Source organism: Rhodobacter xanthinilyticus (assembly GCF_001856665.1).
In the GTDB taxonomy this organism is placed as follows: Bacteria; Pseudomonadota; Alphaproteobacteria; order Rhodobacterales; family Rhodobacteraceae; genus Rhodobacter; species Rhodobacter xanthinilyticus.
The window spans coordinates 2,452,997-2,563,854 of record NZ_CP017781.1 but is presented as its reverse complement, the minus strand read 5'-3'; the positions used below and the strand labels follow the sequence as shown (position 1 = coordinate 2,563,854).

The following is a 110,858-nucleotide window of genomic DNA, read 5'->3' as shown; positions in this document are numbered from 1 at the left end:
GCCCCTCGAGCGCGCCATTCGCGGCGGCATAGCCCGCCTGACCGGGGTTGCCGATCCAGGCGGCGATCGAGGAGAGAAAGAGCAGCTGATCGGGCGCCCGGCCGGGGGGGGCGAGCGCGGCCGCGAGCGCCTCGGCCACCTCGATCTTGGCGGCGAGCACCGCGCGGGTCTCGACCGGGTCGAGGTCGCGGATCAGCCGGTCATGGAGCACCATCGCGGCATGGATCACCCCGCCAAGCCGCCCGCCGCCCGCCTCGATCCGCGCGAACAGCGCGCCGAGCGCGGCCGGGTTGCGGGCATCGGCGGCATGGAGGCTGACCTGCGGGGCGGTTTGCGCCCAAAGCCCGTCGGCGCCCGCGGCAAGGCCGGGCTTGCCGCTGCGCGAGACGAGATGCACCCGCGTCACGCCCGCCCCGACCAGCGCGCGCGCGAGCGCCAGCCCGAGCCCGCCGGAGCCGCCAAGGATCACCCAGTCATCGCGGAGCGCGGGCGGGCGCGCGGCGGCGCGGGGCGGGCGGCGCGGGGCGGGGGGTGTGATCACGATCTTGCCGACGTGATGGGCGCCGAGCATGTGGCGGATCGCGCCTGCGAGATCGGCGCCGGGCCAGGGCGTGACGGGCAGCGGTCGGAGCCGCCCCTCCGCCAGCGCCGCGCGCACCGCGCGCAGGCTCTCGCCGACGCCCTCCGGGTCGACCGCGAGGCGGCGGTCGAGGTCGAAGGCGTGGTAGCTCAGCCCGGCGGCAAAGGGCGTCAGATCAAGCCGCGTGGCCTCCAGAAAATCGCGTTTGCCGAGCTCGATGAAGCGGCCGAAGGGGGCCAGGCAGGCGACCGAGGCCTGCATCATCGCGCCCGCGAGGCTGTTGAGCACGATATCGACGCCGCGCCCGTCGGTGGCGGCGCGCACCGCGGTGGCGAACTCCGGGTCGCGGCTGTCGATCGCTACCTCGGCGCCCGCGGCGCGGGCCAGCGCGCGCCGCTCCGGGCTCGAGGCGGAGGCGATGACGCGCGCCCCTTGCGCCCGCGCGAGCTGGATCGCGGCGAGGCCGAGCCCGCCCGCGCCGCCGTGGATCAGCACCCTGTCCCCCGGCGCAAGCCGCGCAACCCGCACCAGCGCCTCCCAGGCGGTCACGAAAGCCACCGGAAGGCCGGCGCCGGCGCTGGGCGCGAGCCCCTCGGGCAGCGTGATGAGCGCCGCCTCGGGCAGCGTCAGATGGCTGGCGAAGGCCTCGGCGGCGAAGCCCGCGACCCAGGTTCCGGGCCTGAGCGCGGTGCCCGGCCCCGCGCGCAGCACCCGGCCCGCGCATTCCATCCCGAGCCCGGCGCGCGAGGCCCCGCCCTCGAGCAGCCGCTCCGGCAAGAGCCCGCGCGCGAGCATCGCATCGCGGAAGTTCAGCCCCGTCGCCGCGACCGCGATCTCGACCTCGCCGACGCCCGGTTTGCGCCGCTTGTGCGCGCGCCAGCGCAGCGAGGCGAGCCCGCCCGGCCCGCCCTCCTCGAGCCGCAGGGCCGGCGCGGGCGGCGCGGCGGCGGCGAGGCAGGGCAGCACGCGGGCGCCGCGCAGCCCCGCCGCGGTGCAGCGCACGACCGGCTCCTCGGCGCTGAGCGCAAAGAGCGCGGGCCAGTCCGGCGCGCCCTGTGCGGCCACCGCGATCAGCCGGGTTTCGGCGCCCGGCGCCTCGTTGGTGCGCGTCGCGGCGGCGGCGGCAAGGCCGCGCGTCAGGGCCTCGAAGCGCGCGGTCGGGGCCTCCTCCAGCGCCACGATGGTGAGCGCGTCGAGCCCCTCGAGCGCGGCGCGGCGCAGCGTCATCAACATCTCGGCGAGGCGGTCGGTGAGGCTGTCGCCGGGGCCGAAGCGGCACAGGATCAGCGCGCGCGCGGCGGGGCTGTCGCTCAAGGTCAGCCCGGCGGGCAGCGGCCCGGGCGCGGCGCCGTAAAGGCGCAGCTCCGGCAAGGGCAGGGGCAAGGGCGGGGGGGCGGCCTCGGCGGCGGGGGCGATCTGGGCCTCAACGGCGAGGGGCAGCGGGCCCGAGAGGTCATGGAGCGCGGTCTCGGCCGGCCCGTCGCCGCCCGGAGCGGTGATCGCGAGGGTGAGCGTGGCGCGGGGCGGCGCGGCGAGGGGCGGCGCGCAGACCCGCAGGCACAGATCCACCGCCCCGCGCGGCGGCGCGTCGATCACCAGCGCCGCGAGTGGCGGCGGCAGGGCGCGGCGCAGCGCCGCCCGGGCCTCGGGCTCGGGGTGGGTCAGGTGCAGCGCATCGATCCGCGGGTCGCTCAGCAGCCGCGCAAGGAGCGCGTCGGGCGGCAGCCCGATGAGCAGCACCGCGCAGCGCTCGAGCGGGCGGCCGCGCGCGCAAAGGTCATCGAGCAGCCGCTCGGCGAGCGCCCAGCCCTGCCGCGTGGTCAGCGCCCGCCGCGCGACCTCGGGCAAGAGCGCGCCGCGATACGCCGCAAGCGCGAGGCGCGCGTCATCGGCGAGATCGGGAGCGGTGGCGAGCAGATCGGCGAGCGCGGGGCCCGGGTCCGCCCCGGCCTCGAGCGCGGCGCGAAGCCCCGCAAAGGCGGTCTCGGCGGGCCCCCGGGCGGCGGGGCGGGGCGCAAGGCCGAGCCGCGCGAGCGCCGTGGCCGGGCGCGCCCAGCCGCGCGGCAGGGCGCGCGGCGCGCCGGGGGCGCGCAGGCGGATCTCGCGCTCCTCCCAGCGGCTGGGCGCGATCGCGGGGGCGGTGATCTGCGCCAGCGCGAAGTCGACCGCCTCGAGCCGGGCGATCGGCGCGCCGGCGTCATCGTCGAGCCACAGATCGGCCTCGACCCCGCGCCGCCGCAGCCGGGTGATCTTGAGCCGCAGCCGCGCGGGCGCCGCGCCCGGGCGCCACAGCGTCAGCCGCCCGATCCGCACCGGGATCAGCGCGGCCCCCGCCGCGAGCGCCCGCGCGAGGCCCTCGGGCTTGCCAAACGCCCCGCCAAGCGCCCCGCCGCGCGCCTCGACGAGCGCGGCCAGCGCATGGAAGGCGGCGTCGAGCGCGGTCGGGTCGAGGGTGAACCGCGCCCCCTCGGGCGCGGCGGCGAGGGCGCCGGTGATCTCCGTCCGGCCGTGCAGCGAGACCCGCGCGAGGCGCTGGAAGGCGGGGCCATAGGCGAGCCCACGCGCCGCGAGCCCGGCGTAGAGCGCGCCGGTCTCGACGCCGGTTTCGGTCTGAGCGCGCGGGCGGCGAGGGGGCGCCGGCGGCGGGCTCGCGGCGCGCGACAGGGTGCCGCGGGCGAGCAAGATCCAGTCGGTCTGGCTCAGCCGCGGGCGCATCTCGAGGCTCAGCGCGCCGCTTTGCGGCTCGATCCGGGTGCGCAGCCGCAGCCCCTCGCCCGCGACCTCGGCCTTGTGGAGCAGGTCGAACCCCTCGAGCCGCAGCGCGCTCTCGGGCCAGAGCTCGGCCGCCGCGGCGAGCGCAATCTCGGCCAGCGCGGCGGCGGGCAGAACCTGCTGCGCGCCGAGCCGGTGATCGGCGAGCCAGGCGGGGGCGGTGGGGGTGATGTCGGTGGTCCAGACCGGCAGCTCGCGGTCGGGGCGGCGCCCGGCGAGGCCGCGCGGGCCGCTCTCGCCCCAGCTGTCGAGCGCATCGGCCGAGAGCGGCGGGTAATGATCGGCGAGCTCCCAGGGGTAATCGGGCAGCTCCGGCGGGGGCGCGCCCGGGGCCAGATCGAGGCGCCCGGCGAGGCGCGCGCGGTCGATGCCGAGGCCGGCGACCCAGGCGCGCGCCACCACCGCGCCGGGTGGGGAGGCGGGCGTCGCGGCGCCGAGGGAGGCCGCCGTCGCGGCGGGGGGCTCGGCTGGCGTGGACGGGGAGGGCGCGAAATGCGCCACCGGCAGGCCGCCGAGCTGGGCGATGTCGCGCAGCGCGCGCCCGAGGATCGGGCGGGGCGAGATTTCCACCGCCTGCACCGGCCCCTCGGCCGCGAGCGCCGCCACCGCATCGGCAAAGCGCACCGGGTCGCGGGTGTTTTTCCACAGATAATCGGCATCGGCCTCGCCCGGGCGCAGCATCCGCCCGACCGCGGCCCCGGCGACGGGCAGGCGCGCGGGGGCGAAGGCGAGCCCGGCGAGATCCTCGAGGAAGCGCGCGCGCAGCGGCTCGAGCGCGGGGCTGTGGTAGGGCACTTCGAGGCCGAGCCGCACCAGCGCGATCGGGCGCCCGCCGACGGTGACGCGGGCGAGCCGTTCGATCGCCTCGGCGGGGCCCGAGACGGTCACCGAGCGCGGCGAGTTCACGGTGGCGATCACCAGCCGGTCATCGCCGAGCCCGGCCAGCGCGCGCCGCGCCTCGGCCTCGCCGAGCGCGAGGGTGGCCATCGTGCCGGTGCCGCGCAGCGCCTCGAAGGCGCGCGAGCGGCTGGCGACGACGCGGGCAAGCCCGGCGCGGCTGAGCACGCCCGCGACATGGAGCGCGCTCAGTTCGCCCACCGAATGGCCGACCACCGCCTCGGGGGCGAGGCCCGCCGCGATCAGGCTCTCGGCCTGAGCGATCTGGCAGGCGACGAGCAGCGGCTGCGCGACGAGGGGGCTTGCGAGGCGGGTCTGCAGATCGGGGGCGTCGAGCAGGCGGGCGAGATCGGCCACGCCCTCGGCGGCGAAGGCGGCGGCGATCGCGTCGAAGGCGGCGCGGAAGGCCGGGTCGGCGGCATAGGCGGCGCGGCCCATCCCGGCGCTTTGCGCGCCATTGCCGGAGAAGGCGAAGACGGTGCGCGCGCAGGCAAAGGCGGCCTTGCCGAGGAGCGCGGGCGTGGGGCGGCCGGCGGCGTGATCTTCGAGCGCGGCGGGCGCGGTTGCGAGCGGCACGGCGAGGCGATGGGCAAATTCGGAGCGCCGTGCGGCGGCGGCGGCGAGCGGCGCGCGCTCGGCGGGGGAGAGCGGCGCGAGGCGCTCGGCCCAGGCCGCGGCGAGGCGGGCGAGGCTTGGCGCGGAGGCGGCCGAGAGGAGCAGCCAGGGGGCGGGTTCGGGCGCCGGTGGGGCGAGCGGCGCGGCCGCGGGGCGGGCGGTGGCCGGACGGGCGGCGGGGCGGGGCGCGGGCGCGAGGCTCTCGATCAGCGCGACCGCATTCGTGCCGCCAAAGCCGAAGGCATTGACCCCCGCCAGCCGCGCGCCCGGCGCAAGCGGGCGGAGCGCGGTATTGACCGAGAGATTGAGCGCCTCGAAATCGATCGCGGGGTTGGGGGTGGTGAAATGCAGCGAGGCGGGCAGCGCGCCGCGCTCAAGCGCGAGCACCGCCTTGACGAGCCCGACAAGCCCGGCGGCGGGCTCGGCATGGCCGAAATTGGTCTTGGCCGAGCCGATCCTGAGCGGCGCGCGGCGCAGCGTGGCCAGCGCCGCGCCGAGCGAGCGCGCCTCGGCCGGGTCGCCCACCGCGGTGCCGGTGCCATGGGCCTCGTAGAAGGCGAAATCCTCCGGGTCGCGCCCGGAGGCCTCGAGGACCGCCTCGATCAGCGCCTGTTGGCGGGGGGCGGAGGGCACGGCGAGCGGGGCGCTGGCGCCATCGGTGTTGACGCCGGTGGCCAGGAGCCGCGCGCGCAGCCGCGGCGCGAGGCGCGCGGCGATCTCGGGGCGCATCAGCACCACCGCGATCGCCGCCTCGGAGCGCACATAGCCGTCGGCCGCGGCATCGAAGGCGTGGCAGGTGCCGGTCGGGCTCAGCATCCGCGCCTGCGAGAAGCCGACGAAGCCGCCCGGGGTGCGGATCGCATGGACGCCGCCGACCACCGCGATATCGAGCTCGCCCCGCCGCAGCGCGCCCGCCGCCGTGTCGAGCGCGGTCAGCGCCGAGGAGCAGGCGGTGTCGATCACCTGGCTCGGGCCGCGGAAATCAAAACAGGCCGAGACCCGGTTGGCGAGGATCGAGAGCGTGTTGCCCAGCGTGAAGGTGGAGCCGCCGCGCGCCGGGTCATTGTAGAAGAGCGAGAGATTCTCGACGAGCGAGGCGCCGATGAACACCCCCGTGCGCGGCCCCGCCAGCGCGGCCATGTCGAGCCCCGCATCATCGACCGCCTCGCGCACCACCATCAGCATCTGGCGCTGTTGGGGGTCCATTTCGGCGGCCTCGCGCGGGCTGATGCCGAAGGCGCCGGGGTCGAAGCGCCACAGATCCTCGATCTGGCCCGCGGCGAAGGTCACGGTCTTGCCGCGCCGGCCGGGCACTGGGTCGAGGTAGAGCGCGGGGTCGAAGCTGCGCGCGATGACCTCGCCCACCGTGCAGCGCCCCTCGGCCAGCACCCGCCAGGCGCCGGCCAGCCCGCGCGCGCCGGGCAGGCGCAGGCCGATGCCGGTGATCAGCGGGGCGGTCTCGTCGCGCGCGGTCATGGTGTCGTCTCGCGCCCCCGTCAGATCCGCAGGAAATAATTGCCGCCCAGATGGGTGGCGCCGCCCGCGCGCAGCACGGTATCGGTCTCTTCCACCGCGATCCCCGAGGTGACGTTGAACATGATCCCGCGCGCGCCGCGCGGCGCCGACCAGCTGCGCACCGCCAGCAAGATCCGCTCCCAGATGTAGCCGCCGACCGGGGTCGAGCGGATATCGGCGCGCAGGTAGAGCGTGTGCATCACCGTGATCCAGCTCTTGCGGCTGCCCATGAAGGGGCGGAAGACGTAATAGGCAAAGGCCACCGGCTCGCCGTCATATTCGACATAGAGCGCGCCGTTGAAGCCCGGGTTGTCGCGGATGAAGCCGATGATCTGCTCGAACTGCGGCTCGTCGAAAGGCAGGTCGGCAAACAGGCTTTCGCGGTGCATCTGGTGGACGAGCGGCAGGATCTGGGGCACATCGGCGACCTCCTCGCCGAGCTTGATCATCACTTTGCGCCGTTCCTCGGCGGGGAGGCTGCTTTGCACGGAAGGCTCCTGTTCTTGGGTCGTGGCCGCGCCATCTCACAACTTTGACGCGAGCCTAGCGGATGGAGGTGCTCACGACCAGAGGGGTTGGCCCGAGCGGGCGTGGCGCGCGGCGAGGGCGCGGGCGTCGCGCCCCTTCAGGCAGGGCAGCGCGAGGCTCGCGGCGCCCGCCTCGAGCTCGGGGAACAGCGTGGAAATCTCGGCGCGCGCGTCCTCGGAGAGGAAGCTCAGCGCCTGCGGGCCGGGGTAGAGGGTTTCGGCCTCGATCCCGTCGGCGATGACGAGGGCGTGGTCGTCGAGCATGAAATGGTAATAGGTGACGGTGCTGAGCTCGCCATCGACCTCGATGCCGGCGGTGCCGACGAGCTGTTTGACCGCGACCAGCACCTCGCGCGCGCCGAACATCCGCTCGGCGATCTTCGAGCGCACCACGACCCGGTGCTGGGGCGAGACATGCAGATCGCGCCGCGGCAGCCCGTCGCCAAAGGCGCCGCGCGGCACGAGGATCGGCATCAGCTTGGGGTTGGCCATCAGATCGATCAGGTCGAGCCGGCGCCGGCCGATCCAGCGGATCGGGCGGGCGCCTGCGCGGGTCGAGACGAGATCGCCGCGGCGCAGGGCCTCGACCGGGCGCGGGCCGGCGGGGGTCTCGATCAGGGTGCCGGGGGTGAAACAGACCGCGTTCAGGGCCTCGAAATTCGAGAAGGTGGCCTGCGCGACCACCGTATCGCCGCCCGAGAGGGTGAGGATGTCGCCCCATTGCACCGTGCCCGAGAGCAGCGTCGGCATGCCCAGCACATCGCCGTATTGATCGGCGCGCAGCACGTTGGTCACCTGATCGCCGATGCCGTCGTGGTTGGTGTCGAGGGTGAAGCTGCCCGAGGTCAGGGTCAGCGTCCAGTCGCCGGCGAGGTCGAGCGTGTCGAGCCCGGTGCCGCCGTCGAGGCTGATCGGCGCCTGACCGACCTTCTGGGCGAGCTCCTCCTCGGAGGCGGCGCTCGCCTGGGTCATGTTGACTTGCGTGACATCGTTGCCCGCGCCCATGACGACATTGCGCCCGCCCGAATTGTCGAGCACGAGCGTGTCGTCGCCGTCGCCCATGTCGAGCGTGTCGTAGAAGGCCGAGCGGTGCAGCTCGACGACATCGTTGCCGGTGCCCATCGAGATATTGTCGAAGCCCAGCTTGTCACCGCTTTCGGGGTTCACCCAGGGCATGTTCCACGACACGAGCGTATCGGCGCCGCCGAGGAAGTTGACATCGTAGAAATGGCCTGAGCCGCTCAGCGTCGCGTTCGAGGTGGTGACGGTGACGCTGCTGCCGTTTTGCGAGGGGACGCCGGAGCCGTTCGTCGCGTTCGTGACCGTCGCGGCGTTATTGGCTGCATTGCCTGTCAAGGTGGCGTTGGCCACGGTTTGCCCCAGATACTCTTACCCCTTCCGCCGTGATTATGGGGGGGGAACCTTGACAAGGCTTTGATTGCTCTGGGGCGTTTTCGGTCCGATTTTAAGAAAATCAGGGGGAAACGTGTCGGCGGGCGGGCCAACCGCCCCCGCGGCCGGGGCTGCGAGGGCGGCGGGGGAGGCGGGGCGCCGTCAGATGTCCTTCATCAGCCGCAGCGCATCGTAGATCGCGGCATGGGTGTTGCGTGCGCTCACCGCATCGCCGATCCGGAACAGCTGGAAGGCGCCCTCGGGTTCGCGGATCAGCCGTTGCGGCGCGCCCGCGATCAGCGCGTCGTAATCCACCGCGCCGCCGTTCGAGGAGAGCGGCTTGAGCGCGAAATAGAGCTCGTCGAGCGGCATCGTGCCATAGTTGACAACGATCTGGTCATAGCTTTGCTCGCGGGTATGGGCGCTGTAATCGGTGCCGATCACCGCCGTCAGCCGGTTGCCCTCCTTGCGCACATCCTTGAGGCGGCGGGTGACGGTGAAGGTCACGTCCTTGTCTTGCAGCGCGCGCATGTAGGGCACGAGGTTCATCGCCATGATATCGGGGGCGAAGGTGCGGTCGGGGGTCATCACCTCGACGCGCGCGCCCGCCCGCGCGGCAAGCTCGGCCGCCATCAGCCCCGGGTGATCGCCGCTCTCGTCATAGATCAGCACCTCCTGCCCGGGTTTGACATCGCCCGAAAGCAGATCCCAGGCGCTGATCACATGGCCGGGCTCCTTGCCCTCGAAGAGGGTGAGATTGGGCAGCCCGCCGGTCGCCACGATCACCACATCGGGGGCGAGCGCGGTCACATCGGCCACCTCCGCCCAGGTGTTGAAGCGGAATTCGACATCGCGCGCGGCGCATTGCGCCATCCGCCAGTCGATGATCGAGATCATCTCGCGGCGCCGTTCGGAGAGCGCGGTGAGGCGGACCTGACCGCCCGGGTCGGGCTGGGCCTCGAACACGGTCACGTCATGGCCGCGCTCGGCGGCGACGCGGGCGGCCTCGAGCCCGGCGGGGCCGGCGCCGACGATCACCACCTTCTTGCGGGTCTCGGCCGGGGCGATCTCATGGGGCATGGTCAGCTCGCGCCCGGTGGCGGGGTTGTGGATGCACAGCGCCTCGCCCGCGGCATAGATCCGGTCGAGACAGTAGGTCGCGCCGACACAGGGGCGGATGTCATGCTCGCGCCCCTCGATGATCTTGCGCACGATATGCGGGTCGGCCATATGCGCGCGGGTCATGCCGACCATGTCGAGCAGCCCCGCCGCGACCGCATGGCGCGCGGTGGCCACATCGGGGATCTTCGCGGCATGGAAGGTCGGCATCCCGGTCGCGGCCTTCACGGCGCCGGCAAAATCGAGATGGGGGGCGTTTTTCATCCCCTGCACCGGGATCACATCGGTCATCGCCGGGTCGGTGTGGATGCGCCCGCGGATCACGTTGAGGAAATCGACCATGCCGGTCGCGGCGAGGCGGCGGGAGATCTCGATCCCCTCGGCGGGGGTGATGCCGCCGGCCTCGGCCTCGTCGGCGGTGTAGCGCAGCCCGACGATGAACTCCGGGCCGACCCGTTTGCGGATGCCGCCGAGCACATCCATCAGCAGTTGCATCCGGCTCTCGAGCGTCTGGCCGCCATAGGGGCCCTCGAGGTCATTGGTCAGGGGCGACCAGAACTGGTCGAGCAGGTGGCCATAGACCTGCAACTCGATCCCGTCCATGCCGCCGGCCTGCATCCGCTCGGTCGCATCGGCGAAATCGGTGATGATGCGCGCGATATCCCAATCCTCGGCGAGCTTGGGGAAGGCCTTGTGCGCGGGCTCGCGGTGGCGCGAGGAGGAGACCGAGGGCAGCCAGGCGCCCTTGTTCCAGGTGGTGCGCCGGCCGAGATGGGTGAGCTGGATCATCACCGCGCAGCCGTGCTCGTGGCAGGCATCGGTGAGGCGGCGGATATGGGGCACGACCTCGTCCTTGTAGGCGAGGATATTGTTGAAGACCGGCGGGCTGTCTTTCGAGACCGCCGCCGAGCCCGCGGTCATCGCCAGCGCCACCCCGGCCTTGGCGCGCTCGGCATGATAGGCGGCGTAGCGCGCCTTGGGCATGCCGTCCTCGGGGTAGGCGGGTTCGTGGCTGGTGGTCATGATGCGGTTGCGCAGCCGCAGGTGTTTGAGCTGGTAGGGCTGGAGAAGGGGATCGGTGGACATCGGGCACTCCCTGGCTGATGGGGGTATCAACCGGAAAATGTGCACCGATGTCAACAAAAAGATCGTTGGTGAACATTTTGCCGGCGGAGGGGGCGACGGGCGCAGATTCTTCAGAAAAAGCGGGAAATCTGCGACAAAATGTCCCGACCGTTAAAATGCGGTCGGATTTCTTGGGCGCCTTGTTAACGTTTCGGTTGCTAACATTCTGGCGACCCAGACCCGAGGTTGCGCCAGATGCCACGCCTTTCACAGATGCGGACGGTCCCGTCGCTTGCGCGCCTTCTGGCTCGCTTCTCGGCGCAATCGCTGCGCCTCAAGATCACGCTGCTGACCTGTGTCGTGACCTTTCTCGTCGCGCTGACGATGTTCTGGGTGAGCTACCGCCAGACCGTCGCGGTCTCGCTTGCGGCGGCCAATGAACGGCTCCTGTGGGAGACGCAGGCGATCGCCAACCCGATCCGGGCGGGGTTCGAGCAGCTCGTCTCGGATGCGCGGCTGGTGCGCTCCTCGTCGATCCCGGAGGGCTATTTCCGGGCCGAGCGGGGCGGCGGGGTGGACCCGGTCTCGGGCAATGACCTTGCGCATTGGCGCGCGCGCTTCGAGCTCGCGTTTCGGGCCCTGATGCAGCAGCGCCCGGATTATCTGCGGATGCGCTACATCGCGGCGGCGGGGGGGCGGGAGCTGGCGCGGGTCGACCGCCCGCCGGGGGCGGTGCTGGGCGCGGCCGAGCCTGACCGCGGGCGCGAGCGGCTGGTCACCACCGCGCCGGAGCGGCTGCTGCGCGGGCTCGAGACGCCCGATCTGGCGCGGGCGCTGGCGCTCGATCCGTCCGGGATCCTGGTCGTGCCCGAGCGCGGGCGGGCGGGGCCGGGGCGGGTGGTGCGGGTGCTCGTCTCGGCGCAGTTCGAGGGCGCGACGGTGGGGGTGGTGGAGATCACGCTCGATTATGCGGCCTTGTTGCAGGCGGTGGTGCGGTCGGTGCGGCCGGCGGCGGCGGTGCTGGTGATCGACCCGGCGGGCGAGGCGATCTCCCATGATCCGGGCAGCGGGCTGTTCATGCCGCTCGGCCGGGCGCAGATGGCGCCGATGCTGGCGCAGATCGCGCAGGCCGATCCGGGCGGCGCGGCGCCGAACGTGGCGCTGGCCGATGCGGTCACGGTCGCGCGCTATCAGCGGGTCGTGCTCGATACCCAGGAGCCGCCCTTCGCGCTGGGCGTGGTGGCGCGCCATCCGCGCGTTGAGGTGTTTGCCGCGCTCGGCGCGCTGCGCACCAAGCTGATCGGGATCGGGGCGGTGCTGATCCTCGGCTCGGTGGGGGTGGCGTTTCTCGCCGCGACCTGGATCACCGAGGCGCTGCCGCGGATGACGGCCCAGCTGCGAGAAGCGGCGCGCAGCGGCGGCCCGCCGGTCCATCTGCCGATCGAGCGACGCGACGAGATCGGCGATCTGGCGCGCTCCTTCGAGGCGCTGCGGCGGCGCATCGTCTCGTCGGAGGCGCGCGCGCAAGAGGTGATCGAGACGGTGGTCGACGGGATCATCACGATCGACGAGCGCGGCATCATCTGCGACTACAACCCCGCTTGCGAGCGGCTGTTCGGCTATGGCCGCGAGGAGGTCGTGGGGCGCGATGTCGGGATGTTGATGCCCGAGGGCGACGGGAGCGCGCATCAGGCCTATCTGACGCGCCTCAGCCGCGGCCCCGGCGAGGGCCCCGACGACACCCGCGTCGTCGGGCGCACGGTCGGGCGCGGGCGGGATCTCGTCGCGCGGCGCAAGGATGGCTCGACCTTCATCCTCGAGCTCTCCGTCAGCCACACCCATTACGGCAACCAGCGCTTCTTCACCGGCATCTTGCGCGACATCACCGCACGCAAGGAGATGGAGGTGATGAAAAACGAATTCGTCTCGACGGTGAACCACGAGCTGCGCACGCCCCTGACCACGATCCGCGGCGCGCTGGGCCTGCTCAAGACCACCTCGGCGCATCTGCTCGATGCGAAATCGGCGCGGCTGCTCGACCTGTCCTATGACAGTTGCGGCCGGCTCGCCCATCTCGTCGACGACATCCTCGACATGGAGAAGATCGAGGCGGGCAAGATGGAGTATCGGCTCGAGCGGCAGGAGATCAACACGCTGGTGCGCGAGATCGTCGAGCGCCACACGAGCTATGCCGATCAATATGACGTGCGCTTCACCGTGCTATGCGCGCCCGAGCCGCTCCATTGTCGGGTCGACCCGAGCCGGTTCAATCAGGCGCTGGTCAACCTGCTCTCCAATGCGGCGAAATTCTCGCCCCGCGGCGGCGAGGTGATCTTCGCGATCGGCCGCGAGGGGGAGAGTGTCACGATCCGGGTGACCGATCAGGGCCCCGGGATCCCGCGCGAGTTCCGCGACAAGATCTTCGGCAAATTCGCGCAGGCCGATGCCTCCTCGACGCGGGCGCGCGGCGGCTCGGGGCTCGGGCTCAACATCGCGCGCGCGATCATCCTCGCCTTCGAGGGCGAGATCACCTTCACCACCCGTATCGGGCAGGGCACGACCTTCTGCATCCGCCTGCCGCGCGATGTCGAGCTGCCCTTGCAAAGGAGCGCCTGATGGCCGGGCCGCTGCACTCGATTCTCAATGTCGAGGATGATGAGGATATCGCCGAGGTGGCGGTGATGACGCTCGAGATGCTCGGCGGGTTCCGGGTCGTGCACTGCGCCAGCGGATGCGCCGCGCTCGAGCGCTTTGCCGCGGAGGCGCCGCAGCTTGTGTTGATGGATGTGATGATGCCCGGCATGGACGGGCCCGAGACGCTGCGCCGGCTGCGCGAGATGCCGGGGGCGGCGCGCTCGGTCCCGGTGATCTTCATGACCGCGCGCGCGCAGGTGCATGAGCAGGCCGCCTACCGCAGCCTTGGCGCGCTGGGCGTGATCGTCAAACCCTTCGACCCCGACCGGCTGACCGCCGAAATCACCACCCTTCGGGAGAGCCACGATGCACCATGACCCCGATTTCGCCCTCTCGCTCGCGGCCATCCGGGCACGATTTGTCGAGAAGCTCGGCCGATGGATGCCGAAATATCTCGAGCTCTCCGAGATGCTGGAGGCGCTCGATCGGCGCGGGCCGATGATCGCGCTCGCGCAGGGCGTGTCGGAGGGGCCGCGGCCGGTTGAGCTGATCGGTGAGCTCAGGATGCAGACCCACAAGATCGCGGGCTCGGCGCAGACCTTTGGCTTCGAGGTGCTCTCGCAGCGCGCGCGCGAGCTTGAGGAGCGGTTCGATCAGGGCGGGCCCCCGGCGGCGGATCTGACGCTGCGGGCGTTGCTCGAGCGGTTCATCTCGGCCGCGCGCGAGGTGCTCGAGGCGGCGAAGGGCGCGCCCGATGCGGCGCCCGCTGCGGCGCGGCAGGAGGCGCCGGCGCAAGCGGCGTTGCCCGAGGCCGCGGGCCCGGCGGCGGCGGCCGGGACGGGGGTGCATGTGCTGGTGGTCGATGATGACGAGCTCGTGCGCGATCTTCTGGGCGCGGGCTTTGCCGAGATGGGCTGGCGGATGAGCACCGCGAAAACCGGGCTCGAGGCGCTCTTGATGCTCTTTGCCTGTGCCGGCGGGCCGGCGGCGGGGCGCCCGGACGTGATCTTGATGGATGTGAACATGCCCGAGATGGACGGGTTTTGCGCCCTCGAGCGGATCAAGGCGGCGCCTTTGTGGCGCGAGATCCCGATCCTGCTGCTCACCCGGCGCGACGAGGAGACGAGCCAGATTCGCGGGTTTTTGCACGGCGCGGAGGCCTATCTGATCAAGCCCTTCGATCTTGGCGAGGTGGTGCGCCGGGTGGCCGATACGCTCGATGCGCGGGCGCGCACGGTGGTTGTGGGCTGCGCCGACCTCGAGCGCGGGGTGCGGCTGAGCCAGCGGCTGCGCGGCGCGGGGGGGCGGGTGCGGCTCGTGCATTCGAGCGCCGATGCCTGGGAGGCGCTGACCGAGGAGCGCCCGGTGGCAGCGCTTCTCGAGGCCGATCTGCGCGGCGAGGGGGGCGCGGCGGTTCTGGCGCGCGCCCGCGCGAGCGCCGATCTCGAGCGGCTGCCGATCCTCTTGGTGCTGCCCGAACTGGCGCCCGAGGCGCTCCTCGAGGCGAGTCTTGCGGGGCTCGCGGCCGGCGCGAGCGATGTGCTGCCCGCCGACACCCCGCCCGCCTGGCTCGCCGCCCGGCTCGAGGCCTATGCGCGCGCGGCGAAACCGGGCTGAGCGCTCAGCCCGGCCCCTCGATCTCGCGCCGCACCCCGTCAAAGCCCGGGTAGATCGCGCTCGCGGTGACCCCGAAAGCCCGCAACCGCGCCCGCAACGCGCCGACCTGTTCGCGGGGCAGGGTGAATTTCTGGAGGACGGGCGGTGCGTCTGCGACGAACAGGTCCAAGATCTCGGCCCTGACGCGGCGTCACGTCCTGCGCAAAGGCCTCTAGCGCGCTCTTGAGGTCGAAGGCGCGGGGGACTTGCCCCGCCTCGTTTGTGAAGCCGGTCGCGGCGAGATAGCTCATCGCTCCTGCCTGGGCGAAGAGATTTGCATTGCCACGATAGCTCGGGAAATATAGCCGAGGCACGGCCAGATGGGCCTGCGTTTGTGCAAATTGCAATTCTTGGGCCCGGTTGAAGAACAATGGGTCCAGGGCATGGATAGCGATCTCGGCCCCGAGCTTTTCGGCGCTCTGGTCGGTCGCGAAGAAACAGGCGGTGAGAAGATCCTCACTCCAGTCGAGCAAGGGCGTCGGCAAGCCCTGATGCTGCATGAGCGCGAGGAGGGGCAGAGTGTCTTCGCGTGGAAAACTCTCGCGATTAAGGGCGCCAAATTGTGGATCAGTGGGCCAGCGGACCGGCCTTCCGGCGCGGGGATCGAGGGTTTCAAAATCGACCCGGCTGAGGTCGAGGTCGATCAGGTTGCGACGATTTGCGACCGAGAAGAACCTGCGGGTGAGCGCCACATGTTGGGCGAGCAATCTATTCCAGTCGCGGGAAACCATCGGCGTTTTCGGCTCGATCGGCGTGGTGCGCCGCGGCCCTAGCGCCAGTTCATTCAACCGCGCCATCCCCTCCTTCCGATACATCGACGGCGTCAGCGTGTAATTCGCATCCGACACCCCGCGAAACAGCGCCGCGCCGCCCTCGCTCGCCTTGACCAGCGCCTCGATCAGCGCCTCGGCCGTCTGGCAGGCCTCTTCCCGGTAAATCTCCATCGCGCCCTCCGCTCGCCCGCGCCAGTTTGCGCCGCCCCGCCCCCGCGCGCAACGCCCGCGCCTTGCGGGGCGGCGCGCAATCCCGTATCAGGCCCTCTTGACCTGCCCATCCCGAAAGCCTGGAGGCCGCGATGTCGGAGAGCCCGAAGAAGCTGCATATCAAGACCTATGGCTGTCAGATGAACGTCTATGACAGCGAGCGCATGGCCGAGGCGATGGGCGCGAAGGGCTATGAGCTGACCGATGATCCGGCCGAGGCGGATATGGTGCTGCTCAACACCTGCCATATCCGGGAGAAGGCCGCCGAGAAGGTCTATTCCGATCTCGGCCGGCTGCGGCCGTTCAAGGAGGCCAGGCCCGATCTCAAGATCGGCGTGGCGGGCTGCGTGGCGCAGGCCGAGGGGGCGGAGATCATGCGCCGGATGCCGCTCGTCGATCTGGTGGTGGGCTCGCAGAATTATCACCGCCTGCCCGAGATGGTGGCGGCGGCCGAGCAGGGCGCGCGGCCCGTCGATACCGAATTCCCGCTCGAGGACAAGTTCGACCACCTGCCCGAGCGCCCGCTCGCGGCGCGCCCGACGGCGTTTCTGACGGTGCAGGAGGGCTGCGACAAGTTCTGCGCCTTTTGCGTCGTGCCCTATACCCGCGGGGCCGAGGTCTCGCGGCCGGCGGCGCGGATCCTAGCGGAGGCGCAAAAGCTCGTCGACAAGGGGGTGCGCGAGATCACGCTTCTGGGGCAGAACGTCAACGGCTATCACGGCGCGGGCGAGGGCGGCGATTGGGGCCTTGCGCGGCTCGTGCGGGCGCTGGCGCGCATCGACGGGCTCGAGCGGATCCGCTACACGACCTCGCACCCCAACGACATGGATGACGCGCTGATCGCGGCGCATGGCGAGGAGCCCAAGCTCATGCCCTATCTGCATCTGCCGGTGCAATCGGGCTCGGACCGGGTGCTCAAGGCGATGAACCGCAAGCATACCGCCGAGGACTATCTGCGCCTTGTCGAGCGGATCCGGGCGGCGCGGCCCGACATCATGCTCAGCTCGGATTTCATCGCGGGTTTCCCCGGCGAGAGCGATGAGGACCACCGCGCGACGCTCGATCTGATCGCGGCGGTGGGCTATGGCGCGGCGTTCTCGTTCAAATATTCGCCGCGGCCGGGCACGCCGGCGGCCGGGCGGGCGGGCGTGGCGCCCGAGGTGGCCGATGCGCGGCTGCAGGAGTTGCAGGCGCTGATCACCGCCCAGCAGCGCGCCGCGCAGGAGGGGATGGTGGGCCGCGAGGTCGGCGTTCTGTTCGAAAAACCCGGCCGGCTCGAGGGGCAATGGGTCGGGAAATCCGATTATCTTCAAGCGGTTCATGTCCGCGGCGCGGGGCTTGCGCCGGGGGTGCTCGCGCAGGTGAGAATCACCGAAAGCGGGCCGAATTCGCTGGGCGGCGAGCTGGTCGCGGGCTGATCCGCGGCCGGGCGCCCGGCGGGGCCGTTTGAAAAGTGTCTCAAATTTGGCGAAACCGTTTCCGTCGCGGCATGAAGCCCCGGCAACAGGCGGGGTTTGTTTTTGCATTGGATACAATATTTGGGGGAAATCTCTTCCAAAACCTCACAATTTTGCTACTCTCAGGGCGATTTAGGTTAATTTGACCGCGCGGCGGGGCCGCGTGGGTTTGGTATGGAGGCGGATGCGGCGATGGGCAAACTCTTGCAGGCATGGAAACCGATGGCCGGCGGGCTCGCCGTGGTCGCGCTGGCGCTGGGGGCGGGGCTCGCGCCGGCCGCCGCCCAGCAGGCCGTGCAATCGGAGAAATACATTCCCACCATCTGGATCGACCCGGATGGCTGCGAACATTGGGTGATGGATGACGGGGCCGAGGGCTTCATGGATATCCGCAAGACCCGCGACGGGCGCCCGGTGTGCCACCGCAATGTCTGCGGCGTGGTGCCGACCGACACGCTGTTCGCGACCGACAGCTCGAAGCTGACCGCGAAGGGGCGCGAATATCTCGAGGGCTTCTTCAAATCGGCTCAGGCGCGGACCTTCATCGTCACCGGCCACACCGACAGCCGCGCCTCGGATGAATATAACATGCGCCTCTCGAAAGGCCGCGCCGAAGCGGTCGCGGGCGTCGCGAAAGCGGTTGGCGCGCCGGTTCTGGCGGTCAACTGGTATGGCGAGCGTCAGCCGCGGGCGACCAACGCCACCGCCGCCGGCATGGCGCAAAACCGCCGTGTCGAAATCATCTGCGTGAAGTGAGGGGCGAGCGATGGCTGTGAAACAGGTTCTGATGATGATCGCGGCGGCCGGTGCGCTGGCGGCGTGCGAGGGCGGCCAGATCGGCCCCGACAAGACGTATGACCGTGGCATCAACGCCCACCATCTCTCGACGCTGAAAGCCGGCGTCTGGATCGACCCGGAGGGCTGCGACCACTGGATCGTCGATGACGGCGTGGAAGGTTATCTCTCGGCGCGTCTGGATGATTACGGCAAGCCGATCTGCTCGGGCGCGGGCCCGGCCAGCACCGCGGTCGGCCCGTTCAAGACGGGCACGCCGATCGCCGACCCGCTCTGATTTCGGGCATATATCTGCCTATAAAATAGGCAACAGGGCCGCGTGAGTGATCACGCGGCCTGATTTATGACGCCTTGATGATTTTCGCCGCGGCGAGCGCCTGAATCATAACCAAGGCTTGCGTGACTCGGGGGTTGGGGGCACCATATCTTTACCAACCCTTAGCCAGGAGATGTTCTTGGGCTTCAGCGCGATCACACCCCCGCCCCGCTCTCAAGAGGTGCATGAAACGCTTCTTGAGTTCCCTGACAACCGGCTGTTGATCGACCTGTGCGGAGAATTTGACCGCAATCTGGCCCAGATCGAGCACAAGCTCTCGGTCCATATCCTGCGCCGCGGCAACCAGCTTGCGGTGGTCGGCAGCCCCGAGGCGCAGCTTCAGGCCTCGGGCGTGCTCACCGCGCTTTATGAAAAGCTCGAGGCCGGCCGCGCGATCGACGCGGGCGAGATCGACAGCGCGATCCGGATGGGCGATTTCGGTCAGGCGGGCGTGAGCGTGGATGAACAGCTCGAGATGTTCGCCGCCGGCAAATACGAGATCCGCACCCGCAAGAAACAGGTCGAGCCGCGCACCGAGGCGCAGAAGGCCTATGTGCGCGCGCTGTTCGAAAACGAGCTGGCCTTCGGGATCGGGCCGGCGGGCACCGGCAAGACCTATCTGGCGGTCGCGGTGGGGGTCACCATGCTGATCGGCGGGCTCGTCGACAAGATCATCCTGAGCCGCCCCGCGGTCGAGGCGGGCGAGCGTCTGGGCTTCCTGCCGGGCGACATGAAGGAGAAGGTCGACCCCTACATGCAGCCGCTCTATGACGCGCTCAACGACTTCCTGCCGGCCAAGCAGATGCAGAAGCTGATGGAGGAAAAGCGCATCGAGATCGCGCCTCTGGCCTTCATGCGCGGGCGCACGCTGGCGAATGCGTTTGTGGTGCTCGACGAGGCGCAAAACGCCACGACGATGCAGATGAAGATGTTCCTCACCCGTCTGGGCCAGGGCTCGCGGATGGTGATCACGGGCGACCGCAGCCAGGTCGACCTGCCGCGCGGCGTGCCTTCGGGCTTGCAAGACGCCGAGCGCATTCTCGACGGGGTGAAGGGGATCTCGTTCAACTATTTCACCGCCTCCGATGTCGTGCGCCACCCCCTTGTGGCGCGCATCATTGACGCCTATGACCGCGCCGATGACGGAGCCGCTGGTTGATATCATGATCGAGGACCAGCGCTGGGATGAGGTTGCTCTCCCGGCGCTGGCCGAACGCGCCGCGCGCGCGGTTCTGGCCGCGCGTGGCCTTGCGGCGGAGGCGTTCGAGATCTCGCTTCTGGGCTGCGATGATGCCCGCATCGCCGCGCTCAACGCCGATTTCCGCGACAAGCCGCGGCCCACCAATGTGCTCAGCTGGCCCTCCGAGGAGCGCGCGGCCGAGGACGAGGGGGGCGAGCCCGAGCCGCCCGAGCCCTTCGCGCCGGGCATTCCCGAGGGCCTTGGCGATATCGCGATCGCCTACGAGACCTGCGCGCGCGAGGCCGCCGAGGCGGGCAAGCCGATGGCCGATCACGTCACGCATCTGATCGTGCATGGGGTGCTGCATCTGCTCGGTTTCGATCACATTCGCGAGGGCGATGCCGAGCTGATGGAAAAAATCGAGGTCGAGGTGCTTGCGGGAATGGGAATTGTTAACCCATATGAAGAATAATGCGGCCATGAAGGCCGGTTGTTTGGAAAGGACCGATGGGACAAGTCGCTGACGGGGCAGCCCCCGCCAACGCGCCTGCGTCAGAACTCGACGCGGGCGACAGTAGCTCCGAGCCGCAATCTCGCGGGTTTTTGGGGCGTATTTTCGAAGTTTTTTCCGGGACCGAGGCCGAGCCCTCGCAAGAGGCCGCGCCCGCCGCGGCCATGCCGGCGCCTGCGCCGCTGCCGGGGATGGGCAATTTGCGCAAGATGCGGGTGGGCGATGTCGCTCTGCCCAAGGTCGAGATCGTCGCCGTGCCGGTGTCGATCTCGCGCGAGGAGCTTGTCGAGGTGTTCCGCGCGCAGGGTTATTCGCGCATGCCCGTCTTCAAGGACACGCTCGACACGCCCCTGGGCCTTGTGCACCTGAAGGATCTTGCGCTCGAATATGGTTTTGGCGCGGCGCCGGGGCGGTTTTCGGTGCGCAAGATCTTGCGCCCGCTGCTGTATGTGCCGCCCTCGATGCCGATCGGGGTGCTGTTGCAGAAGATGCAGGTGCAGCGGATCCACATGGCGCTGGTGATCGACGAATATGGCGGGGTCGACGGGCTCGTCACGCTCGAGGATCTGATCGAGCAGGTGATCGGCGAGATCGAGGATGAGCATGACGAGGCGGAGGGCGGCTTCTGGAAGGAAGAGAAGCCCGGCCAGTGGATCGTGCAGGCGCGTGCGCCGCTCAAGGAGTTCGAGGCCGAGATCGGCGTGGTTCTGGCCGATGCCGAGGAGGAGGGCGAGATCGACTCGATGGGCGGGCTCGTCTTCATGCAGATCGGCCGGGTGCCGGCGCGCGGCGAGGTGATCATCGGCGAGAATGGCGTCGAATATGAGATTGTCGACGCCGATCCGCGGCGGATCAAGCGGCTGCGGGTGCGGCTGCCGGGCGTGGCGCCGGCGGAGTGAGATCTTGAGCTTGCGTCGCCCGAGGTGGCTCAAACTGCCCGCCTTTGCCCGCGCGCCGCGCCGCCCCGGCTGGGGGCGGCTCGCGGCGCTGGCGGCTTTGGGCGCCGTTTTCGCGGCGGGGCAGGCGCCCTTGGGGGCGTGGTATCTCGCGCTTCCGGCGCTGGGCGCGATTTTCGCGCTCGGCGCGCGGCGGGCGCCGGGCTGGAGCGGTTTTGCCGCGGGTTTCGGTTTCGGGCTCGCCGCGCTCTTCTGGATCGTCGAGCCGTTTCAGGTCGAGGCCGAGGTCTATGGCTGGATGGCGCCCTTCGCGCTCGTCGCGATGGCGGCGGGGATGGGGGCGTTCTGGGCGGCGGGCTTTGGCGCGGGCGCGCGGCTCGCGGGGGTCAAGGCGCCGCTCTGGCTCACCGCGCTCGGGCTCGGGCTCGGGCTCGCGGCGTCCGATGCGCTGCGCTCCTATCTCTTCACCGGGTTCCCCTGGGCGCTTGCGGGCCATATCTGGATCGCGACGCCGGTGGCGCAGGCGGCGGCCACGATCGGGCCGCTGGGGCTCGGGCTCGTGACCGTGCTCTCGGCGGCGTGGCCCGCCGGGGCGCGGCGCGCGCGGGCGGCGGCGGGGGCTGCGCTCGTCGCGGCGCTGGGGCTCGGCGCGCTCTGGGGGGCGGGGGCCTTGCGCCTTGCCGCGCCCGAGCCGGAGCGCGCGGCGCCGGTGCAGATCCGCCTCGTGCAGCCCAACGCGCCGCAGGACGAGAAATGGCTCCCCGAGTTCCGGCTCGACTTCTTCTACCGCGCGCTCGATCTGACGGCGCAAGACGCCGCGCCCGGCGCCCCCGCGCCCGATCTGATCGTCTGGCCCGAGACCTCGGCGCCCTTCCTGCTCGACCGCCCCGGCGACGGGCTCTCGATGGTGGCCGAGGCCGCCGCGGGCACGCCGGTCGCGCTCGGCATCCAGCGCGAGGAGGGGCTGCGCTATTTCAACAGCCTCGCGATGATCGGCCCCGGCGGCACGGTCGATGCGCTTTATGACAAGGCGCATCTGGTGCCCTTTGGCGAATATGTGCCCTTTGGCGATCTCGCCGCGCGGTTCGGCATTTCGGCTTTCGCGGCGCAGGAGGGCAACGGCTATTCCGCCGGGCCGGGCCCGCGTCTTCTCGATCTCGGGCCGCTCGGCCATCCGCTGCCGCTGATCTGCTACGAGGCGGTGTTCCCGCAAGATATCCTCGCCGCGCCCGCGCGCCCCGACTGGCTCTTGCAGATCACCAATGACGCCTGGTTCGGCACGCTCGCCGGCCCCTGGCAGCATTTCGCGCTCTCGCGGCTGCGCGCGATCGAGTTCGGCCTGCCGCTCGCGCGGGCGGCCAATACCGGCATCTCGGCGATGATCGATGCGAAAGGCCGCGTCACCGCCTCGCTCGGGCTGGGGCGCGCGGGCGTGGTCGATGCGGCGCTGCCGGCGGCCCTGCCCGCCACGCTCTACGCCCGCAGCGGCGATTTTCCTGTCCTTGCGCTTCTCGCCGCAATTTCGGCTTTAATTTACCTCTTTGGTCGAAAATACCGCGTTGACCTGACACCCCCGCAGGTCTAGGCAAACCCATCGAACCGTCACAACGGCTTCCTGGCGTGACGGGGTTATCCAATGGAGCAATTCTCAATGGCACGCGAAAACTACGTCTTTACTTCCGAATCCGTTTCGGAAGGCCACCCCGACAAGGTCTGCGACCGGATCTCCGACGCCGTCCTTGACGCTTTCCTCGCCGAGGAACCCAATGCCCGCGTGGCCTGCGAGACCTTCGCGACCACCAACCAGGTCGTCGTCGGCGGCGAGGTCGGGCTCTCCGATCAGGCCAAGCTCGCCGATTTCATGGGCCGCATCGACCATATCGTGCGCGATTGCGTGAAGGATATCGGCTATGAGCAGGACGCCTTCCACTGGGCGACGCTGAAATTCGCCAATTACCTGCACCCGCAATCGGCCCATATCAGCCAGGGCGTCGACAAGGATGGCGCCGGCGATCAGGGGATCATGTTCGGCTATGCGACCGACGAGACGCCCGAGCTGATGCCCGCGCCGATCCAGTATAGCCACGCGATCCTGCGCCGCCTCGCCGAGGCGCGCAAATCCGGCGCCGAGCCGACGCTCGGCCCCGATGCGAAATCGCAGCTTTCGGTGCGCTACGAGGGCGGCAAGCCCGTCGGCGTGACCTCGATCGTGCTCTCGACGCAGCATAAATTCGAGAGCCAGACCTCGGACGACATCCGCGCGATCGTCGAGCCCTATATCCGCGAGGTTCTGCCCGCGGGCTGGATCGACGAGAAGACCGAATGGTGGGTCAACCCCACCGGCACCTTCGTGATCGGCGGGCCCGATGGCGACGCGGGGCTGACCGGGCGCAAGATCATCGTCGATACCTATGGCGGCGCGGCGCCCCATGGCGGCGGGGCGTTCTCGGGCAAGGATCCGACCAAGGTCGACCGATCGGCGGCCTATGCGGCGCGCTATCTGGCCAAGAACGTCGTCGCGGCGGGGCTCGCCAGGAAGTGCCTGATCCAGGTCTCCTATGCGATCGGCGTGGCCAAACCGCTCTCGATCTATGCCGATACCTATGGCACCGGTGAGGTCGCGGATGAGGAAATCGAGCGCATCGTGGCGCAATGCATGGATCTCACCCCGCGCGGGATCCGCACGCATCTCGACCTGAACCGCCCGATCTATGCCCGCACCGCGGCCTACGGCCATTTCGGCCGCGCGCCGGAGGCGGATGGCGGCTTCTCCTGGGAGAAGACCGACCTGATCGAGGCGCTCAAGAAGGCGGTCTGATCCGCCTCTCTTTCATCTTGCCCGAAATATCCTCGGGGGGCGCGGGGGGCAGACAGCCCCCCGTTTCCACATCCAAAGCCCGCGGTGGCGCCGATGGTTTGCGCCGATCCTGCCTGCCTTCCGCGTGTCGTGCTGTGCGGCGCCGTCGCGGCGGGGGCTGTCTGCCCCCGCACCCCCGAGGATATTTCGGGCAAGATGAAAGGGCGGGGCTTGACCTTGGCGGGGCCGGGGGGCTAGAGGCCCGGCCCATGATGCAAGACAGTGACAGCCAGGCGGGCGCAGGCCCTGAGCCCGAGGTGACCTCCCCGGAGGCGGCCTCCGAGCGCTCGGAGTGGCGCAATTTCTACGGCCGGATCCGCGGCAAGACCATGCGTCAGAGCCAGAAGGCCTATCTTTCCGAGGATCTCGCGAGCCTCGCGCCGCGCGGCGTGACGCGGGAGGAGAACCCCGGCCGAGAGCTCATCGACCCGCAGGCGATCTTCGGCAATGACGCGCCGATCTGGCTCGAGGTGGGGTTCGGCGGCGGCGAGCATCTGGTGCATATGTGCGCGCGCTACCCGGAGGTGAACATCATCGGCTGCGAGCCCTTCATCAACGGCGTGGCGATGCTGCTTGGCAAGATCCGCGCGGCGGGGGTGACGAATATTGCGGTGCATCCGGGGGATGCGCGCGATCTGATGGATGTTCTGCCCGATGGCGCGCTGGCGAAGGCGTTTCTGAATTACCCCGACCCCTGGCCGAAGCGGCGCCATCATCGGCGGCGGTTCGTCACGCAGGACCATCTCGTGCCGCTTGCGCGCTGTCTGGCGCCGGGGGCCGAGTTCCGCGTTGCGACCGATATCCCGAGCTACATGGCGCAGGCCTTGCGCGAGGTGCCGCGCGCGGGGTTCGCGCTCACCGGCCATGGCGGCGAGGCCTGGGGCGACTGGATCTCGACGCGCTATGAGCAAAAGGCGCTGCGCGAGGGGCGTGTCCCCGATTACGCGACCTTCAGGCGGCTTTGAGGGCCCGCGGGGGGGGGCTTCCGGGCGCGCCGCCTTTGGGCTAACAGGGGGCGAGCAAGAGGGAGGCTTTCGATGTCTGGCCATGGTGATCCGATTCCGATGAAATCGCGCAAGGGGGGGCCGCTTGCGGGCGTGGCCGAGGTGCCGGGCGACAAGTCGATCTCGCATCGGGCGCTGATCCTCGGCGCGCTGTCGGTCGGGCGGACCGAGATCACCGGGCTCCTCGAGGGCCAGGACGTGCTCGACACCGCCAAGGCGATGCGGGCCTTCGGCGCGACCGTCACCCGCCACGGGCCGGGCGAGTGGAGCGTCGAGGGCGTCGGCGTGGGCGGCTTTGCCGAGCCCGCCGATGTCATCGATTGCGGCAATTCGGGCACCGGGGTGCGGCTGATCATGGGCTGCATGGCGAGCTCGCCGATCTCGGCGACGTTTACGGGCGACGCGAGCCTGCGCAAGCGGCCGATGGGGCGGGTGACCGACCCGCTCGCGCTTTTCGGCGCGCGGGCCTATGGGCGCGCGGGCGGGCGGCTGCCGATGACGATCGTCGGCGCGGCCGAGCCCGTGCCGGTCAGCTACACCACGCCGATGGCCTCCGCGCAGGTGAAATCGGCGGTGCTGCTCGCGGGGCTGAACGCGCCCGGCCAGACCGTCGTCATCGAGAAGGTGCCGACGCGCGATCATACCGAGCGGATGCTGAAGGGCTTTGGCGCCGAGATCACCGTCGAGGCCACCCCCGAGGGCAACCGCATCACCCTGCAGGGCCAGCCCGAGCTCACCGCGCAGCGCGTCGCGGTGCCGCGCGACCCGTCCTCGGCGGCCTTCCCGGTCTGCGCCGCGCTCCTCGTGCCGGGCTCGGATATTCTCGTGCCGGGCGTCAGCCAGAACCCGACCCGCAACGGGCTGTTCCTGACGCTGCGGGACATGGGCGCCGATATCGAATTCCTCAACCCGCGCGAAGAGGGCGGCGAGCCGGTCGCCGACCTGCGCGTGCGCTACTCCGAGCTCACCGGCATCGACGTGGCCCCCGAGCGCGCCTCCTCGCAGATCGACGAATACCCGGTGCTCTCGGTGGTCGCGGCCTGCGCGCGCGGCACCACGGTGATGCGCGGCGTGCATGAGCTGCGCGTCAAGGAAAGCGACCGGATCGACGCGATGGCGCGCGGTCTCGAGGCCTGCGGCGTGCGCGTCGAGGAAGATGACGATACGCTGATCGTCCATGGCATGGGCCCGGGCGGCGTGCCGGGCGGGGCGACCTGCGCCACCCATATCGACCACCGGATCGCGATGAGCTTCCTGATCCTCGGCCTCGCCGCCCAGGCGCCGATCGCGGTCGATGACGGCTCGCCGATCGCGACCTCCTTCCCGGTCTTCGAGGAGCTGATGGCGGGCCTTGGCGCGGTGATCGAACGGGGCTGACCGCCTCGTTTCTTCTTGGCATAAATACGCAAACTCCGCCGGCGGCGGGGCGGGACGAGGGGCAGAGGCGATGATCTTCACGGTGGCGATCGACGGCCCGGCGGCGGCGGGCAAGGGCACGATCTCGCGCGCGGTGGCGGCGCGGTTCGGCTTTGCGCATCTCGATACGGGGCTGCTCTACCGCGCAGTGGGCGCCAAGGGGGGCGATCCGGTCGCGGCCGCCGAAAGCCTCTCGGCCGAGGATCTCGCGCGCGGCGATCTGCGCTCGCTCGCCGCGGGCCAGGCCGCCTCGCGCGTCGCGGTGATCCCCGAGGTGCGTGCCGCGCTGACCGAGTTTCAGCGCCGCTTTGCCCGCCAGCCGGGCGGCGCGGTGCTCGACGGGCGCGATATCGGCACGGTGATCTGCCCCGAGGCCGAGGTGAAGCTCTATGTCACCGCGAGCCCCGAGGTGCGCGCGCATCGCCGCTGGCTCGAGGTCGGCGGCGACGAGGCCGAGGTCCTGGCCGAGGTGCGCGAGCGCGATGCGCGCGACATGGGCCGCGCCGATGCGCCTTTGCGCCCGGCCGAGGAGGCCGAGATCCTCGACACCTCCGAGATGACGATCGAGGCGGCGGTGGCGGCGGCGGTCGCTTTGATCGAGGCCGCGCTGGGGCGCGCGCGGTGAGCCCCGCGCGGGTCATTTTGCACCTGCCTGAGCGCTACGAGGCGCTGATCGAAAAGCGCCGCCGGCCGCTCCTTTACACCCGGATCCTCGACATGATCGCCGCGCGCGGGGGCACCGCGCTGATCGGGTCGCGCCACCCGCCGCGCGCCCCGGACGGCGATCTGCATATCACCGACAACGCCCGCGCCCCGGGCCCCGGGGGGCTCAGCGCCGCGACCGCCTATCTCGAGGATTTCTGGCATCTCGACCCCGAGGGCGTGCTCGCGGGCTCCTCGATCCGGCATGAGACCTTCCGCCCGCGTGCGGTCGAGGGGGCGGCGGCGCGGGCCTTCGTGCGCGGCCTGCGGGCGAGGTTCGTGGCGCCGCGGCGCGGGCGCTATGGCCAAAAACGCGCGCTCGAGAGATTTCCGAAGGGGGCGCTTGCGGTCTTCTTGCAGGGCCCCGCGCCCTATCGCGCGGGGCAGGCCTTTTGCGAGGCCGAGGTGATGGTGCGCACGGTTCTGGCGGGCGCAGAGGGGCGACCGGTGATCGTGAAGGCGCATCCGCTCGCGCTCGAGGAGGGGCGGGCGCTGATCGCGCGGCTGCGCGCCGAGGGCGCGCTGGGCGCGCAGATGATCGAGACGGATGCCAATATCCACGACATTCTTGCAGCCTGCGCGGCGACGATCTCGGTCAATTCCGCCGCCGCGATCGAGGGGTTTTTGCATGGCAAGCCCGCGCTTTTGTTCGGGCAGAGCGATTTTGCGCAAGCCGCGGTGAGCGTGCGCGAGCCGGGCGCGTTTGGCGCCGCGCTGGCGCAGGCGCTTGGCACCGATTGGCCCCATGTGCGCTTTCTCTACTGGTATTTCGGGCTCCACTGCCTCTGGCTCGACGACCCCGATCTCGAGGCGAAGATCCTCGCGATCTTTGCCCGGGCGGGGTTCGATGCCCACCGGCTGGGGCTTGCGCCATGAGGGGGGCGGCGTTTGCGCTCCTGATCGCGCTGGCCGCGCCGGCCGGGGCCGCGCCGCCGCGGGCGGGGCTTTTGTGGGCCGAGACCGCCTTGCCGCGCACGCTTCCCCTGCAGGTCAAGACCGCGCCGGGGGCGGATTATTACCTCGTCTTGCGCGATGCCTCGAGCGGGGCGGATGTGCTCGGCGCCTATCTGCAGGGCGGGGCGTTCTTCCGGGTGCTGGTGCCGCCGGGGCGGTATGCGCTCAAATTCGCGCGCGGTCCGGGGGCGGATTGGGCGGGCGAGGGGGCGCTTTTCGGCCCCGCGACCGAGAGTTTCGCGCTTGAGGCGCCGCTCGACTTCGCGGTGACCGGCGCCGCGCGCAAGGGCGGGCAGATCGTCGATCTGCGCGATCCCGGCGCGATCTCGGTGCGCCCGGTGGGGATCTGTCAGGCGCGCTCGCCCGTGCGCGACGACCGCCTCAAGCCCTCGCCCGGGGTGGAGACCGGCCCGCCCTTCACCGCGCCCGCGATGATCCTGCGCGCGCGGATCTGCGATTGAGCCAGTAAATACGGGGGCTTTCGCGCCCGCGGCGGTGGATTAGCGCTTGTCGCATGGGGGAATCGCGCCTATACGGGCCGCGCTTGGGTCGCGCGAGGTCTCCTCGGGCGCGTCCGGCATATCCACAAAAGACCGGCGGAGCCAACCGCATGGCCAGAAAACCCATGTAAAGGAAACTCAGACGCATGTGCGCTAAAGCAACCATGGAAGACTTCGAAGCCCTCCTCAACGAGAGCCTCGAGATCGACACCCCGAACGAAGGTTCGGTTGTCAAGGGCAAGGTCATCGCCATCGAGGCGGGCCAGGCCATCATCGACGTCGGCTACAAGATGGAAGGCCGCGTCGACCTGAAAGAATTCGCCAACCCGGGCGAGGCCCCGACCATCGCCGTGGGCGATGAAGTCGAAGTCTACCTCGACCGCGTTGAAAACGCCCGTGGCGAAGCCGTCATCTCGCGCGAGAAAGCGCGCCGCGAAGAGGCCTGGGATCGTCTCGAGAAAGCCTATGCTTCGGAAGAGCGCGTCGATGGCGCCATCTTCGGTCGCGTCAAGGGCGGCTTCACCGTCGACCTCGGCGGCGCCGTGGCCTTCCTGCCGGGCAGCCAAGTCGACGTCCGCCCGGTGCGCGACGCCGGCCCGCTCATGGGTCTCAAGCAGCCGTTCCAGATCCTCAAGATGGACCGTCGTCGTGGCAACATCGTTGTCTCGCGCCGCGCGATCCTCGAGGAAAGCCGCGCCGAACAGCGCGCCGAAGTCATCGGCAACCTCACCGAAGGTCAGGTTGTGGAAGGCGTCGTCAAGAACATCACCGAATACGGTGCGTTCGTTGACCTCGGCGGCGTTGACGGCCTGCTCCATGTCACCGACATGGCGTGGCGCCGCGTGAACCACCCGTCGGAGATCCTCACGATCGGCGAGACCGTCAAGGTCCAGGTCGTCAAGATCAACAAGGACACCCACCGCATCTCGCTGGGCATGAAGCAGCTCCAGAACGATCCGTGGGATTCGGTCGAGCAGAAATTCCCGATCGGGTCGGTCCACAAGGGCCGCGTGACCAACATCACCGATTACGGCGCTTTCGTGGAGCTGGAAGCCGGTGTCGAAGGTCTCGTTCACGTCTCGGAAATGTCCTGGACCAAGAAGAACGTGCACCCCGGCAAGATCGTCTCGACCTCGCAAGAGGTTGACGTCATGGTGCTCGAGATCGACACCGCGAAGCGTCGCGTGTCGCTCGGCCTCAAGCAGTGCATGCGCAACCCGTGGGAAGTCTTCGCGGAAGCCCACCCGGTTGGCTCGGTCATCGAAGGCGAAGTCAAGAACATCACCGAATTCGGTCTGTTCATCGGCCTCGAGAACGATATCGACGGCATGGTGCACCTGTCGGATCTGAGCTGGGAACAGCGCGGCGAAGACGCGATCCAGAACTACCGCAAGGGCGATATCGTCAAGGCGGCGGTCACCGAGGTGGATATCGAGAAAGAGCGCATCTCGCTCTCGATCAAGGCGCTCGACGCCGACACCTTCTCGGACGCGGTTGACGGCGTGAAGCGCGGCTCGGTGATCACCGTGACCGTGACCGCGATCGAAGATGGCGGCATCGAGGTCGAATACAACGGCATGAAATCCTTCATCCGTCGTTCGGATCTCGCCCGTGATCGTGCCGATCAACGCCCCGAGCGCTTCCAGGTTGGCGATCATGTCGACGTTCGCGTCGTCAACGTCGACAGCAAGACCCGCAAGCTCGGCGTGTCGATCAAGGCGCGCGAAATCGCCGAAGAGAAAGAAGCCGTCGAACAATACGGCTCGTCGGACTCGGGCGCGTCGCTCGGGGACATCCTCGGCGCGGCTCTCAAAGCCAAGGAATAATCGCGCGGCTCACGCGTGATGCGCGGCCTCGCCCGAAAGGGCGGGGCCGTTTTCTTTGCGTGATTCGCCGCGCGGGGCGGCTTTGGGCGCAATCGGCGGGGGCGCGCGGGGCGCCCGGAGTGCCTGCCGTTGCGGCAAATTGGCTCCTGCGCCGCGCTTTCGAGGATTTTACCGCCTTCCAAGCCTTTGATGTTTGTGCGGAAAAAAAATCGCCTTATAGTCGGGGCAGAACAAAACCGGGTCTGCCGCCCGGATACCCTGGGGGGAATGACCGGAATGATCCGCTCGGAATTGATCGCGAAGATTGCCGAAGAAAATCCGCACCTGTTTCAGCGAGACGTCGAAAAGATCGTCAACACGATCTTTGAGGAGATCATCGAAGCCATGGCGCGGGGCGACCGGGTCGAGCTGCGCGGCTTTGGCGCCTTCTCGGTGAAGAAGCGCGATGCGCGCACCGGGCGCAACCCGCGCACCGGCACCGCCGTCGACGTGGCCGAGAAAGCGGTGCCGTTCTTCAAGACCGGCAAGCTCCTGCGCGATCGGCTCAACGGCGAGGCCTGAGCCATGATGCGGGCGCTGCGCTGGCTGTTTCTGGCCGTTCTTGCGCTCGGCCTGATCGGGCTGGCGCTGGCCAATCGTGAGATCGTGACGCTGCGCGTTCTGCCGCCCGAGGCGGGGGAGTTCCTCGGCTATGGCTGGGCGGTGCAGGTGCCGATGTTTCTCGTGATCTTCGCGGGGGTGTTGATCGGGCTCTTCATCGGCTTCGTCTGGGAATGGCTGCGCGAGCACAAGATCCGCTCGACCGCGACGCGCGCCACGCGCAAGGCCACCCGCCTCGAGGGCGAGGTGGAGCGGCTGCGCGAGCGTGCGCAGGGGCCCAAGGACGAGGTTCTGGCGCTTCTCGAGAAGCCCGGGCGCTGAGATGGTCACCATTGCTGTCAATCGCGGCCGCCCCGGCGGGGTTCGGGTCAAGATCTGCGGGCTGACCGAGCCCGCCCATGTCGCCGCCGCGGCCGAGGCGGGCGCGGGGTATCTGGGCTTTGTGTTCTTCCCGAAAAGCCCGCGCAATGTCTCGATCGCGCAGGCGCGCGGGCTCGCGCTCGAGGCGCCCTTTGGCGTGGCGAAGGTGGGGCTCGTGGTCAACCCGAGCGACGCCGAGCTCGATGCGATCCTGGCCGAGGTGCCGCTCGACATGGTGCAGCTGCATGGCGCCGAGACCCCGGAGCGGGTGGCCGAGATCCGCGCGCGGGTGGGCTTGCCGGTGATGAAGGCGGTGGGCGTGGCCGAGGCGGGCGATCTCGCGCGGTTGCCGGCCTATGAGGCGGTGGCGGATCAGATCCTCGTCGATGCGAAGGCGCCGAAGGGGGCCGATCTGCCGGGCGGCAATGGGCTTGCGTTCGACTGGCGGCTGATCGCGGGGCGGGAATGGGCGCGGCCCTGGATGCTCGCGGGGGGGCTGACGCCCGCCAATGTGGCGCAGGCGGTGCGGCTGACCGGCGCGGCGCAGGTCGATGTCTCCTCGGGCGTGGAAAACGCGCCGGGGGTGAAGGATGCGGGGCTGATCCGCGCCTTCATCGCGGCGGCGCAGGGCGGCTGAGCCGGCCGGGGAGGGGGCTCTGCCCCCGCGCCCTCCGGGGCGCCCCCCGAGGTATTTTCGGCAAGATGAAGGCCCGGCGCTTTACCCGCAGGGGCAATCGCGCTAGATCGGCGGATGTGGATTTGCGCGAGGTGAGACGATGCCCGAAGACCTTCCCAACAGCTTCATGACCGGGCCCGACGAGAACGGGCGGTTCGGGATTTTTGGCGGGCGGTTCGTGTCGGAGACGCTGATGCCGCTGATCCTCGCGCTCGAGGCCGAGTATGAGCACGCCAAGACCGACCCGACGTTCTGGGCCGAGATGGAAGATCTGTGGAAGCATTATGTGGGCCGGCCCTCGTCGCTCTACTATGCCTCGCGGCTGACCGAGGAACTGGGCGGCGCCAAGATCTATCTCAAGCGCGAAGATCTCAACCACACCGGCGCGCACAAGATCAACAACGTGCTGGGCCAGATCCTGCTCGCGCGGCGGATGGGCAAGACCCGGATCATCGCCGAGACGGGCGCGGGCCAGCATGGCGTGGCGACCGCCACCGTTTGCGCGAAATTCGGTTTGAAATGCGTGGTTTACATGGGCGCGACCGATGTCGAGCGGCAGGCGCCCAACGTCTTCCGCATGAAACTTCTCGGCGCCGAAGTGGTGCCGGTGACCTCGGGGCGCGGCACGCTGAAGGATGCGATGAACGACGCGCTGCGCGATTGGGTGACCAATGTGCGCGACACGTTCTACTGCATCGGCACGGTCGCGGGCCCGCATCCCTACCCGGCGATGGTGCGCGATTTCCAGGCGATCATCGGCAAGGAAGCCCGCTGGCAGCTCGAGGAGCAGGAGGGCGCGGGGCGCCTTCCCGACACGGTGATCGCCGCGATCGGGGGTGGCTCGAACGCGATGGGCCTGTTCTACCCGTTCCTCGACGACCCTTCGGTGCGGATCATCGGGGTCGAGGCAGGGGGCCACGGCGTTGATGAGCGGATGGAGCATTGCGCCTCGCTCACCGGCGGGCGCCCGGGCGTGCTGCACGGCAACCGCACCTATCTTCTGCAAGACGAGGACGGCCAGATCCTCGAGGGCCATTCGATCTCGGCGGGGCTCGATTACCCCGGCATCGGCCCGGAACACGCCTGGCTCCACGACATCGGCCGCGCGCAATATGTCTCGGTCACCGATGACGAGGCGCTCGAGGCCTTCCAGATGCTGTGCCGGCTCGAGGGGATCATCCCCGCGCTCGAGCCGAGCCACGCGCTCGCCCATGTCACGAAGATCGCGCCGAGCCTGCCCAAGGACCATATCATCGTGGTCAACCTTTCGGGCCGCGGCGACAAGGATATCTTCTCGGTCGCGCGCTATCTGGGCGTCGAGATGAAGGCCTGATCTCTCCCCGGGGGAGTGTCGGAAAGCCCCGCTTTTGGCGGGGCTTTCGCGTTCTCAGCCCTTGAGACAGGCCGAGATCGAGGCCCCGAGCCCGCGCAGGAGCGCCTCGTAAAGCCCCGGCCCATAAGGCAAAGTGCTGCCCGAAGGGTCGAGCGCATCGCCGATCCGCACGCCCGTGCCCTCGACGAGCTGGGCGAGCTGGCGCGGGTCGTGCTGGCCCTCGGGGAAGGCGCAGACGATGCCGTCCTTGGCCATCTCGGCTTGCAGCTCGGCCAGATGCGCGGCGCCCGGCTCGGTGGCATCGCCGAGCGCGATCGACCCGGCGGCGGCGAGCCCGTAATGATCGGCGAAATAGCCGTAGGCCTCATGGAAGGTGACGAAGGGTTTGCCTGCGACGGGGGCGAGCTCGGCCGTCAGCGCGGCGTCGAGATCGGCGAGGCGGGCCTGCGCGGCGGCGGCATTGGCGGCGTAGGTTGCGGCGTTTTCCGGGTCGAGGCGGCCCAGCTCCGCGGCGATCAGGCCGAGCCAGACCTGCCCGTTTTGCGGGTCGAGCCAGGCATGCGGGTCGACGCCCTCATGATCGTGGTCGTCCTCGCCCGCAGCCTCGGCCTCGGCCTCATGGTCGTGGTCATGCGCGCCCGCCGCGAAGCTGCGCCGGAACGTGCCTTCGGCATCGAGCAGCGCGAGCGAGGGCGCCTCGGGGGCCATCGCGGCGCGGGCGCGCTCGAGCCAGGGCGTCATCTCCGGCCCGACCCAGAGGATCAACCCCGCATCTTGAAGTGCTGCCGCCTGCGAGGGCTTCATCTGGTAGTGATGCGCGTCGGCGCCCTGTGCGAGCAGGATCTCGGGCGTGCCCAGATCGCCCATCACCTGCGCCGCGAGAGACTGCACCGCGGGCAGATCGGTGACCACCCGCGGCACCTCGGCTGCGGCGGGCAGGGCGGCGAGCAGGGCAGGCAGGGCGAAAGAAATCGGGCGCATGGCGGTCTCCGGCTTGTGGTTGGGGCTCGATGTATTTATGTTATGACATAACATGTCAAGTGAAATGTGATACCATAACATGACTTCCGTCGAGCCCTCCGCCTTTTCCCCCCATGACCACGCCCACTGCGCGGGCGACACGCTGGCGCGCGCCGAGGCCGAGGCCGCGCGGCGGGGGCTGCGGCTCACTCCGGTGCGCCGGCGCACGCTCGAGATCCTGCTCGAGGCGCATCGTGCGATGGGGGCCTATGAGGTGCTCGACCGGCTCGCCGCCGAGGGCTTTGGCAACCAGCCGCCGGTGGCCTATCGCGCGCTCGAATTCCTCACCGAGCATGGGCTCGCGCATCGGGTGCGCCGCCTCAACGCCTTTGCTGCCTGCATGCACCCGGGCGAGGATCATGCGCCGGTGTTCCTGATCTGCCGCGAATGCGATGGCGTGGCCGAGGCCGCCGCGGCGCCGGTGCGCGCGGCGCTCGAGGCTGCGGCGGGGGCGCTCGGCTTCACGGTGGAGCGCGCCAATATCGAGGCGCTGGGGCTGTGCCCGGGCTGCAAGGATCGTCTCAATGTCGCGTGACAAGCCTCTGATTTCGGCGGAAAATCTCTCCGTTCGCCACGGGGAGACGGTGGTGCTCTCGGGGGTGCGCTTCGCGATCCGCACGGGCGAGATCGTGACCGTCGTCGGGCCCAACGGCTCGGGGAAATCGACGCTGATCCGGGCGCTGATCGGGCTCGAGCCCGCAGCGACCGGCGTCGTGACCCGCGCGCCGGGGCTGGTGATCGGCTATGTGCCGCAAAAGCTCCATATCGACGCGAGCCTGCCGATGAGCGTGCGCCGGTTTCTGTCGCTGCCGCGCCGGGTGAGCGAGGCCGAGGCGGAGGCGGCGCTTGCGCGCACCGGCGTGCCGGGGCTTGGCGCGCGCCCCCTCGCGGGGCTCTCCGGCGGCCAGTTCCAGCGCGTTCTCCTCGCCCGCGCGCTGCTTGCCCGCCCCGAGATCCTGATCCTCGACGAGCCGACCCAGGGCCTCGACCAGCCCGGCACGGCGGCCTTCTACCGGCTGATCGAGGAGGTCCGGCGCGAGAGCGGCTGCGCGGTGCTGATGGTCAGCCACGACCTCCATGTCGTGATGTCCGCCTCTGACCGGGTGATCTGTCTCAACGGCCATGTCTGCTGCGAGGGCACGCCGCGGGTCGTCTCCGAGGCGCCGGAATATCGCGCGCTCTTCGGGCTCGGCACGGGCGGCGCCTTCGCGCTCTACCGCCATGTCCACGACCACGACCATGAGGCAGATGCCGCACGGGCGCCACACGCCCCCCACCCCCATGACTGCGAGTGCGACCACGACCATGCTTGACGATTTTCTTCTGCGCGCGGCGCTCGCGGGGCTCGGGCTGACCCTGGCGACCGGGCCGCTTGGCTCTTTCGTGGTCTGGCGGCGCATGGCCTATTTTGGGGATGCGACCTCGCATGCCGCTATCCTTGGTGTGGCGCTGGCCTTCGGGCTCGGGCTGCCGGTCTATGCGGGGACGCTGATCGTGGCGCTCGCGGTGGCGGTGACGGTCGCCTCGCTCTCCGGGCGCGGCCACGCGAGCGATACGGTCCTTGGCGTGATCGCCCATTCCGCGCTCGCCTTCGGGCTCGTCGCGGCCTCGTTCCTGAGCGGGCTGCGGGTCGATCTCTCGGCCTTCCTCTTCGGCGATATCCTGGCGGTCAGCCGTGCCGATCTCGCGGTGATCTGGGGCGGCGCGGCGGCGGTGGCGGGGCTTCTCGCCTGGCGCTGGCAGGGCCTGCTGACCGCTACCGTCAGCGAGGCGCTGGCCCGCGCCTCCGGCCTCGATCCGCGCCGCGAGCGCCTCGTCCTCACGCTCGCGCTCGCGCTCACCGTCGCAGTCGCGATCAAGATCGTCGGCGCCCTTCTGATCGCGGCGCTGCTGATCGTGCCGGCCGCCACCGCGCGCCAGATCGCCCGCTCGCCCGAGGCCATGGCGCTCGGCGCAACCCTCACCGGCGCGGCCTCGGTGCTCGCCGGGCTCTGGGCCTCGCTGCGCTTCGACACCCCCGCCGGCCCCTCGATCGTGGCGGCCGCGGCGATCCTGTTCCTGGCCTCGCTGGTGCTGCGCCGACCCTGAAAAAGGGGCCCCGCCAGCCCCTTCAACGATGCGAAAATATCCCGGGGGGTCCGGCACGGGCGGGGGCAGCGCCCCCTCCGCCGCCGCCTCAGCGCCCGACGCTGGTATAGGCCTCGAAGCCCGCCTTCTTCGCATCCTTGGCCGAATAGATATTGCGCAGATCGGCCATCCGCGGGCTCGCCATCTTCTTGGCGAGCCGCTTCAGATCGAGCGCGCGGAACTCGTTCCACTCGGTCAGGATCACCACACAATCGGCCTTGGTCGCCGCCTTGTAGGCATCCTCGGTCCAGATCACATGCGGCAACAGATGCGCCCCCTCGCGCTCGCCCTGCGGGTCGACTGCCCGCACCTTCGCCCCCGCGCCGACGAGCGCCGGCACGATCGTCAAGGACGGCGCATCGCGCATGTCATCGGTGTTGGGCTTGAAGGTAACCCCAAGGATCGCAATGGTTTTCCCATTCACCGAGCCGTCGCAGAGATCGACGATCTTGTCGATCATCCGCCGCTTCACCTCCTCGTTGACCTTGATCACCGTCTCGGTGATCTGCATCGGCACCGCATGATCCTGCCCCATCCGCGCGAGCGCCTGGGTGTCCTTGGGGAAGCACGAGCCGCCATAACCCGGCCCCGCATGCAGGAACTTGTTGCCGATCCGGCCATCGAGCCCCATGCCGCGCGACACCTCCTTCACATCGGCGCCAACCTTCTCGCACAGCCGCGCGATCTCGTTGATGAAGGTGATCTTGGTCGCCAGGAAGGCGTTGGCGGCATATTTGATCATCTCGGCGGTCTCGAGCCCGGTGTAAAGCACCGGGAATTCGCGCAGGAACAGCGGCCGATAGATCTCGCCCATGACCTCCTTGGCGCGCTCGCTGCCGACGCCCACGACGACCCGGTCGGGGCGCATGAAATCGTCGATCGCCGCCCCCTCGCGCAGGAATTCCGGGTTCGAGGCGACATCGAACTCGGCATCGGGGCGGGCCTTCTTGATCACCTGACGGACCTGGCGGTTGGTGCCGACCGGCACGGTCGATTTCGTCACCACGACCGTATAGCCGGTCATCGCCCCGGCAATCTCCTCGGCGGCGGCCATCACATAGCTCAGGTCGGCATGGCCATCGCCGCGCCGGGTGGGCGTGCCGACCGCAATGAACACCGCCTCCGCGCCCGCCACCGCGGCCGCCAGATCGCCGGTGAAGCTCAGCCGCCCCGCCGCCACGTTCTTCGCCATCAGCATGTCGAGGCCCGGCTCGTAGATCGGCACCTCGCCGCGGGTCAGCATCTCGATCTTCTTGGGATCCTTGTCGACACAGACGACCTCATGGCCGAAATCGGAGAAACACACCCCCGAAACGAGCCCGACATAGCCGGTGCCGATCATGGCGATTTTCATGCTGATACCCTCGTGATTGCCGCTCGGCCGCAGAGTCGAATCTCGCCCCGGCCTTGTCAACGCGTCATCGCGTTAAACGCTGGAAAGATGTTTGTTTTCGACATATTGGCGGTCGTATTCGAGAGGATGTCGGCTGAAACCCGCAGATGCGTGCCAAAGTGCAACACATCGCGCGGGCGCAGAAACCAGCTCACGATTTCCCCTTTGCAATTAACCGCGCTTGTGCGACTCTCGCCGCGATGCTGCCAGGGGTTTGGCGGCTTCTACGGTAATGACGGAGATTACTATGAAAAAACTCGCTATCATCACTCTCGCTGCTGGCCTCTCGGCTTCGACCGCTTTCGCCGGCGGCTACACCGCTCCGGTCGTCGAGGCCGAACCGGTCGTCGTCAAAGGCTCGTCGTCGTCGAACGCTGCTTGGGTCATCCCGGCTCTGCTGCTCGTCGGCGTCGCGGTTGCGGCTTCGAACTAATTTTCAGCTCTGCTGAGAATGAAGGCCGGAAAGCTCACGCTTTCCGGCTTTTTTCTATTCTGGCCAAGGGCGCGTTGCCCCGGCCCTTCTGGGGGCGCTGCCCCCTCGGCGCGTGCCGCGCCTCACCCCCGGGATATTTGCGCATCGTTGAAGGGCGAGGGGATGGCTGTTTCAATGATGTCGAAATATCCCGGGGGGCTGCCGGAGGCAGCGGGGGCGGCGCCTCCTCGACCGGGACAGGGGCGACTCAGCCGCGCAGCACCTGGATCGTGACATAGCCGAGTTCGGGGCCGAGCCATTGGCGCGACATCACGATCCGGCCCTCGGGGCTGACGATATAGACGTTGTCGATCACCGCGCCCGAGCCTTCGCAATGTTCCGCGACTTGCTGGCCCGAATAGGTGATCGCGCCGATCGGCTGGCTGACTTCGGCGCCGAGCGCGACGGTGCAGCGCATCGGCACCGGGCGTTCGATGCCCGAGCCGTCGAGGTAGCGTTGCACGCGCTCGGCTGTGCCGGGGCGGCGAGCGTGGATCAGGGCGCTGACGGCGGCGGTATCGCTCGACATCAGATCATTGCCGAGGCCGCGGGTGGCGGCCAGGAGCCCCGCGCGCAGCACGAGGCCGCGCTGATCGGGGCTTTGGTAGCTGCGCATCGCGCCGTTCTCGCCAACAAGGCCGAAGACCATCTGCGCGCCATTGGCCTCGAAGCTCGCCAGCACCACGGGGCCGGGGATCGAGGCGAGCGCGGCCTGGGCGAGATCGGGGGCGGGGGCCACGGCGGCCGGGGCTGCAGCGGCTTTGCGCCCGGGCAAGAGCCCGCCCAGTTTCGCGCCCACCGAGGCTTTCGGGGCGCCGAGCCCCGCCGAATCGCGCGCGCAGCCCGCCGTCACCAGCGCGATCAGCGCCAGCCCGCAGATCCCCCGCGCGAGCACCCGCCGGGGGCGCCGCCTGGTGTGGCTCATCGCCAGAATCTCCCCCAATCCTCGTAGAGGCCGCCCATATGGGTCTCGGTGACGGTCTCGTAGAGCCGCCCCTCGACATCGACGCGCGCCCCGCCGTCGCCGGTATAGGGCCGGATCGTCGGCGCGAAGGTCATCTGCGTCGGCTGGCCGAGCGCCCAGGACAGCGGGATCCGCAGCCGCACGCCCTTGTCGAAGCTGCCGGTGCCGAAATCGGCCGAGGACATGTCGGTGAGGGTCGCGAAGGCGCCCACGCTCCAGCCATTGGCGAGCTTGCGGTCGATCGAGACGGTCGCGCCCCAATCGCGCGCCAGATAGCGCCCGACATCGAGCTGGCCGGTCACGCCCGAGCCGAAATCGTAATAGGCCGAGAGATGGCCGGAGACGGTTTCATAATTCTGGAGGCCGAGGCGCTGGTCGAAATCGCGCTGCTTGACGAGATCGAGCTCGGCGCCGAGCGCGAGCCGGCTGTCGACCGGTTTCCACAGGATCTCGCCCGAAACGCCGCCATACATCCGCTCGAGATAGCCTAGGCTGACGCGGCTGTAGAGGTTTTCGCCGGGGCGGGCATACCAGGCGAGCTGGAGCCGTTGCAGCGTGGCATCGCCGTGTTTTTGGTATTCCGCGAGATCCGAGCGCACATGCTGGACCGGCGAGGTCGAGACGCGGGTCTGCTCATCGAGATTGCCCGCGACCTTCTGGTGCAGCGCGCCCGAAAGGACGAGCCCGGGCAGGAATTCGAGCCGGCCGGAAAGCTCGAGCCCGGCATCGGCATGCAGATCCTGGCCCGGATCGAAGCTCGAGAATTCGAGATAGGGTTTCACGCCGACCTGATAGCGCGGGTAGAGGCCCTCGGTCGGGGTAAAGGCGCCGGGCGCGGCCTCGCCGATCTGCGCGGCGGCGAGGATCTCGCCGGCCTGGGTGTTCTCGAGGCGCTCGAGATCGGCGCGGCGGAAGGTCACCGCCGAGGTCGGCATGCCGCCGGCGACCGGGGTGATGGTGATCGTCTCGACCGAGGGCGGCAGCGCGCGCGTCAGGATCCGCGCGGTATGGCCGATCGCCTGCGATTGCGCGCCATAGGTCTCGTTGCGCACCCGCACATCGACCGCGGTCGCGCTCAGGCGCATGCCGTCGAGCACCTGGCCGTCCTTGGCGAGCGCCTGCGCCACCGAGGCGCGAATCGCGGGTTCGGCGGTCGGGTCGGCGCTCCAGGCGCCCGACCAGCCCTCCGGGTCGGCGCCGGGCGCGGGGCGCGGGCGCACCGGCAGGGGCGCGGTCTCGAGCCCCGAGGGCGCGGGCGGCTGATGGGGGTCGAGGGCGATGGTGAACTGCACGCCGACCTCGGAGCCCGCGAGGTAATAGGCCGCGACCGAGGCCATCGGGTTGATCTTGTATTCGGCGCCGAAATTGAGCGAGCTCTTGCGGTAGAAACCGGCGAGCGCGGTCTCGGTGGCATAGGCGTCCGAGCTGATCTCGGCCTTCAGGGTGAGCTTGTCATTGGCCTGCCAGGCGAGGCCCGCGAAGGCCGCCATCGGGCCGCGGAACCAGGCATCGCCGTTCAGACGGCCGTCGAGGCTGCCGGCCGGGCGGGTGCCGCCGCCGAAAGACCCCTGGCTGCCGAGCCGGCCCCAGCCGATCCCGGCGGTGGCGCGAAGATCGGGGCGGAGCGTCTTCGTGGCCACAAGATATTCGGCGCTTTGCTGGCCGTTGCCCATGATATCGCGCAGGCCCACCGCAACCGCCGGGCGCATGCCGGCCTCGGAGAGGATCTGATAATGCAGATCGAGGCTGCGGTCCTTGAGCGCCGCACCGCCCGGGCCGAGGTCTTTCTCGCGCGAAAAGCGCAGCACGGCGGTCATCCGCGGCGCGATCTGGAAGGCGAAATTGCCGCGCACCTGATCGGCCCGCGCCGCCACCGAGGCCGCGACTGTGCCATCCGAGAGTGCCTCGGCGGTGGGCATGTCAAGCAGCCCCGGCGCGCCATAGGCCCCAAGGCTCCAGCCCATCGTCGCCTCGGCCTGCGCCGCGCTCTGGCCAAGCGGGAGCCCCGCGGCGAGCAGCGCAAGGGTGCTGATCTGAGCGAATTTCGGAAAACGGTGCGCCACGGGACCCTCCACTGTTTCGCCCTCTATAGCGGGCAGGGGGGGGCAAGGCGAGGGATTCGCGCCGATTTCGGGCGATTTCGGCGCGAAACGTGGCCCGGATGCGGCAATCCGCCCCGCGCGAGACGGGCGGGAACGTGGTAGAAGGGGGCTAAGATGCATTGAGGATGCAGGATTGGCTGCAGGAGCCCCGGATGCGCCCGCAAGACCTTGCCTCTCAGACCGTTGCCGCCGCGCCGAGCCTGTTTGCGCGGCTGATGCGCGCTCAGGCCGCGATCCGGCGTGAACTGCGCGAGATCGAGGGCGGGGTGGAGGCGGTCACGACCTCGCCAAACGCCGAGATTGTCGCGCTTATTCAAGAGCATGGCCGTGAGATGCAGCTCCGGTGGCTGGCCGGGGCGGGCGCGCCTGCGGGGCTGGCCGCGCGGGCGGGGCAGGTGGTGCTGGAGGTCGAGATGCTGCCGCAGGGGGTGCGGGTGACGGAGCGCTCCGAGCTGCCCGAGGTGGTCGAGCTGATCCGGGCGCATGCGCAGATCCTGTCGGGGTTTCTGGCGGCGGGCGGCGCGGGCAGCGCGGCCGGGGCCGAGGGCTTCGCGGGGCGCGGCTGACCCCGTGCCGGGGGGTGCGCCACGCGCGGGAGGGGAGGCCGGAGCGGGCACCGCTCCGGCCCTTTCGCTCACATGCAGGCCGCAAACAGCGCGCGGGTGTTCTCGCGCGTCATCTCGATCGGGTTGCCGCCGCAGGACGGGTCTTCGAGCGCCATTTCGGTCAGCATGTCGAGATCCTCGGCCCTGACCCCCATCGCGGTCAGATTTTCCGGGATATTCAGGGTCTTGCGCAGCTCCATGACCTTCGCCTTGAAGCCCTCGAAGCCGCCCGCGATGCCGAGATAGGCGGCAGCTTTCTCGATCCGCTCCTCGATCGCGGCGCGGTTGTAATCGAGCACCATCGGCATCACGCAGGCGTTCGTGGTGCCATGGTGGGTGCCGTAGACCGCGCCGACCGGGTGGCTGAGCGAGTGGATCGCGCCGAGGCCCTTCTGGAAGGCGACCGCGCCCATCGCGGCGGCCGACATCATCTGCGCGCGCGCCTCGATATCGCCCGGGGTGGCATAGACCTTGGGCAGGTTCTCGAAGACGAGCCGCATCCCCTCGAGCGCCACACCCTGGCTCATCGGGTGGTAGAAGGGCGAGCAGAAGGCCTCGAGGCAATGGGCGAGCGCGTCCATGCCGGTGCCGGCGGTGATGAAGGGCGGCATGCCGACGGTGAGCTCGGGGTCGCAGATCGTGACCGCGGGCATCAGTTTCGGATGGAAGATGATCTTCTTCTTGTGGGTCACGGAATTGGTCAGAACGCCCGCGCGCCCGACCTCGGAGCCGGTGCCCGCGGTCGTCGGCACGGCGAGGATCGGGGCGATTTTCGCGCCATCCGCGCGGGTCCACCAATCGCCGATATCCTCGAGATCCCAGACCGAGAGATCGGCGCGCTGACCGGCCATCAGGGCGATCATCTTGCCCAGATCGAGCGCCGAGCCGCCGCCGAAGCAGATCACGCCATCATGGCCGCCGGCCTGATAGACGGCGATGCCCGCGGCCATGTTGGCCTCGTTCGGGTTCGGGTCGACCTCGGAGAACACCGCGCGCCCGAGGCCCGCTTTCTCAAGGATATCAAGCGCCTGCGCGGTTATCGGCAGGGCGGCCAGCGCCTTGTCGGTGACCAGAAGGGGCTTCGTCAGCCCGACCGATCTGCAATGATCGGCGAGCTCGGCGATCCGGCCGGGGCCGAATTTGATCGCGGTCGGATAGGACCAGTTCACGCTGGGGGCAGTCATTTCGTCACCTTCTTGAGATGGTAGGATTTCGGGCGGGTCACGGCGTAATATCCCAGAACCGAGAGCGAGCCGCCGCGACCGGTGTCCTTGCAGCCGGTCCAGCACAGCGCCGGGTCGAGGTAATCGCAGCGGTTCATGAAGACCGTGCCGGTTTGCAATTGCGCGCCCACCGCCTCGGCGCGGGCGGGGTCGGCGGTCCAGAGCGAACAGGTCAGCCCGTAGGGGCTGTCGTTCATCGCCGCGATCGCCTCGGCGTCATCCTTGACCGACATGATGCCGACGACCGGGCCGAAGCTCTCCTCGCGCATCACCCGCATCTCGTGGTTGACGTTCACGAGGATCTGCGGCGCGAGATAGGCCTCGCCATCATCGGCGGGGAAGAGCGCGGGGGCGATGAGCGGCACCGCGCCTTCGGCCACGGCCTCGGCGATCTGGTCGCGCACGACGCGGGCGAAGCGTTTGTTGGCCATCGGGCCGAGGGTGCTCTCGGGCTCGAACGGGTTGCCGAGCTTGAGCGTTTTCACCCAGGCCACCGCCTTTTCGACGAAAGCGTCATAGAGGCTTTCATGGACATAGATCCGCTCGATCCCGCAGCAGCACTGGCCGGCGTTGAACATCGCGCCGTCCATCAGGCTGTCGACGGCGGCGTCGAGATCGGCGTCATCCATCACATAGCCCGGATCCTTGCCGCCGAGCTCGAGCCCGAGCCCGGTGAAGGTGCCCGCCGCGGCGCGTTCGATCGCCTGGCCGCCGCCGACCGAGCCGGTGAAGTTGATGAAGTTGAAGGCGCGCGCCTGGATCAGCGCCTCGGTGACCTCATGGGTGAGGTTGACGTTGAGGAAGAGATCCTCGGGCAGGCCGGCGGCGGCGAAGGCCTCGACGAGGCGCTCGCCCACCAGCATGGTCTGCGTCGCATGTTTGAGCACCACCGCATTGCCCGCGATCAGGGCGGGGACGAGGGTGTTGACGGTGGTCAGATAGGGGTAGTTCCAGGGCGCGATGATGAACACGACGCCGACCGGCTCGCGCGCGATCAGGCGGCGGAAGCGCTCGCTGTCCTCGACGACCATCGGCGCGAGCGCGGAGGGCGCGATCTCGGCCATATAGGCGGTGCGGTCGTTCACGCCGCCGAATTCGCCGCCAAAGCGCGTCGGGCGGCCCATCTGCCAGGCGAGTTCCTCGACCACCTGGTCCTTCATCTCGTTCAGTTGCGCGATGCCGGCCTTGACGAGCGCGATGCGCTCTTCAAGCGGGCGCGCGGCCCAATCGGCTTGCGCCACGCGCGCGCGCGCGATCAGCGCCTCGGCCTCGGCGAGCGAGAGGCCCGCCCGCTCGGCATAGACCCGGCCGTCCACCGGCGAGATACATTGGATCATTTTCGTCATGTCGACCTTCCTTCGGGCGCCCCTGCGGCGCCGCCATTCGGGCGCGCTCCGGGGGCCGGGGCGCGCGAAATCCTGTCGCGCTCAGGCGCGTTCAAAGCCGCGCGCGCGCTCCCAATCGGTCACCACGCGCAGCGATTCCTCGATCTCCCAGCGCGCGGCGTGATAATAATGCGCCACGACCTCTTCGCCCAGCACCCGGTTGAGCAGCCGGCTGTCCGAGAGCGCCTCGGCCGCCTCGATCAGCGAGCGCGGGATCTCGGGCGCGGTTTCGGATTGATAGAGGTCGCCCGAGACCGGCGCGCCCGGGTCGAGCATCTGCTCGATCCCCTCGAGCCCGGCCGCCAGAAGCGCCGCGCAGGCCAGATAGGGGTTGAGATCGGCGCCGCCGATCCGGCATTCGACGCGCACGGATTTGGTGTTCTCGCCGCAGATGCGGAAGCCCGCGGTGCGGTTGTCGAGCGACCAGACGGCCTTGGTGGGGGCGAACATGCCGACACAGAAGCGCTTGTAGCTGTTGACGTAAGGCGCGAGGAAATAGGAGATTTCCCGCGCGAAGGCGAGTTGGCCGGCGAGGAAGTGGCGCATCACCGAGGACATGCCGTGTTCGGCCGCGGGGTCGTAAAAGGCGTTCTGGCCATCGCGCCAGAGCGATTGGTGGATATGGCTCGACGAGCCCGCGCGCTTGTCGTCGTATTTCGCCATGAAGGTGACCGAGGCGCCGTGCTCTTGGGCGATCTGTTTCACGCCGAGCTTGATCAGGCTGTGCATGTCGGCGGTGTCGAGCGCGTCGGAATATTTCGCGTTGATCTCTTCCTGACCGGCATCGGCCTCGCCTTTCGAACATTCGATCGGGATCCCGGCGCCATAGAGCCCGTTGCGGATCGCGCGCATGATCGGCTCGTCGCGGGTGGCGCCCATGATCGAATAATCGACATTGTAGCGCGCCATCGGCGTGGGTTTGGGGTAGCCCGCGTCGAAAAGCGCGGCGAAGCTCTCCTCGAAGAGGAAGAACTCGAGCTCGGTCGCCATCACCGGCTCGAAGCCCATCGCGCGGGCGCGTTCGATCTGGCGGCGCAGGATCGAGCGCGGCGCATGGGGCACGGGGGCGTGGCTGTGGTGGTCGAGCACGTCGCACATCACAAGCGCGGTGCCCGGCGCCCAGGGGATCCGGCGCAGCGTGGCCAGATCGGGTTTCATGACATAATCGCCATAGCCCTTCGACCAGCTTGAGGCGGCATAGCCCGGCACGGTGATCATCTCCATGTCGGTGGCGAGCAGATAGTTGCAGCAATGCGTCTCCTCGAGCGCGCTTTCGAGGAAATGGCTGACGTGGAAGCGCTTGCCCTGCAAGCGGCCCTGCATGTCGCAAAGGCAGGTGATCACGGTGTCGATCTCGCCGGTTTTCGCGGCTTTCCTCAGATCGTCGAGGCTCAGGTTGGCGGGCATGGCTTCCTCCGGTGTCGGGTGTCCCGGCTTCTGGCGGCCGGGGCTTTGGGTCGGGCGGGGAGGGGCCGCGGGCGCGCCGCGGCCCCCTCAGGTTCAGCCGTAGCGATAGGGCTGACCCGCTTTCACCATCGTATCGTTATACTTCTTGATGATTTCGACAACCTTGGCCTTGAGCGGGCTTTCGGCGGCGATTTCCTCCCAGAATTTCTGGGCGGCGGCCTCGATTTGCGCGTAATCCGCGTCGGGCAGCGAGGTCAGCGTCATATCCGTGCCCTCGACGCGCAGCTTCGCCTCGCCCGCCCAATACCACCATTGCCGGCGGTAATGCGATTGGTCGAAACAGGTCTGCAGGAGCTGTTGCAGATGCGCCGGCAGGGCGTCCCAGCGCTCCATATTGGCGAAGAAATGCCCGATCCAGGCGCCCGAGATGTTGTTGGTGAGGAAATAGGGCGCGACCTTCGACCAGCCCGCGGTGTAATCCTCGGTGATCCCCGACCAGGCCAGACCGTCGAGCTCGCCGGTTTGCAGCGCGACCTCGACATCCTCCCAGGGCAGCGTGACCGGGATCACCCCGAATTGCGCCAGGAACCGCCCCGCGGTCGGGAAGGTGAAGACCCGCTTGCCCTTCAGATCGGCGAGCGAATTGATCGGCTCCTTCATGTTGAAGTTGCACGGATCCCACGAGCCCGCCGAGATATGCTTGATGCCGACCTTGGCGTATTCTTCCTCCCAGATCTCCTTCAGACCCCAGCTATTGAAGAGCGCGGGCACATCGAGCGAGTAGCGCAGCGCGAGCGGGAAATAGCCGCCGAAGACCGTGACCTCGGTCGGGCTGGCCATGCTGTCGTCATCCGACTGCACCGCGTCGATCGTGCCCGCCTGCATCGCGCGGAAGAGCTCGGAGGTCGGCACGAGCTGATCGGCGGTGTAGAGCTCGATCTCCATCTGGCCGTTGGCGATCGTGTTGAAGGCCTCGATGGCGGGTTTAACCACCTCTTCGGCGAGCGCGGGGCCCGCATAGGTCTGCAACCGCCATTTGATCGTGTCTTGTGCGCGCGCGGGCGCGGCGAGCCCGGCGGCGGCGGCGCCCACCGCGCCGGTGGTGAGGAACTTGCGTCTTGTGGTCGTCATTTCTCTCTCCTTGTTGGGGGATGGCCTCTGACGGGCCTTCGGGTGCCCCGTTTCGGGGTCTTGAACTCAGCGGCCGAGCACCGTTTGCGGCAGCCACAGCGCGATTTGCGGGAAGACCATGACCAGGATCAGCGTCGCGATCATCACCAGAACGAAGGGAAAGACCGAGCGGTAAATCACCGGCAGGGTAAATTCCGGCGGCGCCATCGCCTTCATCAGGAACAGGTTGTAGCCAAAGGGCGGGGTCAGATAGGCGATCTGGCAGGTGATCGTGTAAAGCACGCCATACCAGACGAGATCGAAGCCCAAGGTCTTGGCAAGGCTCACATAAACCGGCGCGACGATGACCAGCATCGCGGTGTCGTCAAGGAACATCCCCATCACGAGGAAGCTCGCCTGCATCAGCACGAGCACCTGCCATGGCGCGAGGCCGAGCGAGTTGAGGAAGAAATCATTGATCGCGCGGCCCGCGCCGAGGCCGTCGAAGACCGCCCCGAAGCTCAGCGCGGCGGTGATGATCAGCATGAACATCACCGTGATCGCGAGCGTCTGGCGGGTCGCCACCTCGAAGACCTGACGGGTGAAGCGGCGCTTGACCACCGCCGCGGCGACGGCGGCGAGCGCGCCGATCACCGAGGCCTCGGTCAGGCTCGCCCAGCCGTTGAGGAAGGGCACCATCATCGCAACGAAGATGAACACCGGCAGCAGCCCCGCCCGCAACAGCCGGAATTTCTCGGCGCGGGTGACGGCGGCGAGCTCCTCGGGCGGCATCGGCGGCGCGAGCGCGGGGTTCAGCTTGGTGCGCACGAGAATGTAGAGGATGAAGAGCGTCGCCATCAAAAGCCCCGGCACCGCGCCCGCGAGCCAGAGCTCCGAGACCGGCTGGCGCGCGATCAGCGAAAAGAGCACCAGGACGACCGAGGGCGGGATCAGGATGCCAAGCGAGGAGCCCGCCTGAATCACCCCGGAAATCATCAGCTTGTCATAGCCGCGGCGCATCAGCTCGGGCAGCGCGATGGTGGCGCCGATCGCCATCCCCGCGACCGAGAGCCCGTTCATCACCGAGATCATCACCATCAACAGGATCGTGCCGATCGCAAGCCCCCCCGGCACCGGCCCGAACCAGACATGGAACATCCGGTAAAGATCATCGGCGAGGCGGCTCTCGCTCATCACATAGCCCATGAAGACGAACATCGGCAGCGTCAGCAGCGGCGTCCATTTCATCAGCTTCATCACCGCCGAAAAGCCCATCGCCGAGCCGCCCTGACCCCAGAGCGCCAGCGCCGCCACCACCGCCACAAAGCCGATGGCGCCAAAGACGCGCTGGCCGGTGACCATCATCAGCAGCATCGTCGAGAACATCAAAAGCGCGATCATGTTGTGATCCATCAGATCTTCACCCCGCGGATCGTCGCAATGTCGCGGATCAGATGAACTCCGGCCTGCAACAGCATGAGAAGAAAGGAAAAGGTGATGATCGACTTGATCGGCCAGAGCGGCGGGCGCCAGGCGGTCGGGTTCACCTCGTTCATCTCGAAGGCGTAGACGGTCGAATCGAACGCGCCCCAGAGCATCACGCCGAGGTAGAACATCAGCGCAAAGACCGTGAACGCATCCCAGATCGCCTGACCGCGCGGGCTGTAGCGCGAATAGAGCAGATCCATGCGCACATTGGTGTCGAGCTGGAACGTATAGGGCGCCCCCAACATGTAGTAGGCGACGAGCACGAATTGCGCCATCTCCAGCGTCCAGATCGCCGGCATATGCAGGATCTTCGTCACCGAGGAGAACAGCATGATCGCCATCATCACATAGAGCAGATACATGGCGAAGCGCCCGACGCGCAGGGTCACGCGGTCGATGAGGCGGATATAGGCGAGGCACCAGCCGGGCATCACGCGCCCCCCTCGAAGCGGGTGAGCGCGGCGGTGAGGGCCGGGGCGAGGGTCTCGGCCATCGCCTCCTGAGCGGCCTCGGTCGCGATCAGGTCGTTGCGCAGCTCGATCATCACATGCGGCAGGCCCATGGGCGTCGCGTGACGCGCGAGCGTATGGGCCACGCCATCGGCGCCCGAATAGGGCTCGTTGAGGCGGCAATCGAGGCCGGTGCGCGCGCGCGCCTCGGCGAGCAGGCTTTCGGCAAAGCGCGGGTCGGCGTCGTGGATCAGGCCGAGCTCGACCGCGCGGGGGGTGCCGTTGAACACCGGGGTGAAGCTGTGGACGGTGACCAGAACCGGCACGAGCCCGAGCGCGAGGCGGCGCGAGATTTCGGCGCAGGTGCGGGCGTGGAAGGGCAGGTAGAGCGCCTCGGTGCGCTCATAGCGCTGGGCGGGGGTGAGGCCGCGGTTGCCGGGGATGTCGTAGATCTCGGAGCGCGCGGGCATCGCGGCGGGGGCGTTTGGCGGGCGGTTGAGGTCATAGACGAGGCGGGTGACTCCGGCGCGCACGAGGGGCGCATCGAGCCGGCGCGCGAGCCCGCGCGCGAGCCCCAGCGCGCCCGGATCCCAGGCGATATGCGCGGCGCGCGCCTCCGCGTCGAGGCCCAGATCGCCCCAGCGCGGCGGGAAGAAATTGCTCGCGTGCTCACAGACCAGAACGAAGCGGCCCGCCGCCTCGATCCGTTCCACGGTCACAGCCAATCCGTCGGCCTGATCCGTCATGTTACCCTGTCGATTCTGATTTGATCTTTTGGTCAGGCTCGCGCGGCGCGCCCCCTTCTGTCAACATCATTTCAAATTTCCAAATTCTGTTACAATCTGTTCTGGCCGCGAGTCGGGCGGCGGCGGGGAGATTGCCTGATTTGGCGGCACAAGAGAGTATCGAAGAGCAGTTGCGCGCCGCGATCGGGGCGATGACGCGGGCCGAAAAGCAGCTCGCGGGCCATATTTTGCGGCATTATCCGGTGGCGCTCTGGGGCTCGGTGACGCAGCTTGCGCGCGCGGCCGAGGTGAGCTCGCCGACCGTGGTGCGGCTGGCGCAGAAGATGGGGTTTGGGGGGTATCCCGGGCTTCAGGCGGCGGTGCGCGAGGAGCTCGAGGCGCGGCTCGAGAGCCCGCTGGCCAAGCATGACCGCTGGGCCGCGGATGCGCCCAAGGCCCATATCCTCAACCGCTTCGCCGATGCGGTGCTCGGCAATCTGCAAGCCACGCTCGCGCAGATCGACCATGCGGAATTCGACGCGGCGGCGGCGTTGCTCGCGGACCCCGCGCGCAAGATCTATGCCACCGGCGGGCGGATCACGCTGGCGATGGCGGAATATTTCGTCACCCATATGAAGGTGATCCGGCCGCAGGTGGAGCTGCTCAGCCCGGTCTCGAACGCCTGGCCGCCGCAGCTCATCGAGATGCGGCCGGGCGATGTTCTGCTCGTCTTCGATATCCGCCGCTATGAGGCGAATGTGTTGCAACTCGTTGAAATGGCGGCGGAACAGGGCGCCGAGGTGATCCTCGTCACCGACCCTTGGGTGAGCCCCGCGGCGGCGCATGCGCGCTATCGCTTCTCGGCGCAGATCGAGGTGCCGAGTGCCTGGGACTCGACCGTCGCGATCCAGGTTCTGGTCGAGACGCTGATGGCTTCGGTGCAATCGCTGACCTGGCGCGAGACCGAGGCGCGGATGCGCCGGCTCGAGGAGCTCTACGCCCGCGCGCGGTTCTTTGGCGGGCGGAAGTAGCGGCCCGAGGGTGCCCCGGGCCGCCGTCGGCCTCAGCCGAGGTTCAGCCAGACCGATTTCGTCTGGGTATATTGGCTCAGCGCCTCGAAGCATTTGTCGCGGCCGTTGCCGGTCTGTTTGTAGCCGCCCCAGATCGAGGTCATGTCGCCATGATCGAAGCAGTTCACCCAGCACACGCCCGCCTCCATGTCGCGCGCGAAGCGATGCGCGGCGTTGAGGTCGCGCGTCCAGACCGAGGCGGCGAGGCCGTAGATCGAGTCGTTGGCGATCTCGAGGGCGTTGTCGAGCCCGTCGACCGGGATGATCGCGCCGACCGGCCCGAAGATTTCCTCGCGCGCGATGGTCATCTGGTTGGTCACGCCGGTGAAGAGGGTGGGGGCGACATAGGCGCCGGCGTTGAGCGCGGCGGGGGCGGCGCCGCCCATCGCGAGCGTGGCGCCCTCCGCGCGGCCCTTCTCGACATAGCCGAGCACACGCGCCTGATGTTCGGCGGTGACGAGCGGGCCCATCGTGGTCGCCGGGTCGAGCGGGTTGCCGGGGAGGAAGCTCGCCTGCGCGATCTCGATGAATTTCTCGACGAAAGCGTCATGGATCTCGCGCGCGACGAGGATCCGCGAGCCGGCGTTGCAGACCTCGCCCTGGTTGCCATAGATGCCGTTGACGGCATAGGTCGCGGCGGTTTCGAGGTCATCCCAGTCGCTCAGGATGATCTGCGGCGTCTTGCCGCCGCATTCGGTCGAGACGCGTTTCATGTTCGACTGGCCGGCATAGACCATCAGCAGCTTGCCGACCTCGGTCGAGCCGGTGAAGGCGATCTTGTCGACATCCATATGCAGCGCGAGCGCGCGGCCGGCTTCCTCGCCGAGGCCATGGACGACGTTGAACACGCCGGTCGGGCCGCCGGCCTCGAGGAAGAGCTCGGCCAGAAGGTTCGCCGAGAGGGGCGATTGTTCGGCGGGTTTGAGCACCACCGAGTTGCCCGCCGCGAGCGCCGGGCCGAGCTTCCAGGCGGCCATCATCAGCGGGTAGTTCCACGGCACGATCAGCCCGACGACGCCGAGCGGCTGGCGCAGGATGTAATGGAGCGCGTCGGCGGCGGTGTTGGTGACCGAGCCGTTGAACTTGTCGATCGTCTCGGCGAAGAATTTCAGCGCCATCACCGAGCCGGGCACGTCGATGTTGATCATGTCCATCACCGGCTTGCCCATGTCGAGGCTGTCGAGCACGGCGAATTCGTCCGTGTGGGCCTCGACGAGGGCGGCGAATTTCTCGAGCACCGCCATGCGCTCGCGCGGGGCCATTTTCGACCAGACGCCCGAGCGGAAGGCCTTGCGGGCGGAGGCGACGGCGCGGTCGATCTCGGCCTGACCGCCGCGGGCGACCTCGGTGATCGTCTCGCCGGTGGCGGGGTTGATGGTCGGGAAGCGGCGGCCGTCGGCCGAGGGCAGATAGGCGCCGTCGATGAAATGCTCGGTGCGCAGTTTCAGCCCGGCGGCCTTCGCCATCCAGAAATCGAGCGTGTAGTCAGTCATGGGTAACTCCCTGGGTTGATTGGTTATTTGCGGTCGCGCAGGAGGCCGACCGAGAGGATGATGAGGCCGATCGAGGCCGCCACGATCAGCGCGCCGATGGCGTTGATCTCGGGCGTGATGCCGCGGCGCAGGGTCGAGTAGATGTAGATCGGCAGGGTGATTTCGCGGCCGGTGAGGAAATAGGTCACCGGGATCTCGTCGAAGCTGAGCGTGAAGCTCAACAGCCCCGCGCCGAGGATCGCCGGGCGGATCGCGGGCAGCGTCACGCGGCGGAAGGTCTCGAAGGGCCCCGCGCCGAGGTCGGCCGAGGCCTCGGCCTGACGCGCATCGAGTTTCGCCAGCCGCGCCATCACCTGGCTGACCACCACGCCCAGAAGCGCCGTCGCATGGCCGATGACGACCGCGGTGAGGCTCTGCGGGATGCCGAGCTGCTTGTAGAAGTTCAGCATCGCGATCCCGGTGACGAGGCCCGGCAGGCTGAGCGGCAAGAGGATCGCGTTCTGGAAGAGGCCCTTGCCGGGGAAGTCGTAGCGATCGAGCGCGAGCGCGGCCAGCGTGCCGAGCGAGAGGGTGATCGCGGTCGCGGCCGAGGCCACGATCAGGCTGTTGCCGAGCGCGCGCAGCATCTGCTCATTGGCCAGAACCGCCTGATACCACCGCCAGGTGAAGCCCGCGAGCGGGAAGGAGGTCACCGAGCTGTCGTTGAAGGAGAAGAGCACGAGCATCACGATCGGCAGGTAGAGGAACATGAGCACCCCGAACACGAAGCCGATCATGCCTTTTTGCCACCACAGGAGGGATTTCATCGCGCCACCTCACTTCATCGCCACGCGGCCCGCGCGGTCGAGCCGCGCCGAGAGCCACAGGATTGCCATCACCATGATCAGAACCAGCGTGGCGAGCGCCGAGCCGAGCGGCCAGTTGAGCGCCGCGCCGAACTGGCTTTGCAGAAGGTTCGCCACCATCGTGCCATCGGGCCCGCCGACCAGAACGGGGGCGACGAAATCGCCAAACGCGAGGCAGAAGGTCATCGTGGCGCCCGCCACCACGCCGCCGAGCGAGAGCGGCGCGATCACTTTCCAGAAGGTGCGCATCGGGCCGACGCCGAGATCCTCGGAGGCCTCGATCAGCCGTTTGGGGATATTTTCGAGCACCGCATAGATCGGCATGACCATGAAGGGCACGAAGATATAGGTCAGGGTGATGACCATCGCGGTCTGGTTGTAGAGGAAGGCATCGAGCGGCGTGTCGATCACGCCAAGCGCGATCAGCGCCGAGTTGAGCGCGCCATCATTGCCCAGGATGATCTTCCAGGTATAGGCGCGCAGCAGGTAGCTGACCCAGAGCGGCACGATCACCAGCATGTAGAGCAGGTTGCGCAGCTTGTCGGAGTCCACCGTGAAAACAAGGAAGTAGGCGAGAGGGTAGCCGAGCGCGAGGGCGAAGGCCGTGACCATCACCGCGATCTTCAGCGTGCGCAGGATCACGGTGGTATATTGCGGGTCGGAGAATAGCTGGACGTAGTTGCCGAACTGGAAATCGGGCACGAAGAGCGGGAACTGGCGCGTCCAGAAGCCCACCGCGATCATCAAGAGATAGGGCACGACGAGCAGGAGCAGCACCCACAGGAGCGGCAGCCCGAAGAGCCCGGAGAAGGCGAGCGGCGTTGCGCGGGCGGGGGTCATGCCGAGGCCTCCTCGGCAAAGAGCATCACCTCGGCCGGGTCGACGCCGAGCGTGATCGGCGCGCCGGGGGCGAGCGTGCCCATCCGGTCGGCCATCGCGCGGCCAAGCTCGACGAAGGCGGGGGTCGGGTTGCCCGCGAAGGTAAACTCGATGCGGATCCGGTCGCCATGGAACAGCGTCTCGACGATCTGGCCGGTGAAGCGGTTGGTCTCGATCTCGGGGCGCAGCCGTTCGGGGCGCAGCCCGATCCGCACGCGCTGGCCGGAGCGGAACGGGCCCGGGCTGCCGGCGCCGCCGGGGCGGCGGGTGATCTCGGTGCCGCCTTGCAGGGTCAGCCGCTCGAGCCCGCCCTCGAGGCCCTTGAACTCGGCTTCGATCAGGTTCGCCGCGCCGATGAAATCGGCGACATAGGGGGTCGCGGGGCGGTCATAGAGCGCGCCGGGCGAGCCGATCTGGCAGATCCGGCCCTGTTGCATGACCACGATCCGGTCGGACAGCGCGAGCGCCTCGGTCTGGTCATGGGTGACCATCAGGAAGGTGATGCCGAGCTCGCGGTGGAGGCGCTTGAGCTCGACCTGCATGGTCTCGCGCAGCTTCACATCGAGCGCCGAGAGCGGCTCATCGAGGAGCAGCACCCGCGGCCGGCGGATCAGCGCGCGCGCCATCGCGACGCGCTGGCGCTGGCCGCCCGAGAGCGCGCCGGGGCGTTTCATCCCCGCCTGCGCGAGCCCGACCATCTCGAGCACCTCGCCCACCTGCCGCCCCAGATCGCCCCGATCGGGCCGCGCGCCGCCGGTCGTGAGCCCGTAGGCCACGTTCTCGGCCACCGTCATATGCGGAAAGAGCGCGTAATCCTGAAACACCGTGTTCACCGGGCGGCGGTAGGGCGGGTTCTTCGTCACATCCTGCCCGGCGATCTCGATGCGCCCGCTCGAGGGCAGCTCGAAGCCGCCGATCAGCCGCAGCGTGGTGGTCTTGCCGCAGCCCGAGGGGCCGAGCAGGGTGACGAATTCGCCCTCGCCGATCTCGAAATCGGTCTCGTGGAGGGCTTTGAAGGTGCCAAAATTCTTGGTGACGCCCGAGAGCGTCACGATCGGGGTCGCGACCATTGCTGTATCCTTGATTGAGGGGGAGGCGGATCGGCGCCCGGGGGAAAGGGGGAACCCCGGGCGCCCGAGCGGGCCTTACGGCGCCGCCTTCACCGCGTTCCAGGTCTCGATATATTTGTCGAGCCGGGCGGGTTGTTGCCACATCACGAGGCTTTTGACGAAGTCGATATTGCCGACCTGACGTTCCTTCTTCATCTCCTCATCCATGCAGGCCTCGACCGCGACCGGGTTGACCGGGAAATAGCCGGTGGCCTTGGCCAGACCGCATTGGCCCTCGGGCGATTGCATGAAGGAGAGGAACTGATAGGCGCATTCGGTGTTGGGCGAGCCTTTCGCCAGCATCATCGAATCCATCCAGCCTTCGGATTTTTCCTTGGGCGAGAATTCGGCCACGGTGAAGCCCTTGCCCAGCGCGTTGACATCCTTGCTGGTCAGCCCGGTCCAGGCGTTCGAGACATAGACCTCCTGGTTGGCCATCAGCTCGGTCAGCTCGCCCGCGGTGGTCCAGTATTTGCGCACCAGCGGCTTTTGCTCGATCAGCTTGGCCTTGACCGCCTCGAGCTCCTCGTCGGAGAGGTCGAAGACATTGGGGTAGCCCAGATAGCGCGCGGCCCAATAGATGGCGGATTTGTCATCCCACATAGAGATCTTGCCCTTGTAGGCCGGGTCGAAGAGCAGGCCGATCGAATCGGGGGTGCCCGCGACCTGATCGGGGCGGTAGATCATCGAGACCGAGCCCCAGATCAGCGGCACGGCCCAGGGCCCGCCATCGGCCATGATCGTCGCATCGCCCGAGAACTCGGGGTAGATGCCGTCAAAGCCCGTGACTTTCGGCGCCTCGATCGGGTCGACGAAACCCGCCATGCGCATCATGCCGACCGTGTCGAGCGAGGGGGTGATCACGTCATAGACGCCGCCGCCCGCGGCCAGTTTCGCCGCGAAATCATCGTTCGAGCCGACATAGGTCGTCGAGACCTTGCAGCCCGATTGCGCCTCGAAGGGGGCGATAAAGGAGGCGTCGGCATAGCCCTCCCAGGTCAGCAGATTGAGCTCGCCCGCGAGCGCGGAGAGCGGCTGGGCGACGAGCGCGAGGCTCGTGAGCCCGGTCGCGAGGGTCTTGAAGGTCATGGGTCACTCCTTGTTGGTTGGGGATCGCGCGCGCTTGGTCTTGCGGACCAGCGTGGCGATATCGATGCCGAGCGCCTTGGCGGCGCTTCGCTTGCTTCCGTTCTGTGCGACGGAAATTTCGATCACCCGGCTCTCGAAGGCCTGCACGAGGGCGCGCAGGCTCAGGTCTTCGGGCAGCGGGCCGGCCGCGCCGGGGGCGGGCGCGGGGGAGGGGGCGGGGAAGGGGGAGGCCGCGGCGTAGGGGGCGGCGCCCGGGGCGGGGGCGGGCGGCGCCTCGGGGGGCAGATGCGCGGGCTCGATCCGGGCGGCGCCTGCGGCCTCGGCGGCGAGCGCGGCGCAGCCGAGCGCGGTGGCAAGTTCGCGCAGGTTGCCCGGCCAGGCGCGCGCGCGCAGCGCCTTGCGCGCCGCGGCAGAGAGGGCAGGCCCCTCGCCGCGCGCGCGGGCGCGGGCGGCCACGATCGCCTCGGCGAGCGGGTCGAGAAGCTCGGGCTCCTCGGCGAGCGGCGGGAGCGCGCGCGAAAGCCCCGCGAGCCGGTGGTAAAGCGCCTCGCTGAGCGCGCCGGAGGCGAGCGCGGCCTCGAGCGGGCTGCGCGCCGCCGTCAAAATCGCAAATCCGCCCGCCTCGTCGCGGTCGAGCGCGGCGGCAAGGCGCGGTTGCAGCGCGGGGGCGAGATCGTCGAGCCCGTCGAGGATCAGCGCGCCGCCCTGCGCGGCGGCGAAGGCGCCCGGCGCCTCGGCGCCCGCGCCAAAAAGCTCGCGCTCGAAACTCTCGGCGGTGAGCGCGGCACAGGCGAGCGAGGCGACCGGGCCGCCCTGCGCCGCCGCCACGCGGCGCAAAAGCGTGGTCTTGCCCGCGCCCGTCGGCCCCGAAAGCGCGATCCGCAGCCCCTGGCCCAGGCCCGCGCGCAGCGTCTCGGCGAGGGTGCGGCGCAGCGGGCTCTCGAGGTAGAGCGGCGCGGCACTGGCCTCGCGGGCAAAGCGGAACTGGCCCGCACGGGGCGCGCTCACCGCGCTGCCCGCGGCCTCGCGCAGGGTGAAGAGCGCGCCATAAGCCTCGCCCGCCGTGCGCAGGATCGAGAGCCGCGCCGCCACCTGCCGCCCCGAGCCGAGCCGCCCCGTGGCCTCGGTGCGGCGCAATTGCAGCAGCGATTGCGCAATTGCGCCCAGCTCCGGGTCGGCGCCGCGCAGATGCCGCGCGAGATCGGTGCCGACGAGATCGGCGCGGCTGAGCCGCAACAACCGCTCGAGCGCGCTGTTGACCAGCCGGATCCGACCGTCGAGCTCGATCAGCGCGGCGCCCTCGGGCAGCCCTTCGAGGAAGCTCGCGAAGGCCGGGTCGTCGAAGAACACCGGGCGGGTGCGGCCGGCGCGGGCGGTGGTGTCGAGGCCGTAGAATTTCATGCCTGCACCTCCGCGCCCGCGCCCGCCCGCGGCCGCCGGCGCGCCTTGCGCCGCGCGGTGACGACATAGCGCCCCGGCGCGCCCGGCATCGCGGCCGCGCGCATCCGCCAGACCGCGCCCGCGCCGAGCGTCAGCTCGACCTCCGCCTCGCTCTCGCTCAGCGCCGCCGCGACCAGCGCCTCGCGCGCATGGCGGGTGCTGACGAAGCCCTCGAGCGGCTGGCCGAGGATCTGGTCATCGCCAAAGGCGCGCTGCGTGGCGGGGTTGGCGGCGAGCACCGTGCCCTCCTCGGAGAGCACGAACACCGGATCGGGCGCCGCGCCCAGAATATCGCGCATCACCTCCGCCTCCGAGCTCAGCGCCTGCTCGCGCGCCCGCGACGGCCCGATGTCGCGCGTGGTGCCCCACAGCCGCACGAGCTGCCCCTCGCGGATCAGCGCGCGAAAATCGTTCTCGACCAGCATCGGCGTGCCGTCATGGCGCTGGTCGATCGCCTGCGCGCCATCGAGCCGGTAGCCCGCGCGCACGAGATCATGGATCATCGCGCGGTTGACCGCGGTCTCGGGGAAGTAGCGGGTAACGGGCTGGGTGTTGAAATCCTGATCGGCCGGCACGTCGTAAAGCTCGGCCATCGCCGCATTGCAGGCCCGCCAGCGCGACGCATTGCGAAACACCTGATCGACGATCTCGGCCTCCGGGCGCGCCACGTCGACGGGCTCGAGAAACTCGATGCACCAACAGGCATCGCTCGCCGCACCGATCATCTGCGACAAGATCTCGACGCGCTCGAGGATCTCACCGGGCAGCCGCAGCGCCGCGCCATCGAGGGCGGTGTGAAACACGCTGATGCCGCCACCCGCGCGCCGCGCCACCGCCGCCATCATCGCCTGCTCGGTCTCCTCGCGCTCGCGCAACCACACGGCCACGGGCCGCGCCGGCAGCTCGCCGCCCGCAGCAAGCGCGCGCAGCCACTCGGCGCTTTGCGCGGCATAAAGCGCCTCGAGCGGCGCCCCCTCGGAGGCGCCCTCGGGCTGCGGCAACTCGCGCCGGGCCGCGGCATTCAGCGCCTCGATCGTGCCCGAGGGCGCAATCAGCGCCACCGGCATCGGCAGATCGAGATGGCAATCGCGGTCGTCTCGCATCGGGGTGGGTCCTTGTCTCATGAGCCTATCGGGAAAGGGGAGGGGGCGAATCTCAACGCGAATTTCTGTTTCGCGCGAAGATTCCTGAAAGCCTGCGCGGCAATGCGCAACCTATGATGCAAAAGTGCGGATTTTGCCCGGATAATTTCGGCCAAACCGAGAAATCTGCCGCTCCGGCGCGCAAAAGAAAAACCGCCCGGGTCTGCCCCCGAGCGGTTTCAACGATGCAGAAATATCCCGGGGGGCTCCGGCGCAAGCCGGAGAGGGGGCAGCGCCCCCTCCGCCCTCAGGCCCCGATCACCAGAAGATCGGCCGCGCGCAGCCCGAGCACGACAGTCTCGCCCAGCCGCGGCGGCGTCATATGCGAGGAGTTGAACATATCAAGCGCGAGGCTTTGCCCGCCCAGATCGGCCTTCAACCGGATCACCGCGCCGAGAAAATCGACATCGGTGATCACCCCGGTCAGCCCGGTGTCGAGCCCGTCCTGACCGAGCCGCACCATCTCCGGGCGCAGCCCGAGCGTGACGCGGCCCTCGGGCAGCGGGCGATGCAGCAAGATCTCGGTGCCGCCGAGGGCCACGCGCCCGGTCGCGGCGTCGCGCACCTCGGCCTCGAGCGTGTTGAGCGTGCCGACAAAGCTCGCGACAAAGCGCGTCGCGGGGCGGTTGTAGATCTCGAAGGGCGCGCCGACCTGATCGGCGATGCCTTCATGCATCACCACCACGCGGTCCGACATCGACAGCGCTTCCTCCTGGTCATGGGTGACGAAGATCGTGGTGATGCCGAGCTCGCGCTGGATCGCGCGGATCTCGTTGCGCAGGCTCACGCGCACTTTCGCATCAAGCGCCGAGAGCGGCTCGTCGAGGAGCAACACCTGCGGCTTCGGTGCGAGCGCGCGCGCCAGCGCCACGCGCTGTTGCTGGCCGCCCGAGAGCTGGAACGGGTAGCGGTTGCCCAGATCGGAGAGCCCGATCAGCGCCAGCATCTCGGCCACCCGCGCCGCGATCTCGGCCTTGGGCCGGCCCTGCACCTTCAGCCCGAAGCCCACATTCTGCGCCACCGTCAGGTTCGGGAAGAGCGCATAGGCCTGAAACACCATGCCGATATTGCGCTGGTTGGGCTTGAGGCGCGTGACCTCCTTGCCCGCGATCGAGATCGCGCCGGAGGTCGGCACCTCGAACCCCGCGACCATGCGCAGAACCGTCGTCTTGCCGCAGCCCGAGGGGCCGAGCAGCGAGATGAACTCGCCCTTGTCGACATCGAGCGAGAAATCCTTCACCACGCGGTTCGCGCCGAAGGTCTTTTCCAGATGGGAGAGGGTGAGATAGCTCATCGGGCGGCCTTGGAATGCTTGGAGAGACGGGTGACGAGCTGAATGAGTCCCATGCAGGCCCAGGTGATGCCGAAGGCGATCGTGGCGAGCGCGAAGGGCTCATAGGCGCGGTTGGCGCCCATCAGCTGCAGATAGGGCCCGAAGGCGGGCCGGTTGAGAAGCGCGGCCATGGTGAATTCGCCCATCACGATCGCGAAGGTGACAAAGGCGCCCGAGAGCACCGCGACGAGCACATTGGGCAAGATCACCCGCGCCAGCACCGTCACCCAGCCCGCACCGAGCGATTGCGCGGCCTCGGTGAGCGTCGCGACATCAATGGTGCGCAGCCCGGTATCGACGGCGCGATACATATAGGGCAGCGACAGCGTGGCATAGCCGAACATCAGCAGCAGGTTGGTGCCCGCCGTCGTGCCGGTCAGCGGCAGCCAGCTCGAGGTGTTGAAGAGCCGAATATAGCCAAAGACGATGACAATCGCCGGGATGACGAGCGGCAGGAGCGTGATGAACTCGATATAGGGGCGCAGCCGCGGCAGTTTGAGGCGCACCCAATAGGCCGTCGGCACCACCAGCAGCACGCCAAAGACGATGGTCAGCAGCGCCATCATCACCGAATAGGAAAACGTCTCGCGGAAGCGCGGATCGGCGAGCACCTTGGCATAGGCGTCGAAGCTGTAGGCGCCGCGGCGCATCGAGAGCGAAAACTCGACCATGCCGATCAGCGGCAAGATGAAATAGCCAAGCCCCAGCAGGAGCACGGCCCAGGCGGCGGCGCGTTTCATTTCAGCCACCTCTCGGAGCGCATCCGCAGCCAGATATAGATCACATTCGCGACCCCGGTGATCAGGATCATGCCAAAGGCCATCGCATAGCCCAGATGCGGGTTGCCGAGCACATCGCCGCGGATCTGCGCGAAGAGCATCACCGGCACGATATTGAGCGACGAGCCGGTGAGCGCGATCGCCGTCGCCACCGCGCCGAAGGAATTGGCGAAAAGGAGCGCGAAGGTGCCCAAAATCGTCGGGAACAGGATCGGCAGCGCCACCATGCGCCAATATTGCCCGCCCGAGGCGCCCAGACACGCCGCCGCCTCGCGCCACTCGCGCTTGAGCCCGTCGAGCGCGGGGGTGATGATCAGGATCATCAGCGGGATCTGGAAGAACAGATAAGTGATCGTCAGGCCCCAGAAGCTGAGGATGTTGAAGCCCATTGCGCGCAGGTTGATGCCGAATTCGGTCTTCAGGAACACCGTGACGAGGCCGAGCGGGCCAAGCGTGGCCAGAAAGGCGAAGGCGAGCGGCACGCCGGCGAAGTTCGAGGCCACGCCCGAGAAGGTCAAGAGCGGCGCGCGGATCGCGCGCGGCAGCCCGCCGAGCACCATCGCCGCGGCCATCAAGAACCCCGCAAGGCAGCCAAGCGCGGCGGAGGCCACCGAGATCTTGATGGAAATCCAGTAGCTTGAGAGGATCGACGGGGTGAAGAGCCCGGCGATGTTCTCGAAGGTGAAGGAGCCGTCGACACGCTGGAAGGCGCCGAGCACGATCTTCATCGTGGGCGCGATCAGAAACAGCGCGACGAAGAGCGCGAAAGGCACGATGCCGAGCCAGGCCAGCGGCAGGCGCCGGGCCGGGGCGGGCGGGCTCGCGGGGGCCAGGGGGCCGGACGCGGGGGGGCTTTGGGTCTCGCTCACGCGGTCTCCGATCGGTCAGGGGCGCCGCGCGGGTCGCGCGGCGCCGGGCGGAGCCTTGCGGCTCCGGGTCTCGTTACTGGACGTTGGCGCCGACGACGGCATCCCAGCCGCCGACAACGGCTTCCTTGTTGGCGCCCTGCTCCTCGATGGTCGGGAAATAGGCCTTGGCATAGCCCTCCGCCGGCGGCAGCGCGTCGATCAGCTCCTGCGGGATCTTGCCGGCCTCGGCCATCGCGTTGAAGCGCGCCGGGTGGCAATAGCCCTTCAGCCAGAGGTTCTGACCTTCATCCGAATAGAGGTATTCCATCCAGAGTTTCGCGGCGTTCGGGTGCGGCGCATGGGCCGAGATCGCCTGAACATAGACGCCCGCGAGCACGCCGGTGGCGGGCACGACCACCTCGGCCGGCGGGTTGCCGGCGAGCGTGTCGCGCCACGACAGCGCATTGTAATCCCACGAGATCACGATCGGCGTCGCGCCTTGCGCGAGGGTGCCGGCCTTGCCGATCACCGGCACGAAATTGTTGGCCGCGTTGAGCTCCTTGAAGTACTCGAGCCCCGCCTCACCCGAGGCCTTGCCCGCTTCGGCGCCTTTCGACAGGCCCGCCGCGAGCACCGCGAGGATCGCCTGGTTCGAGGCGCGCGGATCGCCCGCGAGCGCTACCTGACCGGCATATTCGGGCTTCAGAAGATCGGCCCAGTCGGTCGGCACGTTCTCGACGAGATCCTTGTTCACCATGAACGACATCACGCCGTAATAGTCGCCATACCAATAGCCGTCGGCGTCCTTGATCGTGTCCGGGATCTCGTCCCAAGTCGCGACCTTGTAGGGCTGGATCAGCCCTTCTTCCTTGGCCTGCGGGCCGAAGGCGAGGCCGACGTCGATCACGTCGGGGGCCTGCGGGCCGGTGTTGCCCTTGTTGGCGCGGATCGCCTCGAGCTCATCGGCCGAGCCCGCATCGGGGTTCAGCTCGTTGACGGTGATGTCCGGGTATTTCGCCTTGAACCCGTCGATCACCGCGCCATAGCCGCACCAATCATGCGGCAGCGCGATCGTGGTCAGCATGCCTTCGGCCTTCGCCGCGGCCTCGAGCGCGGCCATGTCCTCGGCCTGCACCATCGCCGTGCTGGCCAAAAGCGCCGCAACGCCCATCAACCAGTGCTTCGAATTCATCGTCATGTGGTCTCACTCCCCGTGATCGGTGTCGGCCCCCTCTGGGCTTCGACAAGCAGCTAGGCGCCTTCTGTGACACTCTCGCGACAGCGGCGCGACGTGGCCCGGTTTCTTTGACCGGTTGGGCAAGACTTGCCTGAAATCCGGCGCTTCGCAACAATTCTGTTACGCAGTCGTCATCTTTGCCGAAAATTTACGCGGCTGACCTTGCGGCAGGGCGGGCCCGGGCGCGGGGCGGCGCCGCCGCGCGCCTCTGTCGCGGCTTATTTCTGGTGATTTTCCGCCCGATCCATGCGATCCTGAGCCTCGGGAGGATTGCGACATGACCGAAATTACCAAGGATTTTCAAGGCCAAACCGTCATCTGCACCTTCGAGATGACGCCCGCCACCGCGGCCGAGCTGATGGAGGCGCTGCGCGAGGCCTATACCCATTGCATCCGCCATCAGCCGGGGTTCATCGGCGCGGGGCTGCATATGAACGACGCCCAGACCCGGATCGCCACCTATTCCAAATGGGACAAGCGCGGCGATTATCAGGCGATGCTGCGCACCCCCGAGATGATCAAGCGTAACCGCCATATCGCGACGCTGTGCCGCAGTTTCGAGCCGGTGATGTATGAGGTCCAGGCCGATTTCTGAGCCCGAATTCGCGTGCAATGCGGGCCGACTCGCCCTATTCTGCGGCGCAGCATGGGGGGTCGGATGGCTGGATTGGTAATCACGGTGGCGCAGCAAAAGGGCGGCGCGGGCAAGACGACGCTGGCGGTCAACCTCGCGGTGGCGCTGCGCGCGCGGGGGCGCAGCGTCGCGCTTCTCGACACCGATCCGCAGGGCTCGCTCGGCCGCTGGTTCATGGCGCGGCGCGATGTGCTGGGCGATCCGGGGCTCGATTTTTCGACCTCCTCGGCTTGGGGTGTCAGCTATGAGTGTGAAAAGCTTAAGAAAATCGTCGATGTGGTGATCATCGACACGCCGCCGAAGGTGGACAGCGATCTGCGCCCGGCGCTGCGCGAGGCGGATCTGATCGTGGTGCCGGTGGCGGCGAGCCATGTCGATCTCTGGGCGACGGAAGGGGTGCTCGATCTCGCGCGGCGCGAGGGCAAGCGGCCGAAGGTCGTGCTCAACCGTGTCAAGCGCGGCACCCGGCTCGACGCCGAGGTGCGCGAGGCGGCCGAGCAGCTCGAGGCCGATCTCGTGGAGGCCTCGCTCGCGCATCGGGTGGTTTTTGCCGAAACGCTGGGGCAGGGGCTCGGCGTGCTCGAGGCGCCGCGGCGTGGCCCGGCGAGCGCCGAGATCGAGGCGCTGCTCGACGAGCTTCTCGCCTGACTCAGGCCGCGGCCTCTTCGCGCAACAGCGCGTCGAGCGCCTCCGGGTCTCGGATCAGGACGATGTCGCGCGAGATCGTGACGCCGAGCGGCTTCAGCCGCGAGAGCGCGCGCGACAGGCTCTCTGGTTTGATCCCGAGATAGGCCGCGATTAGGTGTTTTTCGAACGGCAGGATGACGCGCAGCCCGTCCTCGGTCACGCAGGCATGGGCGCACAGGAAGGCCGCGACGCGCTGCAGGGCGCTGCACGATTTCAGATCGGTGATCTGGTCGAGCAGCCCGTCTGTCGCGGCGAAGCTCTCGTGCAGCAAGGCCTCTTGCAGGCCCGGGTCTGTTGCGGCTGCGGCGCGGATCTCGGGCGCCGGCAGGATCAGCAAGTCGCAGTCCGAGGCGGCATCGGCGCCGAAGCTGCGCGCCGCGCCGCGCAGCCCGTCGGCGAGGCCAAACGTTTCGCCGCGGGTGTGGATGCCCAGCAGCGCCTCGCAGCCATTCGGGGCGATTCGGTAGAGTTTGACCCAGCCCTCGAGCACCAGATGACAGGCTTGAGCCCGGCTCTGGTGGAGGAAGATCGTCTCGCCCCGATGATAGTGGCGCAGCCGCGCGCTTCGTCTGAGGCGCTCGCGGGTCTGCGGGCCGGCGGCGCGGAGCAGGGCGCAGGAGCGCGTGATAAGGGCGAAAGTGTCTGCCATCGGATCCCTCGGGGCGGTGTGAGGCTGCGGGTGTGGACGGGTAAAATGCTGCACGGCAAAGGCGGAACGCTGCGATGGGGCCGGTCCCGGCTTCCCTTCGTTACAATCAGGGCGCGAATCTTTCTGCTCCGGGGATATTTGAGCATCTTGTCCGTTTTTGGGCAACCGGTTTCTCACATAGTCGTGAGCGCGATCGCGTCGGGCGGGGCGCCTCGGATTCAGGATTTGTTAACCCTGTCGGGCAATCCTGCTCGCATGGTTGCACTGAGTCGAATCCCCCTTCCCGGGCAGACCCGGTTTTTCACCCTTCGCCTGGCGCGGGGCGAGACGGATCTGTTGATCCGCGAGATCGAGACGCTGCGGCTTGCCTGGCGCGCGACGGTCGCGGCCCATGCAACGCGCTGCGAGGCGATGGTGGTGCTGCCTGATCACCTCCATGCGGTGCTGACCCTGCCGCCGGGACCGCGCGAGGCGCTCACGCGCTGGCGGTGTTTTCGCGACGCTTTTGCCCGCACGGTGCGGCCGGACGCGCCGCAGACCGTCTGGGAGCCCGAGATCCTCGCGCAGGATCTGCGCGATGAGGCCGAGGTCAATCGCCACCTGGCGCTCTGCTGGCAAGACCCGGTCCGGCATGGGTTGGTGCGCACGCCGGAAGATTGGCCCTATTCCTCGTTGCACCGCGATTTGCGCAACGCGGCGCGGCGCCGGGCTGTGGCCTGACGCAGGGCACGGCGGAGGTTACGCCGCCCGGGAGGCGGCGCCCGCGCTCTCGTCGCCGCGGAACCGGCCGACCAGCTCGTCGAGCGAGAGGGCCTGATCGCGCAGCACCATGCAGGCGGCGGCGGTCTCTTCGACGCCTGCGGCATTGGTCTGCTGGGCCCGGTCGAGCTGCGTCACGGCGGTGTTGATCTCGGCGATCCCCGAGGCTTGCTCATGTGCGGAGGACGCGATTTCGCTGACATTGCGCGAGATCGTTTCGATCGAGACGACGATCGAATGCAGCGCTTCGCCGGCCCGGCCGACGAGCGCCACGCCGGTATCGACCTGCACCCCGCTTTCCGAGATCAGCGAGTTGATGTCGCGGGCGGCTTCCGAGGCGCGCTGGGCAAGGGCGCGCACCTCCGAGGCGACGACCGCAAACCCGCGGCCGGCCTCGCCCGCGCGCGCCGCTTCGACGCCTGCGTTCAGCGCGAGCAGGTTGGTCTGGAAGGCGATGTCGTCGATCACGTTGATGATCTTCGAGATCTGCGCCGAGGAGCCCTGGATCGTGCCCATTGCGGTCACCGCTTCTTCAACGACGCGGGTGGTGTCGCGGGCCTCGTCGGTCGCGCGGCGCACCAGCGCATCGGCGTCGCGCGCGCTCGAGGCGGCCGATTGCACGGCATTGGTGAGCTCATTGAGCGCCGCGGCGGTTTCCTCGAGCGTCGCGGCCGAGGTTTCGGTCTGGCGCGACATGTCTCCGGTCGCGTTGGTGATCTCGTGGACCCCGCCGACGATGTTGCGCGTGGCGCCATCGATCGCGGAGAGAAGATCGCTCAGCCGCGCCACGGTTTCATTGAAATCGAGGCGCAACTGTTCGTAATCGCTCGAGAATTGCTCGGAGATCGCGACATCGAGATTGCCGCCGGCGAGGGCGCGTAGCGAGGAGGCGAGGCTGTCGACGACCGCGCCCTGTTCGCGCGCGCGCGCGGCGCGCTGGGCCTCTTCGCGCGCGCGGGCGGCCTCGGCGGCCTCGGCGGCTTGGCGTTCCCGCTCCTCTTCGGCGCGGCGCAGGGCCTCGCGTTCCTCGGCGAGGCGGCGTTGCTCCTCGAGGCGTTCTTCGCGCTGACGCTCGGCCTCGGCGCGCAGGCGGGCCTGTTCGCCTTCGAGACTGCGCTTCTCGATCAGGCCGCGGCGCAGGGTTTCGACCGCGCCCGCCATCGTGCCGATCTCGTCGTGGCGGTCGGCGCCGGGCACTTCGGTGTCATAATGGCCTTGCGCGAGGCCATCGACGGAGGCCAGCATCTGCGCGAGCGGGCGGCGCACCATCTTGCGTGCGGAGAAGCCGATGGTAAGCAGCGCCATCAGCAAGATCGCAGCGCCCCCCGCGATCGCGCCGAGCACCTCATGGCGCACCGGCGCGGTGAAGACCGTTTCCGGCACGTCGAGAATCGTCGCCCAGGTGGTGTTCATCCCGGTCGTCGTGAACGGGTAGATGAAGCGGCGATAGCTGCCATCGAGGCTCCGCAACTCGCGCGGCTTGCCATCGGCGAGGGCCTGAGCGAGCAGCTCCTTGCCCTCGTCTTCATAGGGTTTGGTCAGCCGCGCGGCATCGGGGTGGGCGACCCATTTGCCATTGCTGTCGACCAGCGTCATTCGCCCGCCTTCGAAAGTTTCCATCGCGGCCAGCAGGCTGGAGAGTTCTTTCAGCGTGATGTCGACGCCCGCGATCGCGACGATTTCGCCCTTCACCCGCACCGGCGCCGCTGCCGAGGTCATCACGAATCCCTCGTCGGTGATATAGGGTTCGGTGATCAGGATCTTTCCCGTGGCGAGCGGCGAGGCATACCAGCTCGCGCTCTCGTCGATCGCGAAGGTCGAGAAATTCAGCCCGCCGGTGTCGGATTTCGTCCAGAACGGGGTGAACACGCCCGCCTCGTTGCGCCCGCTCGCGCCGGTCACGAATCGGTCGGTCGTGCCGTCGGTGAGGCCCGACATCCAGGAGGAGAAGAGCGTGTCATATTCGCCCGGAACCGCCTCGAGCAGCGCGATCAGCTGCTCGCTCGTGGCCGCGCCGGTGCCCAGGTAACCGCCGAGCGCCCCGGCAAGCCCGGTCGCGGCCGAGGTCGCCACGGTGATCTCGCGCGAGACCTCGCTCGCGGCCCATTCGGATTTGTCATGGGCGAGGTCGGTCACCTGCGCCTCGACCCGATGAAAGGTCATCCAGCCGCCGACCGCAGTGATCAGCGTGACGATCAACGCGATGGCGAGGCCGGTGGCGAGCACCAGTTTTCCCGAGACGGTGGCGAAGAGCGATTTCATGCCGAGGCTCCTATAGGTTTCGGGCAACCCTCGCCGCAAAAGCGAAAGAAACCGTAAAAATACGGGCAAAGGCGCAGAAAATGCCGCCGGTAGACTTAAATCGCCGTGTCGCGAGCGCCGCGCCGCCGCCTCAGGCCAGTTTTTGCGACAAAAGCGGCATCACCAGCGAGAAGAGCTCGGCTTGCGAGCTGATCGCGCATTTGCGGTAGAGCTGTTTGCGAAACACCTTCACCGTCTGCGCCGAGATCTCGAGGCGCAGCGCGATCGAGACCGAGCTGTGGCCGCGCAGGATCATCAGCGCGATCTGCGCCTGACGGGGGCTGAGCGCGATATCATGCACCGCGCGCAACTCGGCGATCAGCACATCGAGAAGCGCCTCGTCGTTGAAATCGCCCCCCGATTTCAGGCTCGCCCAGTTTTGCGCGATCAGCCCGCAGACGATCGGCGTGATCCGCTCGGCCTCGGCGATGTCGCGCGGGCTGAACCGCCGCCCCGAGGCCGCGTCGCGGCCGAGGCCGATATGCACCGACACCCCCTCGGCGGAGTAGGCGACATAGGCGATCTCGTCGACCAGCGTCGTCGCGCGGTAATAGGTGGCGTAATATTCGTTGCGCTGGAAATGGTCGGGGGCGATGTCTTGCATCCGGTAGAGGCCGGCGGGCGCGCGCTCGAGGTGGAGCGTATAGAAAGGGTCCACCAGATAGGCGCCCGCGAGATAAGTGCTGAAAATTTGATCATGCACGCGCGGCTGCATCGACTGGGTGAACAGAACTTCGGGCGCGCGGTTCTGAAAATAGGCCAACATGGTCGTGTTGTCGATTTCATAACACCGCGCAAGCCATTGATATAGCGTGACTTCGAAGCGCTCGCCGCCGAGCGCCTCGATCGCGCGCCCGAGGCTCGCTTCGGTCGAATTCGGCAAGGGCCGCATCATACCACCTTGGGGGTATATACCCCCGCAAAACCTCTCCCTTACGCTTTCCAGGCCCGCAGGGGGGTATCAATAAAGGGAAAAACATGCCCGCACAGGATATCGCGATCCATGTCGACAAGGTCGTCAAGACATACGGCACGGTGACCGGCTGCATGGCGTCTCGCTCGAGATCCGCGCGCAGGAATTCTTCACGCTGCTCGGCCCCTCGGGCTGCGGCAAGACCACGCTTTTGCGCGCGATCACGGGGTTCGAGGATGTCACCGAGGGGGCGATCTTGCTCCATGGCGAGGATATCGCGCCGCTGCCGCCCTACAAGCGCCCGATCAACACGGTGTTCCAGCAATATGCGCTGTTCCCCCATATGACGGTGCTCGAGAATGTCGTCTTCGGCACCCGCCGGCTCGGCTGGACGGTCGAGGACGCCCGCGACCGCGCGCGGCAAGTGCTTGATCTGGTGCAGCTTTCCGAGTTCGCCGAGCGCCGCCCCGCGCAGCTTTCGGGCGGCCAGCAACAGCGCGTGGCGCTCGCCCGCGCGCTTGCGCCGCGGCCCAAGGTGCTGCTCCTCGACGAGCCGCTCTCGGCGCTCGATCTGAAGCTGCGCCAGGCGGTGCGCCCCGAGCTCAAGGCGCTGCAACGCGAGACCGGCATCGCCTTCATCTTCGTCACCCATGACCAGGAGGAGGCGCTGACCATGTCCGACCGGATCGCGGTGATGTCGGCCGGCCGCGTCCAGCAGGTCGGCACCCCGCGCGAGATCTATGAGGCGCCGGTCAACCGCTTCGTGGCCGATTTCATCGGCGAGACCAACCTGATCGAGTCGAGATCGCGGGGCAGGGGGACGGCACCGCCGAGGTGATCTTGCCGGGCGGGGCGCGGCTTGTCTGCGCGGGCCATGCGCCGGGGCTCGGGCGGGGGCATCTGAGCCTGCGCCCCGAGCGGATCGACCTCTGCGCGCCGGGCGCGGGGCTGATGCGGGCCACTGTGCTCGATCATGTCTATCTCGGCACCGATATCCAGCTGCGCACGCGGCTTGTCGATGGCGAAGAGGTGGTGGTGCGGGTGCAAAACGTGGCCTCCGGCCTGCCCGAGGTGGGCGCCGAGGTCGGGCTCAAACCGGAGGCGGGCGCGGCGCGCCTGCTCGTCGACTGATGGCGGGCGGGGGTCCCTCGGGCGGCGGCTCCGGCTCGTCGATCTACCGCGGCGCGGCGGGGCGGCTGATGCTGCCCGGCTGGCTGATGATCGGCCTTTTCATGCTGGTGCCGGTGCTCCTGATGGCGGTCTACTCCTTCCTCACCCAGGAGTTCCGCGGCGGCGTGATCTGGCGCCCGACGCTTGCGGCCTATGACCATTTCTTCCTCAACCGCGGGTTCTTCGGCGATGAGCCGCCGGTGATCGAATGGACCTATCTGACGATCTTCTGGCGCTCGATCTGGCAGGCGGGGCTGGCGACGCTCCTGTGCCTCATCGTCGGCTTCCCGACCGCCTGGTTCATCGCCACGCGGGCGCCGAGAAGCCGCGCGCTCTGGCTCTTTCTCGTCACCGTGCCCTATTGGGTGAACCTCTTGATCCGCACCGTCTCGATGAAATTCCTGATCCGCGACGGCGGCCCGCTGAACGAGCTTCTGAACGCGCTGGGCCTCTTCGACGGCGCGCTCGGCATCGTCAACACCAACCTCGCGGTGCAGCTCGGGCTCTTCTACAGCTACCTGCCGTTCATGGTCCTGCCGATCTATGCGGCGGTGGAGCGCTATGATTTCGCCCTCTCCGAGGCCGCGGCCGATCTTTACGCCGGCGCCTGGGAGACGCTCGCGCTGATCATCCTGCCGGTGGTCAAACCGGGGATCGTGGCGGGCTGCATCCTGGTCTTCGTGCCCTCGCTCGGCGCCTTCCTCGCGCCCGATCTCCTCGGCGGGGCCAAGGCTTTCATGATCGGCTCGCTGATCGAGGAGCAGTTCAAGGGCGCGGCCGGCAACTGGCCCTTCGGCGCGGCGGTCTCGATGGTCTTGATGACGATCGTGATGGGGGTTTTGCTCGTCTATGCGCGGGCTCAGGCCAAGGGGGGCAAATGATGGCTCGCAAGATCGACCTGCGCCATTTCACCGGCTTTCGCGCGATCACCGTGCTCTGCCTCGTGGTGCTTTACACGCCGCTGATCGTCGTCGCGGTCTACAGCTTCAACGCCTCGGCTTCGATCACCAACTGGGGCGGCTGGTCGCTCAAATGGTATCTCGATGTCTTCACCGGGCCCGAGGCGGGCAAGTTCCGCGCCGCGACGGTGAATTCGCTCCTGATCGCGGTCACCGCCTCGATCACCGCGACGATGATCGCCACCGCGGCCGCCGTCGCCATGCACCGCGCCGGGCGGTTCCGCGCCAAGGCCCTCTCGTTTGCGCTGATCAACCTGCCGCTCATGGTGCCCGAGGTGGTGACCGCGGTCGCGAGCCTGATCTTCTTCACCACGCTCGGCTTCAAGGGCGGGCTCGGCACGATCCTGCTCGCCCATATCACCTTCTGCATCCCCTTCGCCTATCTGCCGATCGCGGCGCGGCTGCAAAGCCTGCCCGATACCTATGAACAGGCGGCGATGGATCTCTACGCCTCGCCCCGCGAGGCCTTCAAACTGGTGCTGATACCGCTTCTCGCGCCGGGGATCCTCTCGGGGTTCCTGCTCGCCTTCATCATCTCGCTCGATGACTTCCTGATCACCAATTTCGTCAAGGGCGCGGGCGTCGAGACCCTGCCCACCGCGATCTTCGGCGCCGTCAAACAGGGGATCAAACCCAATATCATGGCGATCTCGACGCTGATGCTGGCGATCTCGGCGCTTTTCGTCACGCTCTCCTGGCTGATCGGCCGGGCCGGGCAGGGCCGCGCCGAACGCGCCTGACCACCTCATAACAAGACCAACCAAACCAACCCAACAGTGGAGCCAACCTGATGAAATCCCTCCTCGCTTCCTCCGCGATCAGCCTTCTCGCGCTCGCCTCCGCCGCCGAGGCCGAGGGCAGCCTGCTGCTCTATAACTGGTTCGAATACCTGCCCCAGGAGCTCGTCGACAAGTTCTCCAAGGAATATGACGTCAAGGTCACCATGGATACCTACGACAGCAACGAGGCGCTCCTCGCGGCGCTGAAGGCGGGCAAGCTCGGCTCCTATGACCTCGCGGTGCCGGGCGATTACATGGTCAAGATCCTCGCCGATGAGGGCATGCTCGACACCTTCACCCCCGACGAGATCCCGAATTTCGCCAATATCTCGCCCGAATGGGTCGATGTGCCCTTCGACCCGGGCCGCCATTCGACGATCCCCTATCAATGGGGCTCGACCTCGTTTGCGGTGAACCGCACCGTCTACAAGGGCGATATCAACACCACCGACATGATCTTCAACCCGCCCGAAGAGGTGAAGGGCAAGATCAACGTGCTCGACACCGCGGGCGAGCTGCTGACCTTCGCCTCGCTGCATCTGGGCATCCCGCAATGCACCACCGACCGCGCCCAGCTCAAGGCGCTCAACGATCTCGTGCTCGGCGCCAAGAAGGATTGGGCGTCGTTCGGCTCCGATACCGCCAAGGAGGTGCTGGTCTCGGGCGAGGCCTCGGTCGGCATGATCTGGTCGGGCTTCTCGGCCAAGGCCCGCGTCGAGGGCGCGCCGATCGAATATGCCTTCCCCAAACAGGGCTATATCGTCTGGATGGATAACGTCGCGCTCTTGAAGGACGCGCCCAACCGCGAGAATGCGCTGAAGTTCATGAACTTCATGCTCGAGCCGGAAAACGCCGCGGCGCTGACCAATTACGCGCAATATTCGGCCGGGGTTTCGGGGGTTGCGCCGTTCCTCAGCCCCGAGGTCGCGAATTCGCCCGAGTCGAACCCGCCGGCGGGGGGCAATGCGGTCTTCGTCGAGGCCTGCCCGCAGGAGGTGCAGAAGATGTATGACGCGATCTGGACCAATCTGAAAAAGTAACCGGTCATCCCCATGAAACTCGCACTCTATCAGGGCCCCGTCATCGACGGGGCCACCGGGGAGGCTTTTGCCAAGATCCGGGAGGTTCTGACGGCGGCGGCGGCGGCGGGGGCCAGGATGGCGCTCTTTCCCGAGCTCTTCCTGCCCGGCTACAACCACCCCGAGCATCACGCGGCCCTCGCCCAGCCGCTGGGCGGCGCCTGGATGACCGCGCTTTCCGCGCTCGCGCGGGAGACCGGCTGCGGGCTGACCATCGGTTGGGCCGAGGCGGCGGACGGCACCGTCTACAACGCCGCCACCACGATCGACGCGGGCGGCGCGCTGCGCGGCCATTACCGCAAGATCCAGCTCTACGGGCCGATGGAGAGGGCGAGTTTCACCCCCGGGGGGGCTACTGCCTGTTCGATCTCGAGGGCGTGAAATGTGCCCTCCTGATCTGCTATGACGTTGAATTCGCGCCGCATTTGCGCGCGCTGGCGGCGGCGGGGGCCGAGCTTGTGCTGGTGCCCACCGCCAACCCGCGAGGCTTTGAACATGTGCAGGATTTCCTCGTGCCCGCCCGCGCGGCCGAGCTCGGCCTGATCGTGGCTTACGCCAATTTCTGCGGCGAGGATGCGGGGCTTGGCTTCTGCGGGCGCTCGCTGATCGCGGGGCCCGACGGGCGGGCGCTCGCCGCCGCGGGCCCGGGCGAGACGCTGCTCATCACGGATCTCGGCGCCGCCGCGCTCGTGCCGGCCGCGCACCGCTCCACCCAGCTTTCGGATTTGAGGAGTATCTCCGATGACGCTTGATATCCCCGCCACCACCGATGCGGTGCTCACCGCCGACACCCATCTGATCCAGTCCTGGGCCGATCTCGACGCGCTCAAGCAAAACGGCGCGCGCACGGTGATCGTGGGTGCCAAGGGCACCCGCGTGCGCGACAGCGACGGGCGCGAGCTGATCGACGGGATTGGCGGGCTCTGGTGCGTCAACGTGGGCCACGGCCGGCGCGAGATCATCGAGGCGATCACCACCCAGCTCGAGACCCTCGATTTCTACTCGACCTTCTACAATTTCACCCACCCCGCGGCGGCGGCGCTGGCCGAGAAACTCGCCGCGCTCGCGCCCGGTTCGCTCAACAAAGTGCATTTCGGCAATTCCGGCTCGGTCGCGAATGAAACCGCGGTGCGGATGCTGCATCACTACAACAACCGCCTCGGCCGGCCGCAGAAGAAGCGCATCCTGAGCCGGATCGGCGCCTATCACGGCTCGACCCATCTCGCGATCGCGATGACCACGCCGGGCTATTCGAAGGGCTGGGACGCCGCGCGCGAGCTCGTCCACCACCTGCGCTGCCCCCATCACTGGCGCGAGGGCGCGGGGATGACCGAGGCCGAGTTCCTCGACGCGCTGGCCGAGGATCTGACCGCCACGATCGCGTTCTACGGCGCCGAGACGATCGCGGCTTTCATCGCCGAGCCGATCATGGGCGCGGGCGGCGTGATCACCGCGCCCGCGGGCTATCATGCGCGGATGGCCGCGATCTGCCGCGCGCATGAGATCAAATATATCTCCGACGAGGTGGTGACCTCCTTTGGCCGGCTCGGGCATTTCTTCGCCTCGCAAGATGTCTTCGGGGTCGAGCCCGACATCATCACCACCGCCAGGGGCCTGACCTCGGGCTATCAGCCGCTCTCGGCCACGATCATCTCCGACGAGATCCATGAGGTGATCTCGGGGCCGGGCGGGGCGTTCCTGCACGGGATGACCTATTCGGGCCATCCGGCGGCGGCAGCGGCGGGGCTTGCCAATATCGCGCTGATGGAGGCCGAGCAGATCCCCGAGCGGGTGCGCGTCACGGGCAAGCGTTTCGAGGCCGCGCTGCGGGGGCTGATCGATCTCGATCTGGTGGGCGAGGTGCGCGGCAGCCATTTCATGATCGGCATCGAATTCGTGCGCGACAAGGCCGCCGGCGCGCCCTTCGCCGAGGAGGCGAAGATCGGCATGAAGGTCGCGGCGGCTGCGCAAAAGCGCGGGCTGATCGCGCGACCCTTGGGCAATATTCTCATTCTCGCGCCGACGCTCGTGCTCTCCGAGGCCGAGATCGACGAGGTGGCCGGGATCCTGCGCGAGGCGATCACCGAGGTGCAGGCGAGCCTCTGAGGGGGGGGCGCCGCGGCGCCCCTTTCACTTGATGCCCTCGAGCAGCTCTGCGGCCTGCGCGATCGCGGCCTCCTGCCAGGGGCGCAGCTCCTGGCCCGGGTAATGGGCGAATTCCTCGAGGAACGGGTCGGTGATCGGGGTCTTGATCCCCGACAGCTCCTCGAGCACCGCAAGCCCGCAATAGGGCACATAGGCCGCCGAATAGCCGCCCTCATGGCTCATCACGAGCCGCCCGCCGCAGAGATCCGCCGCCGCCTCCATCAGCATCCGCGTCATCGCGCGGTAGCTCTCCGAGTGCAGCATCATCCGCCCGAGCGGATCGGCCGCCGAGGCATCGAACCCCGAGGCCACCACGATCAGATCGGGCTTGAAGCGCCGCAGCGCCGGGAGCACCACGCGCTCGAAGGCCGCGAGATAGGCGCCATGCCCGCAGCCGGCCATCAGCGGGATGTTCAGGTTCAGCCCGACCCCCGCCCCCGCGCCGCGCTCGGAGAGCGTGCCGCTCGCGAAGGGGTAGAGCCCCTCCTGATGAAGCGAGATCGCGAGCACATCGGGGTCCTCGTAAAAGGCCGCCTGGGTGCCGTTGCCGTGGTGCACATCCCAATCGACCACCGCCACGCGTTCGAGCCCCCGCTCGGCCCGCGCCTTCAGGATCGCGAGCGGGATATTGGCGAAGAGACAAAAGCCCAGCCCGTCGGCGGCCTCGGCATGATGCCCGGGCGGGCGCACCAGCGCATAACCGTTCGCGACCTTGCCCGTCACCACCGCATCGAGCACCGCATGCGTGCCCCCCGCCGCGAGCCGCGCGATCTCGAAACTGCCCGGGCCGAAGGGGGGGCCGGGGCTCGCCTCGCCGCCCATCCCCGCCGAGAGCGCGCGCAGCTTCTCGATATACTCGGCCGGGTGATAGCGCCCGAGATCGGCGTCGGTATAGGCGCTCGCGCGGATGGGCGTCAGCGCCTCGGTGAGCCCCGAGACCTCCATCAGGTTGCGAAAACGGCGCTTCGTCTCGGGGTTTTCGGCGTGCTCGCCGGGCTCGACGGTGAGCCCCGGCGGGCAGACAAGCGCCGAGCGCCCGGTGTCATGCCACAGATAAAGCTCATGAAAATTCCACCCCGTCGCCATCGCTCTCTCCGGTCTTGCGCGCCTTTGCCCGCCCAGAGTGGCGCCCCGCGGCCTCGGTGTAAAATGCAAAAACAACGACAGATTCTCGCGCGGAGAAAGTTTCGTCACCCCTCTGTCGGCAAGGTTTTGGGAAACTGTTACCGGACGGTAAAATTTTTGTCGCGACCGGCGCGCAGGGTCCGCGCCATCAATTCACCCGATGGGAGACCCCGGATGTTCCTCAAGACGACGACCCTCGCCGCCACCGCGCTCGCGCTCACCGCCACCACGGCGCTCGCGCAGACCGAGATCAGCTGGTGGCACGGCATGGGCGGGCGCAATGGCGAGGTGATCAACGAGATCGCCACGAAATTCAACGAAGCCCAGAGCGAATGCCACCTGACCCCGCTCTCGAAGGGCACCTATGAAGAGGCGCTCGCGTCCGGGATCGCGGCGTTCCGCTCGGGTGAGCAGCCCAATATCTTGCAGGTCTTCGACGCGGGCGCGGCCACGATCATCGCCGCCAAGGGCGCCACGATCCCGGCCGAGGACATGATCACCGGCGCGGGCAAACCCTTCGAGCGCGACGCCTTCATCCCGGGCGTGCGCAATTTCTACGCCGACCGCGATGGCAAGTTCATCGGCATGCCGTTCAACTCCTCGGCGCCGATCCTCTATATCAACACCGAGGCCTTCGCGAAGGCCGGGGTCGAACCGCCGAAAACCTGGGAAGAGTTCGAGGCCGTCGCGCCGAAGCTCAAGGAGGCGGGCTATCTGCCGCTGACCGCTTCGCAGCTCACCTGGCAGTTCGTCGAGAACTTCAAATCGCGCAACAACCAGCAATTCGCCACCAATGAAAACGGCTATGCCGCGACCGAGGGCACCGAGATCCTGGTCAATGACGACGCGACCGTGATGATGTTCGACCATCTCAAGGATTGGGCCGACAAGGGCTGGTACGGGTTCTACGGCGCGGGCTGGGCGGATAACCAAAAGCCCTTCGAGGAAGGCAAGGCGGCGATGTGGGTTGGCTCCTCGGGGAGCTTCGGCGGGCTGCAAAAGACCGCGACCGCGCCGTTCTCGGCCGAATTCCTGCCCTATTGGGCCGCGCTCGGCCAAGGCACGCAGAGCTTCATCGGCGGCGCCGCGCTCTTTGCCTTCTCCGGCAAGCCCGAGGCGGAAAACAAATGCACGGGGGAGTTCTTCTCCTTCCTGACCCAGCCCGAGGTGCAGAAATTCTACCATCAGGCGACCGGCTATGTGCCGATCACCACCGCCGCCTATGAGCTCGCGAAATCCGAGGGCTATTACGAGAAGACCCCGGTCGCCGAGGTCGGCATCCAGCAGCTGATGCTGCCGGGCGGCGAATGGTCGAAGGGCTACCGGATGGGCTTCTACCCGCAGATCCGCACCGTGATGGAGCGCGAGTTCAACCGCATCTTCTCGGGCGAGGTCACGCCGAAACAGGCGCTCGACACGATCCAGAGCGAAGGCGATGCGCTCTTGGCGAAATTCGCGAAAACCGCGGGCTGATCGGCCCTGACCTTGGCCCCGGCGCGGCCCGTCCGCGCCGGGGTCTCGTTTTCCCGGAGAGAGAGATGTCGGTTTCCATCCCCGCCCGCCGCCGCGCGCCCGCGCCCCCCGCGCCGCCCGCCAAGCGCGTGCAATTCGACCGCCCGGTCACGCCCTGGCTCTTCGTCTTGCCGCAACTCGTTGTCGTGGCTGTGTTTTTCTACTGGCCCTCGGTGCAGGCGGTGCAATCCTCCTTCTATCTCGAGGATCCGTTCGGCTTTGGCGCCTCTTTCGTCGGGCTCGACAATTACCGCGACACGCTCGCCGCGCCCGAATATCGGATGATCGCGGCCTTCACGGCGTTCTTTGCGGCGGTGGTGACGGCGCTGGCGCTCGGGCTCGGGCTCTTGTTCGCGGTCAAGGCCGACAAGGTGATCCGCGGCGCTTCGGCCTACAAGACCGCGCTGATCTCGGTCTATGCGATCGCGCCGCCGGTGGTGGGGCTTGTGGGCATGATGATGTTCGACATGCATATCGGCCCGTTCACCGAGCTCGCCGCGCTCTTTGGCTGGCAGATGCAGGTGGGGATCGACTACTGGGATACGGTCGTGGCGCTCGTCACCGTCGCGGTCTGGAAGCAGATCCCCTACAACTTCATCTTCTTCCTCTCGGGGCTGCAATCGGTGCCCACCGCGGTGCGCGAGGCGGCGCTGATCGATACCCGCTCGGGCTGGGCGCGGTTTCGCGATGTCACCGCGCCGCTTCTGGCGCCGACCGCGTTTTTCCTGCTGATCATCAACATCACCTATGCGCTCTTCGATACCTTCGGGATCATCGACGTGATGGTGAAGGACAAGCCCGCCAACAACCCGATCACGCTGGTCTACAAGGTCTATCTCGACGGGTTCAAAGGCAATGACATCGGCGGCTCGGCGGCGCAGTCGGTGATCCTGATGGCGGTCGTCGCGGCGCTGACGGTGGCGCAGTTCCGGTTCCTCGAACGCCGCGTGCATTACGGATAAGCCCATGCAACGTATCAAGTTTTTCGACCACCTGATCCTCATGCTCGGCGCCGCGGTGCTGGTTCTTCCGGTGCTCGTCGCGTTCATGTCCTCGACCCATGCGGCGGCCGAGATCCATGCGCGCGGGCTCTTTCTCACCCCCGGCGCCGAGGGGGTGGCGACCTATACCAAGGTGCTGACCCAGAAGGGCGGCTTCACCGGCGAGGTCACCGGCGCGCGGATGGCGATGAACTCGCTGATCCTCGGGCTTGGCTTTGCGCTGGGCAAGATCGCGCTCTCGATGATGGCGGCCTATGGGCTCGTCTACTTCCGCTTCCGCTTCGCCACGCCGATCTTCTGGATGATCTTCACCACGCTCCTGCTGCCGCTCGAGGTGCGGATCATGCCGTCCTATCAGGTGATGAGCACCTTGGGCGCGCTCAACAGCTACTGGGGGCTGATCGTGCCGCTGCTGGCCTCGGCCACCGGCACCTTCTACTTCCGCCAGTTCTTCAAATCGGTCCCCGACGAGCTTCTCGAGGCCGCGCGGATCGATGGCGCGGGGCCCTGGCGGTTCTTTCTGGGCGTGCTGGTGCCGCTCTCGCGCCCGATGATGGCGGCGATCTTCATCATCATGTTCGTCTATGGCTGGAACCAATATCTCTGGCCGATGCTGATGACCACCGATGAGCGGTTCTTCACGCTCTTGCGCGGTATCAAGTCGATCCTGCAGGTCTGGATCGGCGCGCAGATCCCCGATTACAACGAAGCCTTCGCCCTTGCGGTGCTGGCGATGCTGCCGCCTCTGGGCGTCGTGCTCGCCTTCCAGCGCCTGTTCATCAAGGGCCTTACCGAAAGCGATAAATGATGGCCGGACTGACCCTGAAAAACGTGGGCAAGACTTATGCGGGCGGCGTGCAGGCCGTGGCGGGGGTCGATCTGGAGGTGGCCGACGGCGAGTTCATCGTGCTCGTCGGGCCTTCGGGCTGCGGAAAATCGACGCTTCTGCGCATGGTTGCGGGGCTCGAGGAGATCTCGGAGGGCGAGGTGGCGATCGGCGGGCGGGTGGTGAACCGGCTCGAACCGGCCGCGCGCGACATCGCGATGGTGTTCCAGAATTACGCGCTCTACCCGCATATGAGCGTGCGCCAGAACATGGAATGGGGGCTCAAGAACGCCCGCTTGCCCGCGCCCGAGATCGCCCGGCGCGTGGCCGAGGCCGCGCGGATGCTCGAGCTCGGCCCCTATCTCGACCGCAAGCCCCGCGCGCTCTCGGGCGGCCAGCGCCAGCGCGTCGCGATGGGCCGCGCGGTGGTGCGCGAGCCCGCGGCCTTCCTCTTCGACGAGCCGCTCTCCAACCTCGATGCGCGGCTGCGGGTGACGATGCGCGGCGAGATCCGCCGGTTGCAACGCCGCCTCGGCACCACCGCGCTCTATGTCACCCATGATCAGCTCGAGGCGATGACGCTCGCCGACCGGCTCGTCGTCTTGAACGGCGGGCGGATCGAGCAGGTCGGGCGCCCGCTCGAGGTCTATCACCGCCCCGCCTCGACCTTCGTGGCGGGCTTCATCGGCGCGCCGGCGATGAACCTGCTCGATGCGGTTGTGGCCGGGGGGCGGCTCGTGCTCGCGGGCGTCGATCTCGGCCCCGCCGCGCGCGCCGAGGGGCCGGTCACGCTCGGCCTGCGCGCCGAGGATCTGCATCTCGCAGGCGCGGGGAACGGGCTCTGCGTGGCGCTCGATTATGTCGAGGAGCTGGGCTCGGGCCGGATCGCGCATGGCTTTGCCGAGGGCCAGCCGATCGCCGTGGCGCTTAGCCCCGGCGCGCCGCTCGGGGCCGAGATCCATGTGCGGCCCGCCCGCGCGGGGCTGCATCTTTTCGACCCGATCACCGGCGCGCGGCTCCCCGATCTGCCCGAGGTCGCGGCCGCCTTGCGCGCAGGCGCCCTCGCATGAGCGCGCTTTCCTTCGCCACCTGCGCGGCGCTGCCGGTGACGCCCGAGCCCGCGCGCGGCGCGCTTGCCGGGTTGCGCCGCAGCCTCGCGGTGCATAAGGCCGCGCGCGCCGAGCTGCCGGCCTTCGGCGCGGTCGAGCTGGCCCCGCCGCCCGCGCCCGCGCGCCTCGCGCTGCCGCTCCGCGTCGCGGCCTGGAACCTCGAGCGCTGCCTCTTCCCCGAGGAGAGCGCCGCGGCGCTCGGCGGCCTCGATGTCGTGCTCCTCTCCGAGATGGATCACGGCATGGCGCGCACGGGCCAGCGCCACCCGACCGCCGAAATCGCCGCCGCGCTCGGCATGGGCTACGGCTATGCGCTTGAATTCCTTGAACTTGGCCTCGGCTCCGAGATCGAGCGCGGCTTTGCCACCGAGGCCGAGAATGCGCGCGGCTTTCATGGCAATGCGCTCCTCTCCCGCGCGGCGCTTGCGCGGCCCTTCCGGCTGACGCTGCCCGGGCTCGGGCAGTGGTTCTTCGACCCCGAGCAGCCGCGCCTGGGCGAGCGCGTCGCGGTCGGCGCCGAGATCGAGACCGAGGCGGGCCCGGTCGTCTTCGTCTCCACCCATCTCGAGAGCGCCTGCGGCCAGGGCCACCGCGCCGCGCAGATCGGCGCGCTGATCGAGGCGCTGGAGGCCGAATTCCCCGGCCGCCCGGTGCTGATCGGGGGGGATCTGAACACCGGCAACCATGCGGGCGGCGATTGGCGCGGCGAGAGCCTCTTCGAGATCGCCCGCGCGGCGGGGTTTTCGGCCCATGGCGGGTGCGAGGAGGCGCCCACGACGCGCCCCTCGCTGATCACCCGCTGGCCCGAACGCGCGATGAAGCTCGACTGGTTTTTGGCGAAGGGCCTCGTGCTCGGCCCGGTCGCGATCCGGCCCGCGCTGGATGCCACGGGCCGGCCGCTCTCCGATCATGACCGGATCGAGACCGAGATCCTCGGCCTCGCGCCCGCTCAGGCGGCGTAACGCGCGATCGCGAGGTCGTCCGCCGCAATCGCCGGGCGGCGCGCCGAGATCGTATCGGCGAGCACCTGCGCCGAGCCGCAGGCCATCGTCCAGCCAAGCGTGCCGTGGCCGGTGTTGAGGAACAGGTTGTCGAACCGCGTGGCGCCGATGATCGGCGTGCCGTCGGGCGTCATCGGGCGCAGCCCGCTCCAGAAACTGACCGCGCCGAGATCGCCCGCGCCGCCGAACAGATCCTCGAGCGAGAGCTCGAGCGTGGCGCGCCGCGCCTCGGGCAGATCGGTCGAGAAGCCCGCGATCTCGGCCATGCCGCCGACGCGGATCCGCTCGCCGAGCCGGGTGATCGCGACCTTGTAGGCCTCGTCCATCACGGTCGAGACCGGCGCGCGGGCGGCGTCGCGGATCGGCAGGGTCAGCGAATAGCCCTTCACCGGGTAGATCGGCGCGCGCAGCCCGAGCGGCTTGAGAAGCTTCGGCGAGAAGCTGCCCATCGCCACGACGAAGGCCTCCGCCCGCACCGGGCCGGTTGCGGTCTCGACGTGGTCGATCCGCCCGCCCGAAATCGCCAAGCCCTTGATTTCCGTGCCAAAGCGGAAGGTCACGCCGAGCGCCTCGGCGCGTTCGCGCAGCGCATTGGTGAACAGGAAGCAATCCCCCGTCTCGTCGCGCGGCAGCCGCAGCCCGCCCACGATCGGCGCCCGCGCCTGCGCGAGCGCGGGTTCGGCCGCGATGCAGCCCGCCCGGTTGAGCACCTCAAACGGCACCCCGTCGCGCTCGAGCACCGCCAGATCCTTGCCGATCGCGTCGAGCTGCTTTTGGCTGCGGAACACTTCGAGCGTGCCCTGCGAGCGGTTGTCGTAGCTGATCCCGGTGTCCTCGCGCAGCGCGATCAGGCAATCGCGGCTGTATTCCGCAAGCCGCACCATCCGCGCCTTGTTCACCGCATAGCGATCGGCCGTGCAATTGCGCAGCATCTCGACCATCCAGCGCCAGGTCTCGGCGTCGGTCGTCGGCCGGATCACCAGCGGCGCGTGTTTCTGGAACATCCATTTGATCGCCTTCGACGGGATCCCGGGCGCGGCCCAGGGCGCGGCATAGCCGGGCGAGATCTCGCCGGCATTGGCAAAGCTCGTCTCGAGCGCGGGGCCCGGCTGACGGTCGAGGACGGTGACCTCATGGCCCGCACGGGCGAGGTAATAGGCGGAGGTGACGCCGACGACGCCGGCCCCGAGAATGGTGATCTGCATGACGCGCTCCCTGACAGATTGTCGCACCATAAGGGCAGCGCGGCGCAAGAAATGGCCGATGTTGCGGGCACGGGGCAAAATATCGGGAGGATCAATGCTGGAATGGCGGAATCGCGTGGATTTCTTCGAGGATTTCGCAAAACATCGGGAGATATCCGCGCGCATTTGTCTCGACGCGACTCTCTTGCCGCGCGAGACTGGCGCATCGGCCGGAGGGCGGGACATGAGCGGAAACGGGCGCGATCTGGGGCGGCGGGGGCTTCTTGGGCTCGCGGTCTGCGGGCTGCTGGCGGGGCTTGGCGCCTATGGCGCGGGGCAGGAGGGGCTTGCGCGCGGGCTTTGGGCGGCGGGGGTGGTGCCGGTTCTGGCCGGGCTTGTCGTCGAGATCGTGCTGAGCCTGCGGCGCGGCGAGGTCGGGCTCGATGTCGTCGCGGCGCTGTCGATGAGCGCGGCGCTGATCTTCGGCGAGCCGCTGGCGGCGGCGGTGGTCGCGGTGATGTATGCGGGCGGCGCCTTTCTCGAAAGCTACGCCGAGGGCCGTGCGCGCGGGGCGATGCGTGCGCTTCTGGAGCGGGTGCCGCGCGAGGCCGGGCGGCTGCGGGGCGGGGTGCTCGAGGAGATCGCGCTCGATCAGATCGCGCCGGGCGACCGGCTTTTGGTGCGTCAGGGCGAGGTGGTGGCGGTCGACGGGCGGCTCGACAGCGCTCTCGGTTTTCTCGACACCTCCGCGCTCACCGGCGAGGCGATGCCGGTGCGGCTCGGGCGCGGGGCGGATCTCCTGAGCGGGGCGATGAATGCGGGCGACGCTTTCGAGATGATCGCGGCGCGGCCCGCCGCCGAGAGCACCTATGCCGGGATCGTGCGGCTCGTCGAGGCGGCGCAGGCCTCGAAAGCGCCGATGGCGCGGCTCGCCGATCGCTGGTCGATGGGGTTTCTGGCGGTGACGCTCGTGCTGGCCGGGGCGGCTTGGGCGGCCTCGGGCGATCCGGTGCGGGCGGTGGCGGTTCTGGTCATCGCGACGCCGTGTCCGCTGATCCTTGCGGTGCCGGTGGCGCTGGTCGCGGGGCTGTCGCGGGCGGCGCATTACGGGGTGCTGATCAAGGGCGCGGGGCCCTTGGAGGCGATGGCGCGGGGGCGGGTTCTGGTGCTCGACAAGACCGGCACGCTGACCGATGGCCGGCCGCAGATTGTCGCGATCGTGCCGGCGGCGGGGGTGGCCGAGGACGCGGTCTTGCGGGTGGCGGCGGGGCTCGATCAGGGCTCGAAACACCCGGTCGCGCAGGCGATCGTGGCGGCGGCGCAGGCGCGGGGGATGGTGCTTGCGCTGCCCGAGGGGCTTGCGGAGGCGCCGGGCGAGGGGGTTTCGGGGCGGTTTGAGGGCGGCGCGGCAGCGGTGGGGGGCGGCGCGTTCGTGGCGCGTGCGCTCGGGCTTGGTGCGGTGCCCGCGCCGCCCGGCGCGGCGCCGGGCGCGGTTTTGGTGGCGGTCGGCGGCGCGGGGCGGTTTCTCGGCTGGCTGGTGATGGCCGACCCGCTGCGCGCGGGGGCGGCGGATTTCGTCGCGGGGCTGCGGCGCGCAGGCGTGGGGCGGGTCGTGCTCGCCACCGGCGACCGGGCCGAGGTGGCCGAGGAGGTCACCCGCGGGCTCGGGCTCGATGCGCTGCGCGCCGGGCTCAGCCCCGATCAGAAGGTGCTCACCGTGCTCTCCGAGCGCAAATTCGGCCCGGTGATGATGGTGGGTGACGGGGTGAACGATGCGCCTGCGCTCGCGGCGGCGGATGTCGGCGTGGCGATGGGGGCGCGCGGCGCCGCCGCCTCGGCCGAGGCCGCCGATGTCGTCCTCCTCGTCGACCGGGTGGACCGGCTCCTGCCCGGGCTCGAGATCGCGCGGCGCGCCCGCGCGATTGCGCTGCAAAGCGCGGGTGTGGGGATCGGGCTTTCGGTGATCGGGATGGGGGTTGCGGCGGCGGGCGGGCTCGCGCCGGTCGAGGGCGCGATCTTGCAGGAGGTGATCGATGTCGCGGTGATCCTCAATGCGTTGCGCGCGCTCAGGATCGTGCCGCCGAGCGGGGAGCCGGGCGGCGATTAACCCCGCCGCGCGCCGGTGGCGGCGAGCGCGATCCCGCCCAGCGCCGCCGCCGCGCAGAGCGCCGCGACCGCGGGCCAGCCCCCCGCCGCCCAGAGCCAGCCCCCCGCCGAGCCGGTCAGCGCCGAACCCGCGTAATAGAAGAGCAGGTAGAGCGCCGAGGCATGGCCCTTGGCGCCCTCCGCCTCGGCGCCGACCGAGCCCGAGGCCACCGCATGGCCGATGAAAAACCCGGTGGTGATCAGCCCGATGCCCGCGAAAATCGCCCAAAGGGCCGCGGCGAGCGTCGCCGCGAGGCCCGCAAGGATCGTGACGAAGGCCGCGATCAGGAGCGGGCGGCGGCCGAGCCGGTCGGCGAGGCGCCCGGCGACGGTGGCCGAGACGATGCCGAAGCCGAAGGCCAAGAAAATCAGGCTCAGCGCGGTCTGGCCGAGGCTGTAGGGCGCGGCGGCGAGGCGGAAGGTGGCGTAGTTGAAGACGGTGACGAAGACCGAGGTCAGGCAAAAGCCGGTCGCATAGGCGCGGCGCAGCGCGGGGTTGGCGAGGTGGCGCGCCCAGAGCGCGAGATGGCTGGTGCGGGGGGCGGCGGCGCGCGGCCGGGCCGCGGGCAGGAGCCACGCAAAGCCGATCGCCGCGGCGAGGCAGAGCGCGCCGAGCCCCGCCATCGCCACCCGCCAATCGGCGAATTCGGTCAGAACGCCCATGCCGACGCGCCCCATCATCGCGCCAAAGGCGGTGCCGGCGATATAGAGCCCCATCGCGCGGCCGAGATCGCGCGGCTCGATTTCCTCGGCGAGCCAGGCCATCGCCACCGCCGGCACGCCGCCGAGCGCGAGCCCCTCGAGCGCGCGCGCGATCAGCAGGCTTTGCCAATCGGGCGCGGCGGCGGCGGCGAGGTTGAGCACCGCCGCCGCCAGCATCGAGGCGAGCATCACCGCCTTGCGCGGCAGGTTTTCCGCGTGCGCCCCGGTCGCCACGATCGCGACGGCGAGCGCGCCGGTGGTGAGCGAGAGTGCGAGCGAGGCCGTGGCCGGGGTGCGGCCGAAATGGGCCGCGAAGGTCGGCAGCAGCGGCTGGACGCAATAGATCAGCGCGAAGCTCGAGAAGCCGGCGAGAAAGAGCGCAAAGCCCGCGTGGCGCCAGGCGGGCGTATCGGCGGCGATGCGGGCGGCGGGGGCGAGCGGTTGGGCGAGCGGTTGGGCGGGGGCGAGGGTCATCGGGGCGGTCCTTTGTGGCACAAGATCCAGATAGCGCCCGCGTGGTGATTTATCTAATATATGAAACAGGTCTTCATCATAGCTTTCAGGTATCGCATGGAGCTGCGCCACATCCGCTATTTCCTCGCCGTCGCCGAGGAGCGCAATTTCACCCGCGCCGCCGAGCGGCTCGGCATCGCGCAGCCGCCGCTGAGCCAGCAGATCCGCGCGCTCGAGGCCGAGGTGGGCGCGCAGCTCTTCCACCGGGTGCCGCATGGCGCGGAGCTGACCGAGGCGGGGGCGGCGTTCCGGGCGCGGGTGGCGCAGATGCCGGGGCTCGCGCGCGAGGCGCTCGAGGCCGCGCGGCGGGCGGCGCGGGGCGAGGCAGGGGCGCTGGCGCTCGGCTTTACCGGGGCGGGGGCGCTCAACCCGGCGGTGCCGCGGCTGATCCGCACCTTCCGGCGCGAGCGGCCAGGGGTGGCGCTGCGGCTCGTCGAGGCCAATTCGATCGCGCTGCGCGAGGATCTGGTGGCGGGGCGGCTCGATGTGGCGCTGTTGCGGCCCGCGGCCTCGGACCCGGTCGAGATCACCTGCACGCCGCTCGTGGCCGAGCCGCTGATCGCGGCGGTGCCGCGCGCGCTCGACCCCGAGCCCGGGCGCGCCGATCTGGCGCTCGGCGATCTCGCCGATCTGCCCTTGATCCTCACCCCCCGCGCGATCGGGATCAGCTTGCATGATTGCGCGCTCGAGGCCTGCCGGGCGGCGGGGTTCGAGCCGGTGCTCGGCCAGCCCGCGCCGCAGATCGCCTCGATCCTGTCGCTCGTCGCGGCCGAGCTCGGCTTCTCGCTGGTGCCCGCCTCGATGCGCCAGCTCGCGATGGAGCGGATCGTCTACAAGACCCTGCGCGGGCCGCAGACCTCGGTCGCGATCGCGGCGGGGGTGCTGCGCGGGCCGCTCTCGCCCACCGCGGCGGCCTTCATTCAGCTGGTGCGCCGGCTTCGGGACGAATGATCCGCCGCATCACCTGCGCGAGGCGGGCGAGATCTTCGGCGAGCGGATTGGTCTTGCGCCAGACGAGCCCGAGCCGGCGCGAGGGGCGCGGCGCAGGCAGGCGGGTGAGCGCGACGGGCGCCGAACGCGCCTCGACCGCGACCGCCATCTCGGGGATCAGCGTCACGCCGAAGCCCGCGCCGACCATCTGCACAAGCGTCGCGAGCGAGCTGCCCTCCATGATCTCGCGCGCGCCCCGCGCGGGGAGCTTGCAAAACGACAGCGCCTGATCGCGGAAGCAATGCCCCTCCTCGAGGAGCAGGAGCCGCATCTCGCGCAGCCCCTCGGGGCCGGGCACCGGGCGGTCGGCATCGGCCTGCGCGCGCACGAGGACGAATTCCTCCTCGAGGATCGGCGCCTCGATCAGCGCGGGTTCGGAGATCGGCAGCGCGACGAGCGCGGCGTCAAGCCGGCCCTCGTGCAGGTCCGCGATGAGCTTCGAGGTGATCGCCTCGCGCGGGCGCAGCTCGAGGCCGGGCAGGGTGCGGCCAAGCCCGGTGATCAGCCGCGGCAAGAGATAGGGCGCGACGGTGGGGATCACGCCGAGCCGCAGATGGCCGGTGAGCGGCGTGCGCGCGGCGCGGGCCACCGCGTCGAGCTCATCGACCGAGCGCAGGATCGCGCGGGTGCGGGTGGCGAAATCCTCGCCGAGCGCGGTGAGGCGCGCGCCGCGCGGGCCGCGCTCGATGAGCGGCGCGCCGACCAGCGCCTCGAGCTCGCGGATCTGCACCGAAAGCGCGGGCTGGGTCACCGAGCAGGCCTCGGCCGCGCGGCCGAAATGGCCCTCGCGGGCGAGGGCGTCGAAATAGCGCAGATGTTTCATGGTCAGGCCAATCATAAGAAAATATTATCGACAGCCTCAGAATATGCAATTGGGATTTATCGAGGTCGGGCGCTAACCTTTCCCCATCGGCGTCGCATTGCGCCATTGGAGGGAAACATGACCAAGACGAACGAGACGGCGGGCAAATGCCCGGTGATGCATGGCGGCAATACCGCGCAAGGTGCCGGGGTGATGGCGTGGTGGCCCAATGCGCTCAACCTCGACATTTTGCACCAGCATGACCGCAAGACCGATCCGATGGGCGCGGGCTTCAACTATCGCGCGGCGCTGAAAGAGCTCGATGTCGCGGCGCTGAAGGCCGATTTGCGGGCGCTGATGCATGACAGCCAGGATTGGTGGCCGGCCGATTGGGGCAGCTATGTGGGCATGTTCGCCCGTGTGGCCTGGCATGCGGCGGGGTCGTACCGGCTCGCCGACGGGCGCGGCGGGGCCGGCACCGGCAACCAGCGTTTCGCGCCGCTCAATTCCTGGCCCGACAACGTCAACACCGACAAGGGCCGCCGGCTGCTCTGGCCGATCAAGAAGAAATACGGCAACAAGATCTCCTGGGCCGATCTGATGGTGCTCGCGGGCACGATCGCCTATGAGGAAGCCGGGCTGAAGACCTATGGTTTCGCCTTCGGGCGCGAGGATATCTGGCACCCGGAGAAGGACATCTACTGGGGCTCGGAGAAGGAATGGCTCGCGCCCTCGGATGGCCGCTATGGCGATGTGACGAAGCCCGAGACGATGGAAAACCCGCTCGCGGCGGTGCAGATGGGGCTGATCTACGTCAACCCCGAGGGGGTGAACGGCAAGCCCGATCCGGCGGCGACGGCGCTGCAGATGCGCGAGACTTTCGCGCGGATGGCGATGAACGATGAGGAAACCGTCGCGCTGACCGCGGGGGGCCATACGATCGGCAAATGCCACGGCAACGGCACGGTGGACGCGCTCTCGCCGGACCCGGAGGCCGCGGGGCCGGAGTTCCAGGGCCTGGGCTGGATGAACACCAAGGGCCGCGGGATCGGGCGCAACACCATGGTGTCGGGGATCGAGGGCGCCTGGACGACGAACCCGACGAAATGGGACATGGGCTATTTCGAGATGCTCTTCAACAATGAGTGGGAGCTGAAAAAATCGCCCGCCGGCGCGCATCAATGGGAGCCGGTGAACCTGCCCGAGGCGTTCATGGCGCCCGATGTCGAGGACCCCTCGATCAAGACCATGCCGATCATGACCGATGCCGACATGGCGCTGAAGGTCGACCCGATCTATCGCGCGATCTGCGAGAAATTCATGGCCGACCCGGCCTATTTCGACGAATGTTTCGCGAAGGCCTGGTTCAAGCTGACCCACCGCGACATGGGCCCGCGGGCGCGCTGGATCGGGCCGGATCTGCCGGCGGAAGACCTGATCTGGCAAGATCCGGTGCCCGCAGGCGCGACGGATTGGGATATCGGCGCGGTCAAGGCGGCGATCCGGGCCTCGGGGCTGGCGCGGGCCGATCTGATCGCGACGGCTTGGGATTCGGCGCGCACCTATCGCGGCTCGGATATGCGGGGCGGCGCGAATGGCGCGCGGATCCGGCTTGCGCCGCAAAACGGCTGGGAGGGCAATGAGCCCGAGCGGCTGGCGCGGGTGCTCGCGGTGCTCGAGCCGATTGCGGCGGCGCATGGGGCATCGGTCGCGGATGTGATCGTGCTGGGCGGTTCGGTCGCGGTCGAGGATGCGGCGGCCGAGGCGGGCTACCCGGTCGAGGTGCCGTTTGCGCCGGGGCGCGGCGACGCGAGCGCGGAGATGACCGATGTCGAAAGTTTCGCCGTGCTCGAGCCGCTGGCCGACGGGTTCCGCAACTGGGCCAAGAAGGATTACGTCGTCTCGCCCGAGGAGATGTTGCTCGACCGGGCGCAGCTGATGGGGCTCACGGCGCCGCAGATGACGGTTCTGATCGGGGGCATGCGGGCGCTTGGCGCCAATTACGGCGGCTCGCCCGATGGGGTGATGACCGACCGGGTCGGCGCGCTGACGCCCGATTTCTTCGTCAATCTGACCGATATGGCGAACGCTTGGGTGCCGGTCGGCAAGAACCGTTACGAGATCCGCGACCGGGCGACGGGGGCGGTGAAATGGACGGCGAGCCGGGTCGATCTGGTGTTTGGCTCGAACTCGGTGCTGCGGGCCTATGCCGAGGTCTATGCGCAGGACGATAACGCCGGCAAGTTCGTGGAAGATTTCGTGGCGGCTTGGGTGAGGGTGATGAATGCGGATCGCTTCGACCTGAGCTGACACGAAGTCGGGGCCGGGCGGATCTGGCCCCGGGCGCGCCGCCGCTGGTTTTTCCGGCGGCGGCGCGTTAGTTTTCGGCCCGGAGGTGGGCGATGGCACAGACGGAACGGGAAAAGATGCTCGCGGGGGAGCTTTATCTGGCGAGCGACCCGGAGCTCGTGGCGGCGCAGGCGCGCGCGCAGGAGCTGTTGGCGGCGTTCAACGGTGCGGCGCCGGGGGCCGAGGCCGAGCGGCGGGCGATCTTGCGCGATCTGCTGGGCGAGATCGGCGAGGGGGTGGTGATCAAGCCGAGCCTGCGGTGCGATTACGGCACCCAGATCCGCATCGGCGCGCGGACCTTCATCAATTATGATGCGGTGATGCTCGATTGCGCGGCGATCGAGATCGGGGCGGATGTGCAGATCGCGCCGGGGGTGCATCTTTACACCGCGACGCATCCGCTCGACGGGCCGCTGCGGCGCTCGGGGGCGGAGTTTGCCCTGCCGATTCGCATCGGCGACGGGGTCTGGCTCGGCGGCGGGGTGATCGTTTGCCCGGGCGTTACGATCGGGGCGAATACGGTCGTGGGGGCGGGCGCGGTGGTGACGAAGGATCTGCCGGCCAATTGCGTGGCGGCGGGCAACCCCTGCCGGGTGCTGCGCTTCTTGGGCGAGGACGGGCGCGACCCGGGGGCGGCGTGATGGAGCGCTTTGGCCCTGATGACATCCCCGATCTGCCCTGCCCGGAGAGTTTGGCGGCGGCGGCGGTGGATGTGTTGACGACCGCGGATGCGATGGAAAAGACCGGGAAATCGAGGGCTTATGCGCGGGCCTGGGTCGCGGGCCGGGCGGCGGGCGCGCCGATGCCGGTGGGGCAGGCCGCGCCGCCCTTGCGGCCGGCGCGGCCTGCGCGGCCCGAGTTGCTCGACCCGCGCGAGGTGCCGCGCCGCCGCCCGGGCTCGGAGGCGGGGCGGATCGCGCTGCTCCATGCGATCGCCCATATCGAGCTCAACGCGGTTGATCTGCATTGGGACATCATTGCGCGGTTCACCGATGTGCCGATGCCGCTCGGGTTTTACGACGATTGGGTGAAGGCGGCTGATGAGGAGGCCAAGCATTTCCGATTGGTGAGCGCGGGGCTCGCGTCGATGGGCAGCCACTATGGCGCGTTGGCGGCGCATGCGGGGATGTGGCGCGCGGCGGAGGATACGGCGGAGGATCTGCTCGGGCGGCTGACGGTGGTGCCGATGGTGCTCGAGGCGCGCGGGCTCGATGTGACGCCGGGAATGATCGAGATCTTTCGCAAGAGCAAACAGCCCGAGATCGTTGCGGCGCTCGAGGTGATCTATGCCGAGGAGGTGGGCCATGTCGCCTATGGCTCGAAATGGTTCAACTTTCTTTGTGGCCGGCACGACCGCGACCCGAAGGAGAGCTTCCATGCGCTGGTGCGGCGCTATTTCTTCGGGGCGTTGAAGCCGCCGTTCAACGAGGAAAAGCGGGCCGAGGCGGGGCTGCCGCCCGATTTCTACTGGCCATTGGTCGAGGGGGGCGCGCCTCAGCGAGGCTGAGGCGCGCGCGCGCTACGCGCGGGCGGGTCAGCCCGCCTGACGCAGCTCTTCTGCCGCCGCCTCGGTGCGGAACAGCATCATCGCATCGCGCAGCCCCTGCGCCATGTCGTTGAGGGTGCGGCTCGCCGCGGTCGTCTCTTCGAACATCGCCACATTTTGCTGGGTGACGTGGTCGAGCTGCTCGACCGAGCCGTTGATTTCCCCCAGCGCGCGGGATTGCTCATCGGTCGAGCGGGCGATTTCGGCGACGCGGGCGGTGATCTGTTCGACCGAGCTCGCGATCCGGTCGAGGGCGCCGACCATCCGGTTGACCAGATCCACGCCGTTCTTCACCTGCCGCTCCGAGGCATCGATGAGCCCGCTGATCTCCTGCGCGGAGGCAGCCGAGCGCTGGGCCAGATCGCGCACTTCGGAGGCGACGACGGCAAAGCCGCGCCCGGCCTCGCCCGCGCGCGCGGCCTCGACGCCGGCGTTGAGCGCGAGTAGGTTTGTCTGGAAGGCGATATCGTCGATCACCGAGGTGATCCGGGCGATCTGGTGCGAGCTTTGCTCGATCTGATGCATGGCCGAGATCGATTCCGTGACCACCGCCGTGCTCTCGCGCGCGAGCGTTTCGGCCGAGCGCGCGGCGCTCGCGGCGTCGGCGGCGACATGGGCGGCCGATTGCACCGAGGAGGTGAGCTCGTTGATCGCGGCGGCGGCATTGGCCAGCGAATGGGCTTGTTGTTCGGTGCGGCTCGAGAGGTTTTCGGCGGCGGCGCTGATATCCTCGATCTGGCCGCTGATTTCGGTCGAGCTGTTGAACGCCATGATGATCGCTTGCGCGAGTTGGGTGATCGCGGCGTTGAAATCATCGCTGAGCGAGGCGTAATCGGCGCCTTCGAGCGGTTGCAGGCGCACGGTCAGATCGCCCTGCGACAGCCGGTGCAGCGCCTCTTTCAACGCGCTGACGACGCGGGCCTGACGCTCGGCCTGGGCGGCGCGCTCGGCGGCGAGATCTTCGGAGGCGGCGATAGCGCGGGCGTTGGCCTCGGAGGCGGCGCGCGCGGTGGTCTCGGCTTCGGCGCGCAGGGTCTCGGCCTCGGCGGCGATCCGGTCGGCCTCGATGCGGCGGGCTTCGGCCTCAACCGCGGTGGCTTCGGCCTCGGCGCGGGCGCGTTCGGCCTCCACCGAGATCGCCTGGACCTCGGCGAGGCGCTCCTCGAGCGAGGCTAGCATCTGTTGACGGTTGCGCACGGCGAGCACGAGCACGACGGTTTCGGCGGCGACGATGGCGCCATGGACGAGGGTGCGCGAGACATTGGCGAGCAGGTCGGCGCCCGGGTAGAGCAGCCCCGGCATCGCGACCGAGAGGACCAGGTGATGCGCCACGATCGTGGCAGCGGCGAACACGATCGCGCGGATATCGACGAGGCGGATGATCACCGCGAGCAATGCGAAGAAGATCATGTGGCTGTCGACCTGCCACGGATGGCCGGTGAGCGCGCCGGTCAGCGCGATCGCCTGACCGACGGCGCCCTGGGCGAGCAGGGTGCGGCCGGTCGGCGTATCCCCCAGGCGCCAGCCGAGGAAGGCGACGGTAACGAAAATCGTCGAGACGCTGGCGGCGAAGGGCAGTGCGGTGCCGACCTGCCAGGCGATGGTGATCACCAGGACCGCGCCGAGCGCCGCCCCGAGCAAGAAGTTCAGCCGCGTGCGGGAGAGCAAATGTTCGAGTTCAGTTGTCATCATCCACCATCATCAGAGCCGCAGAGCCCGAGGGCAAAGTCGGCATTCATCACCAACCATCCCCCGGTTTCGATCAGGGCCTCGCGGGCCGCGGGGGAGGGGGCGGCGACGAGGTGGCCCCAGGGGGCCGAGCTTGGGCCGATCTCCCGCGCGCCGGCGCGCGAAATCACGGTGCCGGGGTCTCGCCAGGGCGGCACGATCACGATCCAGGGGCCTTCGCTGCGCGCATCGGGGGCGTGCAGCGCGGCCAGCGGGCCGACAAGGGCTGAAAACAGCAGGACAGAGAGTTCGATTCGCATGGAGGACCTTGCGATCAGACTATCGGGGCGGGGTTAACGACAGGTTTCGCGCTCTCGGACGCGGCGCGTTTCGGCCGGGGACGGTGACAGCGCCTCGGGCAAAGCGCAGGCGATCGCTGGCGCGCGGCGCGGCGTTGATCGGCTCTCGAAAAGGGAGGATGGCTGGGGCGGTAGGATTCGAAAGACTGTACTGACCGCCAAAGGGTTTCTGCCAAGACCGTTGGGCGTGGGGCAACGGGTGGGGCGACTAATTCTTTCCGATCCCCCTAAGTTTGGCGACCAGATAGAAATAGGCGGAGGTGCCAACGAAGGCGGGAATCGCAATTGCTTGACCCACGAAAGGGATGAAGTTGACACCTATCCCTGCGGCTCCACCCGCTAGCAATGCGGTCTTTAGGTCTGGGTCGATCTTGTCCCATGCAACGCCCGCCTTCTCTGCGGCAAGCTTGATGTCGTCACCGTCGAACTTGCCGTCACCGTTCACATCGGTCAGATAAAGTGAGATCCTGCGCGCTGTAGTGATGGCGGATCTGGTCGCCTCCTTGATCTTTCCAGCCGCTTCGCTGTCCACGGCGGCCCCAGTCTCTTTGATGGCGCGTTCATAGATCTGGTGGACCAAATCTGTTGATCCACTGAACTTTTCTTTTATTCTGCTCCACATACTGTAGGTCCATCATGGGAAATACTGAAGGCTAGCCCTGGATTGCAGCACATTTCCTGAACACTTCTCTCTCAGGGCTTCGGTCAATAAGGGCTACGTTCGCGTACTCGGCAATACGAATTTGGACGTCACCAGTTGCGAAGATTTCGGTTCGTGAGAGTTGCACATTCCCACCCGCGACACTCGTGTCAATTCGAGTTCCATCGGATCGAACTTCTTGCTGAACATCGCGACGATTAGTCAGCCAGCCTTCCATGGGGTTTAGACCATCCATCATGCAATCGCGAAAAGCATCTACGTTCGTCACTTTTGCCTTAGCCGCAACAGGGAAACGTTCAGTAACTTCTGCGGTCGGGTAGCAAGCAGAAAGAAGAGCCGCAATCGCACCCAAACATAAAATTCGATTCATCGGGCGCTCCATTGGTTACCGAGGAAAGTCACCTGTTTAGGTCCGCTTCGCAATAGGCAACTTCGCCCCACCCCAAGAAAACTGAGGAAGCTCCCGTATCTGAAATAGGAAGCAGAAACAGGAGTATATCCGATGAAAGCGATCGTCACCCTCGGCTTGGCCGGGGGTTTTCTTTTTGCAGTGCGGGGCTGGATCAGCCTTTTTCTGGTGGTCTGGGTGGCAGGCAGGATCAGCCATGGGCTGGCTATGGCCTTGTTCAAAGAGTGCCTCAAGGCAGGGTGGTTCGATGAAACCCGGTGACGTGGTGGTGATCGGGGCCTTTGACGAGGTGCCAGAGCATTGGTTCTGGGTGGAGACGGTGGAAGACGACCATGTGACCGGGGTGGCCTTAAGCGGACCACTGGCGGGGGAGTATGGGGAACCAGACCTTTCGATGATTATCAAGGTCTTGGGGCCAGACGAGGCACGGCAGGGAACTTAGCAATCCCTCTAAGCCGAAGAACCAAATCAGAAAAATCAGCAACAACCAAACATTGGGGCAAAGGCCCCAGATGGAGGACGCATGTCTGTTCGTATCCAGTATGCCTATCTGAAACAGCAAACGTGGCTTTACCGTCGCAACTACCCCAAGGAACTGCAACCCGTGCTTGGGCAGGCCTTCAAACAGTCGCTGAAGACGGGTGACGCAAGGGTCGCCAAGGCGAGGGCCGCTGAAGTCAACGCCAAGTATGAGGAGATCATCACCAAGGCCAAGGCAGGGGGGCTGGTAGAAAAGCCGCAACCTGTTCAAGTGGCTGTGCCTGCCTTTGCACCAGTGACGGTCATAGGCAGGGTCAGCGTGGGGGAATTGGCCAAGCAATATCTGAACCGCCGCTCTAACGAGTTGCAGCATGGCGGGTTCAAGTCTGTCCGCTTCTCGGTTGGGTTGTTTGTGTCTTGCTTTGGGGCACGTCCAATTGGGGCGATCAGTCGGGACGACGCCTTGGTGTTTACGCGCAAGGTGGCAGGGCTTGGGCGGCATGTTGGCAAGTCCTACCGGACCAAAGGCTATGGGCTGGACAGGCTTCTGGCGGCCAGTGAGGGGGAGAGGATCAGCCCCCAAACCCAAAGACGGATCGTGTCTCAGGTCGGTCACTTCCTGGACTGGGTGGTCTATGAAGGGCAGGTCGCAACCAACCCCTTCAAGACGGTGCGGGTAGAAGCCAAGGGGAAACCCAATCACTATGAGGCCATGACAGATGAGGAGGTGCTGCGCCTGCTTGCGCTGAATGATCCAAAGATCGGGGCTGTCTTGCAGGTCTGTTTGCTGACGGGGCTAAGGGCGGGGGAAGCGGCTGGGTTGGTTCGCGGCGATCTGATCTTGAAGGGCAACTTGGGCTGGTTCGCTTGGATCAGACCCAACGAGGTTCGGACGTTGAAGACTGATGCAGCGGAACGGTTCATTCCCTTACATTCTGCGCTGACGCCTCTGCTGGCCAGTCTACCCAAGGAAGGGCGGCTGTTTCCCGCCTTGTCGGTCAATGCCATCACCAAACGCTTTGCTGTTCTGCGAGAAGAGGCAGGGATCAACAGGCAAGGGGTGGTGTTTCATTCCTCTCGCAAGTGGTTCGTGACGCAATGCGAGCGGGCTGGCGTGCCTGAACATTTCACCGCGTCAATCGTTGGTCATCAGTCGGCAAGGTCAGAGAACCGGATGACCTATGGCATCTACTCAGCCGGGATCAGCGATGAGCAGAAGCGGGGGATTGTCGAGAAGCTGGGGTTGCCATGCCGCCACTGAAACCCATCCCAGACATCGACGCGTTCGAGGAGAGGGCCGCTATCATCCAGTATGATGGCGGTCTTTCTCGTTCTGAGGCTGAGAACCGCGCGGCCCAAGCCCAAGGGTTCAGGGATGCCGAGCACTATTGGCAAGTCTTGGCCGACTATGTGGTGAGCCGCAAACTGCCCTAACCAAAGCCTCGGCGGCCATGCTGCCGGGGCTACAACGTGTCAAAGATGGCGGCTGGATCGGCACCTATGGCCCGGCATAGATGCAAAAACTCGACCACGTCTAGACGGCGCTCGCAGCCTTCGACTTTGGCAACGAAGGACTGAGGGCGTTGAAGCCTGTCGGCAAGGGCCTGTTGGGTCAAGCCAGCAGATTTCCTCGCAGCCTTAAGGGCTTCGATGAGCTTTTGATACTCCTCGTCGTAGATGCTCTTCGCCAACTGCGCATTCCGTTTGACCGGTTTCAACGGCAGCGGTAATTCCAGAACAGAATAATCCCAAATCAGGATAAATATTTGATAGGGCTGGAGTTAGCTCCCTCAGGCCAAGGGGGCAGCGCAAAGATCACCAAACAAAACGGGTTAGCTGGGGTGACCCCTCAACCCAGAACCATCAATCAACGGAGACTGATCAATGAACACCTTTGTTATGGCCCTGTGCTTGGGCTACGCAGCCAGCGATATCTGCAACACCATGACGGACGAGCCGGCCCTGTATGATGACCTTGCCGAATGCCAGAGCGAGGCGTCTTGGCAGACCAAGATCAATGCGGAGGGGGACGAGCACTGGGAGTGCCTACGCTTCGATGGGCGGGAAATCTACACCTACGTTGAAACGACCAAACGGTAAGGGGGTAGAGATGAGCTTGGTATCAATTTTGGTGCGCGTGGCCCTGACTGCTGCGATCCTTGCGTTTGCCCTGCTGATTGCCAGTGGGTGGGACAGTCATCAGCGTGAAATCGTAGTTGAGGTATGGAAGTTCGGCATCATCGTCGCACTGCTAGCTCTGGCGGGCGTCACAGGTATCATTTGGACCTTCAGGACCAAGTGGTTTGGGGTTGCCATTCGTCTGACCCTCTCGATTCCCTTGATGGCTTGTATGTTTATCATGGTGGTATGGGTCAGCCCGCCCTTTGAAAAGGCGGTAAGCATGGCTTTCAAAGGGGCCGTCGTCGTGGCGCTCGCATCGCTCTACTTTACCCTTTGGTATTACTGGCCAGAGAAGAAGAAAAACTAGCAATCACCCTCGGCAGCTTCGGTTGCCGGGGGTAACCACTTTGCTTTTTTCATCGTTTCTGAAGGATCATTGGTAACTTGGTAGGGTGAGGGGCCTAGGTTTTGGGGGCGTCCTCGGGTGGCTTGGGAGGCCTGTTTTTGGGTCGGGCAAGGGCGGGGAAACGGGGCGAAGTTGGCGCGTTTGGGTCGACTCGATAAGTTGCTGATAAATAACAATAATCTACCAGCGTGCGTTAATAGAGAACAGCACCTCTGGATTTGACCCGAAATCGGCCTCTCAGAGCGTCGGTTTGAGGTGCTTTGGTTCTTGATCCACCAAGTAATTTATCAGGAAAATAACAATGACAGTAACGATGATGAAGCCGCATATTGTTGCGGCGCAGGGCTTTGACCCTGAACACCTCACCACCCTATCGCGCGCGCTGGCAAGCTGGTTCGTCAGGCTGGATAACAGCTTCTTCGACGTGGACGACCTTGGACACAAGCGCTCACGGGTCGATGTTGAACACGTTGCGGTGATCCGGTTCCAAGAGGAGTTCCCCGGCATCCCGTTGAATAACGTGCTGCTGAGTGCGGTCCTCAAGCGGGCGATCCATACACGCCATACCGTGATCGACGAAACCATTCTGCCTTGGAACGGGCGGGTCGTCTGCCGTCCTGGTGATCGTCGGCGGATTATCGTCGAACGTGGGGTGGCCACCATCAACGCGTGGAAGGAGCCAGCTTATCGGCGGTTTGGCGTTGGTGATGCCGAATACGGCGTGGCAGGTGAGTTCTTCGACTGGTTCTTCACCAGACCGGCAGAGAAGGAAATGTTCCTGAACTGGCTGGCGTGGTCGCTGCAGAACGAAGGGGATAAGCCAAACTGGGCACCGTTCTTCTACTCGGCCAAGATGGGCACGGGCAAGAGTGCGCTGGGTCGCTTGCTGATCCGGCTCTTTGGCGAGGCAAACGCGATCACCCAGAACAATATCGACAAGCTGACCGGGCGGTTCAACATGACGCTTCTGCGCAGTAAACTGGTCGTCTGTGAGGAGGTCAATCTTCGGCCCGGTAGCGGGGATGCCAATACGCTCAAGACCTACATCACCGAGAAGTTCACGGCGGGGGAGGCCAAGGGCAAGGAAACGGAACGCGTGGAGCAACGAGTATGCTTGGTTCTGACCAGCAATCACATGCCGTTCTGGATCGAGCCTGAAGATCGGCGGTATTACATCGTCAACGTCGATCACGAGGGATATGCACGGGGGCCACGGGCAGAGGAGTTCGCGGCCTTGGTAGGTCGGTTGGAGGACTGGTCAGCGGACCCGGCCAATATCGCCCGCCTCTATAACGCGCTGATGCAGCGGCAGTTGCAAGCGGACTTCTCGGCCAAGACGCTGAACGTCGATACCCATGGCACCGAGATCATGCGGCAGGTGTTCGGCAACGGGCGAGCTACGATCCTTGACCAGTTGAAGGAGCATCTGGACGCCAAACGGCAACACGCCATCGCAGAGACTGACGTGGTGGAGGTGGTGACGGGTAAGCTTCATGCCAACATCAACACGACCAAGCATTTGATGTCTGACTTGGGTTGGAGCAAGTCTGCCGTGAAGTGGGGTGGGATCGATTATGCCCGCGCGCTTTGGGTGAGGCCCGGTTACGTGGTTGAACGCGGCAAGATCTTCGGGCCAGATGGCTTTGAGGAAGCGCTAGGTCAGCACCTGAATGACGAGGTGGAGGTGATCCGATGACGGGGTTCAGCTATGCCGACGCATCGCAGCAGTGGTTCGCGGTGGTATTGGCAGACCATGGGGAGGAGGCTCGTTCGCGGGCCTTCGCCTTGGTTGAAGCGGGGGATACAACTGAAAGCGGCTGTATCGAGACGCCAACGCAGGATGCCAGACGGGTGCGGTTCATGGGGCGGCAGATGCCAGCCTATCGGTTTATCTTCTGCATCCTGAACGGGGTTGAGGCGGGTTATGACGATGTGGTTCGTCACCGCTGCAACAACAAGCGCTGTATTAATCCGCTGCACCTGGAGTTGGGATCACGCGGAGAGAACCTGCAGGATGAGCGGGACTTCGCTGCGAATGGGGTGGATTTTGGTTTGCTGTAGGGGGCGTTACACTGGCCCCCGCCAACATCCAAACCCGACACCCGTAACACCCGCCTGGGGCATCCCGTGGGGCAAACGCCCCCACCACGCCAGAACCAAGTTATTGGAAAGGTTGACGCCACGAACGAAAAGGGAGGATGGCTGGGGCGGTAGGATTCGAACCTACGGTGCGCGGTACCAAAAACCGGTGCCTTACCACTTGGCTACGCCCCAACGTGGGGCGGTGTTTAGCCAAGGCCGCGGGGGGCCGCAAGAGGGAAAATCGAGAAATTTCATTGCGGCGGTTTCGCGCCCGGCCTATGCCGCGAGGATGGAAAGATTTGACCTTGTAATCCTTGGGGCCGGCGCGGCGGGGCTCTTTTGCGCGGGGGCGGCGGCGCGGCGCGGGCGGCGGGTCGTGGTGCTCGATCATGCTGCGCGGCCGGGCGAGAAGATTCGCATCTCGGGCGGTGGGCGGTGCAATTTCACCAACCGCGAGCTGACGCGGCAGAATGCGGCGGAGCGATTCGTCTCGGAAAATCCGCGCTTTGCGCTGTCGGCGCTGAGCCGCTTCACGCCCGCCGACATGATCGCGCGGCTCGATCGGGCGGGGATCGCCTGGCATGAGAAACATCGCGGGCAGCTCTTTTGCGACGGCAAGGCGACGCAGGTCGTCGAGATGCTGGTCGAGGATCTGCGCGCCGGGGGGGGCGAGCTGCGGCTGGGCACCTCGGTCGCGGGGCTCGAGCGCTTGGGCGAGGGCTTTGTCGTCGAGACCTCGGGCGGGCCGATTGCGGCGGAGCGCGTGGTGGTGGCGACGGGCGGCAAGTCGATCCCGAAGATGGGGGCGAGTGCGCTGGGCTACAAGATCGCCGAGAGTTTCGGGCTTGCGCTTGTCGAGACGCGGCCGGGGCTCGTGCCGCTGACCTTTGCCGAGCAGGATCTGGCGCGCACGGCGCCGCTTGCGGGGATCGCGCGGGCGGCACGGGTGCGGCGCGGCAAGGTGGCTTTCGACGAGGATCTGCTGTTCACCCATCGCGGGCTCTCGGGGCCGGCGATCTTGCAGATCTCGAGCTATTGGCGGGAGGGCGACGCGCTCGAGATCGACCTCGCGCCGGGGCGCGACATCGCGGCCGAGCTCGCGCAGATCCGCGCCGAGCAGGGGCGGATCGCGATCCAGACCGCGCTCGGGCGGCTCGTGCCGGAGAAGCTCGCGCAGTTTGTCGTGGCCGAGGCGGGGCTTGCGGGGCGGCTTGCGGATCAGAACAATCGCGCGCTCGAGCGGCTGGCGGGGCAGGTGCATCGCTGGCAGGTGCGGCCGGTGGGCTCGGAGGGCTATCGCACCGCGGAGGTGACGCTGGGCGGGGTTTCGACGGCGGAGCTCGACGCCAAGACGCTCGAGGCCAAGCGCGTGCCGGGGCTGCATTTCATCGGCGAGGTGGTCGATGTGACGGGCTGGCTCGGCGGGTATAATTTCCAATGGGCCTGGGCTTCGGCCTGGGCGGCGGGGCAGGTGGCCTGAGCCGCCCGCCCCCGCCGGGGCTCAGCTCGAGACCTGTTCGCGCAGGATCGAGGCGGTGAGCGAGAGCATCAGATAGATCCCCGAGAAGATCAGGAAGGCGAGCAGCGTGTTCTCGAAGGCGCGCGGATAAGTGGGCGCATCGGGGGCCACCGGGCGCACGCCCATCTCGAGGTAGCGCACCTGCTTGTTGGCCTCGATCCGCGCGGTCTCGTTTTGTTGCGCGGCGGCCGAGAGCAGCATCTGGCGGGTCTCGAGCTCGGCCTCGGCGATGCGCAGCTGGCCGGTGATCGAGGCGAGCGATTCATTCGAGGCGCCCTTCACGGTGAGCTGAGCGCGCAGCTCGCCGATCAGCTTCTCGAGCCGCGCGATATCGCCCTTCACCCCGGAGACGCGCGCCGCATTCGGGCTCGGGTTGTCGAGCAGCTGGCCAAGCTCGAGGCGCTTCTTCTGCAGCTCGCTTTCAAAGCCCGAGACCTGGCTCATCACGAGGCTGTTTTCCGAGGCCGGGTCGAGGATGCCCACCTGTTCTTGCAGCTCGAGCACCTTGGCCTGGGCGGCAAAGACCTTCGCCTCGGCGTCCTCATAGCTCTCGCGCGCGCCCTTCATCTGATCCTCGCGCAGCCGCGCGGTAAGCTGGTCGACCTGTTCCTCGGCGTAAGAAATCAACGATTCCGAGAACTTGCGCGAGACCTCCGGGTCGGCGGCGATGACTTCCATCTTCACCAGCCCCTCCGAAGGGTCATAGCCGATCTTCACCATCCGCTTGTAGAGCTTGTAGGCATCTTCGTTGGTGGCGCCCGGCTCGAGCCGTTGCAGCGGGTCGATCGAGGGCTGTTCGAAATGCGCCTTGAAGCCCTGATCGGCATCGAGGCGCAGCATCGCATCGCGCGATTGCATGTAACTTTGCACCGTCACCGAATCCTGGTTGGTGGCGAGCTGGGTGCCGGAAAACAGCCCCGCAAGCCCCGAGCCGCCCGCGACGCCATCGGCCTTCTGGATCACGAATTCGGCCTTCGTGGCATACATCGGCGTCGCCATCACGAAGTAATAATAGGCCGCGACGATGGTCGGCAGGAAGACGAAGAAGCTCAGCCGCGCCATCAGCAGCGCGAGCCGGCGGCGGCGGCGGCGGGCGATGTCGCGCTGGATGCGGATGATCTCTCGCGCGCGCTGGTCTTCGTTCAGCACTTCGGTCGAGGGGACTTGCCCGGGCGCCATGGTCTGCGGCAGTTGCACCCGGGTATCGGCGCCCGCGCCGTCGATGCGCGCGAGCGCGCGGGTGGTGGCGGAGCCGTCCTCCTCCTTGTCGGGGCGCACCATCGCAAGGATGTTCGAGCGGTCGAACGGGTCGATGCCGGCGCGGCGCAAGAGCCGCACCGCCTCGAAATCCGAGGTCGCCTCGATCCCGTGCTTTTGCGCCATCCGCCGCGCGAGGCGCAGCTGGCGGCCGGTCAGGCCCTCGGCGCGGATCGCGGCGATTTCCTCCTCGGCGGTCATCTGGTTGGGCGCGATCACCGCATCGCCCTCGGCAGGCGCGGGGGCGGGGGCGGCGGCGGTCGGGAAGCGGGTGTCGCCAAAGCCGTCGTCTTGCGGCTCGAACATGTCCTCGGGCGCGATCTCGCGGGCCGCGCGGGCGCGCCGCCCGGCGGGGGCGGCGGCGGTTGCGGCGCCCGATGCGGCGGCCGAAGCGGCGGGGCCCGCCGGCGTCGCGGGGCGCACCGCCGCCTCCGGCGCGAGCGTGGCATTGGCCGCGCCCACCGTTTCGGCGGCAGGTTTCGGGGCGCCCGCCCCGGCCAGCACCGGCGCGTTGCGGCGGATGCGATATTTGGTCGCTTTAGGTTGCATAGTCATACATCCGCTTCGCTTCTTCCAGAGTATCGAACATGTAAAGCTGGCCGTTGTGCAAGACCGCGGCCGAGCGGCAGAATTTTTCCAGCGTCGAGGGCTGGTGGGAGACGACGACGACGGTGGCGTCGCGCAGCCGGTCCTTCAGGATCGAGCCGGCCTTGCGGTTGAACTCGACATCGGTGGTCGAGGGCATGCCCTCGTCGATCAGATAGATATCGAATTCGAGCGCGAGCAGCAGCGCGAAGGTGAAGCGCGAGCGCATGCCTGAGCTGTAAGTGCCCACCGGCATGTCGAAATATTCCGCGATCCCGGTCAGCCAGCGGCAGAAGGCCTCGATATAATCGGGGTCGAGCCCGTAAAGCCGCGCGATGAAGCGGGCGTTTTCGCGCGCGGAATGTTTGTTGACCACCCCGCCCATGAAGCCGAGCGGAAACGACACCCGGCAGGTCTTGCGGATCTCGCCCTCGTCGGGTTTCTCGAGCCCGGCCATCATGTTGATGATCGTGGTCTTGCCGGTGCCGTTGGGGGCGAGAATGCCGAGGCTGTTGCCGAGCTCCACGCGGAAGCTCGCGCGATCAAGGATCACCTTGCGCTGCTTGCCCGTCCAGAAGGACTTGCTGACATTGTCGAACTCGAGCATCGCGTGCTGCTGCCTCGTTGCACCGGCTTGTCTCAGGATGCAGGTGTCTGGTTAATAAATCGCCCTATCGTAACTTTCGGGCAAGAATATGTCCGATTGCGACAAAGATACAGGGGCGGGCGGGTTTGTTTCCAGCCCGGAAACCAGATGGAGCGACTCGAGACGGAGATCCGGGGCTGTGGCCTCTGCGCGGCGCAGTTTGGCGCGAGCGCGACGGCCCATGCGCCGCGGCCGGTGGTCTGGTTCCGGCCCGGGGCGCGGATCTTGATCGCGGGGCAGGCGCCGGGCGCGCGGGTCCATGCCTCGGGGCGGCCCTTCACCGATGCTTCGGGCGAGCGGTTGCGCGACTGGATGGGGGTGAACGAGGCGGCGTTCTACGACCTCGCCCGGGTCGCCATCGTGCCGATGGCCTTCTGTTTCCCGGGCTATGATGCGAAAGGCGCCGATCTGCCGCCGCCGCCGATCTGCGCGGCGCGCTGGCGGGCGCGGGTGCTGGCCGAGCTCGGCCCGGTCGATCTGACGCTCCTCGTCGGCGGCGCGGCGCAGCGCTGGCATCTGGGCGCGCGCGCGGTCACCGCCACCGTCGCCGCGTGGCAAAACCACGCTCCGCGCGTCTTTCCCTTGCCTCATCCGTCGTGGCGCAATACGGCATGGCTCAAACGCAACCCCTGGTTCGCGGCCGATCTGCTGCCGGCCCTGCGCGCCCGGGTGAAGGAGGTTCTGCGATGACGCCCTATGATCGCGCCCATGCGGCGATGGAAGCCGACCCGGAGAATGAGGCGGCGCGGCTGGCGGTCTTTGACCGGCTGGCGGATGCCGAGCTGTTTCTGCTACTCGAGGAAGAGCCCGAGGGCGACGATATCCGCCCGCAGGTGTTCGAGACCGAGGAGGGGGATTTCGTGCTCGCCTTCGATCTCGAGGAGCGGCTGGCGGCGTTTTCGGACGGCGAGCCCGCGCCCTATGCGGCGCTGCCGGGGCGGGTGATCGCGCATCATCTCGCGGGCGAGGGGGTGGGGCTTGGCATCAACCTCGGCGTGGCGGAGTCGGCCTTTCTGCTGCCGCCCGAGGCGCTTGAGTGGCTGACCCATACGCTCACCCACACCCCCGAAGAGGCGCAGGCGCGGCCGGTGGCCTTCGACGCGCCGGCGCTGCCGCCCGGGGCGCTGGCGCTGCTCCTGCCGGCCTTCGAGGCGAAATTCGATCAGCTGATGGGGCTGGCGAGCCATGCGCTCCTCGGTGGCGTGACCTATGAGGGCGGGCGGCGCGGCCATGTGCTGGCGATCCTCGGCGCGCCCGAAGCCGCGCGGCCCGGGATCGCGAAAGCGATGGCCGAGGCGCTGGCGTTCTCCGGGCTCGAGGCGGGCGAGCTCGACGTGACCTTCCTCGAGGAGACCGACCCGGCGGCGCAGATCCTCCTCGAAAAGGCGCTGGTGCTGCATCTGCCCGAGATCGTCGAGGAAGACCCCGAGGAGCGCAAACCCGCCGCGCCGGGGATGGACCCGACAAAACCGCCGATCCTGCGGTTCTGACCGGGCAGGGGGCGCGGCCCCCTCGGCGCCCGGGCTCAGCGCAGCCCGATTTCGGCGAGTGCGGCCTGCAGCTCGCGCGGCAGGACATCCTCGCGGTCGCGGCCTTTGGCGAGGTCGCGCGGGGCGTCCTCGGGGGCGAGGTAGCGCCAGCCCTGGAACGGCCGGCGCGGCAGTGCCTCGGTGCGCACCACCTCGCGGTCGAGCACGATCGCGCAGCGGGTGATGCCATCGGCGCCGGGGCGTTCCTCGAGGCCGAGGATCCGTTGGCGGGCCAGGATCACCCCCTTGAACACCCAGTAGAGCGAGCCGCCGTCGAGGATTTCTTCGCTGCGTTTGGGCCACATGCGGGTGACATGGGCGGCCGGGCCGGTGCCGTAATGGGCCGCCTGCCAGGCGAGCAGGTCCTCGACCCGCTCGGCGCCCACGCAGAGTTTGAGGAGGTGAATCATCATCATGCCCTTGTCGGTTTCGCCTTCACAGATAGGCCGCCGGGGGCGCCAATGCAAATCTCTCAGGTTTTCAGGCAGATTGGCGCTGGAAAGCGGAAAACACCTGATGTAGGGTATCCCCCGCCCCCCGCACCACTAGATGTATACGGGGGCTTTGCCATTTCATGTGGGCGCCACGACCCGCAAGAGACCCCAGGACAGGAAAAACCAAGCGGGCAAAACCCCTTGGGACAGGACAGAGGACATCCATGAGCCGTTTCGCCGCCCCCATCGCCGAGCAGATCTGGGACATGAAATATCGTCTGAAGGAGGCCGATGGCACGCCGGTGGATCTCACCGTCGAGGACAGCTGGCGGCGCATCGCGCGCGCGCTCGCGAGCGTCGAGGCCGACCCGGCGCTTTGGGAGGAGCGGTTCTATGGCGCCCTCGAAGGGTTCAAATATCTCCCCGCCGGGCGGATCATCGCGGGCGCGGGCACCGGGCGGGCGGTGACGCTGTTCAACTGTTTCGTGATGGGCACCGTGCCCGACAGCATGTCGGGGATCTTCGACATGCTCAAGGAAGCCGCGCTGACCATGCAGCAGGGCGGCGGCATCGGCTATGATTTCTCGACGATCCGGCCGCGCGGCGCCGAGGTCAAGGGCGTGGCGGCCGATGCCTCGGGGCCGCTCTCCTTCATGGATGTCTGGGATGCGATGTGCCGCACGATCATGTCGGCGGGCTCGCGCCGCGGCGCGATGATGGCGACGATGCGCTGCGACCACCCCGATATCGAGCAATTCATCACCGCCAAGCAGGATTCGGCGCGGCTGCGGATGTTCAACCTCTCCGTGCTGGTCACCGACCCGTTCATGGAGGCGGTGAAGGCCGATGGCTCGTGGGATCTGAAATTCGGCGGCAAGATCTACCACACCGTCAAGGCGCGCGATCTGTGGAACAAGATCATGCGCGCGACCTATGATTTCGCCGAGCCGGGCGTGATCTTCATCGACCGCATCAACCAGATGAACAACCTCGGCTATATCGAGGAGATCTGCGCGACGAACCCCTGCGGCGAGCAGCCGCTGCCGCCCTATGGCGCCTGTCTGCTCGGCTCGATCAACCTCGCCACGCTGGTCGCGCGGCCCTTCGAGGCGGATGCCGAGCTCGATCCGGTGCGGCTCGAGGAGCTGGTGGCGCTGGCGGTGCGGATGATGGACAATGTCGTCGATGCGTCCCGCTTCCCGCTGCCGCAGCAGGCCGAGGAGGCCACCAACAAGCGCCGCATCGGGCTCGGCGTGACCGGGCTTGCCGATGCGCTTTTGATGCTCGGGCTGAAATACGGCACCGACGAGGCTGCGGCGCAGACCGAGGCCTGGATGAAGGCGATCGCGCGGGCGAGCTATCTCGCCTCGGTCGAGCTCGCCAAGGAGAAGGGCGCCTTCCCGCTCTTTGACGCCGAGAAATACCTCGCCTCGGGCAATATGATGCAGATGGACGAGGACGTGCGCGCCGCGATCCGCACCCATGGGATCCGCAACGCGCTCCTGACCTCGATCGCGCCGACGGGGACGATTTCGCTCTATGCGGGCAACGTTTCCTCGGGGATCGAGCCGGTCTTCGCCTATGCCTATACCCGCAAGGTCTTGCAGAAGGATGGCTCGCGGACCGAGGAAGAGGTCGTCGATTACGCGGTGCAGATGTGGCGCGACAAATTCGGCGACAAGGCGCTGCCGGAGTATTTCGTCAACGCCCAGACGCTCGCGCCGATGGCGCATGTGAAGATGCAGGCGGCGGCGCAGAAATGGATCGACTCGTCGATTTCCAAGACGATCAACTGCCCCGAGGATATCTCGTTCGACGATTTCAAGGATGTCTACATGGCGGCCTGGGATCAGGGCTGCAAGGGCTGCACGACCTATCGCCCGAATGATGTGACGGGCTCGGTGCTCACCGTTTCGGAAAGCTCGGAGAAGGCGCCCGAGGCCGACACCGGCGCCGAGGTGGTTTACCTCACCGAGCCGCTCGACCGCCCCGCCGCGCTCGAGGGCGCGACCTACAAGCTGAAATGGCCGGGCTCGGAACACGCGATCTACATCACCGTGAACGATATCGTGCAGGGCGGGCATCGGCGGCCCTTCGAGGTGTTCATCAACTCGAAGAACATGGAGCATTACGCCTGGACGGTGGCGCTGACGCGGATGGTCTCGGCGGTGTTCCGGCGCGGGGGCGATGTGAGCTTTGTCGTCGAGGAGCTGAAGGCGGTCTTCGATCCGCGCGGCGGCGCCTGGATCCAGGGGCAATATATCCCCTCGATCCTCGCCGCGATCGGCGGCGTGATCGAGCGGCATCTGGTCGCGATCGGCTTCATCGCGGGCGAGGGGATGGGGCTGAAGAGCGACCCGAAGGCCGAGGCGATGGTGGTCGGCGAGGCGCCGCGCGGGGCGGCCTGCCCGAGCTGCGGCTCCTATGCGATGCGCAAGGTCGAGGGCTGCATGACTTGCGCCGATTGTGGGCATAGCAAATGCGGCTGAGGCCGGTGCGGCCCGCGGGGCGCTGAGCCCGCTCGGGATCTGGACGCGCCGTCGGGCCCCCCGGCGGCGCTTTCCTTTTCGCGGGGGCGGGCCTTGCGCGCAGCTCTTGCGCGCGGGGGGGCGATCTTGTAGGCCTCGGCGCTGTCCGGGCCCTCGCGCCGGATGATGTCACACACGCGCCGCCCGGCGCGCCGCAGATCGGCGCATCGGGGGCCAGCCGAAAGAGCTTTGCCGTGAATTTGCGTGCCTTTGCCGCTTTCTCCCTGATCCCGCTGATCGCCGCCTGCGGCGACAATGGCGACATGCGCCTTTATCCGGTCTCCGGCCCGATCGCCGAAGCCAGCCCCGACAAGGTGATCCCGATCACCTTCGAGGATGACGATTCCGAGACCTCGGGGATCATCTCCTTCCGCCTGCCCAAGCCCACCAAGGTGAAATGCAAGGGCACCTGGAGCTCGGTCGCGCCGAAGGTGCGCACCCAGGAGCGCGGGCTGTCGCTGACGCTCTCGGATACCGGCGGCAAATACAAGAACGCCACCGCCGATGTGGGCGGCGTGAACTCGGGCGAGATCTACGCGGTCTGCGGCGATGGCATCAAGGTGCAGGGCACGTTCATCTCCGGCTCGGGCACGCAAAGCGGCACCGGCACCGTCACCGACACGCTGGGCAATACCTACAAGCTCCTGTTCTGAGGCTTGCACGGGCGCGCGCGGCCCTGTATCAGGGGCCGCACGCGGGCGTTGTGTAGTGGTAAGACCTTAGCCTTCCAAGCTAATGACGCGGGTTCGATTCCCGCCGCCCGCTCCATCGAGTGCCTATAATTGGCAAATTTCTCAACAACTTCCGTGACATACGCTTCGCTCCGGTGCACATTCAGGCACACGCGGGGCACACATGGGTCTTGTTTTGAAGCACGTCGAGCGCACTAAATCGGGCGGCTTTCAGTATCGCCGGAGGGTTCCCAAGGCGGTCTCGGGAATCATAACCAAGCGGGAGTTCAAGGGGAAACTCGGGGATACCGAGAAGGAAGCCTTGAAGGCTTGGCCGGGTTTTCACGCCAAGGTCGAGCGGGAGATCGCTGCGGCGAAGCGAAGGCTCGCAACTGCCGAAGCTGCATTGCGCTCCGATGCGTCAGACAGCGCAGCTTATGCCGAGGCTTTGCGCCGTCGTGCCGATCTGATCGCGGCGGGAGAGACCGAGGAGGGGGCGGCCCTGGTCGCTGACATCATGGCGGATAGCTACCCACAAGACGAATACGAGCCGCAGGGCGTGCCCGCTGTCGAGCGGCACACGATCAACCTCCTGCGCCTCGGTCCTGATCGCTACATGGCCCCCGATCCGACGCTGGGGGATGCCCTGAGCCTCTACTGCAAGGAGCACTTGCGGGAGGATGACCCGGCCACGGATAGCCGCGTCGTAGGGCTCGCCAAGCGCGTCGTGGGCGCGGCTATCAACGCGCTCGGGAAGGATCCGCTGCTAACCTCCATCACCCGCGAGGACGCCCGCAAGGTGCGCGATGAGATGCTTGACCGGGTCAAGAATACGGGGCGCGGGGTCGGGGAGAAGGTCAGCCCGGCCACGGTGGGCCGAGAACTGTCGATCATCGCAGCCGTGGTCAATTTCGCCAAGGTGGAGTTCGGCCTGTCCGATGCCTTCCAGAACCCGTTCAGCAAGCTCCCGGTGGCAGGTGGTCAAAAGGGCCGGAGGGTAAAGCGGGCGGACAAGAGGGACCCGTTGCCGCCTGAGGTGCTCGCCGGGGTGCGCGCCCGGGTGATCGCAATGGCGAACCCTGAACTTGTGCTGATCTGGCGCATCTTGGAAGGGACCGGGGCGCGTATTGCCGAAGTCTCCGGGCTGAGGGTCGAGGACGTGGTTCTCTCCACCGAGTTCCCGCATATCAGGATCGAGGCGAACGAGGTGCGGACCCTCAAGACCGACGCAAGCCGCCGTGTGGTGCCCCTTGTCGGGGATGCCCTGAGGGCTGCGCGGGAGGCCGTTGGCAGGTCGCGAAGCGGCGACATGCTGTTCTCCCTGTATGGGCGGAAGCGTGGCTCTGACGCGGCTTCCGCTGCGCTCATGAAACACGTCAGGGCTGTGACCACAGACCCAAAGCATGTGATCCACTCGCTACGCCACAACATGAAGGACCGGCTTGTCGAGGCCGAGGTGTCGTCGCTCGACCAGAACCTGATCCTCGGTCATGCGGTCGAGGGAGTCGGGGATGCCGTTTATGGGGGCGCGGTGCGGAAGCTGCGGGTGACCACCAAGGCAATGAAGAAGGCGCTGGGCGTCGAGATTCGGCAGATAGACGAAGACGGGGGGAACTGATGGACTTCAAAATCTGGCTGAATGTTCTCGTGATCGTTGTGGCCCCTGCGGTCTTGTATTTACTCGCCGGGGGTGCGCGGACGGGTATTTCAGAGGGCCGTGACGCCGCCCGTTCGCGTGTTTGTGTCGAGGC

General features: G+C 67.9%; 101 protein-coding genes, 2 tRNA genes, 1 pseudogene and 1 riboswitch (1 of these 105 cut by a window edge). Of the genes and pseudogenes, 61 read left to right on the top strand and 43 right to left on the bottom strand.

All coding sequences use genetic code 11. The annotated features are described in order from the left end of the window. The 4 genes from LPB142_RS12465 to LPB142_RS12450 form a co-directional block, all read right to left on the bottom strand. Positions 1-6,340, bottom strand: partial view of a type I polyketide synthase gene (locus tag LPB142_RS12465; RefSeq protein WP_071166577.1) — the 5' portion only. 647 nt of this gene lie to the left of the window's left edge; the window shows 6,340 of its 6,987 coding nt (coding positions 1-6,340); the start codon lies at positions 6,338-6,340; its stop codon lies beyond the left edge, outside the window. Positions 6,341-6,360: 20 nt separating this feature from the next. After that, the gene (locus tag LPB142_RS12460; RefSeq protein WP_068765738.1) at positions 6,361-6,867 is read right to left on the bottom strand and encodes a GNAT family N-acetyltransferase; all 507 of its coding nucleotides are present in this window, start codon (positions 6,865-6,867) and stop codon (positions 6,361-6,363) included. A 72-nt stretch (positions 6,868-6,939) separates the two neighbouring features. Then, on the bottom strand, positions 6,940-8,277 hold the full coding sequence (locus tag LPB142_RS12455) for a Hint domain-containing protein (RefSeq protein WP_071166576.1): 1,338 nt from the start codon (positions 8,275-8,277) through the stop codon (positions 6,940-6,942). Positions 8,278-8,460: 183 nt separating this feature from the next. Continuing rightward, positions 8,461-10,503, bottom strand: coding sequence for an NADH:flavin oxidoreductase (locus tag LPB142_RS12450; protein ID WP_071166575.1), 2,043 nt, complete (start codon positions 10,501-10,503; stop codon positions 8,461-8,463). Between the two features lie 234 nt (positions 10,504-10,737). Between LPB142_RS12450 and LPB142_RS12445 the strand changes: the two genes are divergently transcribed. From LPB142_RS12445 to LPB142_RS12435, 3 genes are read left to right on the top strand one after another with little or no spacing between them, the layout of a single operon-like run. Next, positions 10,738-13,098 (top strand): PAS domain S-box protein, encoded by a 2,361-nt coding sequence (locus tag LPB142_RS12445; protein ID WP_198037832.1) that lies wholly within the window; start codon positions 10,738-10,740, stop codon positions 13,096-13,098. Beyond that, positions 13,098-13,493, top strand: coding sequence for a response regulator (locus LPB142_RS12440; protein ID WP_071166573.1), 396 nt, complete (start codon positions 13,098-13,100; stop codon positions 13,491-13,493). Before LPB142_RS12445 ends, LPB142_RS12440 begins: the two co-directional genes overlap by 1 nt. Continuing rightward, positions 13,483-14,733: a response regulator gene (locus LPB142_RS12435; protein ID WP_071166572.1), complete on the top strand. Its 1,251-nt coding sequence runs from the start codon at positions 13,483-13,485 to the stop codon at positions 14,731-14,733. Before LPB142_RS12440 ends, LPB142_RS12435 begins: the two co-directional genes overlap by 11 nt. Before the next feature lie 38 nt (positions 14,734-14,771). On the opposite strand, the gene LPB142_RS12430 is transcribed toward LPB142_RS12435, so the two are convergent. Next, positions 14,772-15,716: an FRG domain-containing protein gene (locus LPB142_RS12430; RefSeq protein WP_071166571.1), complete on the bottom strand. Its 945-nt coding sequence runs from the start codon at positions 15,714-15,716 to the stop codon at positions 14,772-14,774. Positions 15,717-15,847: 131 nt separating this feature from the next. Between LPB142_RS12430 and miaB the strand changes: the two genes are divergently transcribed. The 18 genes from miaB to trpB all read left to right on the top strand — a co-directional run bounded on the left by miaB (position 15,848) and on the right by trpB (position 33,138). After that, positions 15,848-17,173: a tRNA (N6-isopentenyl adenosine(37)-C2)-methylthiotransferase MiaB gene (miaB, locus tag LPB142_RS12425; RefSeq protein WP_068765746.1), complete on the top strand. Its 1,326-nt coding sequence runs from the start codon at positions 15,848-15,850 to the stop codon at positions 17,171-17,173. A 231-nt stretch (positions 17,174-17,404) separates the two neighbouring features. After that, positions 17,405-17,968 carry an OmpA family protein gene (locus LPB142_RS12420; RefSeq protein ID WP_068765912.1) on the top strand — a complete coding sequence of 188 codons (564 nt, stop codon included), beginning with the start codon at positions 17,405-17,407 and terminating at the stop codon, positions 17,966-17,968. 10 nt (positions 17,969-17,978) lie between these two features. Next, the gene (locus tag LPB142_RS12415; RefSeq protein WP_068765747.1) at positions 17,979-18,284 is read left to right on the top strand and encodes a hypothetical protein; all 306 of its coding nucleotides are present in this window, start codon (positions 17,979-17,981) and stop codon (positions 18,282-18,284) included. Positions 18,285-18,456: 172 nt separating this feature from the next. Continuing rightward, the gene (locus LPB142_RS12410) at positions 18,457-19,482 is read left to right on the top strand and encodes a PhoH family protein (protein WP_068765748.1); all 1,026 of its coding nucleotides are present in this window, start codon (positions 18,457-18,459) and stop codon (positions 19,480-19,482) included. Further along, entirely contained in the window at positions 19,463-19,975 is a 513-nt protein-coding gene (ybeY, locus tag LPB142_RS12405; RefSeq protein ID WP_232230890.1) for an rRNA maturation RNase YbeY, read from the top strand. The genes LPB142_RS12410 and ybeY overlap by 20 nt, the downstream gene beginning before the upstream one ends. 35 nt (positions 19,976-20,010) lie before the next feature. Further along, positions 20,011-20,913: a hemolysin family protein gene (locus LPB142_RS12400; RefSeq protein ID WP_068765749.1), complete on the top strand. Its 903-nt coding sequence runs from the start codon at positions 20,011-20,013 to the stop codon at positions 20,911-20,913. Between the two features lie 10 nt (positions 20,914-20,923). Further along, positions 20,924-22,495, top strand: a complete 1,572-nt coding sequence (lnt, locus tag LPB142_RS12395) for an apolipoprotein N-acyltransferase (RefSeq protein WP_394328611.1) — start codon at positions 20,924-20,926, stop codon at positions 22,493-22,495. An 11-nt stretch (positions 22,496-22,506) separates the two neighbouring features. Further along, positions 22,507-22,554, top strand: a riboswitch (SAM-SAH riboswitch). Positions 22,555-22,561: 7 nt separating this feature from the next. After that, positions 22,562-23,728 carry a methionine adenosyltransferase gene (gene metK, locus LPB142_RS12390; protein ID WP_071166570.1) on the top strand — a complete coding sequence of 389 codons (1,167 nt, stop codon included), beginning with the start codon at positions 22,562-22,564 and terminating at the stop codon, positions 23,726-23,728. 248 nt (positions 23,729-23,976) lie between these two features. Further along, complete coding sequence (gene trmB, locus LPB142_RS12385) at positions 23,977-24,732, top strand: tRNA (guanine(46)-N(7))-methyltransferase TrmB (protein WP_232230888.1); 756 nt, start codon at positions 23,977-23,979, stop codon at positions 24,730-24,732. A gap of 72 nt (positions 24,733-24,804) precedes the next feature. Beyond that, positions 24,805-26,148, top strand: a complete 1,344-nt coding sequence (gene aroA / locus LPB142_RS12380) for a 3-phosphoshikimate 1-carboxyvinyltransferase (protein ID WP_071166569.1) — start codon at positions 24,805-24,807, stop codon at positions 26,146-26,148. Positions 26,149-26,218: 70 nt separating this feature from the next. After that, positions 26,219-26,812 carry a (d)CMP kinase gene (locus tag LPB142_RS12375; RefSeq protein WP_071166568.1) on the top strand — a complete coding sequence of 198 codons (594 nt, stop codon included), beginning with the start codon at positions 26,219-26,221 and terminating at the stop codon, positions 26,810-26,812. Continuing rightward, a complete protein-coding gene (locus tag LPB142_RS12370) occupies positions 26,809-27,765 on the top strand; it encodes a capsular polysaccharide export protein, LipB/KpsS family (protein WP_071166567.1) in 957 nt (318 codons plus the stop codon). Before LPB142_RS12375 ends, LPB142_RS12370 begins: the two co-directional genes overlap by 4 nt. Further along, on the top strand, positions 27,762-28,304 hold the full coding sequence (locus LPB142_RS12365) for a hypothetical protein (RefSeq protein WP_071166566.1): 543 nt from the start codon (positions 27,762-27,764) through the stop codon (positions 28,302-28,304). Before LPB142_RS12370 ends, LPB142_RS12365 begins: the two co-directional genes overlap by 4 nt. A gap of 185 nt (positions 28,305-28,489) precedes the next feature. Then, the gene (gene rpsA, locus LPB142_RS12360; RefSeq protein ID WP_071166565.1) at positions 28,490-30,169 is read left to right on the top strand and encodes a 30S ribosomal protein S1; all 1,680 of its coding nucleotides are present in this window, start codon (positions 28,490-28,492) and stop codon (positions 30,167-30,169) included. A 276-nt stretch (positions 30,170-30,445) separates the two neighbouring features. Next, positions 30,446-30,730, top strand: a complete 285-nt coding sequence (gene ihfB / locus LPB142_RS12355) for an integration host factor subunit beta (RefSeq protein WP_068765756.1) — start codon at positions 30,446-30,448, stop codon at positions 30,728-30,730. A gap of 3 nt (positions 30,731-30,733) precedes the next feature. Next, positions 30,734-31,090 (top strand): LapA family protein, encoded by a 357-nt coding sequence (locus tag LPB142_RS12350; RefSeq protein ID WP_068765757.1) that lies wholly within the window; start codon positions 30,734-30,736, stop codon positions 31,088-31,090. Position 31,091: 1 nt separating this feature from the next. Continuing rightward, a complete protein-coding gene (locus LPB142_RS12345; RefSeq protein WP_071166564.1) occupies positions 31,092-31,766 on the top strand; it encodes a phosphoribosylanthranilate isomerase in 675 nt (224 codons plus the stop codon). A gap of 139 nt (positions 31,767-31,905) precedes the next feature. Beyond that, complete coding sequence (gene trpB, locus LPB142_RS12340) at positions 31,906-33,138, top strand: tryptophan synthase subunit beta (protein ID WP_071166563.1); 1,233 nt, start codon at positions 31,906-31,908, stop codon at positions 33,136-33,138. A 54-nt stretch (positions 33,139-33,192) separates the two neighbouring features. Here the strand turns inward: trpB and LPB142_RS12335 are convergent, their stop codons facing one another. Continuing rightward, positions 33,193-34,119, bottom strand: a complete 927-nt coding sequence (locus tag LPB142_RS12335) for a zinc ABC transporter substrate-binding protein (protein ID WP_071166562.1) — start codon at positions 34,117-34,119, stop codon at positions 33,193-33,195. A 79-nt stretch (positions 34,120-34,198) separates the two neighbouring features. On the opposite strand from LPB142_RS12335, the gene LPB142_RS12330 reads away from it, so the two are divergent. The 3 genes from LPB142_RS12330 to LPB142_RS12320 are packed head-to-tail and all read left to right on the top strand — an operon-like array spanning position 34,199 to position 36,246. Beyond that, positions 34,199-34,693 carry a Fur family transcriptional regulator gene (locus tag LPB142_RS12330; RefSeq protein WP_071166561.1) on the top strand — a complete coding sequence of 165 codons (495 nt, stop codon included), beginning with the start codon at positions 34,199-34,201 and terminating at the stop codon, positions 34,691-34,693. Further along, positions 34,683-35,471: an ATP-binding cassette domain-containing protein gene (locus tag LPB142_RS12325; protein ID WP_071166560.1), complete on the top strand. Its 789-nt coding sequence runs from the start codon at positions 34,683-34,685 to the stop codon at positions 35,469-35,471. Before LPB142_RS12330 ends, LPB142_RS12325 begins: the two co-directional genes overlap by 11 nt. Beyond that, positions 35,464-36,246: a metal ABC transporter permease gene (locus tag LPB142_RS12320; RefSeq protein ID WP_071166559.1), complete on the top strand. Its 783-nt coding sequence runs from the start codon at positions 35,464-35,466 to the stop codon at positions 36,244-36,246. Before LPB142_RS12325 ends, LPB142_RS12320 begins: the two co-directional genes overlap by 8 nt. Positions 36,247-36,334: 88 nt before the next feature. Here the strand turns inward: LPB142_RS12320 and LPB142_RS12315 are convergent, their stop codons facing one another. After that, positions 36,335-37,639, bottom strand: a complete 1,305-nt coding sequence (locus LPB142_RS12315; protein ID WP_071166558.1) for a UDP-glucose dehydrogenase family protein — start codon at positions 37,637-37,639, stop codon at positions 36,335-36,337. A gap of 56 nt (positions 37,640-37,695) precedes the next feature. Continuing rightward, positions 37,696-37,833: a hypothetical protein gene (locus LPB142_RS19105; RefSeq protein WP_156506799.1), complete on the bottom strand. Its 138-nt coding sequence runs from the start codon at positions 37,831-37,833 to the stop codon at positions 37,696-37,698. A gap of 92 nt (positions 37,834-37,925) precedes the next feature. Here LPB142_RS19105 and LPB142_RS12310 point away from each other — a divergent pair, with 92 nt between their 5' ends. Next, positions 37,926-38,111 (top strand): hypothetical protein, encoded by a 186-nt coding sequence (locus LPB142_RS12310; protein WP_156506800.1) that lies wholly within the window; start codon positions 37,926-37,928, stop codon positions 38,109-38,111. Positions 38,112-38,358: 247 nt separating this feature from the next. On the opposite strand, the gene LPB142_RS12305 is transcribed toward LPB142_RS12310, so the two are convergent. Then, a complete protein-coding gene (locus tag LPB142_RS12305; protein ID WP_083392684.1) occupies positions 38,359-39,075 on the bottom strand; it encodes a YjbF family lipoprotein in 717 nt (238 codons plus the stop codon). Further along, on the bottom strand, positions 39,072-41,177 hold the full coding sequence (locus LPB142_RS12300) for a YjbH domain-containing protein (RefSeq protein WP_198037831.1): 2,106 nt from the start codon (positions 41,175-41,177) through the stop codon (positions 39,072-39,074). The genes LPB142_RS12305 and LPB142_RS12300 overlap by 4 nt, the downstream gene beginning before the upstream one ends. Positions 41,178-41,368: 191 nt before the next feature. Here LPB142_RS12300 and LPB142_RS12295 point away from each other — a divergent pair, with 191 nt between their 5' ends. After that, positions 41,369-41,782, top strand: a complete 414-nt coding sequence (locus tag LPB142_RS12295) for a hypothetical protein (protein WP_071167244.1) — start codon at positions 41,369-41,371, stop codon at positions 41,780-41,782. Between the two features lie 68 nt (positions 41,783-41,850). Here LPB142_RS12295 and LPB142_RS12290 read toward each other — a convergent pair whose 3' ends face one another. The 7 genes from LPB142_RS12290 to LPB142_RS12260 form a co-directional block, all read right to left on the bottom strand. Further along, positions 41,851-43,005, bottom strand: a complete 1,155-nt coding sequence (locus tag LPB142_RS12290) for an iron-containing alcohol dehydrogenase (protein ID WP_071166556.1) — start codon at positions 43,003-43,005, stop codon at positions 41,851-41,853. Further along, positions 43,002-44,390, bottom strand: a complete 1,389-nt coding sequence (locus LPB142_RS12285) for an aldehyde dehydrogenase family protein (protein WP_071166555.1) — start codon at positions 44,388-44,390, stop codon at positions 43,002-43,004. Before LPB142_RS12285 ends, LPB142_RS12290 begins: the two co-directional genes overlap by 4 nt. A gap of 81 nt (positions 44,391-44,471) precedes the next feature. Further along, a complete protein-coding gene (locus LPB142_RS12280) occupies positions 44,472-45,836 on the bottom strand; it encodes a glutamine synthetase family protein (RefSeq protein WP_071166554.1) in 1,365 nt (454 codons plus the stop codon). Between the two features lie 93 nt (positions 45,837-45,929). Beyond that, positions 45,930-46,967: a TRAP transporter substrate-binding protein gene (locus tag LPB142_RS12275; protein ID WP_071166553.1), complete on the bottom strand. Its 1,038-nt coding sequence runs from the start codon at positions 46,965-46,967 to the stop codon at positions 45,930-45,932. Between the two features lie 66 nt (positions 46,968-47,033). Next, positions 47,034-48,359, bottom strand: a complete 1,326-nt coding sequence (locus LPB142_RS12270; RefSeq protein WP_071166552.1) for a TRAP transporter large permease — start codon at positions 48,357-48,359, stop codon at positions 47,034-47,036. After that, complete coding sequence (locus LPB142_RS12265; RefSeq protein WP_068765771.1) at positions 48,359-48,865, bottom strand: TRAP transporter small permease subunit; 507 nt, start codon at positions 48,863-48,865, stop codon at positions 48,359-48,361. The genes LPB142_RS12270 and LPB142_RS12265 overlap by 1 nt, the downstream gene beginning before the upstream one ends. Next, positions 48,865-49,629, bottom strand: a complete 765-nt coding sequence (locus tag LPB142_RS12260) for an N-formylglutamate amidohydrolase (RefSeq protein WP_071166551.1) — start codon at positions 49,627-49,629, stop codon at positions 48,865-48,867. Before LPB142_RS12260 ends, LPB142_RS12265 begins: the two co-directional genes overlap by 1 nt. Positions 49,630-49,820: 191 nt before the next feature. On the opposite strand from LPB142_RS12260, the gene LPB142_RS12255 reads away from it, so the two are divergent. After that, positions 49,821-50,639, top strand: coding sequence for a MurR/RpiR family transcriptional regulator (locus tag LPB142_RS12255; protein ID WP_068765920.1), 819 nt, complete (start codon positions 49,821-49,823; stop codon positions 50,637-50,639). Positions 50,640-50,671: 32 nt separating this feature from the next. On the opposite strand, the gene LPB142_RS12250 is transcribed toward LPB142_RS12255, so the two are convergent. The 11 genes from LPB142_RS12250 to LPB142_RS12200 all read right to left on the bottom strand — a co-directional run bounded on the left by LPB142_RS12250 (position 50,672) and on the right by LPB142_RS12200 (position 62,827). Then, positions 50,672-52,171 carry an aldehyde dehydrogenase gene (locus LPB142_RS12250; protein WP_071166550.1) on the bottom strand — a complete coding sequence of 500 codons (1,500 nt, stop codon included), beginning with the start codon at positions 52,169-52,171 and terminating at the stop codon, positions 50,672-50,674. A 23-nt stretch (positions 52,172-52,194) separates the two neighbouring features. Further along, positions 52,195-52,977 carry an ABC transporter permease gene (locus LPB142_RS12245; protein WP_071166549.1) on the bottom strand — a complete coding sequence of 261 codons (783 nt, stop codon included), beginning with the start codon at positions 52,975-52,977 and terminating at the stop codon, positions 52,195-52,197. Positions 52,978-52,986: 9 nt separating this feature from the next. Then, positions 52,987-53,856 (bottom strand): ABC transporter permease, encoded by an 870-nt coding sequence (locus tag LPB142_RS12240; protein ID WP_068765775.1) that lies wholly within the window; start codon positions 53,854-53,856, stop codon positions 52,987-52,989. Continuing rightward, the gene (locus LPB142_RS12235; RefSeq protein ID WP_071166548.1) at positions 53,853-54,965 is read right to left on the bottom strand and encodes an ABC transporter ATP-binding protein; all 1,113 of its coding nucleotides are present in this window, start codon (positions 54,963-54,965) and stop codon (positions 53,853-53,855) included. The genes LPB142_RS12240 and LPB142_RS12235 overlap by 4 nt, the downstream gene beginning before the upstream one ends. 75 nt (positions 54,966-55,040) lie before the next feature. Next, on the bottom strand, positions 55,041-56,093 hold the full coding sequence (locus tag LPB142_RS12230) for an ABC transporter substrate-binding protein (RefSeq protein ID WP_071166547.1): 1,053 nt from the start codon (positions 56,091-56,093) through the stop codon (positions 55,041-55,043). A 3-nt stretch (positions 56,094-56,096) separates the two neighbouring features. Further along, on the bottom strand, positions 56,097-57,494 hold the full coding sequence (locus tag LPB142_RS12225) for a sigma 54-interacting transcriptional regulator (RefSeq protein ID WP_071166546.1): 1,398 nt from the start codon (positions 57,492-57,494) through the stop codon (positions 56,097-56,099). Next, positions 57,491-58,636: a PAS domain-containing protein gene (locus LPB142_RS12220; RefSeq protein WP_068765779.1), complete on the bottom strand. Its 1,146-nt coding sequence runs from the start codon at positions 58,634-58,636 to the stop codon at positions 57,491-57,493. Before LPB142_RS12220 ends, LPB142_RS12225 begins: the two co-directional genes overlap by 4 nt. A gap of 286 nt (positions 58,637-58,922) precedes the next feature. After that, positions 58,923-59,969 carry an ABC transporter ATP-binding protein gene (locus LPB142_RS12215; RefSeq protein ID WP_071166545.1) on the bottom strand — a complete coding sequence of 349 codons (1,047 nt, stop codon included), beginning with the start codon at positions 59,967-59,969 and terminating at the stop codon, positions 58,923-58,925. Continuing rightward, positions 59,966-60,748 (bottom strand): ABC transporter permease, encoded by a 783-nt coding sequence (locus LPB142_RS12210; protein ID WP_068765781.1) that lies wholly within the window; start codon positions 60,746-60,748, stop codon positions 59,966-59,968. The genes LPB142_RS12215 and LPB142_RS12210 overlap by 4 nt, the downstream gene beginning before the upstream one ends. After that, positions 60,745-61,620: an ABC transporter permease gene (locus LPB142_RS12205; RefSeq protein WP_068765921.1), complete on the bottom strand. Its 876-nt coding sequence runs from the start codon at positions 61,618-61,620 to the stop codon at positions 60,745-60,747. The genes LPB142_RS12210 and LPB142_RS12205 overlap by 4 nt, the downstream gene beginning before the upstream one ends. A 109-nt stretch (positions 61,621-61,729) precedes the next feature. Continuing rightward, on the bottom strand, positions 61,730-62,827 hold the full coding sequence (locus LPB142_RS12200) for an ABC transporter substrate-binding protein (protein WP_198037896.1): 1,098 nt from the start codon (positions 62,825-62,827) through the stop codon (positions 61,730-61,732). Between the two features lie 322 nt (positions 62,828-63,149). Between LPB142_RS12200 and LPB142_RS12195 the strand changes: the two genes are divergently transcribed. Together LPB142_RS12195 and parA are read left to right on the top strand one after the other, a co-directional pair. After that, the gene (locus LPB142_RS12195) at positions 63,150-63,467 is read left to right on the top strand and encodes an antibiotic biosynthesis monooxygenase family protein (protein WP_068765783.1); all 318 of its coding nucleotides are present in this window, start codon (positions 63,150-63,152) and stop codon (positions 63,465-63,467) included. Between the two features lie 63 nt (positions 63,468-63,530). Next, positions 63,531-64,154 carry a ParA family partition ATPase gene (gene parA / locus LPB142_RS12190; RefSeq protein WP_071166543.1) on the top strand — a complete coding sequence of 208 codons (624 nt, stop codon included), beginning with the start codon at positions 63,531-63,533 and terminating at the stop codon, positions 64,152-64,154. A 1-nt stretch (position 64,155) separates the two neighbouring features. Here the strand turns inward: parA and LPB142_RS12185 are convergent, their stop codons facing one another. After that, entirely contained in the window at positions 64,156-64,842 is a 687-nt protein-coding gene (locus LPB142_RS12185) for a Crp/Fnr family transcriptional regulator (RefSeq protein ID WP_071166542.1), read from the bottom strand. On the opposite strand from LPB142_RS12185, the gene LPB142_RS19960 reads away from it, so the two are divergent. Further along, positions 64,735-65,562, top strand: coding sequence for an REP-associated tyrosine transposase (locus LPB142_RS19960; protein ID WP_394328599.1), 828 nt, complete (start codon positions 64,735-64,737; stop codon positions 65,560-65,562). The genes LPB142_RS12185 and LPB142_RS19960 overlap by 108 nt on opposite strands. Positions 65,563-65,580: 18 nt before the next feature. Here the strand turns inward: LPB142_RS19960 and LPB142_RS12175 are convergent, their stop codons facing one another. Both LPB142_RS12175 and LPB142_RS12170 read right to left on the bottom strand, forming a co-directional pair. After that, positions 65,581-67,863 (bottom strand): methyl-accepting chemotaxis protein, encoded by a 2,283-nt coding sequence (locus LPB142_RS12175; protein ID WP_068765787.1) that lies wholly within the window; start codon positions 67,861-67,863, stop codon positions 65,581-65,583. A gap of 130 nt (positions 67,864-67,993) precedes the next feature. After that, complete coding sequence (locus LPB142_RS12170; RefSeq protein WP_082872886.1) at positions 67,994-68,797, bottom strand: helix-turn-helix transcriptional regulator; 804 nt, start codon at positions 68,795-68,797, stop codon at positions 67,994-67,996. 130 nt (positions 68,798-68,927) lie between these two features. Here LPB142_RS12170 and LPB142_RS12165 point away from each other — a divergent pair, with 130 nt between their 5' ends. The 7 genes and pseudogenes from LPB142_RS12165 (at position 68,928) to LPB142_RS12140 (ending at position 74,908) form a co-directional block, all read left to right on the top strand. Continuing rightward, the gene (locus tag LPB142_RS12165) at positions 68,928-69,653 is read left to right on the top strand and encodes an ABC transporter ATP-binding protein (protein ID WP_330390802.1); all 726 of its coding nucleotides are present in this window, start codon (positions 68,928-68,930) and stop codon (positions 69,651-69,653) included. A 2-nt stretch (positions 69,654-69,655) separates the two neighbouring features. Continuing rightward, positions 69,656-69,946 (top strand): TOBE domain-containing protein, encoded by a 291-nt coding sequence (locus LPB142_RS19885; RefSeq protein WP_330390643.1) that lies wholly within the window; start codon positions 69,656-69,658, stop codon positions 69,944-69,946. Beyond that, the gene (locus LPB142_RS12160; protein WP_071166541.1) at positions 69,946-70,866 is read left to right on the top strand and encodes an ABC transporter permease; all 921 of its coding nucleotides are present in this window, start codon (positions 69,946-69,948) and stop codon (positions 70,864-70,866) included. Before LPB142_RS19885 ends, LPB142_RS12160 begins: the two co-directional genes overlap by 1 nt. Then, a complete protein-coding gene (locus LPB142_RS12155; protein WP_071166540.1) occupies positions 70,863-71,684 on the top strand; it encodes an ABC transporter permease in 822 nt (273 codons plus the stop codon). The genes LPB142_RS12160 and LPB142_RS12155 overlap by 4 nt, the downstream gene beginning before the upstream one ends. Positions 71,685-71,734: 50 nt before the next feature. Next, positions 71,735-72,763, top strand: a complete 1,029-nt coding sequence (locus tag LPB142_RS12150; protein ID WP_071166539.1) for an extracellular solute-binding protein — start codon at positions 71,735-71,737, stop codon at positions 72,761-72,763. Between the two features lie 12 nt (positions 72,764-72,775). Then, a pseudogene (locus tag LPB142_RS12145) lies at positions 72,776-73,554 on the top strand (carbon-nitrogen hydrolase family protein). Beyond that, a complete protein-coding gene (locus LPB142_RS12140) occupies positions 73,544-74,908 on the top strand; it encodes an aminotransferase class III-fold pyridoxal phosphate-dependent enzyme (RefSeq protein WP_071166538.1) in 1,365 nt (454 codons plus the stop codon). The pseudogene LPB142_RS12145 and the gene LPB142_RS12140 overlap by 11 nt, the downstream one beginning before the upstream one ends. 24 nt (positions 74,909-74,932) lie before the next feature. Here LPB142_RS12140 and LPB142_RS12135 read toward each other — a convergent pair whose 3' ends face one another. Further along, positions 74,933-76,033, bottom strand: a complete 1,101-nt coding sequence (locus tag LPB142_RS12135; protein ID WP_071166537.1) for a class II histone deacetylase — start codon at positions 76,031-76,033, stop codon at positions 74,933-74,935. A gap of 213 nt (positions 76,034-76,246) precedes the next feature. On the opposite strand from LPB142_RS12135, the gene LPB142_RS12130 reads away from it, so the two are divergent. The 5 genes from LPB142_RS12130 (at position 76,247) to LPB142_RS12110 (ending at position 81,482) form a co-directional block, all read left to right on the top strand. Beyond that, complete coding sequence (locus tag LPB142_RS12130) at positions 76,247-77,545, top strand: extracellular solute-binding protein (RefSeq protein ID WP_071166536.1); 1,299 nt, start codon at positions 76,247-76,249, stop codon at positions 77,543-77,545. Positions 77,546-77,610: 65 nt separating this feature from the next. Next, on the top strand, positions 77,611-78,546 hold the full coding sequence (locus LPB142_RS12125; RefSeq protein ID WP_071166535.1) for an ABC transporter permease subunit: 936 nt from the start codon (positions 77,611-77,613) through the stop codon (positions 78,544-78,546). A 4-nt stretch (positions 78,547-78,550) separates the two neighbouring features. Next, complete coding sequence (locus tag LPB142_RS12120) at positions 78,551-79,393, top strand: ABC transporter permease subunit (RefSeq protein WP_071166534.1); 843 nt, start codon at positions 78,551-78,553, stop codon at positions 79,391-79,393. Beyond that, a complete protein-coding gene (ugpC, locus tag LPB142_RS12115) occupies positions 79,393-80,481 on the top strand; it encodes a sn-glycerol-3-phosphate ABC transporter ATP-binding protein UgpC (RefSeq protein ID WP_071166533.1) in 1,089 nt (362 codons plus the stop codon). Before LPB142_RS12120 ends, ugpC begins: the two co-directional genes overlap by 1 nt. Then, entirely contained in the window at positions 80,478-81,482 is a 1,005-nt protein-coding gene (locus tag LPB142_RS12110; RefSeq protein WP_071166532.1) for an endonuclease/exonuclease/phosphatase family protein, read from the top strand. The genes ugpC and LPB142_RS12110 overlap by 4 nt, the downstream gene beginning before the upstream one ends. Here the strand turns inward: LPB142_RS12110 and LPB142_RS12105 are convergent. Continuing rightward, positions 81,470-82,726: a D-amino acid dehydrogenase gene (locus tag LPB142_RS12105; protein ID WP_071166531.1), complete on the bottom strand. Its 1,257-nt coding sequence runs from the start codon at positions 82,724-82,726 to the stop codon at positions 81,470-81,472. The two genes, LPB142_RS12110 and LPB142_RS12105, sit on opposite strands and share 13 nt — an antisense overlap. 223 nt (positions 82,727-82,949) lie before the next feature. Between LPB142_RS12105 and LPB142_RS12100 the strand changes: the two genes are divergently transcribed. Beyond that, the gene (locus tag LPB142_RS12100; protein ID WP_071167243.1) at positions 82,950-84,812 is read left to right on the top strand and encodes a heavy metal translocating P-type ATPase; all 1,863 of its coding nucleotides are present in this window, start codon (positions 82,950-82,952) and stop codon (positions 84,810-84,812) included. Here the strand turns inward: LPB142_RS12100 and LPB142_RS12095 are convergent. Next, positions 84,809-86,026, bottom strand: a complete 1,218-nt coding sequence (locus tag LPB142_RS12095) for an MFS transporter (protein ID WP_071166530.1) — start codon at positions 86,024-86,026, stop codon at positions 84,809-84,811. The genes LPB142_RS12100 and LPB142_RS12095 overlap by 4 nt on opposite strands. Before the next feature lie 96 nt (positions 86,027-86,122). On the opposite strand from LPB142_RS12095, the gene LPB142_RS12090 reads away from it, so the two are divergent. After that, positions 86,123-87,016, top strand: coding sequence for a LysR family transcriptional regulator (locus tag LPB142_RS12090; protein WP_068765799.1), 894 nt, complete (start codon positions 86,123-86,125; stop codon positions 87,014-87,016). On the opposite strand, the gene LPB142_RS12085 is transcribed toward LPB142_RS12090, so the two are convergent. Next, positions 86,982-87,893, bottom strand: coding sequence for a hydrogen peroxide-inducible genes activator (locus tag LPB142_RS12085; RefSeq protein ID WP_071166529.1), 912 nt, complete (start codon positions 87,891-87,893; stop codon positions 86,982-86,984). The two genes, LPB142_RS12090 and LPB142_RS12085, sit on opposite strands and share 35 nt — an antisense overlap. 102 nt (positions 87,894-87,995) lie before the next feature. On the opposite strand from LPB142_RS12085, the gene katG reads away from it, so the two are divergent. The 3 genes from katG (at position 87,996) to LPB142_RS12070 (ending at position 91,713) form a co-directional block, all read left to right on the top strand. Beyond that, positions 87,996-90,167 carry a catalase/peroxidase HPI gene (katG, locus tag LPB142_RS12080; protein ID WP_071166528.1) on the top strand — a complete coding sequence of 724 codons (2,172 nt, stop codon included), beginning with the start codon at positions 87,996-87,998 and terminating at the stop codon, positions 90,165-90,167. Between the two features lie 92 nt (positions 90,168-90,259). After that, positions 90,260-90,847, top strand: a complete 588-nt coding sequence (locus LPB142_RS12075; protein WP_071166527.1) for a sugar O-acetyltransferase — start codon at positions 90,260-90,262, stop codon at positions 90,845-90,847. Then, complete coding sequence (locus tag LPB142_RS12070; protein ID WP_071166526.1) at positions 90,847-91,713, top strand: ferritin-like domain-containing protein; 867 nt, start codon at positions 90,847-90,849, stop codon at positions 91,711-91,713. The genes LPB142_RS12075 and LPB142_RS12070 overlap by 1 nt, the downstream gene beginning before the upstream one ends. 27 nt (positions 91,714-91,740) lie before the next feature. On the opposite strand, the gene LPB142_RS12065 is transcribed toward LPB142_RS12070, so the two are convergent. From LPB142_RS12065 to LPB142_RS12055, 3 genes are all read right to left on the bottom strand, one after another. Further along, on the bottom strand, positions 91,741-93,441 hold the full coding sequence (locus tag LPB142_RS12065) for a methyl-accepting chemotaxis protein (RefSeq protein WP_156894377.1): 1,701 nt from the start codon (positions 93,439-93,441) through the stop codon (positions 91,741-91,743). Next, positions 93,441-93,740 (bottom strand): hypothetical protein, encoded by a 300-nt coding sequence (locus LPB142_RS12060; protein ID WP_071166524.1) that lies wholly within the window; start codon positions 93,738-93,740, stop codon positions 93,441-93,443. Before LPB142_RS12060 ends, LPB142_RS12065 begins: the two co-directional genes overlap by 1 nt. A gap of 247 nt (positions 93,741-93,987) precedes the next feature. Further along, entirely contained in the window at positions 93,988-94,401 is a 414-nt protein-coding gene (locus LPB142_RS12055; RefSeq protein WP_156894376.1) for a hypothetical protein, read from the bottom strand. Between the two features lie 541 nt (positions 94,402-94,942). On the opposite strand from LPB142_RS12055, the gene LPB142_RS19095 reads away from it, so the two are divergent. The 3 genes from LPB142_RS19095 to LPB142_RS12045 all read left to right on the top strand — a co-directional run bounded on the left by LPB142_RS19095 (position 94,943) and on the right by LPB142_RS12045 (position 96,590). Further along, entirely contained in the window at positions 94,943-95,110 is a 168-nt protein-coding gene (locus tag LPB142_RS19095) for a hypothetical protein (protein WP_156894374.1), read from the top strand. After that, positions 95,097-95,291: a hypothetical protein gene (locus tag LPB142_RS12050; RefSeq protein ID WP_071166522.1), complete on the top strand. Its 195-nt coding sequence runs from the start codon at positions 95,097-95,099 to the stop codon at positions 95,289-95,291. Before LPB142_RS19095 ends, LPB142_RS12050 begins: the two co-directional genes overlap by 14 nt. 81 nt (positions 95,292-95,372) lie before the next feature. Beyond that, the gene (locus LPB142_RS12045; RefSeq protein WP_071166521.1) at positions 95,373-96,590 is read left to right on the top strand and encodes a DUF6538 domain-containing protein; all 1,218 of its coding nucleotides are present in this window, start codon (positions 95,373-95,375) and stop codon (positions 96,588-96,590) included. Positions 96,591-96,792: 202 nt separating this feature from the next. Here the strand turns inward: LPB142_RS12045 and LPB142_RS12035 are convergent, their stop codons facing one another. Next, the gene (locus tag LPB142_RS12035; protein ID WP_071167242.1) at positions 96,793-97,020 is read right to left on the bottom strand and encodes a helix-turn-helix domain-containing protein; all 228 of its coding nucleotides are present in this window, start codon (positions 97,018-97,020) and stop codon (positions 96,793-96,795) included. Positions 97,021-97,213: 193 nt separating this feature from the next. On the opposite strand from LPB142_RS12035, the gene LPB142_RS12030 reads away from it, so the two are divergent. From LPB142_RS12030 to LPB142_RS12015, 4 genes are all read left to right on the top strand, one after another. Next, positions 97,214-97,429 carry a hypothetical protein gene (locus LPB142_RS12030; protein WP_071166519.1) on the top strand — a complete coding sequence of 72 codons (216 nt, stop codon included), beginning with the start codon at positions 97,214-97,216 and terminating at the stop codon, positions 97,427-97,429. Positions 97,430-97,439: 10 nt separating this feature from the next. Then, positions 97,440-97,817, top strand: a complete 378-nt coding sequence (locus LPB142_RS12025; RefSeq protein ID WP_071166518.1) for a hypothetical protein — start codon at positions 97,440-97,442, stop codon at positions 97,815-97,817. A 340-nt stretch (positions 97,818-98,157) separates the two neighbouring features. Next, positions 98,158-99,552 carry a primase-helicase family protein gene (locus LPB142_RS12020; RefSeq protein WP_071166517.1) on the top strand — a complete coding sequence of 465 codons (1,395 nt, stop codon included), beginning with the start codon at positions 98,158-98,160 and terminating at the stop codon, positions 99,550-99,552. Then, complete coding sequence (locus LPB142_RS12015) at positions 99,549-99,917, top strand: HNH endonuclease family protein (RefSeq protein WP_071166516.1); 369 nt, start codon at positions 99,549-99,551, stop codon at positions 99,915-99,917. The genes LPB142_RS12020 and LPB142_RS12015 overlap by 4 nt, the downstream gene beginning before the upstream one ends. 138 nt (positions 99,918-100,055) lie before the next feature. Here the strand turns inward: LPB142_RS12015 and LPB142_RS12010 are convergent. Next, positions 100,056-100,130 (bottom strand) — tRNA-Gln (locus tag LPB142_RS12010). 97 nt (positions 100,131-100,227) lie between these two features. On the opposite strand from LPB142_RS12010, the gene LPB142_RS12005 reads away from it, so the two are divergent. Further along, the gene (locus LPB142_RS12005) at positions 100,228-101,418 is read left to right on the top strand and encodes a BaiN/RdsA family NAD(P)/FAD-dependent oxidoreductase (protein WP_071166515.1); all 1,191 of its coding nucleotides are present in this window, start codon (positions 100,228-100,230) and stop codon (positions 101,416-101,418) included. Between the two features lie 21 nt (positions 101,419-101,439). On the opposite strand, the gene LPB142_RS12000 is transcribed toward LPB142_RS12005, so the two are convergent. Together LPB142_RS12000 and LPB142_RS11995 are read right to left on the bottom strand one after the other, a co-directional pair. Beyond that, positions 101,440-103,269: a capsule biosynthesis protein gene (locus LPB142_RS12000; protein ID WP_071166514.1), complete on the bottom strand. Its 1,830-nt coding sequence runs from the start codon at positions 103,267-103,269 to the stop codon at positions 101,440-101,442. Next, the gene (locus LPB142_RS11995) at positions 103,253-103,906 is read right to left on the bottom strand and encodes an ABC transporter ATP-binding protein (RefSeq protein ID WP_068765808.1); all 654 of its coding nucleotides are present in this window, start codon (positions 103,904-103,906) and stop codon (positions 103,253-103,255) included. The genes LPB142_RS12000 and LPB142_RS11995 overlap by 17 nt, the downstream gene beginning before the upstream one ends. 147 nt (positions 103,907-104,053) lie before the next feature. Between LPB142_RS11995 and LPB142_RS11990 the strand changes: the two genes are divergently transcribed. Further along, positions 104,054-104,635, top strand: a complete 582-nt coding sequence (locus LPB142_RS11990; protein WP_071166513.1) for a uracil-DNA glycosylase family protein — start codon at positions 104,054-104,056, stop codon at positions 104,633-104,635. Beyond that, positions 104,632-105,435, top strand: coding sequence for an SseB family protein (locus tag LPB142_RS11985; RefSeq protein WP_068765810.1), 804 nt, complete (start codon positions 104,632-104,634; stop codon positions 105,433-105,435). Before LPB142_RS11990 ends, LPB142_RS11985 begins: the two co-directional genes overlap by 4 nt. A 35-nt stretch (positions 105,436-105,470) precedes the next feature. Here the strand turns inward: LPB142_RS11985 and LPB142_RS11980 are convergent, their stop codons facing one another. Next, entirely contained in the window at positions 105,471-105,890 is a 420-nt protein-coding gene (locus LPB142_RS11980; protein ID WP_394328598.1) for a DUF1489 family protein, read from the bottom strand. Positions 105,891-106,132: 242 nt separating this feature from the next. Here LPB142_RS11980 and LPB142_RS11975 point away from each other — a divergent pair, with 242 nt between their 5' ends. The 4 genes from LPB142_RS11975 to LPB142_RS11960 all read left to right on the top strand — a co-directional run bounded on the left by LPB142_RS11975 (position 106,133) and on the right by LPB142_RS11960 (position 110,725). Further along, positions 106,133-108,397 carry an adenosylcobalamin-dependent ribonucleoside-diphosphate reductase gene (locus LPB142_RS11975; protein ID WP_071166512.1) on the top strand — a complete coding sequence of 755 codons (2,265 nt, stop codon included), beginning with the start codon at positions 106,133-106,135 and terminating at the stop codon, positions 108,395-108,397. A gap of 233 nt (positions 108,398-108,630) precedes the next feature. Further along, on the top strand, positions 108,631-109,089 hold the full coding sequence (locus LPB142_RS11970; protein WP_068765813.1) for a hypothetical protein: 459 nt from the start codon (positions 108,631-108,633) through the stop codon (positions 109,087-109,089). 41 nt (positions 109,090-109,130) lie between these two features. Next, a tRNA-Gly gene (locus tag LPB142_RS11965) sits at positions 109,131-109,204 on the top strand. 87 nt (positions 109,205-109,291) lie between these two features. After that, positions 109,292-110,725: a tyrosine-type recombinase/integrase gene (locus LPB142_RS11960; protein WP_071166511.1), complete on the top strand. Its 1,434-nt coding sequence runs from the start codon at positions 109,292-109,294 to the stop codon at positions 110,723-110,725. The last annotated feature ends 133 nt before the right edge of the window (positions 110,726-110,858 follow it).

What these genes read in the sequence shown, in the direction of transcription:
- LPB142_RS12150 (WP_071166539.1), top strand. Translation starts at nt 71,735, where the DNA reads ATGAAATCCCTCCTCGCTTCCTCCGCGATCAGCCTTCTCGCGCTCGCC.
- LPB142_RS12185 (WP_071166542.1), bottom strand. Translation starts at nt 64,842, where the DNA reads ATGGCAGACACTTTCGCCCTTATCACGCGCTCCTGCGCCCTGCTCCGC.
- LPB142_RS12410 (WP_068765748.1), top strand. Translation starts at nt 18,457, where the DNA reads ATGTTCTTGGGCTTCAGCGCGATCACACCCCCGCCCCGCTCTCAAGAG.
- LPB142_RS12270 (WP_071166552.1), bottom strand. Translation starts at nt 48,359, where the DNA reads ATGGATCACAACATGATCGCGCTTTTGATGTTCTCGACGATGCTGCTG.
- LPB142_RS12075 (WP_071166527.1), top strand. Translation starts at nt 90,260, where the DNA reads ATGGCACAGACGGAACGGGAAAAGATGCTCGCGGGGGAGCTTTATCTG.
- LPB142_RS12125 (WP_071166535.1), top strand. Translation starts at nt 77,611, where the DNA reads ATGTCGGTTTCCATCCCCGCCCGCCGCCGCGCGCCCGCGCCCCCCGCG.
- LPB142_RS12350 (WP_068765757.1), top strand. Translation starts at nt 30,734, where the DNA reads ATGATGCGGGCGCTGCGCTGGCTGTTTCTGGCCGTTCTTGCGCTCGGC.
- LPB142_RS12000 (WP_071166514.1), bottom strand. Translation starts at nt 103,269, where the DNA reads ATGACTATGCAACCTAAAGCGACCAAATATCGCATCCGCCGCAACGCG.
- LPB142_RS12260 (WP_071166551.1), bottom strand. Translation starts at nt 49,629, where the DNA reads ATGACGGATCAGGCCGACGGATTGGCTGTGACCGTGGAACGGATCGAG.
- aroA (WP_071166569.1), top strand. Translation starts at nt 24,805, where the DNA reads ATGTCTGGCCATGGTGATCCGATTCCGATGAAATCGCGCAAGGGGGGG.
- LPB142_RS12290 (WP_071166556.1), bottom strand. Translation starts at nt 43,005, where the DNA reads ATGACTGCCCCCAGCGTGAACTGGTCCTATCCGACCGCGATCAAATTC.
- LPB142_RS11990 (WP_071166513.1), top strand. Translation starts at nt 104,054, where the DNA reads ATGGAGCGACTCGAGACGGAGATCCGGGGCTGTGGCCTCTGCGCGGCG.
- LPB142_RS12450 (WP_071166575.1), bottom strand. Translation starts at nt 10,503, where the DNA reads ATGTCCACCGATCCCCTTCTCCAGCCCTACCAGCTCAAACACCTGCGG.
- LPB142_RS12245 (WP_071166549.1), bottom strand. Translation starts at nt 52,977, where the DNA reads ATGAAATCCCTCCTGTGGTGGCAAAAAGGCATGATCGGCTTCGTGTTC.
- LPB142_RS12045 (WP_071166521.1), top strand. Translation starts at nt 95,373, where the DNA reads ATGTCTGTTCGTATCCAGTATGCCTATCTGAAACAGCAAACGTGGCTT.
- ybeY (WP_232230890.1), top strand. Translation starts at nt 19,463, where the DNA reads ATGACGGAGCCGCTGGTTGATATCATGATCGAGGACCAGCGCTGGGAT.
- LPB142_RS12155 (WP_071166540.1), top strand. Translation starts at nt 70,863, where the DNA reads ATGATGGCTCGCAAGATCGACCTGCGCCATTTCACCGGCTTTCGCGCG.
- LPB142_RS12315 (WP_071166558.1), bottom strand. Translation starts at nt 37,639, where the DNA reads ATGAAAATCGCCATGATCGGCACCGGCTATGTCGGGCTCGTTTCGGGG.
- LPB142_RS12120 (WP_071166534.1), top strand. Translation starts at nt 78,551, where the DNA reads ATGCAACGTATCAAGTTTTTCGACCACCTGATCCTCATGCTCGGCGCC.
- katG (WP_071166528.1), top strand. Translation starts at nt 87,996, where the DNA reads ATGACCAAGACGAACGAGACGGCGGGCAAATGCCCGGTGATGCATGGC.
- LPB142_RS11975 (WP_071166512.1), top strand. Translation starts at nt 106,133, where the DNA reads ATGAGCCGTTTCGCCGCCCCCATCGCCGAGCAGATCTGGGACATGAAA.
- miaB (WP_068765746.1), top strand. Translation starts at nt 15,848, where the DNA reads ATGTCGGAGAGCCCGAAGAAGCTGCATATCAAGACCTATGGCTGTCAG.
- LPB142_RS12100 (WP_071167243.1), top strand. Translation starts at nt 82,950, where the DNA reads ATGAGCGGAAACGGGCGCGATCTGGGGCGGCGGGGGCTTCTTGGGCTC.
- LPB142_RS12065 (WP_156894377.1), bottom strand. Translation starts at nt 93,441, where the DNA reads ATGACAACTGAACTCGAACATTTGCTCTCCCGCACGCGGCTGAACTTC.
- LPB142_RS12335 (WP_071166562.1), bottom strand. Translation starts at nt 34,119, where the DNA reads ATGCGCCCGATTTCTTTCGCCCTGCCTGCCCTGCTCGCCGCCCTGCCC.
- LPB142_RS11960 (WP_071166511.1), top strand. Translation starts at nt 109,292, where the DNA reads ATGGGTCTTGTTTTGAAGCACGTCGAGCGCACTAAATCGGGCGGCTTT.
- ugpC (WP_071166533.1), top strand. Translation starts at nt 79,393, where the DNA reads ATGGCCGGACTGACCCTGAAAAACGTGGGCAAGACTTATGCGGGCGGC.
- LPB142_RS12365 (WP_071166566.1), top strand. Translation starts at nt 27,762, where the DNA reads ATGAGGGGGGCGGCGTTTGCGCTCCTGATCGCGCTGGCCGCGCCGGCC.
- LPB142_RS12330 (WP_071166561.1), top strand. Translation starts at nt 34,199, where the DNA reads ATGACTTCCGTCGAGCCCTCCGCCTTTTCCCCCCATGACCACGCCCAC.
- LPB142_RS12415 (WP_068765747.1), top strand. Translation starts at nt 17,979, where the DNA reads ATGGCTGTGAAACAGGTTCTGATGATGATCGCGGCGGCCGGTGCGCTG.
- LPB142_RS11985 (WP_068765810.1), top strand. Translation starts at nt 104,632, where the DNA reads ATGACGCCCTATGATCGCGCCCATGCGGCGATGGAAGCCGACCCGGAG.
- LPB142_RS12375 (WP_071166568.1), top strand. Translation starts at nt 26,219, where the DNA reads ATGATCTTCACGGTGGCGATCGACGGCCCGGCGGCGGCGGGCAAGGGC.
- LPB142_RS12215 (WP_071166545.1), bottom strand. Translation starts at nt 59,969, where the DNA reads ATGAGCTATCTCACCCTCTCCCATCTGGAAAAGACCTTCGGCGCGAAC.
- trmB (WP_232230888.1), top strand. Translation starts at nt 23,977, where the DNA reads ATGATGCAAGACAGTGACAGCCAGGCGGGCGCAGGCCCTGAGCCCGAG.
- LPB142_RS12400 (WP_068765749.1), top strand. Translation starts at nt 20,011, where the DNA reads ATGGGACAAGTCGCTGACGGGGCAGCCCCCGCCAACGCGCCTGCGTCA.
- rpsA (WP_071166565.1), top strand. Translation starts at nt 28,490, where the DNA reads ATGTGCGCTAAAGCAACCATGGAAGACTTCGAAGCCCTCCTCAACGAG.
- LPB142_RS12265 (WP_068765771.1), bottom strand. Translation starts at nt 48,865, where the DNA reads ATGCCCGGCTGGTGCCTCGCCTATATCCGCCTCATCGACCGCGTGACC.
- LPB142_RS12285 (WP_071166555.1), bottom strand. Translation starts at nt 44,390, where the DNA reads ATGACGAAAATGATCCAATGTATCTCGCCGGTGGACGGCCGGGTCTAT.
- LPB142_RS12105 (WP_071166531.1), bottom strand. Translation starts at nt 82,726, where the DNA reads ATGCAGATCACCATTCTCGGGGCCGGCGTCGTCGGCGTCACCTCCGCC.
- LPB142_RS12020 (WP_071166517.1), top strand. Translation starts at nt 98,158, where the DNA reads ATGACAGTAACGATGATGAAGCCGCATATTGTTGCGGCGCAGGGCTTT.
- LPB142_RS12445 (WP_198037832.1), top strand. Translation starts at nt 10,738, where the DNA reads ATGCCACGCCTTTCACAGATGCGGACGGTCCCGTCGCTTGCGCGCCTT.
- LPB142_RS12050 (WP_071166522.1), top strand. Translation starts at nt 95,097, where the DNA reads ATGAAACCCGGTGACGTGGTGGTGATCGGGGCCTTTGACGAGGTGCCA.
- LPB142_RS12090 (WP_068765799.1), top strand. Translation starts at nt 86,123, where the DNA reads ATGGAGCTGCGCCACATCCGCTATTTCCTCGCCGTCGCCGAGGAGCGC.
- LPB142_RS12275 (WP_071166553.1), bottom strand. Translation starts at nt 46,967, where the DNA reads ATGACGACCACAAGACGCAAGTTCCTCACCACCGGCGCGGTGGGCGCC.
- LPB142_RS12345 (WP_071166564.1), top strand. Translation starts at nt 31,092, where the DNA reads ATGGTCACCATTGCTGTCAATCGCGGCCGCCCCGGCGGGGTTCGGGTC.
- LPB142_RS12095 (WP_071166530.1), bottom strand. Translation starts at nt 86,026, where the DNA reads ATGACCCTCGCCCCCGCCCAACCGCTCGCCCAACCGCTCGCCCCCGCC.
- LPB142_RS12295 (WP_071167244.1), top strand. Translation starts at nt 41,369, where the DNA reads ATGCGCCCGCAAGACCTTGCCTCTCAGACCGTTGCCGCCGCGCCGAGC.
- metK (WP_071166570.1), top strand. Translation starts at nt 22,562, where the DNA reads ATGGCACGCGAAAACTACGTCTTTACTTCCGAATCCGTTTCGGAAGGC.
- LPB142_RS12200 (WP_198037896.1), bottom strand. Translation starts at nt 62,827, where the DNA reads ATGAATTCGAAGCACTGGTTGATGGGCGTTGCGGCGCTTTTGGCCAGC.
- LPB142_RS12175 (WP_068765787.1), bottom strand. Translation starts at nt 67,863, where the DNA reads ATGAAATCGCTCTTCGCCACCGTCTCGGGAAAACTGGTGCTCGCCACC.
- LPB142_RS12305 (WP_083392684.1), bottom strand. Translation starts at nt 39,075, where the DNA reads ATGAGCCACACCAGGCGGCGCCCCCGGCGGGTGCTCGCGCGGGGGATC.
- LPB142_RS19095 (WP_156894374.1), top strand. Translation starts at nt 94,943, where the DNA reads ATGAAAGCGATCGTCACCCTCGGCTTGGCCGGGGGTTTTCTTTTTGCA.
- LPB142_RS12070 (WP_071166526.1), top strand. Translation starts at nt 90,847, where the DNA reads ATGGAGCGCTTTGGCCCTGATGACATCCCCGATCTGCCCTGCCCGGAG.
- LPB142_RS12060 (WP_071166524.1), bottom strand. Translation starts at nt 93,740, where the DNA reads ATGCGAATCGAACTCTCTGTCCTGCTGTTTTCAGCCCTTGTCGGCCCG.
- LPB142_RS12230 (WP_071166547.1), bottom strand. Translation starts at nt 56,093, where the DNA reads ATGACCTTCAAGACCCTCGCGACCGGGCTCACGAGCCTCGCGCTCGTC.
- LPB142_RS12240 (WP_068765775.1), bottom strand. Translation starts at nt 53,856, where the DNA reads ATGACCCCCGCCCGCGCAACGCCGCTCGCCTTCTCCGGGCTCTTCGGG.
- LPB142_RS12160 (WP_071166541.1), top strand. Translation starts at nt 69,946, where the DNA reads ATGGCGGGCGGGGGTCCCTCGGGCGGCGGCTCCGGCTCGTCGATCTAC.
- parA (WP_071166543.1), top strand. Translation starts at nt 63,531, where the DNA reads ATGGCTGGATTGGTAATCACGGTGGCGCAGCAAAAGGGCGGCGCGGGC.
- LPB142_RS12015 (WP_071166516.1), top strand. Translation starts at nt 99,549, where the DNA reads ATGACGGGGTTCAGCTATGCCGACGCATCGCAGCAGTGGTTCGCGGTG.
- LPB142_RS11980 (WP_394328598.1), bottom strand. Translation starts at nt 105,890, where the DNA reads ATGATGATGATTCACCTCCTCAAACTCTGCGTGGGCGCCGAGCGGGTC.
- LPB142_RS12135 (WP_071166537.1), bottom strand. Translation starts at nt 76,033, where the DNA reads ATGGCGACGGGGTGGAATTTTCATGAGCTTTATCTGTGGCATGACACC.
- LPB142_RS12195 (WP_068765783.1), top strand. Translation starts at nt 63,150, where the DNA reads ATGACCGAAATTACCAAGGATTTTCAAGGCCAAACCGTCATCTGCACC.
- LPB142_RS12030 (WP_071166519.1), top strand. Translation starts at nt 97,214, where the DNA reads ATGAACACCTTTGTTATGGCCCTGTGCTTGGGCTACGCAGCCAGCGAT.
- LPB142_RS12280 (WP_071166554.1), bottom strand. Translation starts at nt 45,836, where the DNA reads ATGCCCGCCAACCTGAGCCTCGACGATCTGAGGAAAGCCGCGAAAACC.
- LPB142_RS12025 (WP_071166518.1), top strand. Translation starts at nt 97,440, where the DNA reads ATGAGCTTGGTATCAATTTTGGTGCGCGTGGCCCTGACTGCTGCGATC.
- LPB142_RS12110 (WP_071166532.1), top strand. Translation starts at nt 80,478, where the DNA reads ATGAGCGCGCTTTCCTTCGCCACCTGCGCGGCGCTGCCGGTGACGCCC.
- LPB142_RS12005 (WP_071166515.1), top strand. Translation starts at nt 100,228, where the DNA reads ATGGAAAGATTTGACCTTGTAATCCTTGGGGCCGGCGCGGCGGGGCTC.
- LPB142_RS12225 (WP_071166546.1), bottom strand. Translation starts at nt 57,494, where the DNA reads ATGAAATTCTACGGCCTCGACACCACCGCCCGCGCCGGCCGCACCCGC.
- ihfB (WP_068765756.1), top strand. Translation starts at nt 30,446, where the DNA reads ATGATCCGCTCGGAATTGATCGCGAAGATTGCCGAAGAAAATCCGCAC.
- LPB142_RS11995 (WP_068765808.1), bottom strand. Translation starts at nt 103,906, where the DNA reads ATGCTCGAGTTCGACAATGTCAGCAAGTCCTTCTGGACGGGCAAGCAG.
- LPB142_RS12055 (WP_156894376.1), bottom strand. Translation starts at nt 94,401, where the DNA reads ATGTGGAGCAGAATAAAAGAAAAGTTCAGTGGATCAACAGATTTGGTC.
- LPB142_RS12235 (WP_071166548.1), bottom strand. Translation starts at nt 54,965, where the DNA reads ATGGTCGCGACCCCGATCGTGACGCTCTCGGGCGTCACCAAGAATTTT.
- LPB142_RS12255 (WP_068765920.1), top strand. Translation starts at nt 49,821, where the DNA reads ATGACGCGGGCCGAAAAGCAGCTCGCGGGCCATATTTTGCGGCATTAT.
- LPB142_RS19960 (WP_394328599.1), top strand. Translation starts at nt 64,735, where the DNA reads ATGATAGTGGCGCAGCCGCGCGCTTCGTCTGAGGCGCTCGCGGGTCTG.
- LPB142_RS12420 (WP_068765912.1), top strand. Translation starts at nt 17,405, where the DNA reads ATGGGCAAACTCTTGCAGGCATGGAAACCGATGGCCGGCGGGCTCGCC.
- LPB142_RS12130 (WP_071166536.1), top strand. Translation starts at nt 76,247, where the DNA reads ATGTTCCTCAAGACGACGACCCTCGCCGCCACCGCGCTCGCGCTCACC.
- LPB142_RS12430 (WP_071166571.1), bottom strand. Translation starts at nt 15,716, where the DNA reads ATGGAGATTTACCGGGAAGAGGCCTGCCAGACGGCCGAGGCGCTGATC.
- LPB142_RS12170 (WP_082872886.1), bottom strand. Translation starts at nt 68,797, where the DNA reads ATGATGCGGCCCTTGCCGAATTCGACCGAAGCGAGCCTCGGGCGCGCG.
- LPB142_RS12325 (WP_071166560.1), top strand. Translation starts at nt 34,683, where the DNA reads ATGTCGCGTGACAAGCCTCTGATTTCGGCGGAAAATCTCTCCGTTCGC.
- LPB142_RS12435 (WP_071166572.1), top strand. Translation starts at nt 13,483, where the DNA reads ATGCACCATGACCCCGATTTCGCCCTCTCGCTCGCGGCCATCCGGGCA.
- LPB142_RS12320 (WP_071166559.1), top strand. Translation starts at nt 35,464, where the DNA reads ATGCTTGACGATTTTCTTCTGCGCGCGGCGCTCGCGGGGCTCGGGCTG.
- LPB142_RS12250 (WP_071166550.1), bottom strand. Translation starts at nt 52,171, where the DNA reads ATGACTGACTACACGCTCGATTTCTGGATGGCGAAGGCCGCCGGGCTG.
- LPB142_RS12440 (WP_071166573.1), top strand. Translation starts at nt 13,098, where the DNA reads ATGGCCGGGCCGCTGCACTCGATTCTCAATGTCGAGGATGATGAGGAT.
- LPB142_RS12220 (WP_068765779.1), bottom strand. Translation starts at nt 58,636, where the DNA reads ATGCGAGACGACCGCGATTGCCATCTCGATCTGCCGATGCCGGTGGCG.
- LPB142_RS12210 (WP_068765781.1), bottom strand. Translation starts at nt 60,748, where the DNA reads ATGAAACGCGCCGCCGCCTGGGCCGTGCTCCTGCTGGGGCTTGGCTAT.
- LPB142_RS12310 (WP_156506800.1), top strand. Translation starts at nt 37,926, where the DNA reads ATGAAAAAACTCGCTATCATCACTCTCGCTGCTGGCCTCTCGGCTTCG.
- LPB142_RS12085 (WP_071166529.1), bottom strand. Translation starts at nt 87,893, where the DNA reads ATGATTGGCCTGACCATGAAACATCTGCGCTATTTCGACGCCCTCGCC.
- trpB (WP_071166563.1), top strand. Translation starts at nt 31,906, where the DNA reads ATGCCCGAAGACCTTCCCAACAGCTTCATGACCGGGCCCGACGAGAAC.
- LPB142_RS12140 (WP_071166538.1), top strand. Translation starts at nt 73,544, where the DNA reads ATGACGCTTGATATCCCCGCCACCACCGATGCGGTGCTCACCGCCGAC.